Raw genomic sequence first — 115,343 nt, 5'->3', positions numbered from 1 at the left:
ACTAAAACAGTGGCACCAAACATAGCAAACAAATGTTGAAAACTCAGGGGGATTGTTTGGAGCAGCGGTGGACGCTCGCTGACGCCAATGGTGCGACGGCTCATTCTTCTATCCTCTTCAGTGGTGTGGTTTATGCTAAAAGTTATTCAAAAAAAAGCCGACTATCGAGTCGGCTATCTAAAGGTTATTTCGTTCCAAAAATCTTATCACCGGCATCACCCAACCCTGGGATGATGTAACCGTGTTCGTTCAAGCCCTGATCGACGGAAGCAGTGTATACCTCAACATCTGGATGGGCGGCTTCTAATGCTTTTAGACCTTCTGGCGCCGCAACCAACACCAAGACTTTAATACTCTGGCAGCCTGCTTTTTTCAGCAGGTCAATGGTCGCAATCATCGAACCACCGGTTGCCAACATCGGGTCAACCACTAAAGCCATGCGCTCATTGATATTGGAAACTAATTTTTGGAAGTAAGGGACTGGCTTCAGTGTTTCTTCATCACGATAAACACCAACTACGCTGATACGGGCGCTCGGAACATTTTCCAACACCCCTTCCATCATGCCCAGACCGGCACGCAGGATAGGCACAACAGTGATTTTCTTACCTTTAATCTGTTCAACTTCAACCGGCCCGTTCCAACCTTCGATGGTCACTTTTTCAGTTTCCAAATCAGCGGTTGCCACGTAAGTCAGCAAACTCCCCACTTCAGACGCTAACTCGCGAAAACGCTTGGTACTCACATCATTCTCACGCATCAAACCAAGTTTATGTTTTACAAGTGGGTGTTTCACCTCAACGATCTTCATTATTTTTCTCCTGGTTAGGCGACTGGCGGCCAAAAAAATCGCGAGATTATACCGCCTTTTTTTTTGAACGCCACAATGAATAGCCTGATTCAGATCAATAGAAAATCAATATTATGTCAAGCGCGCTAAAAATCAGCCTGATGTCATAAGCTACTCGCAAACGTTTGCCTGCGCTGTTAGAATTGTCGCGTTTTCTTCCTATACCCAAAGTAATTGGAATGGCAAATAGGCTGCTAACGCGCCTGTGGCCTCAAATACCAAGGGAAAAAGCTCAAACAGCTAACCGCCGTGGGGACCTCGCTGTGACCAACAAAACCTCTCTCAGCTATAAAGACGCAGGTGTAGATATCGATGCCGGCAATGACCTTGTTGATCGCATAAAAGGTGTGGTTAAACAGACCCGCCGCCCAGAAGTGATGGGTGGATTGGGCGGGTTCGGTGCCCTGTGCGCTTTGCCACAAAAATACCGTGAACCGATTTTAGTTTCAGGCACCGATGGCGTCGGCACTAAGCTACGTCTGGCGATGGACTTGAAACGCCACGATACCATTGGTATCGACTTAGTGGCCATGTGTGTCAACGATCTGGTTGTTCAAGGCGCTGAGCCACTGTTCTTCCTTGATTACTTCGCGACCGGCAAACTGGATGTGGAGACTGCCGCCAGTGTCATTACCGGTATCGCCGAAGGGTGTAAACAATCAGGTTGTGCGCTGGTCGGGGGCGAAACTGCTGAAATGCCGGGCATGTACCACGGCGAAGATTATGACGTCGCAGGTTTCTGTGTTGGCGTAGTCGAAAAATCTGAAATCATCGATGGCACGAAAGTGACGCCGGGTGATGTGCTGGTGGCCTTAGGGGCGAGCGGCCCACACTCCAATGGCTATTCGTTGGTGCGCAAAATTCTGGAAGTCAGCAATACCAACCCAGAACAAACGCAATTGGAAGGTAAATCACTGGCTGATCATTTGCTGGAACCGACCAAAATCTACGTAAAATCCATTCTCAGCTTAATTGAGCAGCTTGATGACATTCATGCGATTGCTCATCTGACCGGTGGTGGCTTCTGGGAGAATATCCCACGCGTCTTACCGCAAGGCACCCAAGCGGTTATCGATGAAAGCAGCTGGCAGTGGCCTGCGGTATTCAGTTGGTTACAGCAAGCGGGGAATGTGAGCCGTCACGAAATGTACCGTACCTTTAACTGTGGTGTTGGTATGGTGGTTGCTCTTCCTGCGGAACTGGCTGATAAAGCCGTTGAGTTGCTGACCGCATCAGGTGAAAAAGCGTGGAAAATTGGTGTCATCGCTGCTGCTGCACAAGGCACAGAGCAGGTCATCATTCATTCATAAGCTGACTGACCAGACATCGCGCTATTTTTTGATCTCAACATTGACGCCATAGGTATATGAAAAAAATCGTCGTCCTGATCTCCGGTCAGGGAAGCAATCTGCAAGCACTGATAGATGCCCAGCAACAAGGGCGCATGTCAGGCCAGATTTGTGCTGTGTTCAGTAATAACGCTGAGGCTTATGGGTTAGAACGTGCTGAACTGGCGGGGATTGCGCATCATGCTTTGGACGCTAAAGCCTATGCAGATCGTGCCAGTTTCGATGCTGCATTGGCCCAAGCTATCGACCAATACCAGCCTGACTTACTGGTACTGGCCGGTTATATGCGTATTCTCAGCCCCGCGTTTGTGCAGCACTATGCAGGGCGGATGTTGAATATCCACCCTTCCCTGCTGCCAAAATACCCTGGCCTACACACTCACCGCCAAGCGCTAGAAAACGGCGATCAGGAGCATGGTACCTCAGTGCATTTTGTGACTGAAGAGCTAGATGGTGGCCCCGTTATCCTGCAGGCTAAAGTCCCGATTTTCAGTAATGATACTGAAGATGATGTCGTCGAGAGAGTGCAAACGCAGGAGCACAGCATCTATCCATTGGTTGTCGGCTGGTTTGCGGATGGTCGACTGACTATGCGTGATAACACGGCTTGGTTGGATGGTGAATGTTTACCGCTTCAGGGCTATGCAGCTGAATAATCAGGCCAATACGTAAAATAGTTCATACATTGATGAAAAGCGCTACCGTCCTCCGGTCAGCGCTTTTTTTATTCATCCGGTTGATACCAAGTCACTGCTTCCCCCCTGCAACTTTGCGAGTGAAGAGTATATAATCTTGGGTGGCAGCAACCGCTGTCGCCACAAAAGGAAAACACATGTCTACCACCAGCAGCGTCCGTTTACGCCCACTTGAACGGGATGACCTGCCGTTTGTTCATCAGCTAGATAACAATGCCAGTGTGATGCGCTATTGGTTTGAAGAACCTTATGAAGCATTTGTCGAACTCTCTGACCTGTACGATAAACATATTCATGACCAAAGCGAGCGCCGCTTTATTATCGAAAGTCAGGGCGCAAAAGTGGGTTTGGTCGAGTTAGTTGAAATTAACCATATTCATCGCCGTGCTGAGTTCCAGATTATTATCGACCCTGCTCATCAGGGGAAAGGCCATGCGGGAACAGCCGCAAAACTGGCGATGGAATACGGTTTTTCGGTGCTGAATTTGTACAAACTTTATCTCATCGTCGATAAAGAAAATAAAAAAGCCATCCATATCTACAGCAAGTTGGGTTTTGAAGTAGAAGGTGAGTTGAAGCAAGAGTTCTTTATCAATGGTGAATACCGTACCGTCATTCGTATGTGCATTTTTCAGCCACAATATTTGGCTAAATATAAAACGCCATCGATAAAGAATGCTTAATCTACCGCTATGGGGCTTTGCAGCCCCAATGTAGTGTAATCAAATCAATATCGTGCAAATAGCGGTTAACCGTAGCGCCCGGTAATGTAATCTTCCGTGCGGCGTTGATGAGGCGAGGTAAACAAAGCATCAGTATCGTTATATTCCACCAAACGCCCCTGATGGATAAAGGCGGTATAATCGGATACGCGTGCCGCCTGCTGCATATTATGTGTCACTAACACCACGGTATACTGCTGTTTTAGCGTGGTGATCAGCTCTTCAATGGTCAGCGTTGAGATAGGGTCAAGGGCCGATGTCGGCTCATCAAGCAGTAACACTTCCGGCTCAATCGCAATGGCTCTGGCGATAACCAAACGCTGTTGCTGACCGCTAGAAAGGCGAAATGCATTTTCCCGCAACCTGTCTTTCACTTCATGCCACAAAGCCGCTGCTCGCAGTGAACGCTCGACGGCATCATCCAGCACCCGACGGTCGCGAATACCCTGTAAGCGCAAGCCATAGACCACATTTTCATAAATTGATTTTGGGAATGGATTAGGTCGCTGGAAGACCATGCCAACTCGCCGACGCAACGCCGCAACATCAATGCTTTTACCCGTGATAGCCTCATCACCCAAATGGATATCACCTTCAAGACGGCAGTTATCCAGTAAATCATTCATGCGGTTAAAACAGCGCAGTAAGGTGGACTTGCCACAGCCTGACGGGCCGATCAGCGCGGTCACACGGTGCTTAGGCACATTAAATGAAATATCGTGCAGCACTTGCTTGTCGCCATAGAATAAATTGAGCTTGTCGACCGCCAAGGCGGTTTGCTCACGGGTCAATTGCTGCACATCCAATAGTGGCAGCGCATCCGGCATCAACAATCCCATCGTTCATCCTGCGGGTTAAAAAGGACAATCACAGCATTAAACCTCGATATTTTTCGCGCAAATGATGGCGAATACCGATTGCCGCTAAATTAAGGCCAACCACGATAATCACCAACAACAATGCGATGGCGAAGACTAATGGGCGAGCCGCTTCAACATTAGGGCTCTGGAACGCCATATCGTATATCTGGAAGCTCAAGTGCATAAATTTACGTTCTAAATGCAGGAATGGGAAGATGCCATCCACCGGCAAGAGTGGCGCTGACTTTACCACGCCCACCAACATCAGCGGCGCGGTTTCTCCGGCAGCACGAGCCACGGCTAAGATAAGCCCCGTTATCATCGCCGGAGCCGCCATGGGCAACACAATATGCCACAAGGTTTCAGCCTTGCTGGCCCCCAGCGCTTGCGAGCCTTGCCGTAAACTGGCAGGGATGCGAGATAACCCCTCTTCAGTGGCGACGATCACCACTGGCAGCGTCAAAAGTGCTAACGTCAATGCCGCCCACAACACCCCTGGCGTACCAAAGGTCGGGTTAGGGAGTGCCTCCGGATAAAACAGTTTATCCAGCGAACCGCCGATAAAATAAACGAAGAAACCGAGGCCAAATACCCCATAGACAATCGATGGTACACCGGCCAGATTCACCACAGAAACGCGGATCATGCGAGTCAGCCAGTTTTTCCCCGCATATTCATGTAAATAAACCGCTGCAATTACCCCTAACGGCATGACGACGATGGACATCAGTATCACCATCAATACGGTGCCAAAGATCGCAGGGAACACGCCGCCTTCATTACTGGCGTTACGGGGATTATCGCTCAGGAAATGCTTAACTTGCGCCAACCAGTGACTCAGTTTTTGCCCGAAAGTCATGTCATTGGGATACCAAGCACGGTTGATTTGGCTGAGTGATAAGGGGTGAATTTGCCCGTTCATGTCCCGCAACAACAAGGTATAGCGGTCTTGCTCACTTTGCAGGCTGCGCAATTTCTCCATCATCGCTTGATGGCGTCGTTGTAGTTCGCCCCACTCAGCCTCGATACTGTCTTGCGCATCACCATCGAGCGAACCGGTCATTTCTAAGCGTTTTTTCTGTAACCGTAGCGCTTCAAACTGCTGGTTAAGCATGTTCATTTGGCGGAACTGGATATCTTTTGACTGCCGCACCAACCCTTGAATGATGGGAATGCGTTTTTGCAGCTCTTGCGCCAAATTATCCCCCACCAATGGCTGGGTGTTATCCAGCATTCCGGCGAGAAAACCATATGCCATGCCATTATTTTGCCGATCCAGCACCAACAAATCTTTCGGTTGCGTACGCTGTTGAATATCGCTGCCGAGCAACCGATGAAAATCTTGCCCCTGAATTTCCCGATTACCGGTTTTAATCAGATAACGGGTCACTGTCTCACCGGCCTGCGGCGGTAAAATCATCCCAGCTTGTTCAAGTTGCTGGCGCGGTAGCGATTGCTGCTGATAAATTTCACCAATCACGCTGACGGGGCCAGCCCCAGTTTGTTTCAGCTCAAAGAGATAGACCGGCGCGGGCCAAAAATAGCGCATCCCCTGCCCAGCCAATAATAAAACGACGCCCAGTAAAGCCAACAAGCTAATACTGACAGCACCGGCGGTCAGCCAGATCCACGGCGAACCGGAGGCAAACCATTTTTTGGTCGCACCTGTCGTCATCACGCCGTTCGCTCCATCTGATAACGTTCACGCAGCCGTAACCGAATGGCTTCTGCGAGGGTATTCACTAAAAAAGTGAAGCAAAATAGCACCAATGCCGTCAAAAACAGCACGCGATAATGCCCACTCCCCATCACGGCCTCTGGCATTTCGATGGCAATATTCGCCGCCATCGCGCGCAGCCCCTGAAAAATACTGCCATCAATAATCGGTGTGTTGCCGGTCGCCATCAAGACAATCATCGTCTCACCGACGGCGCGACCAAAACCAATCATTAGCGCAGAGAAAATACCGGCGAAAGCAGAAGGGAATACCACCCGAACTAAAGTCTGCCAAGGGGTCGCCCCTAACGCCAATGACCCTTGGCTTAATGATGGCGGTACACTGAATAAAGCATCTTCCGCCAGCGAAAAAATGATCGGCACTAAGGCAAAACCCATGGCAACACCCACCACCAGCGCATTGCGTTGGTCATAGTTGTCCCCCAACCATTCATGCAACGGCAGCCCCAGTGTCCACACCGCCAATTGCGGCCCCAGCCACAAGGCTAGCCAGCCAGTGAGTAAGATAACCGGCAATAACACCATCACATCCCAACCGGTAGGCAGTCGCCATTGCATTTTTTCCGCTATGCGTGCACTCCCCCAGCCACATAGCAAGATAGTCAGCGCTAACAGCACAGGCAGCAATAAGATCCCCGCCAGATAATGTTCAATCACCGGCGCCAGCCAAATACCGGCAATCAAACCAATCACGACAGTGGGGAATGCCCCCATCATCTCAATGGCCGGTTTCACCACGCGCCGTAAACCTGCCGACATGAAATAGGCGGTATAAATGGCACCGGCTAACGCCAGTGGAACGGCAAATAGCATCGCGTAACTGGCTGCTTTTAAGGTGCCGAAGATAATGGGGACTAAGCTGAATTTGGCTTGATAGCTCTCTTCAGCCGAACTCGATTGCCACACATACGCAGGCTCAGGGTAATTTTCATACCACACTCGCTGCCATAAGCTGTGCCAACTGATATCTGGATAGCGATTATCTACCCGATAAGTAGACCAACCGGCGCTATCTTCCACCAGCAGGTTATCGCCCCAAGAAGAAAAGGCCGCATGGGTGATGCCATTGGGCATTTTTTGTTGCAACAAAGGGGCTGATTGGATGCTGGAGAAAAGAGATAGCTCACCTTTGGGCGATACCGATGCAAAAACCCGACGCATATTTTCAGTCGCCACTAAACCCTTACCCGCTGAAGTAAAGTTGCGAATAGGCGTTAAATGGAATGCGTTATCCTGTTCTTTGCGGACATCAAACCACAACGTCAGTTGACCCTCTGGCGATTGCACCAGCAGTGATTTCCCCCCCGCCAGCAAAGAAAGGGTTAGCGGCCCATCAGCAGTGTCTTTATCGCTGCGTAGCGATACCACCTCACGCAATGTTAAGGCCGTACCGAACTGATAGACGTACAATTGGTTGCCGGATAAGAGATAGAGCAAACGCCCATCGGGGGTCAGTAGTAGTTGTTCTGCTTGAGGTACATCAACGAGTTCAGTGATTTGCTGCCCTTGAGCCGTAAAATTGCCCGCCAGCAAGCGACCATCATCAGTGATAGCCGCAATCGAAAATTGTTGTGGTTGCGGTTCAGCCAGCGCCAAATGATGTAAGCGCTGGCCTTGCAAATCCATAAAGCGCGGTTGCTCACCCAACGGGAATTGCCAACGCGGTGGCATCGCCGAAAAATCAGGTTGCAGTATGAGAAACTGACCGTTACTCAGACCCACACCATAAAGGGGTTGCCCCCCTGCCACACGGCTGATGGATACCGGTGGTGGTGATAATGTCCGTTCGCTGAAAACAGCCCCTGCCGGAGAATCGCCTCGGGGATTAAGCCGAATAAAATAGCCCTTACCCTGACTATCAATGCGATAACCGATATTCCCTTGAGTATCAACGCCAAGTGCAAGGGTGGGAGCACTGCGCTCAACCGCAAACTGCTGGTCGGCACTGATCGCCGCAGGCTTAAACAGGGGGAAAACAACATACAGTAAATAGACGAAAATCAGCATCAGTGTCAGCAATACCAGCATGCCACTGCCTGTCACTACCATGCGCACCAAACGATCAATGACAGCGCGGCGCTTATCTCTCCCTGATTGTGTTATTACGCCTGCCTGCTGCCGCATTTTGATAGCCCCATGCCTTTTCGCAATACTTGCCTATTTTATCAATTCAGTTGTCCGCTGTGTGACTAACATAGCGCCAGATGACCGGGCATTTTATGTCACTTTTATGGCATTTGCATGACAATGTTTCTCTGCCCATCATCTTTCAAACAACAAAGATGTTAGCTACGCTCATGTCAACGCCCTTTCTTTGAGGCACTATTTTGCCAAGCTGCTATCAGTGACTTTCCTGCATTTTGAAATCAATGAGATATGTGACGAAAGAATAAAGTTACAAATGATATCTGTTGGACATTCTTGTCAATCTTTCGCAATAATGTTGATGGACACTAAATACTCCCACAAAAATCTTACTGGAGTTGCAATGGGTCAGGAAAAGCTCTACATCGAGAAAGAACTCAGCTGGTTAGCGTTTAATGAGCGGGTATTGCAGGAAGCAGCTGATAAGAGCAATCCACTCATCGAGCGGATGCGGTTCCTTGGCATTTACTCCAATAATTTGGATGAATTCTATAAAGTCCGTTTCGCGGATCTGAAGCGGCGTATTTTGATCAGCGAAGAGCAAGGCTCCGCCGTGACTTCGCGCCATTTGCTGAAAAAAATTCAAAGCAAAGTGGTAAAGGCCGATCAAGAATTTGACGGGCTGTATAATGATCTATTGCTAGAGATGGCGCGTAATCAGATTTTCCTGATTAATGAGCGGCAAATTTCTGAAAATCAGCAAATCTGGTTGAAGCAATATTTTAAGCAGCATCTGCGCCAGCACATCACGCCGATACTGATCAATCATGACACCAATTTGGTGCAGTTTTTAAAAGACGATTACACCTATTTGGCCGTGGAAATTATTCGAGGCCAAGACATCGCCTATGCCCTGTTGGAAATTCCGTCGGATAAAGTGCCCCGCTTTGTCAATCTACCTCCGGAAGCCCCTCGCCGCCGTAAACCAATGATATTGCTAGATAACATCTTGCGATATTGCCTCGATGAGATTTTCAAAGGTTTCTTCGATTACGACGCGCTCAATGCCTATTCCATGAAAATGACCCGTGATGCCGAATATGATTTGGTCACGGAAATGGAATCGAGCTTGCTGGAACTGATGTCCTCCAGCTTAAAACAGCGCCTCACCGCCGAGCCGGTACGCTTTGTCTATCAGCGTGACATGCCTGATGAAATGGTGGAGCTGCTGCGCGGTAAGCTGGGCATCTCTAACGATGATTCTGTGATTGCGGGTGGTCGTTACCACAATTTCAAAGACTTTATTAGCTTCCCCAATGTGGGCAAAAGCAATCTGGTAAACAAGCCAATGCCGCGTCTGCGTCATATTTGGTTTGATAAATTCCGTAACGGCTTTGATGCCATTCGTGAACAAGATGTGCTGCTCTATTACCCGTATCACACCTTTGAGCATGTGTTGGAGTTGCTGCGCCAAGCCTCCTTCGACCCCAGCGTTCTGGCGATTAAAATCAATATTTATCGGGTCGCCAAAGATTCTCGTATTATCGAATCGATGATCCACGCCGCCCATAACGGCAAGAAGGTCACGGTGGTGGTGGAGTTACAAGCACGTTTCGATGAAGAAGCGAATATACATTGGGCCAAAAGCCTGACCGCTGCTGGAGTACACGTTATTTTCTCCGCGCCGGGCCTGAAAATTCACGCCAAGTTATTCCTTATCTCCCGCCTTGAAGGCGATGAAATCGTGCGTTATGCCCATATCGGTACCGGTAACTTTAATGAAAAAACCGCGCGGATTTATACCGACTATTCATTACTGACAGCAGACGCACGTATCACCAATGAAGTGCGGCGGGTGTTTAACTTTATCGAGAACCCTTACCGTCCGGTAAAATTCGATAATCTGATGGTGTCGCCGCAGAACTCGCGCATCATGCTTTATCAATTGATCGATCAGGAAATCATCCATGCACAGGCAGGAGAAAGTGCTGGGATTACCCTGAAGATAAATAATTTAGTGGATAAAGGCTTAGTAGATAGGTTATATAGCGCGTCCAGTGCGGGGGTGAAGGTCCGTCTATTAGTGCGAGGCATGTGCTCGCTCATCCCGAATATGCCAGGTATTAGCGATAATATTCAGGTCACTAGCATCGTCGATCGCTTCTTAGAGCATGATCGGGTGTACGTTTTTGAGAACAAAGGCGACAAACTGGTGTATCTCTCCTCTGCGGACTGGATGACACGTAATATTGATTACCGCATCGAAGTGGCGGTTTCATTGCTCGATCCGAGATTAAAACAACGGGTGCTTGATATTTTAGAGCTGTTATTCAATGACACGGTGAAAGCCCGTTATATTGATAAAGAACTGAGTAATCGTTATGTACCGCGTGGCAACAGGCGCAAGGTACGTGCACAGATTGCCATCTATGATTATTTAAAAGCGCTGGAACAACCAGAGCAGTAAGGCGAAAACTATGCCGCTAACCAATAACTCGACTAACACCAAACCGCAGGAAATTGCGGCTATCGACTTGGGATCTAACAGTTTCCATATGGTGATCGCCCGCGTCGTCAACGGCGCGTTGCAGGTTTTAGGCCGCCTCAAGCAGCGGGTGCATCTCGCTGATGGCCTGGATAGCAATAATAAGCTGAGCGAAGAAGCCATCGAGCGTGGTCTGGCTTGTCTGGCCTTGTTTGCTGAGCGTTTACAGGGCTTTTCACCGGATAACGTTTGTATCGTCGGTACCCATTCATTGCGCCAAGCGGTGAATGCGGAAACCTTCCTCAAACGGGCAGCTGAAGTCATTCCTTATCCGATCGAAATTATTTCTGGTCAGGAAGAAGCACGTCTGATTTTTATGGGCGTCGAACACACTCAGCCGGAAAAAGGTCGTAAGTTGGTCATTGATATTGGTGGAGGTTCTACTGAGTTAGTGATTGGTGAAGACTTTGAACCCCTGTTGGTTGAAAGCCGCCGCATGGGTTGCGTCAGTTTTGCCCAACAGTTCTTCCCCCATGGCGAAATCAGCAAAACGAATTTCAAACGTGCGCGTTTAGCCGCTGCGCAAAAGCTGGAAAACTTGGCATGGCAATACCGTATCCAAGGCTGGCAATACGCGCTGGGCGCATCTGGCACCATTAAAGCAACCTACGAAGTGTTGGTCGAGATGGGCGAGAAAGATGGCTTGATCACCCCAGAGCGGCTGGAAATGCTGGTTGAGCAAGTGCTGCAATTCAAACATTTCACCGCACTGAGTTTGCCGGGACTATCGGAAGATCGTCAAGCCGTCTTTGTCCCTGGCTTGGCGATTCTGTGCGGTGTATTTGATGCGTTAGCCATCAAAGAGTTACGGCTATCCGATGGCGCATTACGTGAAGGCGTGCTCTATGAGATGGAGGGCCGTTTCCGCCATCAAGATATTCGCCAGCGCACCGCAAAAAGCTTGGCTGAGCACTATAATATTGACCGTGAGCAAGCTCGCCGCGTGTTGGAAACCACCGAGCAGCTTTATACTCAGTGGTTGGCGCAGAATACCAAGTTAGTGCAACCGCAACTTGAAGCGTTGCTAAAATGGGCGGCAATGCTGCACGAAGTGGGCTTGAGCATTAATCACAGCGGAATGCACCGTCATTCCGCCTATATTTTGCAAAACACCAACTTACCCGGCTTCAATCAAGAGCAGCAATTGTTGCTAGCGACGTTGGTTCGCATGCATCGTAAAGGCATTAAGTTGGATGAATTGCCACGCTTGAATTTATTCAAGAAAAAATATTATTTGCCGTTAATTCAATTATTGCGTTTGAGTACCTTGCTCAATAACCAGCGCCAGTCGACAACGACGCCAGAAAGTCTGCGTTTGATAACAGATGATAGCCACTGGACATTGCGCTTCCCTGTGGGTTATTTGACGCAAAATAGTTTGGTGCAACTGGATTTTGAGCGTGAGCAAGCCTATTGGGATGATGTGGTGGGTTGGAAGCTGATTATCGAAGAAGAAGACGCATCAGAAGACGACAACGCGGTACCGGCTGCGTAAACAGGGCCAATCCCGAATCGCTGACTAATGTTCAGTGATTCGGGTGACCGAATGCAGCTAACACCGCTGCAGCGACAAGTACGCAGAGTCTTGCCCAAAGTAATTGGTGTTGCAGCAAGGCAGCAAATGAGTGAATCCCGATGAGCTGACATCAGTCAGTGATTCGGGTGACCGAATGCAGCTAACACCGCTGCAGCGACAAGTACGCAGGGATAACATGAAACGAAGACCCTCCACACAGCTAACAAAAATAATCCTACTGGTGAGCTTTCTCATCCTGTTTGGACGCTTATTGTATGCGGCAGTCGCCTCGCTTTCTCACCATCAGGAACGCCGGCAACTGCAACAAGTTGAACTGTCTGTGGATGGTGAGCCTGCTGGCCCTCACGAGACTGATCTTAGCCCCTAAGGGTTAACACCCAAGTCCCCAATCTGCCGAGCACAAATCTGAACGCGGCTTGCAGTGGTCCCAGTAATGGGGCGAGTAAATGAGTGCAGCGAACACAGCTGCCACCAAGTACAAAAGGTTATTTTCGAATCAAGGACATACCATGCCAGTACCCATAATACCTGCACCACTTTCTGCGGTAATAAAGAATAAAACGAAAAATAATGCAAAAAAACTGGCAGAAATACGCAACCGGATACTGACCCTGTTACTGAATGATAAAGCCTTGGTTGACGGTATTCTTGGGCGTCAGGAAGAACGAGATAAAATCAGTGATGAGCAACTTTTAGCTCAAACGGCGGAAATCAAAAAGCTGCTTGATGACCTTCACGCGGCTGACTTAGCAGACTTACTTGAAGCGTTACCCAATGACGAACGTTTGGCGTTGTGGCGCTTAGTCAAAAACGAGAAGCGCGGACAAACGTTAGTTGAAGTCTCTGAGACGGTGTGGGACACCCTGATCACCGAGATGAGCGATAAAGACTTGCTCAAAGCGATGCGCACATTGCACGTTGATGAGCAAGCGTATCTCGCCGAGTATCTGCCCCGTAACCTGATGGGCCGCCTGCTCACCTCACTGGACCCTGATCAACGCGCTCGTGTACGGGAAATCATCCAGTATGGCCGCGATACTGTTGGGCAGATGATGGACTTCGAGTTAGTGACGGTACGGGCCGATGTCACGTTGGCGACGGTACAACGTTATTTGCGCTATCGGAAAAATATTCCCGATGCCACAGATAAGCTCTTCGTCATTGACCGCAAAAATACCTTACTCGGCGAATTGTCGCTCACCACCATCTTACTTAATGCACCCAGTACCAAAGTATTTGAAGTGATGGACAGCAACCCGACCACGTTCCAACCCGAACAGAAAGCGGAAGATGCGGCGGGTGCGTTTGAACGTTATGACTTAATCAGTGCAGCCGTCATTGACGCCAAAGGCAAGTTGATGGGCCGTCTGACCATCGAAGAGATCGTTGACGTCGTTAACGAAGAGAGCGACACCACGTTAAGACGGATGGGGGGCTTAAGCCCTGAAGAGGATGTGTTCTCCCCTGTTGGCCGCGCGGTTCGGACTCGCTGGTCATGGCTAGCCATTAACCTTTGTACGGCATTTGTTGCCTCGCGAGTCATCGGCTTATTCGAAGATACTATTTCGCAATTGGTGGCACTGGCCGCCTTAATGCCGATAGTGGCTGGCATTGGCGGTAACACTGGTAATCAAACCATCACTATGATTGTTCGTGCCTTAGCACTGCATCATATTCAGCAAGGCAACGTGACCTTCCTGATGCTAAGAGAGCTCGGCGTCGCCCTCATTAATGGCCTGGTTTGGGGCGGTATTATGGGAGGGGTCACTTATTTGCTCTATGACGATGCGGCCATGGGTGGCGTAATGACATTAGCCATGATACTGAACCTGCTGATGGCTGCATTAATGGGCGTCATTATACCGATGACCATGGCCCGACTAGGCCGAGATCCCGCCATCGGATCCAGTGTGATGATCACGGCGATTACAGATACTGGCGGCTTTTTCATCTTTTTGGGGCTTGCCACCATATTCTTAGTCTAATGATTATGATAGAAAACAATGAATTAATCGTTGCCCAATAGAACAAGTCACACTCTGCGGTAGGTTATCTATACTAAACTTTTGACCGCTCTCGTTTGCGTGATTGCCGTATTGATCGATTGAGGCATTACTAGATTGCCTTGTTAAGTGATGACCGCATTAAAAAGGCAGCTATTTTATGTGATGGGGTTTTCTCATCATAACCAGCATATTTGCGAGCAAAATAAGGCGTTATATGGATCTCAGCGCGTCTGAAAAACCGGCACCTGACAATAAAACTATTGTGCACATCGCTGCCGTCAGCATAGTGGTATTTTTGCTTGCGCTTTTTTGCATCCAGCTTTCTGAGCAGTCAGATAATCTGGCGCCTTTATGGTTCCCCACGGCCGTCTTAATGGTGGCCTTATTCCATCACCCGTTGCGTTACTGGTCATGGCAACTGTTAGCTGCGGGGATCTGCATTGTTGCTGCAAACTTTATACTCTATGGCATCAGTTGGTTCCCACTCCCGCTCACCTTAATTAATCTTACTGAGTCCGCTGCTGGTGCTTGGTTATTGCGCCACTTCCTCCAGCCAAAGGACCCACTCAATAGTCTCTTCAGTTGGCTCAAATTCTCGATTTGTACCGTGATTATTGTCCCCCTTATTAGTGGATTGGCAGCGGCATGGTATCTCTCACCACAGAACGGCCCCTTTGTGCAGGTGCTTACGGTGTGGTTTATGTCTGAAGCCATCGGCATGTTGGCGCTGGGGCCAATTGGGCTGCTTTATCGGCGTGGCTATTTTAATATTGCGACCAAATCCAAAGCGCTGTTTGACATGATGTGGATGATGATTCTGTCACTGACGGCATGTTATATCGGCCTGATTTATCTGCCCTTCCCGTTTACTTTTGTCATCATGGCACTGATTTGGACCTCCATCCGCTTGCCGCGTTTTGAGACCTTTACCATCTGTTTTTTGGCCACGCTGATGATAGCGTTGATGATCAATTTCAACCTGTTTACCCTTCATACCGATAGCACGTTGTCAGTTCAGGCCCTCTCCTTTATCCCGCTATTGATGGTATTAATTCCGCCGCATGCCATGGCGATGGTGATGCATGCCTTCCGGATGGAAAAAGAGCATATCGTCGAGAGTGAGAACCGCTTTCGTAATGCGATGGAGTACTCGGCCATCGGCATGGCGCTGGTGTCGCCCGAAGGCAAATGGATGCAGGTCAACCAAGCGTTATGTCGGTTACTCGGATATCGTCAGGAAACCTTACTGACCCTGACTTTCCAGCAAATTACCTATCCGGAAGACCTGTCAGCCGACCTTAAATTACTCGACGATTTGTATCATGGCCGCATCCCGAGCTATTCGATGGAAAAGCGCTATGTCCGCAGCGATGGTGAAGTGGTGTGGGTGTTGCTGGTGGTTAGTGTGGTGCGAGATCACGAACAACAACCGCTCTATTACATCTCGCAAGTCGAAGATATTAATGACCTTAAAAAGACTGAGATTATTAATCGCCGTCTGGTGGAGCGTATTACTCTGGCAAACGAAGCTGGCGGTATCGGCATTTGGGAATTGGATCTGAGAACGAAGTCCATCAATTGGGATAAACGGATGTACGAGCTGTACCATATCCCGCTCCATACCCCCGTTGATGAAAAAGTTTGGCGTACACACGTTCATCCGGATGATATCACTCGCGTCGATCGTGAATTTGCCGCCGCCTTGAATCAGCGCCAACCGTATCGCTTGGAGTTTAGGCTGTTATTGCCCAGCGGTGAGATTGTCCATCTGCGCAATCAGGCCAATATGGTGTGCGATAAAAACGGCAATATTTTGCGTTTGATTGGTACCACGTTGGATATGACGGAAGTGAGGAACCTGACTGAAGCCCTGCACGAGGAGAAAGAGCGGCTGCACATTACGCTGGACTCCATCGGTGAAGCCGTGGTCTGTACCGACCAAGAGATGAAGATTACCTTTATGAACCCCGTCGCGGAAAAAATGACCGGCTGGGCCAATACCATCGCACTGGGTCAACCTGTCAGTCACATTATCAAGCTGACCAACGGCGTCGATGGGCCTGAAATTGCTAATCCAATCGAACATTGCCTCAATCATCGCCCCTATTCTTCGCTGAATGAATCGATGGTGTTACATCATCGAGATGGGCAATATTACGATATTCAAGAATCAGTCGCGCCACTGAAAACCTTGGAAGGTGGCGTTGTCGGGGCGGTGATGGTATTCCAAGATGTTGGTGAGTCTCGCGCCATGATGCGCAAACTGAGCCACAGTGCTTCACACGATAATCTCACTGGCTTGCCAAACCGCGCCAACTTTGAAAATAAGCTCAAAGCAGCTATTCAGGTGAGCATCGAACTTGAACAACAGCATGCGCTGGCGTTCCTCGATTTAGACTATTTTAAGGCGGTCAACGATACTGCTGGGCACCCTGCGGGCGATGCCCTGCTCAAAGAACTTAGCCAATTAATGCGCCAGCATTTACGCAATAGCGATTGTGTTGCCCGCCTCGGCGGTGATGAATTCGGTTTGCTGATGCTCAATTGCACCCTGCCCCATGCCAAAGCCATTACCCAAAGTCTGGTGTCCATGATCAATGGCTATCATTTCTACTGGGAAGATAAGCTCTATCGTATCGGGGCCAGTGCTGGTGTGACCCAAATCAGCAGCAGCAACAATCAACGCAGTGAAATTATGGCACAAGCCGATATCGCCTGTTATACCGCCAAAAATAGTGGCCGCGGGCAAGTGGTCCTTTATCAGCCACGGCAGAAGCAGTTGCTGGCGCGCCAGCACGAATTGCTGAGCCAAGAAGATGTCGAAAACATCCTCCGTGATAACCAACTGACATTACAACTGGCCCCGACAGCACCGCCGAAAACACCGCTGTCAGTCTGCTTTTATCAGGTCAGTTTCACGGTCAATTGCCCGCAGCACATTAATGTCAGCCAAGATGCCTTTCAGGAAGCCGCGCTATTGTACGGCTTGCTGCCGCAAGTTGACGGTTGGGTATGCGAACAACTTCTCGGCTTGCAAGCCGAGGCGATTAACCGCAAAGGACTGGCACTGGCGATCCCATTATCAGAAATTGCGCTGCTCAAAGAAGACTTCCGCCAGTCATTACTGGCCCTGATGCAACACACGCCATTGCCACCGCAAAGTCTGTATTGGATGGTGGACGAGTCGAGCTTGCTGCAATACCCCTTCGCGATCGGTAATTTCCTCGCCAAGTTGCAAGAAATGGGCTGTCAGCTCATCGTGAAAGAGTTTGGTCATAATCTGAATGATTTTGAGCTATTGGCAGAGCACACCATCAATTACCTCAAGTTCAATAGGGACTTAATTGCTCATATCCATATTAATCAAATGGATGAAGTGCTGGTATCCATTATCAACGGCACGGCGCAGCGGGCTAATATTGCCACGTTAGCCGGACCCGCTGATTTACCCCCTATCCTCAACAAGCTCACGGCTATTGGTGTCGATTTAGCCGACGGCGAAACCATCGGCCGCACGCAGCCGTTGTCTGAGGTGCTTAACAGCGGATATTTCGCCATTAAGTAATTTGTTCTCTTTGAGTCCCGCCAGCGCCACAACCGATATTTTTATCCCTTAAGCTCGACCCCAGCCTAGGGGATAAAAAATCCCGCATTTGATGATTGCCCCGTCGCCCACTCTGGGGTAAAGTCGGCCCCTTTTATTTGGCCTGGGGGGCAATGATGTTCATTGGATTTGACTACGGTACAGCAAACTGTTCGGTTGCCGTGATGCGGGGCGATGATCCCGAATTGCTGACGCTGGAAAATAATGACGTCTATCTGCCATCCATGTTGTGCGCACCGACCCGTGAAGCGGTCAGCGAGTGCCTGCATCGTCATTGGCAAGTGCCGACTGGCAGCGACGAAAACCAGCAACTATTACGCCGGGCCATGGCGTTCAATCGCGAAGAAGATATTCCCGTTAGCGCCGATAGCCTGATGTTTGGTTTGTCTGCACTGGCGCAATATATTGACGATCCTGAAGAAGTTTACTTTGTGAAATCCCCTAAATCCTTCTTGGGGGCCAATGGGCTGAAACCACAGCAATTGGCGCTGTTTGAGGATTTAGTCTGCGCCATGATGTTCCACATCAAACGGCAAGCAGAATCCGTGTTGGCAGCAGACATCCACCAAACGGTGATTGGCCGTCCGGTTAACTTCCAAGGCTCCGGTGGTGAAGAGGCTAACCGACAGGCGGAAGGTATTTTACTGCGTGCCGCGCAGCGTGCCGGTTTTCGCGATATCGCCTTCCAATTTGAGCCGGTCGCCGCTGGCTTGGATTTTGAAGCCACATTAACGGAAGAGAAAACCGTGCTGGTGGTGGATATCGGCGGCGGAACAACGGACTGTTCGGTGCTGTTGATGGGGCCGAAATGGCAAGGCATGGCTGACCGCCAAGAAAGCCTGCTAGGCCACAGTGGTTGCCGTGTCGGGGGCAACGATTTAGATATCATGCTGGCGTTTAAGCAGTTAATGCCGTTGTTTGGCATGGGCGGCGAAACCGAAAAAGGCATTGCCATGCCATCGCTCCCTTATTGGAATGCGGTGGCCACCAACGATGTGCCTGCCCAAAGTGACTTCTACAGCACGGTGAATGGCCGTTTTCTGCGTGATTTGATTCGCGATGCCGCGCATCCACAGCAAGTTGAGCGCTTGCTGAAAGTGTATCAACAGCGCCTGAGCTACCGTATTGTGCGCGCCGCAGAAGAAAGCAAGATTGCGCTGTCGGCACAGGAGCAGGTCGCGGCAGCACTGGATTTTGTTCAGCCGCAATTGGGCCAGATCATCAGCCAGCAGCAATTGGCCGAGTCGATTGCCCAACCCCTACAACGGATCCAAGAACAAGTCAGTTTGGCGCTGTCCACCAGTCATATCACCCCCGATGTGATTTATCTCACTGGCGGCAGTGCTCGCTCTCCATTGTTGCGCGCCGCGTTGCAACAGCAATTGCCGGGTATCCCGCTAGTGGGTGGCAATGATTTTGGCTCGGTCACGGCTGGATTAGCCCGCTGGGCAAAAACGCTGTACCAATAGCGCTGTACCCATCACTGTTTTTTACCTCCCTGTATCACGAAAATTCGTGGTGGGGAGGTCTCTTCCTCTTCTTTTCGCCAACATTCAAATTCCGGCAATACTGAATTTCGCCTTTCGCTATCCTATTTTTCACAAAAACTTCATGACGTACATTTAAAATCCTATCCCCCTCTCGCCATTGGCAACCGACTATTCAAAGCACACACTCAACTCTGTATTAAGGTTGATAAGGCTAAAAACCGCCATTTTAATGCCGATACTAAGCCCTTTAATATATCTAAGCCCCACCTTAGCTCCTTAATACTTAATTTTAAGTAATTATTCTTTTTAATTAATGAATATCCTCTCCTAATTAAATACACCAATTAACTTATTCGGCATTAATTCCGAAAACGTAATATTCACATTAACGTTTCAGGTCACTATATTAGCTCCCAAGTTGAAACGGCAACAAACACCTTTCACTTCAATACTGGCTAACGTAAGCCAATAAAAATTAACCTTTAAATAATTGAATCATTAATAACAGGAACTTTATTATGAAAAAGAAACTTATCGTCACCTCATTACTGGCAGCAACCGTATTTGCCTCTGCAGCGAATGCAGCAAATGGTACCTTTAATATTACGGGTACCATTGCTGCAACACCTTGCGTAGCATCAACAACTGTTTCCAATATTACCATGCCAAACATTGAACTTAAAAAATTGGGTGCGGCCAGTGGTCAAACATCTTCAGATTCTACTACAGATATTACTATCAAGTTATCGGGTTGCCCTGCGGTACAACAAAATGCCACTGTCACTTTTACAGGAACAGCGGATACGACTAATCCAAAAGCGTTAAAACTCGATGGTGTTGAAGGGGTGGCATTAGCGTTATTTGAAGAAAATGGTACGAAAGAAATTGAAATTAATCAAGCTGCCGATGTTCAAGTACTGGATGGTTCAGCGACTAAGGATCTAAAGTACAAAGCAAAATATATTTCAACTGCGAGTCTTTTCAAACCTGGTAATGCGACTGCCACATTAGATTTTGGTGTTACTTTTAACTAATCACTACTTTTATCTATCGGGTTAGCCGCCTGTCTGGCGGCACCTTTAATTTTATATTCATTTCATCTCTTATTGATAATCAATAACTGGGAATGATTACCGCTATTTATTTCACCCATAAATCAGCATTGACATAATATCTTAAAGAGAAAAAACCATGCCGTGGTTAAAATCGTTGTTCTTTATCGCCTGTTTAACCGGCGTGATAAATTCCGTTCAAGCGGGCGTCCTTATTGGCGGCACCCGTATTATTTATGATGGAGCCAAGAAAGAAGCCGCTATTTCCGTCACTAACGAAGATAAAAATTCGCCTTACTTAATTCAAAGCTGGGTCGATAATTTCGATACGAATAACACGAACAAAGTGCCCTTTATGATCACCCCTCCCTTATTCCGTTTAGATGGCGGGAAAGAAAGTAGCTTACGTATTCTGTTCACTGGCAATAAGTTACCCCAAGACCGTGAATCCGTATATTGGTTGAATATAAAATCTATTCCATCAAGCCCAAAAAACGATAGCAACCAGCTGTTTATCTCGATTAAAAACCGTATCAAATTATTCTACCGCCCAGCCGGTTTAGTGGGTCATGCCGCTGATGCTTATAAAGCACTGAGTTTCTCTCGTCAGGGTAAACAGTTGCTGGTGAACAACCCAACCGCTTATCACGTCTCTTTCCATACCCTGAAAGTCGGTACCCATGAAATTAAAGGTGCCTTGATGGTGGCCCCTAAAAGCACCCTGACTATTGAACTGCCCGCCGGTACCTCCAACACCGTGAGCTGGCAGGTCATTAACGATTTTGGTGGCACTTCTGATATTGCCACTGCCAACCTATAAGCCTGAGTGACCATCATGACGCACCTTCATTTGGCTTTACCGCCCACGCAACGGGCTTTAAGGCTGGCAGTTCAATTGGCGCTGGGGTTAACCGCCTTATCAACGCCAGCGTGGGCCGAGGATTACTTCAATCCCAGCTCACTTGAAATCAAAGATGCCAGCTATGCCGCCGTTGATTTAAGTATTTTCGCCCAATCGGGTGCGCAGTTACCCGGTACCTACCGTGTCGATATTTACCTCAATGGCCAGCAGATTGAGACGCGAGATGTCAATTTTGTTGGCGATAATGGCGAGTTACTGCCGGAAATCACCCCGCAACAACTGACTGATTTAGGGATAAAAGTGGCTGCTTTCCCTGCCTTACAGCTGCGACCCGCAGACTTGCCGGTCACGCAATTAGGGGAATTTATCCCCGCGGCCAGCACCCGTTTCGATTTCCACCTTCAGCGGCTTGATATCAGTGTTCCGCAGGCAGCCCTTAACAGTCAGGCCCGTGGTTATATTGACCCTAAACAGTGGGATCAAGGCATTGCTGCCCTGAAGCTCAATTACAGCCTGAGTGGCGCTCAGAGCAAACAGAATAACCAGCCAGCCAGCAGCAATCACTTTTTGAATTTGCGCAGTGGCTTTAACTGGGGCGCGTGGCGTTTACGCAACTATTCCACCTACCGCCAAAGCAGCCAAGGCGATCGCCAGTGGAATATTCTGACGAATACGCTACAGCGTGATATTCACGCCATCAAAGGTCAGTTCACCCTAGGGGATAGCTATACCCCCGGCGATATCATGAATGGAGTGCCTTTTCGCGGCGCGCAGTTGGCCTCCGATGACAGTATGTTGCCCGATAGCCAGCGCGGCTTTGCGTCGGTCGTGCGCGGCATTGCACAAAGCAACGCTCAAGTCACCGTGCGCCAGAATAATAATGTGATTTACCAAACTTATGTGCCACCGAGGGCTTTTGCCATTGACGATCTGTTCCCCACCTCTTCCAGCGGGGATTTGGAGGTCACGATAAAAGAGGCCGATGGCAGCGAGCGCCAATTTAAGCAGGCATTTTCCGCCGCCCCCCTGATGCAACGCGAGGGCAGCCTGAAATATGCGCTGAGCGCTGGTCAATATCGGCAAGCCCGTCAGGGTAGTCCTACACCCTATTTTGCGCAAACTTCATTGGCTTATGGGATGCCTTACGGGTTTACGCTGTATAACGGCTTCTTATTGGCTGCCGATTATCAAGCCGGTGCACTGGGCGTTGGCATAGGTTTAGGCAGTATGGGGTCAGTATCTGCGGATGTGACGCAAGCCAAAACGCGCTTTGAAGACGATACCACTCGCCAAGGGCAATCTTATCGCCTGCAATATGCCAAAAGTATTACCGCCACTGGGACTCACTTTTCCATCGGTAGCCACCGCTACTCTACTGAAGGTTTCTATGATTTCAGTGAAGCGAATCAGTTAACTGGGGTAGGCAGCATTAACGCTCTCGGGCGTAATAATAACAAACGCAGCCGGACTCAGTTCCATGTCAGCCAATCTCTGAATGATTTTGGCAGCTTATACCTTTCCGCCTATCAGCAAGATTATTGGCAGCGTAAAGGCATCGAACGCAATGCCACATTGGGCTACAACATTTCGCTGTCTGGCATCAGCTATAGCCTGAACTACAGCTATAGCCAGGCCCCCAACCAGCAACATAACGACCAGCGGCTCAGTTTGAGTATGAATATCCCGCTGAGCCGATGGTTACCCAATAGTTGGGCCAATTACAGCGTCAATAATAGTCAAGGGGGCGACACCAGCCAGCAATTAGGCTTAGGTGGCAGCCTGCTAGCAGACAATCAGTTGAGCTATAGCCTGCAACAAAGCCGCTCTAGCCGTGGCGGTGGCAATAGTGGCAGCCTGAGCAGCAGCTATAACGGGGCTTATGGTCAGTTGAGTGCCGGTTACAGTTATGGCGCGGATCGCCGCCAGATGAACTATGGCCTCAACGGTGGCGTGTTGGCGCACCGCGACGGCGTGACGCTTTCGCAATCCCAAAGCGACACTCTGGTGTTGGTGCGTGCACCCGGTGCCAGTGGTGTCGGGGTTGGCAGTGGCCGTGGAGTGAAAACCGACTGGCGCGGCTATGCGGTGGTGCCTTATGCCACGAGTTACCGCCAGAACACGGTGTCACTCGATACCCAGAGCATGGGCGATAGCATTGATATGGATATCACCAGCCAAAACGTGGTGCCAACACGGGGTGCGGTGGTGCTGGCTAACTTCAAACCACGTCTGGGCAGCCGCGTGTTGATCAACCTGACTTATCAGGGCAAGCCAATACCTTTCGGTGCCATGGCGAGCTTACAAGGTGATGAATCAGACAGTAGCAATAGCAGTATCGTGGGTGATGACGGTCAGGTGTATCTCAGCGGCGTGCCGGAAAGCGGCCAGTTGCAGGTGCAATGGGGCAATCAAGTTAAGCAGCAATGTCAGGTGACATTCACCTTGCCCGCCGCTGAGGCAAATGCCATTTCGACGGTACGCGCACTAGATGCGGCGTGCCGGTAAATAAACCTAGCGTGCGGGTGAATATTTTATTCATCCGCTAGCCGATAAAATAACTTATTTCATAGGTCAGTATGTTTTATTCAAAATTAATAAAAATCAAAAATAACATTCATCTCAGTCAATTAAGTCTCATCGGGGGCGGCCTGGCATTATTAATGCTTAGCCCTTCAGTTGCGGCTATTGATTGCGAAATAACAAACTCAAATGAGATACCAGTAACAAATTTTAATTTACACCGCAACATGCCAATAAATCATAGTGAGTTAATACTAAAAGTTAGTAATGATTTTAAATGTGAGGGGGCAAATATTAACAATACCTATATAGATTTTGAAGTCATTCCGAATATCTCCAATATTCCGGGGTTACCGAACATTTATCAAACAAACCTAAGAGGAATTGGAATAAAATATGAAATAGATAATTCTCAGTATTATAATAATGTGGGTTGCAACAACCAACTTGCAAGCCATTATATTTCAAATATAACTACCACAGGGCATAGTTTTAGTTGTCATAATACTCAGGGTACTGTTTTTGCTACTGATGTTTTTAGTTTAGTCTCTATCGTTAAGCTCGACGCTAACCATGAAGTAGGCCGTATTACTAACCTTCCTAAATTCAGCTCCAATTATTTTGTCTATGACAAAGGCCCTGCCTCAGGTAAGACTTTAAATAATATTTTTGAAACACCTGACTTTTTAGTTATTAGGCGAAATGGCTGTACACTTGATTCAAACAGATTAGATTTTAATTTAGGTAAAAATCAACAAAATGATTTTAAGCGCATTGGTACGACGGGCACACCAATAACCAAACAAATTCCCTTAACCTGCGACCCTGATACCAAATATTTTCTTCAAGTTGATGGCAATGGGGAACCCGGTCATCAGGGAGTGATGAAATTAACGCCCGAACCCGGTGTTGCTACCGGCGTGGGCGTGCAATTATTAGCGAATGGCCAACCGGTAGAATTTGGCAGAGCAAAACAAATGGGCACCTCTGCCGCTAGTGGGAATAATATTAAAGAAACCATTGATATCACTGCCCAATATTACCAAACCCAAAATAGGGTCACCCCCGGCCCCGCTAATGCCAGCGCGACCTTTACCATGACTTATCAATAACCCAGCGAACAATCGATTTAGCAGGAGTGGGAATAGCTCACTCCTCGCTATCTTACGATTCCGCAGAAAATATCCCCTTCACGCTCATTCCCCTATCAAACACCTGCGTCAACGTATCTATACAGTACTTTCATATTTCCTCCATTTTTATCCGGTAAATCCCCGCTAAACTAGTAAGATATCCAAAAACTTAGGCATACACTTTGTTGCCGCTACTCAGAAAATCAAAAGGAATTCTCCGCCATCATGAAAGCTCACTCTAAACGCAATTCCCGAGTCTTTATTTTATTGGGTATCGCGGTGGCGATTATTATTGCTGTATTTCTCTGGCGTCACTTCAGTGCAGCCCCCGCGAGCAATGCGACCGGTGCGCAGCCCCAAGCCAGTGCCGCTGGCCCTGCACGCGCGGGGGGCCGCCGCAATATGCCGATGTCACCGGTGCAAGCCGCCACCGCTACCGAGCAAGCGGTGCCGCGTTATCTCACCGGTTTAGGTACTGTGATGGCCGCCAATACCGTCACCGTGACCAGCCGCGTCGATGGCCAATTAATGGCAATCCACTTTACCGAAGGCCAACAGGTTGCCGCCGGTGATTTACTGGCAGAAATTGATCCCCGCCCTTACCAAGTGCAACTGACTCAAGCGCAGGGCCAGCTCGCCAAGGATCAAGCTACGCTTGATAACGCCCGCCGTGATCTGGCGCGCTATCAAAAATTGGTTAAAACCGGTGTCATCGCCCAGCAAGAGCTGGATACGCAAGCCTCGTTAGTTCGCCAAAGTGAAGGCAGTGTGAAGGCCGATCAAGGGGCTATCGATAGCGCCAAGCTGCAATTGACTTATAGCCGCATTACCGCGCCCATCTCGGGCAAAGTGGGGCTGAAACAAGTGGATGTGGGTAATTTCATCACCAGTGGCACGGCGACGCCGATTGTGGTGATCACCCAAACGCACCCTGTTGATGTGGTCTTTACCCTGCCAGAAAGTGATATTCCGGCCATTATGCAAGCGCAGAAAAATGCGCAAAAAAATAACACCACCGTGCCCGTGGAAGCCTGGGATCGCACCAATAAACAGCTGTTAGCGCAGGGCTATCTGCTCAGTATCGATAACCAGATTGATACCACCACTGGCACCATTAAGCTAAAAGCGCGCTTCGCCAATGAAGATGACGTGCTGTTCCCCAATCAGTTTGTGAATGCTCGCATCAAGGTCGATTTACTGCAAAACGCCGTGGTGGTGCCAACCGCTGCCGTGCAAATGGGCAATGAAGGCAGCTTTGTCTGGACGTTAAACGACGAGAACAAAGTCAGCAAACATCTGGTGACCACCGGTATTCAAGACAGCAAACAAGTGGTCATTACGGCGGGGCTAGACGCCGGTCAGCGCGTGGTTACTGACGGTATTGATCGCCTGACAGAAGGTGCGCAAGTGGAAGTGGTGACACCACGATCCGCTGAAGCAGAGAAAACCGAGGCCGCAGAAAAGCCTGCCGCAGAGCAAAAAGGGACGCGCAGCGGAGGTAGAAGGCATGCCGCAGAGGCACCCGCTAGCGGCACTCCTGCGGCGGAGAAATCCTGATGCAAGTGATGCCTCCAACGCCCGGTGGTGGCCCATCACGGCTGTTTATATTACGCCCCGTCGCCACCACACTGTTTATGATTGCCATCTTGCTGGCGGGGATCATGGGCTACCGTGCTTTGCCGGTTTCCGCCCTGCCGGAGGTCGATTACCCGACGATTCAGGTGGTGACACTGTATCCTGGTGCTAGCCCTGATGTGGTGACCTCTTCCATTACCGCGCCACTGGAGCGGCAGTTTGGTCAAATGTCGGGCCTGAAACAAATGGCGTCGCAAAGCTCAGGCGGCGCATCAGTCATCACGCTGCAATTCCAGCTTAACTTGCCGCTTGATGTGGCCGAGCAAGAGGTGCAAGCAGCGATCAACTCCGCCACCAATCTGCTGCCAAATGATCTGCCCTATCCGCCGATTTACAGCAAAGTGAATCCAGCGGATCCGCCGATTCTGACATTGGCAGTGACTTCCACGGCGATCCCGATGACGCAAGTGGAAGATATGGTGGAAACCCGCATTGCGCAGAAAATCTCGCAAGTGACTGGCGTCGGTTTGGTGACTATTTCTGGCGGCCAGCGCCCTGCCGTGCGCGTCAAACTCAATGCCCCTGCGGTGGCTGCTCTGGGGCTGGACAGTGAAACCATTCGTACCGCCATCAGCAATGCTAACGTCAACTCGGCCAAAGGGAGCCTCGATGGGCCAACCCGTTCAGTGACGCTATCAGCCAATGACCAAATGAAATCCGCCGAGGATTACCGCGACCTAATCGTCGCCTACCAAAACGGCGCGCCGATCCGCTTGCAAGATGTCGCCACCATTGAGCAAGGGGCCGAAAATAACAAGTTAGCGGCTTGGGCCAATAACCAACAAGCTATTGTGCTGAATATCCAGCGCCAGCCGGGCGTTAATGTGATTGCCACCGCCGACAGTATTCGCGAGATGCTGCCGGATCTGATTAAAAGTTTACCCAAATCGGTGGATGTCAAAATCCTCACTGACCGCACCACCACCATTCGAGCCTCCGTCAGCGATGTGCAATTTGAATTGCTACTGGCGATTGCCTTGGTGGTGATGGTGATTTATCTGTTCTTGCGCAATGCCGCTGCCACGATCATTCCCAGTGTGGCAGTGCCACTGTCGCTGATTGGCACCTTTGCTGCGATGTATTTCCTAGGTTTTTCAATCAATAACCTCACATTGATGGCGCTAACCATCGCCACCGGCTTTGTGGTCGATGATGCCATCGTGGTGATTGAGAATATCTCCCGCTATATCGAAAAAGGCGAGAAGCCACTGGATGCGGCGCTAAAGGGAGCCGGTGAGATTGGTTTTACCATCATTTCCCTGACGTTCTCGCTGATTGCGGTGTTGATCCCGCTGCTGTTTATGGGGGATATCGTTGGCCGTTTGTTCCGTGAGTTTGCGGTCACCTTGGCGATTGCCATCTTAATTTCTGCGGTGGTGTCCCTGACGCTCACTCCGATGATGTGCGCGCGCATGCTCAGTTATGAGTCATTGCGTAAACAAAATCGCCTGTCCCGCGCCAGTGAGAAATTCTTCGATTGGGTGATTGCCCATTATGCGGTTGCGCTGAAAAAAGTGCTGAAGCATCAATGGATCACCTTAGGCGTCGCGTTAAGCACACTGGTGTTGACGGTACTGCTCTACCTGCTGATGCCCAAAGGCTTTTTCCCCTTGCAGGATAACGGGCTGATTCAAGGCACGTTGGAGGCGCCACAATCGGTGTCGTTCAGCAATATGGCTGAACGCCAGCAGCAAGTGGCCGCCATCATCCTCAAAGATCCGGCAGTGGAAAGTTTAACCTCGTTTGTCGGCGTCGATGGCACCAATGCCACCCTCAACAATGGCCGGTTGCAGATTAACCTAAAACCACTGAATGAACGGGCAGACCGCATTCCAGAGGTGATTACCCGCTTGCAAGAAAGTGTCGCTGGCCTACCGGGCATCAAACTCTATTTGCAACCGGTACAAGATTTAACGATCGATACCCAACTGAGCCGCACGCAATATCAGTTCACTCTACAAGCGACGTCGCTGGAAGAACTGAGTACTTGGGTGCCTAAACTGATCAGTGAGTTGCAGCAACAAGCGCCCTTCCAAGATGTCACCAGCGACTGGCAGGATCAGGGTTTAGTGGCGTTTGTGAATGTGGACAGAGACAGCGCCAGCCGTTTGGGGATCACCATGGCGGCCATCGATAGTGCGCTATACAACGCCTTTGGTCAGCGGTTGATTTCCACTATCTACACGCAGGCCAACCAATATCGCGTGGTGTTGGAACATGACGTACAAGCCACACCGGGGTTAGCGGCATTCAATGATATCCGCCTCACCGGCAGTGACGGTAAAGGGGTGCCGTTAAGCAGCATTGCCACCATCGAAGAGCGCTTCGGGCCTCTGTCCATCAACCATTTGAATCAGTTCCCATCCGCTACGATCTCCTTCAATGTGGCGCAGGGTTATTCCCTTGGCGAAGCAGTGGAAGCCGTCACGCAGGCCGAGCAAGCTATCCAGTTACCTGCGGACATTACCACCCGTTTCCAAGGTTCTACATTGGCGTTTCAAGCGGCACTCGGCAGCACACTGTGGCTGATCATCGCGGCCATTGTGGCGATGTATATTGTGCTCGGCGTGTTGTACGAAAGCTTTATTCATCCGGTGACCATTCTCTCGACTCTGCCGACCGCCGGCGTCGGGGCGTTGCTGGCGCTGATGTTAACCGGCCATGAACTGGATGTGATAGCCATCATCGGGATAATCTTGCTGATCGGCATCGTGAAGAAAAACGCGATCATGATGATCGACTTCGCGCTGGCGGCTGAGCGCGATAAAGGCATGACCCCTTACGATGCTATTTATCAGGCGTGCTTGCTGCGTTTCCGCCCGATTCTAATGACCACATTGGCCGCGCTATTTGGTGCCTTGCCCTTGATGCTCAGTACCGGTGCTGGCGCAGAATTACGCCAGCCACTGGGGGTGTGTATGGTCGGTGGCTTGATCGTGAGCCAAATCCTGACCCTGTTTACCACGCCAGTTATCTATCTGTTGTTCGATAAGTTGGCGCGCAATACCCATCCTCGCGATGATCATGATTTACCTGCGCCGCAAGATGGACCAGCATTGCCGAATGGACGGGAATTGCCGTGAAATTCTTCAATCTGTTCATTCAACGCCCTGTGGCGACGACCCTGTTGACACTGGCTATTACCCTCAGCGGCGTTATTGGTTTTAGTTTATTACCGGTATCGCCGCTGCCACAGGTTGATTATCCGGTGATTGCGGTGCGCGCCTCGATGCCCGGTGCAGATCCAGAAACCATGGCCTCATCCATCGCCACGCCACTGGAGCGCGCTTTAGGCAGAATTGCGGGGGTCAATGAAATGACCTCAACTAGCTCATTGGGCAGTACGCGGATCATTTTGCAGTTTGATCTCAACCGCGATATCAACGGCGCTGCCCGTGATGTGCAGGCAGCGCTGAATGCGGCGCAAAGTTTGTTGCCGACAGGGATGCCGAACCGCCCGACCTACAGCAAAATGAACCCATCCGATGCGCCAATCATGATCATGACGCTAACGTCGGATACCTTCACTCAAGGCCAACTGTATGACTTTGCCTCAACCAAACTGGCGCAGAAAATCGCCCAGACGGAAGGCGTCAGTGATGTGAGTGTCGGCGGCAGTTCATTGCCTGCGGTGCGCGTGGAACTTAACCCCAGCGCACTGTTTAATCAGGGCGTCTCACTCGATGCTGTGCGCCAAGCGATCAGTGCCGCGAACGTTCGCCGCCCGCAAGGATCGGTTGATAGCAGCGAGCAACACTGGCAAGTTCAAGCCAATGATGAGATCAAAACCGCCGAGGGTTACCGCCCGCTGATCATTCACTATAACAACGGCTCGCCAGTGCGGTTGCAGGACGTCGCCAACGTCGTGGACTCCGTACAGGATGTACGCAATGCCGGGATGTCAGATGGCAAATCGGCCGTGCTGCTGGTGATCAGCCGTGAACCGGGGGCCAATATTATTGCCACGGTAGACAGAATTCGTGCGGAACTGCCTGCCCTGCGTGCCTCGATCCCCGCCTCAATCGACTTAAAAATTGCGCAGGATCGCTCCCCGACGATCCGCGCCTCACTGGAAGAAGTGGAGCGTTCACTGATCATCGCAGTGGCACTGGTGATTCTGGTGGTGTTCCTGTTCCTGCGCTCAGGCCGTGCCACATTAATCCCAGCGGTGGCCGTTCCCGTGTCACTGATTGGCACCTTTGCCGCCATGTATCTGTGTGGCTTTAGCCTCAATAATCTGTCACTCATGGCGTTGACCATCGCCACCGGTTTTGTGGTCGATGATGCCATTGTGGTACTGGAGAATATCTCTCGCCATTTGGAGGCGGGAGTGAAACCCATGGTTGCCGCCCTGCGCGGGGTACGTGAAGTCGGTTTTACTGTCCTGTCGATGAGTATCTCGTTAGTGGCGGTCTTTATTCCCCTGTTGTTGATGGAGGGGTTACCGGGGCGTTTATTCCGTGAGTTTGCCATTACGTTATCGGTGGCAATCGGCATCTCTTTGGTCATTTCCCTGACGCTGACACCGATGATGTGCGCCCACTTGTTGCGTGCGCGTCCTGCCGGCGAGCAGCAACGGATCCGTGGTTTCGGTAAAGTGCTATTAGCTATTCAGCAGGGGTATGGCCGCTCACTCAATTGGGTGTTGAACCATACACGCTGGGTGATGGTGGTGCTGCTTTCAACTATCGCCCTGAATGTTTGGCTCTATATCAGTATCCCGAAAACCTTTTTCCCCGAGCAAGATACCGGCCGCATGATGGGCTTTATTCAAGCCGATCAGAGCATCTCTTTCCAAGCGATGCAGCAAAAGCTGAAGAATTTCATGAAGATCATCAATGATGATCCGGCGGTCGACAATGTGACCGGTTTTACCGGTGGTTCGCGCACGAACAGTGGTTCGATGTTTATCTCGCTCAAACCACTGGGTGAACGCAGCGAAACCGCGCAGCAAATTATCACCCGTTTACGGGGGAAATTAGCCAAAGAACCCGGTGCTAGCCTATTTTTGGCACCGGTGCAGGATATCCGCGTCGGTGGGCGTCAGGCTAATGCTAGCTACCAATTTACTTTGCTCGCAGACGATTTGACCGCGCTTCGTGAGTGGGAACCGAAAGTCCGTGCGGCGCTGGCGAAGCTACCTGAATTGGCGGATGTTAACTCCGACCAGCAAGATAAAGGGGCGGAGATCGCGCTGACTTACGATCGTGAAACCATGGCACGGCTGGGTATTGATGTCTCCGATGCCAATGCCCTGCTGAACAATGCCTTTGGTCAGCGCCAGATTTCCACCATTTATCAGCCGTTGAACCAATATAAAGTGGTGATGGAAGTCGCGCCGCAATATACGCAGGATGTCAGTTCGCTGGACAAAATGTTTGTCATTAATAGCAGCGGTCAATCCATTCCACTGTCTTACTTCGCCAAATGGCAGCCCGCTAACGCACCATTGGCGGTCAACCATCAGGGCTTATCTGCTGCCTCGACCATTTCATTTAACTTGCCCGAAGGCGGCAGTTTATCGGAAGCCACCGCCGCCGTTGAGCGCGCCATGACCGAACTGGGTGTGCCGTCCACGGTGCGCGGCACCTTTACCGGCACCGCGCAGGTGTTCCAAGAAACGCTAAGATCTCAACTGTGGCTGATCATGGCGGCAATTGCCACGGTCTATATCGTGCTCGGGATTTTGTACGAGAGTTATGTCCATCCCCTGACCATCCTTTCCACGCTGCCCTCCGCTGGAGTCGGGGCGCTGTTAGCACTGGAGCTGTTCGATGCGCCCTTTAGCCTTATCGCGCTGATCGGCATTATGTTGTTGATCGGTATCGTGAAAAAGAACGCCATTATGATGGTGGATTTCGCACTGGAGGCGCAGCGTAACGGGAATATCAGCGCGCGCGAGGCCATTTTCCAAGCCAGTTTATTGCGGTTCAGACCGATTCTGATGACCACATTAGCGGCTTTATTCGGCGCTTTACCGCTGGCATTAGGCAGTGGCGATGGGGCAGAATTGCGCCAGCCATTAGGGATCACCATTGTCGGCGGCTTGGTCATGAGTCAGTTGCTGACCCTATATACCACGCCGGTAGTTTATCTCTACTTTGATCGGCTGCGCAGTCGCTTTAGCAAACAGCCACTCGCCAGGTTGGAGTAGCAGTTATGGCAAGCAATATCCGCTGGCAGCTCTGGATAGTCGCCTTCGGCTTCTTCATGCAAACACTCGACACCACCATCGTCAACACCGCCTTACCTTCAATGGCGGCCAGTTTGGGCGAAAACCCGTTGCGGATGCAGTCGGTGATCGTCTCTTACGTGTTGACGGTGGCAGTGATGTTGCCTGCCAGTGGCTGGTTAGCGGATCGCGTCGGGGTTAAATGGGTGTTTTTCTCGGCGATTATTCTGTTCACGCTCGGATCCTTGATGTGCGCGCAAGCCGACACGCTGAACCAACTGATCGCCTCTCGCGTCGTTCAAGGGGTGGGCGGCGCGATGATGGTGCCTGTTGGTCGCCTGACCGTGATGAAAATCGTGCCGCGCGAGCAATATATGTCGGCGATGGCTTTTGTAACACTGCCCGGCCAAATTGGGCCACTGGTCGGCCCCGCATTAGGGGGCTTTTTGGTGGAATACGCCAGTTGGCACTGGATTTTCCTGATTAATCTGCCGGTCGGCGTGGTGGGTGCCATCGCGACTTTGGTGCTGATGCCAAATTACACGATGCGCACTCGGCGTTTTGATATCAGCGGATTTATCATGCTGGCTATCGGCATGGCCACACTGACACTCGCCCTCGACGGACATAAAGGACTCGGTTTACCGCCACTGGCCATTGCGGGCTTAGTGCTGTGCGGAATACTGGCGCTGCTGGGTTATTGGCGGCACGCGCAGGGCAATTCTTCCGCGCTATTTTCGCTGCGATTGCTCAAAAATAAATCTTACTCCCTTGGGCTGATGGCCAGTATGAGCGCCCGTATCGGTAGCGGTATGTTGCCGTTTATGACGCCAGTCTTCTTGCAAATCGGGTTAGGTTTTAGCCCGTTCCACGCGGGGCTAATGATGATCCCGATGATTATTGGCAGCATGGGCATGAAGCGAATTATCGTACAGGTGGTTAACCGCTTTGGTTATCGGAAAGTGTTGGTCAGCGCCACGCTATTACTGGCGGTGGTCACCTTTAGTTTCCCCGTGGTGGCATTGATGGGGTGGACATTGCTGCTGCCGGTGGTGCTCTTTTTCCAAGGTATGCTGAATGCATTGCGTTTCTCCACCATGAATACGTTAACCCTAAAAGATTTACCCAACCGCTTAGCCAGCAGCGGCAATAGCTTGTTATCGATGGTGATGCAACTCTCCATGAGCTTAGGGGTCAGCACGGCGGGGATCTTATTGGGGGTCTTTGCCCATAATCAGGTCGTCACGAACACACCGGCGACACACAGTGCGTTCTTATACAGTTATCTATGCATGGCAATCATTATTGCCCTGCCAGCGTTGATATTTAATCGCGTACCACCGGATACGGAAACCAATCGTCATATGGCCCGTTCCGCGAAAAATCAGTAAACCGATAGAGACAGGTGAAAAAAATGAGGATCGGCATTACCGGAAAACTGTTTATGGCGATATTTGCCACCTGCATGTTGGTGCTGATTACCATGCATTGGGGAGTGCGAGCCAGCTTTGAGCGTGGTTTTATCGATTACATTAAGCAGAGTAACGAGCAACGTATCAATATGCTGGGCGATGCGCTTGAGGTGCAGTATCAGCGCTACGGTAATTGGGAGTTCCTGCGCAATAATGATCAGGTGATCTATCAGATCATGCGCTCTTTCGAACAAAGTGGTGATAGCAGTCGCAGCATGCCTCCACGGGGTTGGCGCGCGCAATTCTGGGTGGTCGATAATCAAAATAATTTGCTGGTTGGGCATACCGGTCAGGTGCCGAAAGAGGCCAGCCGCCGAGCTATCACGGTACATAAAGAAGTCGTCGGCTGGGTGATGTCTACCCCGCCGGAAAAACTGACCCGCAATGCCGATATTAACTTTGATCTGCAACAGCGCCGCACCAGTTGGATCATTGTTGCTCTCTCGACGCTACTCGCCGCCGCCGTCACTTGGGTGTTATCTCGCGGTATGCTGGCCCCCGTGAAACGCTTGGTGGAAGGTACTCATCGGCTGGCCGCTGGGGACTTCAGCACTCGCGTGGCGGTCAGTAGCCGTGATGAATTAGGGCGTCTGGCGCAGGACTTTAACCAGCTTGCCAGTTCGCTTGAGAAAAATGAGCAAATGCGGCGTGATTTTATGGCCGATGTTTCCCACGAATTACGCACCCCGCTGGCGGTATTGCGCGGTGAGTTAGAGGCGTTACAAGATGGCGTGCGCCAACCGACGCCGGAATCGTTGATTTCGCTGCAAGCGGAAGTGGGTATCCTGACCAAACTGGTCAATGACTTACATCAGTTGTCACTGTCTGATCATGGCGCATTGGCCTATCGTAAAACGCAGTTGGACGCCATACGGTTACTACAAATCGCCATTGCCAGCTTCCACGGGCGCTTTCAAAGTAAAAATATCACTGTGGTGGCTACCTTGCCGGAGCAAGCGATTATTTTTGGCGATCCTGACCGTTTGAATCAGCTATTTCACAATTTGCTGGAAAACAGTCTGCGGTATACCAACGAGGGCGGGCGATTAGAAATCCAAGCGCAGCTAGATGATGATGCCTTGACGCTGCACTGGCAGGACACGAAACCCGGCCTGAGTGATGAACAGCTACAGCGTATTTTTGAGCGTTTTTATCGCACCGAAAGCTCACGCAACCGCGCCAGTGGCGGCTCGGGGTTAGGGCTGGCGATCTGCCATAATATTGTCGAGGCCCACGGCGGTAAAATCAGTGCATCACATTCAACTTTGGGTGGGCTGCGGATTACGGTAGTATTTCCCCTCTTCCATTCCATAGGGTAATTCATTGTGACGCACGAGCCACTTCAGTCTGCCAGCCAGTCTGGCTCTGTAATGATTGTTGAAGATGAGCCCAAACTCGGCCAATTATTGGTCGACTATCTGCAAGCCGCGGGCTATAGCACCCAGTGGATCACTAACGGCGCGGAGGTGGTATCCGCTGTGCGCCAAGCCCCGCCGGCCATTATTTTGCTGGACTTAATGCTACCGGGTAGTGATGGCATCACCATTTGCCGAGAGATTCGCCGTTTCTCCGATGTGCCCATCATGATGGTGACTGCGAAAACCGAAGAAATAGACCGCCTGTTGGGGCTAGAGATCGGTGCCGATGACTATATTTGTAAACCCTACAGCCCACGGGAAGTGGTCGCGCGGGTCAAAACCATTCTGCGCCGCTGCCATCCGCAACACGAACAACCCAGTGAGACCGCACCACTACTGATCGACGAATCTCGCTTTCAGGCCAGTTATCAGGGTCACTTATTGGAGCTGACCCCTGCGGAGTTCCGCCTACTAAAAATACTGGCGACGCAACCGGGCCATGTGTTTAGCCGTGAACAACTGCTGAATAACCTGTATGACGATTACCGTGTGGTGACTGACCGGACCATCGACAGCCATATCAAAAATCTGCGGCGCAAGCTGGAATCTCTCGATGGCGAGAAGCCTTTCATCCGTGCGGTGTATGGTATGGGGTATCGCTGGGAAGCAGAGATCTGTCGTTTACTGTAATTTCGTCTTTAGCCAATCTGCTTTATGTTGGGCGTGCTGGACGTATTGACCTGACTTTCGGTCAACGTTGACTACACTCATTAGAGTCATCACAACCAACAGGAGTAGCGACTATGGCCATTGGTCATTATGAGATTAAAAAAGCAAAGAATGGGCAATACCATTTCAATCTGAAAGCCAGTAATGGCGAAATTATTCTCACCAGTGAGATGTATGCCAGTAAAGCCTCTGCGGAAAACGGCATCGCATCAGTGCAGAGTAACTCCCCATTAGAAAGCCAATACGAGTTTAAGCATAACGCCAAAAACGAGCCATATTTCGTTTTGAAAGCAAAGAACCATCAGGTTATTGGTGTTAGCGAATCCTACAGTTCCGATACGGCCGCCAAAAATGGCATGGCCTCTGTGATGAAAAACGGCCCGACCACCACCATTAAAGATCTGACACTGTAATTTTTATTTTCGATAGTTTTTTCCGATACTTGTCCCTAAATCTGTTGCTTAAATCTTTTACGCAACACAATGCGCGGGGCGAATGACCGCGCATTTCTTCCACATATTGATCTAAATCATTTAAACCTGACAAAAGTTGTGCGATGACTGATTTTCAGGGGCGGCAAGGTTACAATCCTCGGCTTTTAGCCACCCCTATGGGCGTGGTTCTGACTTGAACTCAGACTGAGAGCCAACTATGTCGTCATCTGCACCATTATCAAATAAACCTTTTACACCTGAATTATTGTCCCCTGCCGGTACACTCAAAAATATGCGCTATGCCTTTGCTTACGGGGCGGATGCTGTTTATGCAGGCCAGCCGCGTTATAGCCTGCGGGTACGCAATAATGAATTCAATCACGAAAATCTGGCATTAGGGATCAAGGAAGCACATGCGCTAGGTAAACGCTTCTACGTGGTGGTGAATATTGCCCCTCATAATTCCAAACTGAAAACTTTTTTACGTGATTTGAAACCTGTGATTGATATGGGGCCAGATGCGCTGATTATGTCTGATCCCGGCTTGATTATGCTGGTGCGCGAAGCCTTCCCTGAGATGGACATTCATTTGTCCGTGCAGGCTAACGCCGTCAACTGGGCGACCGTCAAGTTCTGGCAGCAGATGGGCCTGACTCGCGTGATACTCTCCCGTGAGTTATCGCTGGAAGAGATCGCTGAAATCCGCGCGCAAGTCCCCGAAATGGAACTGGAAATCTTTGTCCATGGTGCGTTATGCATGGCCTATTCTGGTCGTTGCCTGCTATCGGGTTATATCAATAAGCGCGATCCGAATCAGGGAACATGCACCAATGCTTGCCGTTGGGAATATAACGTTCAGGAAGGCAGAGAAGATGAAATCGGTAACATCGTGCACATCCACCAGCCCATTGCGGTGAAGAATGTCGAGCCTACATTGGGTATCGGTGCACCGACTGACAAAGTCTTTATGATAGAAGAGGCCCAGCGCCCCGGTGAGTATATGACGGCCTCAGAAGATGAGCACGGCACGTACATCATGAACTCAAAAGACTTGCGGGCGATTCAACATGTGGAACGCTTAACGCAATTAGGCGTGCATTCGCTGAAAATCGAGGGCCGGACCAAATCATTCTATTATTGCGCCCGTACCGCGCAAGTATACCGCCGAGCGATTGATGATGCCGTTGCGGGCAAACCTTTCGATCCAACGCTGTTGACCACGCTGGAAGGTCTGGCTCATCGAGGCTACACCGAAGGTTTCTTACGCCGCCACGTGCATGAAGAGCAGCAAACTTATGACTACGGCTATTCTGTTTCAGAACGCCAACAGTTTGTCGGTGAGTTTACTGGCGTACGCCGTGATGGCTTGGCTGAAGTCGCCGTCAAAAACAAATTTTCGGTCGGTGACAGCGTTGAACTGATGACACCAAGCGGTAATATCCAGTTTATCCTCGACAGCATGCAGGATAAAAAAGGCCTGTCTGCGGATATCGCGCCAGGTAATGGGCATATCATGTATTTGCCGATCCCTGCCGATATTAATGTGGAATATGGCTTGTTGATCCGGAATCTGAACGGAACAAATAGCCGTAATCCCCATGATAAAGCGTAACGTAGCCTAATAAAAAATAATGCCATCGCTAAGATGGCATTTTTAGCAAATATTAGAATTAGATCACATCAATTATAATATCGTCGAGGTAGTATAGCTCGAGTACAATCAAGAACTAAAAAAGATTTAAAACAAGACTAGGAACCACCTCCTTGGCTAGCCCAATCTCCCTTGGGCTGGCCTTTTCTTTTTGGTTTTCATCCTACTGATTCTAAAGAATTTATCTCTAACCTCATTATTAATCAACCGAGTTAAGCGATTAACTAATAATAAGAAAAGTGCGCCCACAAGAATAGTCTGACCTTAAATAATAATTATTCCAGTTAGCTTAATATTCCAGTAAAAATAAAACCCATTCATTTTAAACCTAACAATCATTAATATTTTCAATTATTCTTGAAATAATCGGATATAGCCATAGCAGTCAAAGGCCGACAGTCTGTACACGAATCCCAGGTAAGTGAGCACGACTAACAAGCCCGAGACTTCATAGATGAAGGGTATATACTTTAACGCGATAACAGAATTTAACGCGATAACAGAAATGATATGGAGCAAGTTATGACTTCAACACCCTGCGCCCTTCTCATCTTAAACGGTAAAGAATCAGGTAATCTTGATGTCCGACAGGCAGTTAAAAACCTGCGGGAGGAAGGTGTAACGCTTCATGTTCGGGTCACTTGGGAGCAAGGTGATGCAAAACGTTATGTCAAAGAGGCCATAACACTGGGGGTTGATACCCTGATTGCCGGTGGTGGCGATGGGACGATTAATGAAGTCGCCACTGCATTGATGGCAATCCCCATCACCGATCGGCCTAATTTAGGGATTGTACCGCTGGGCACTGCCAACGATTTTGCCACCAGCTGCAATATTCCACTGCAAATCGACAATGCTATGCAATTGGCCGTCAAAGGCCGCGCCGTTGCTATTGATATCGCGCAAGTCAATGACGAACACTATTTTATCAATATGGCGACGGGAGGCTTTGGCACTCGTATCACCACGGAAACACCCGAGAAACTCAAAGCCGTGCTAGGTGGGGCTTCGTATTTTATCCATGGTCTGATGCGTATGGACGCCATAAAAGCCGATAGCTGCGAGATTCATGGGCCTGACTTCGATTGGGCGGGTGATGCATTGGTGATAGGGATAGGCAATGGTAGACAAGCGGGGGGTGGGCAGCCTCTTTGCCCCACAGCACTGATTAATGATGGCCAACTGCAATTACGCCTGTTGACAGCCGAAGAGTTACTGCCTGCTCTACTGACGAGTGTCTTTAGTGGTGAGAAAAACAAAAACATTGTTGAAGCTACCCTGCCGTGGTTAGAAATCACTGCACCTCACGACATTATCTTTAATTTGGATGGTGAACCCTTGTCAGGTAAGCATTTCCGCATCGAAATCCTCCCCAATGCTATCCAGTGCCGCCTTCCACCAAATTGCGAACTGCTCGGCTAGTGATCTCTTAGTGGGTTAACGACGGTTAGCCCATGATTTATTTCGATTTTACCTCCCCGCACTGCCAACAAAACCTCACAATGACCTGATTTCATTTGGGTACATTTCGCTCAATTCCATCCAATACCTTTCATTTCAAATCAATTTTCTTTTATTTTTAATCTTCACTTTGAAAGATTTATCTTTCAAAGTGTGATCTATATGCAATAAATAGATCTAAAAAATGATTAAGGTAGTTGCATGGCGATAGACAAGATTCTGAGGTTCGTTTTAATACTTCAGTATTTTGAAAACCATTTTAGCATGTGGTCTCTAAAATTTCTTTTCATAACAAAACCTTATAACAAAGGTTTATAAAAAACAGCCATAACCGCGATTACAGGAGAAATAGAATGATTGAACTTATAACCCATGGAGCCGAGTGGTTTATCGGACTCTTTCAAAAAGGGGGAGAAGTTTTTGTTGGTATGGTCACCGGGATTTTACCTTTACTGATCAGTTTGTTAGTCATCATGAATGCCCTGATCAAATTTGTCGGTCAGGATAGGATCGAACGTTTGGCACAGCGCTGCGCGGGGAATCCTATTTCTCGTTACCTGCTGTTGCCATTAATCGGGACTTTCGTTTTTTGTAACCCGATGACCTTAAGTCTCGGGCGCTTTATGCCAGAGAAATACAAACCAAGTTATTACGCAGCCGCTTCGTACAGTTGCCACTCCATGAATGGTCTGTTCCCACACATCAACCCAGGTGAGTTATTCGTCTTCTTAGGTATTGCCAGTGGCTTAACCACATTGGGCTTACCGCTGGGTCCGCTAGCCGTGAGTTACTTCTTGGTCGGGTTGTTCACCAACTTCTTCCGTGGCTGGGTAACTGACCTGACGACCACCATTTTCGAACGCAAAATGGGCATCAGTCTGGACCGTAACGTACAACTTTAATATGTAAATTAAATACATACTGTGTGGAGCAGATCATGAGTGAATTTATCCGGATTGAAAAAGGCGAAGGCGGTTGGGGTGGCCCATTAGAGTTGCCCATCGTCCCCGGTAAAAAAATTGTTTATATCACCGCAGGGACTCGCCCAGCGATTATCGACCGTATTAGTGAACTGACCGGCTGGGAAGCGGTGGATGGATTCAAAGAAGGTGAGCCGCCAGCGGATGAAATTGCAGTCGCGATTATTGACTGTGGCGGCACGCTACGCTGCGGTTTGTATCCAAAACGCCGTATTCCAACGGTCAACATCCATTCAACCGGTCAATCCGGACCGATGGCGCAATACATACTGGAAGATATTTATGTTTCCGGTGTCCGTGAAAAGAATATCCAGAAAATCAGTGGAACAGGCCAAGCATCGCCAACTGTTGCGCCAGCAGAAACCATGACGGCAGCAGCACCAAAAGCAGTGGAAAACACGGCAGCCAAAGCAGGACGTGATTACGACACCAGCAAAAAAATCACCGAACAAAGTGATGGCTTGTTGGCAAAAGTTGGGATGGGGATGGGGTCCGTTGTGGCGGTGTTCTTCCAGTCAGGCCGCGACACCATTGACACCGTATTGAAAACTATCCTGCCGTTTATGGCCTTCGTATCGGCATTAATCGGCATCATTATGGCATCTGGTTTGGGTGATTTTATTGCCCACGGCCTCACGCCATTGGCCAGTAGTCCAATAGGGCTCGTGCTCTTGGCACTGATTTGTTCCTTCCCACTGTTGTCACCGTTCTTAGGCCCAGGAGCCGTTATTGCACAAGTTATCGGCGTATTGGTTGGGGTACAAATTGGTTTGGGGAATATCCCACCACAATTAGCCCTACCCGCGTTGTTTGCGATAAATGCTCAAGCGGCATGTGACTTCATCCCTGTGGGTCTGTCATTGGCTGAAGCGAAGCAAGATACGGTGCGGGTTGGTGTGCCATCCGTATTAGTTGGCCGCTTCCTGACCGGTGCACCAACAGTGTTAATTGCTTGGGCTGTGTCCGCCTTTATCTATCAGTAACAGGTGCTAGGTCAGCCAGATTTATTGAATCGGTAAAACCGTAACGTAAAGATTTCTGTAAAAAATTCAACGGTTAAGGATGTACGTATGAATACTATTTATCAGACAACCATTACCAATATCGGCGACAGCGCCCGTGAGGCGCTGCTTGATGACATGCTCATCACCTTCCGCGAAGGGGCACCTAAAGATATTGAAGAGTTCTGTTTTATCCACCAGCACAGCACCACTGATGGGGAATTACAGGCAGGCAACATTATGGAATTGGCACAACAGCGCTATGTCATCACGGCGGTTGGCGAGGTTGCGACCCAAAATTTACGCGAATTGGGTCATGTCACCATCCGTTTCAACGGAGATGAACAACCTGAGTTCCCCGGTTCCATTCATGTGAACGGCCCGACACCCAGTGATATTCCTATCGGCAGCTCACTGAAATTTATTCGTTAATTGATTTATTAATTTATACCCAACGCCATTGACGCTGCGGCTAACACTGCTGCAGCGTCAAGAACCGCGGGTAAATGTGGAGGTGTATATGTCACAACAAGTAGCAGTAGTGATTGGTGGTGGACAAACTCTGGGCGCATTTTTGTGCCACGGTCTTGCCGAAGCGGGTTATAAAGTCGCGGTAGCAGATTTAAATTCTGATAACGCTCAGTTGGTCGCCGAACAGATTAATGCAGAGTATGGTGCTGATAGCGCCCGTGGTTTTCAGGTTGATGCAACCAATGAAAGCAGCGTAGAGATGCTGGCAAAAGCGGTGGATCAAAGTTTCCATCGGAGCGATTTGTTAGTCTACAGTGCAGGTATCGCGAAAGCCGCGCCGATCACTGATTTCCCGCTGGGTGATTTCGACCGTTCGTTGCAGGTGAATTTGGTCGGTTATTTCTTATGCGCTCGTGAATTCTCTCGGTTAATGATTCGTGATGGTCATGGCGGACGTATTATCCAAATCAATTCCAAATCAGGTAAAGTGGGCAGCAAACACAACTCCGGTTACAGTGCAGCGAAGTTTGGCGGTGTGGGTCTGACGCAATCCTTAGCATTAGATTTGGCTGATTACGGTATTACCGTGCATTCACTGATGTTAGGTAATTTGCTGAAATCGCCGATGTTCCAGTCACTGTTGCCTCAGTACGCTGCCAAGTTGGGTATTAAGCCAGAAGAAGTTGAGAAGTACTATACCGATAAAGTGCCACTAAAACGCGGGTGCGATTATCAAGATGTGTTGAATACCCTGCTGTTTTACGCCAGTGATAAGGCCAGCTATTGCACCGGTCAATCCATCAATATTACCGGTGGTCAAGTGATGTTTTAAGGTAGTAAAAGAGAAACCCGAATCACTGACTCGCACCGGTGATTCGGGAATTTCAATATGTGATTTAGGTCAATAAGTGCAGCTAACACCGCTGCGGCGTCAAGGGCAACGTAAAGGATTACTCAAAGCCATTGGCGTTGCAGCAAGGCAGCAAATGAATGAATCCCGATGAGCTGACATCAGTCAGTGATTCGGGTGAATGAGAGCAGCTAACACCGCTGCGGCGTCAAGGGCAACGTAAAGGGTTACTCAAAGCCATTGGCGTTGCAGCAAGGCAGCAAATGAATGAATCCCGATGAGCTGACATCAGTCAGTGATTCGGGTGAATGAGAGCAGCTAACACCGCTGCGGCGTCAAGGGCAACGTAAAGGGTTACTCAAAGCCATTGGCGTTGCAGCAAGGCAGCAAATGAATGAATCCCGATGAGCTGACATCAGTCAGTGATTCGGGTGAATGAGAGCAGCTAACACCGCTGCGGCGTCAAGGGCGAAGAGTAACGAAAATATGACTCCCACTTCAGCACTAATCAGCGTTGTCATCATCGCTTGGGTTCTACAAATTTTACTCGGTTGGTGGCAAATTACTCAGTTCAACCGCGCATTTGATCGCTTGTGCCAGAACAACCGCTCCGTCGGGGTGGGCCGCTCAGGTGGACGCTTTAAACCCAGAGTGGTGATGGCTTTAGCTTTTGATGAGAATATGCGGGTGCGTGACAGCATGATCATGCGGGGTATCAGTGTTTTTGCTCGACCACGCCCACTAACGCACCTCCACGGATTGCATCAACAGGATTTAATCCCAAATGTGATCTTCCCTACGGATACCGCATGCCAAACTGCACTATCGTTAGCGATTAAACCGAAATCATGATATTTTCATAATGAAAGTTATTCTTTTTCATGTGAAAGTTGTGCCTGAAAAAGAGGCAATGGAAATACTTGAGCAGGAATCGCTATGAAACCAAAGCAGCGGCAAGTTGCAATACTGGAATATCTCCAGCAACACGGCAAGACGGCAGTCGATGAACTCGCCTCCCACTTTTCAACCACCGGCACGACTATCCGTAAGGATTTAACCAGCCTTGAAAAAGAAGGGGCGGTTATCCGTACCTATGGCGGGGTAGTGCTAAACCGCGATGATGTCGAACAGCCGATTGATCGTAAAACCCATATTAATACCGACAAGAAAAAGCAAATCGCTCAAGCGGCCAGTAAGCTCATCAAAGATGGTGACAGTTTAGTTTTTGATGCGGGGAGCACCGTGTTACAAATGGTCCCGCACCTGACCAAATTCAACAATATTACGGTGATGACGAACAGCCTGCATATCGTCAATGAGCTGGTCGAGTTGAATAACGATCAAACTATTCTGATGCCCGGTGGCACGTATCGTAAAGGATCGGCGTCTTTTCATGGCAGTTTGGCCGAGTCTGCATTTGATAATTTTAGTTTCGATAAGCTCTTTATCGGTGCCGATGGCGTTGATTTAAAAGGCGGTGTGACCACCTTTAACGAGGTTTATCATGTCAGCACCGCGATGTGCCGCGCCGCCAGCCACATCATTCTACTGGTCGATTCCTCCAAATTTGGCCGTAAAAGCCCTAATGTCGTCTGCCCGCTCAGTGCCGTTGATACCCTGATTACCGATAAAGGGATCAGTGCTGAATATCTGCAGGCGCTGCAAGATATGGGCATCAATATCATTTTGGTAGATAAAAATGACTAACCCATTACTGACCTATGCCCGTGAAACACTGGAAATTGAGCTCACTGAAGCACAACGTCTGTTATCTCGCTTAGATGATAATTTTGTCCGTGCCTGTGAGCTATTGCTGGCGTGTACCGGTAAAGCTATCGTCTCCGGTATCGGCAAATCCGGTCATATTGGCAAAAAAATTGCCGCTTCATTGGCCAGTACCGGCACTCCCTCATTTTTCGTTCACCCCGCCGAAGCATTACACGGCGATTTAGGCATGATTGGTCCGCAAGATGTGCTGATTTTTATCTCCTATTCTGGCCGAGCTAAAGAGTTAGATTTGATTCTGCCGCTGCTGGCTGACAGCCACATTCCGGTGATCGCTATTACCGGCGGTAAAGCCTCGCCATTAGCGTTAAATGCTGCCTGCGTATTGGATATTAGCGTTGAGCACGAAGCCTGCCCGATGGGATTAGCCCCAACCTCCAGTGCGGTCAATACCCTGATGATGGGGGATGCACTGGCGATGGCATTAATGCGTTATCGTGGCTTTAACGCGGAAGATTTTGCGCGCTCGCACCCAGGCGGCAGCTTGGGTGCACGCTTACTCAACCGCGTCCATCATTTGATGCGAACTGGCGATCGCCTGCCAAGTGTTAATGAAACCGACAGCGTAATGGAAGCTATGTTGGAGTTGAGCCGTACTGGGTTGGGACTTGTGGCAGTGTGCGATGATAACCAGCGAGTGGTCGGGGTGTTCACCGATGGTGACTTACGCCGCTGGCTAGTAAAGGGTGGTACCTTGCAACAACCGTTAGCTGGTGCCATTACTCGGCCCGGTTTCCGATTACCTGAGCAATGGCGTGCCGGTGAGGCTCTGGAAGCCCTGCATCAGCATCATATCAGTGCTGCGCCAGTGGTTAATCTGGAAGGAAAACTGGTCGGTGCGATTAATCTGCATGATTTACATCAGGCAGGCATCAGCTGATACCTACCCTTTTCAAGATGCAGAGGGACAGCATTTGTTTGCTATTTATCTGCAGTTAGCTATTCACCTGCATCTTGGAGCCTATTCTCGCCAAATCAGCGCCAATTAGGGTCTTGCTGTAACTGATTCTTCAGCATGGCCTGAATCACCTCATCAGGGTGGCCCAGCCATTGGTAGGTCGCAAACTGGCTGGGGTTGTCCATCGCTTGCGGTTTGTTGTCCACCGTGATTCGCATTCCCCAAGCTTGCCAGACTTGCTTTTTATTCTGGCTAAATGCTACCCACATAAAATTGTTGCTGCAGTCATGAGGTTTGCAAATTCTACCGACCTTATACGGCTTCCCTTCCCAATGGATGATCTCATATGGCCCTGATGTCCCGATGCCTTTGCGCGCCCATGCTGGGAGGTTTTTCTGGCTCTTGGTCATTTTCTGCCAGCTATTCTTATAAACAGGCTGCTGCAACAGATCTGCCGTCGTCGGCAGCGGTTTAACCGGGGCTGGCGTAGGTGAAGTCACGGCGGATGGCGCGGAGACATCAGGTGGAGTGGAAACAGCAGGTGTTGCACTGACTGGCTGCGCGAAGGCCCAGGAATGGACACTGAGTATCGCCGCAGCAACAAGACAATGGCGGGTTTTACGACCTTTCATTATCGAAATCCTTATGATCTGATTATCTACTCGTCAGGGTATTGAATGCTCGCCCTGTGTTACTGATTTGCAGGTGTAGAGTGTGTTTGCCTGTCTATGACCACCAATGGAGGGAAAAGTTGATCCATAGCACGAATTTTCATCCTAATTCCAGTTATACCATAATCTGTATGACAGCTTGAGTTAAGCTATGAACCAGATGATTATTAGAAGGCCGCACCATGCTAACCTATGAGTTACCCGAAGCACCCAAGAAGCTCTATTACTCTGCTGCGGATGCCCATCCACTGAGCAAACTTGAGAGCGATAAAATCATCCAGATGGTCCTCGATCTGGATATCGCCAACTCAGACAATGAGCACTACATTTCTGGTTGGATGGGGCTAAACAACGTGGTGGTGGTGCGAAATTATCAGAATAAGCGCGGTACCTCCAACGGTTTTCTGGTGAATAAAAGTGACCGATACCGGTTGAGTATTCAATCGATTGAGTTTCGCATTCCTAAAGTGGTGCTGTGGATGAGTTTTCGCCGCAAGCCACGCACCATGGAGCTGATTACCTACGAAACATTGGGCGATGAACCCAGCGGTATGCAGCAATACCGTAATATCCTCGATGAAGCACTGCGCGAACAATTAGATGCTGATTGGCGTGATCTGAATGATTATCTCGGGGCTGCTTGTTGGCAGCTAGAAAACGGTGCACCGCTTTGGCGGCAAGCGCAGCAAGAAATAACCTCAGATGCCATTAGCCAGCTAGCTTCAGCCAAAATTTTCCGCACTAAATCTTTGCAGGCTGATGGGGATTATGCTGGTTTTTGGGCTGGTGAGTATTTCTTGGCTGTTAGGCAACCCACCGCCACAAATCCGTTCCCTGCAATACAGATTTCTTGGCGTGAAGATGAAAAAGACATCGGCAGTTATCAGTTTGATCAGATAAACGATGAAGCAGGGAATGCAAAATTCTTACTGTGTATCCGCCCGCGTAAAGGTGCAGACAGTTACCTGCTAAATCGTTTTGATGCACATCATCTACAACGCGCCATCGCGATGTTTGCGATGATGCAGCGCTATTTATTAGCGTGATCCATTGGCTGCCACCGGATAGGCAGCCAGCGAATAAGTCCCGATGAGCTGACTCAAGTCAGTGATTCGGGCGCGTGAGTGCAGCTAACAACCCTACGGCTTCAAAACAAAATTATCCCCAAAGTCATTGGAGCCGCAGGTAGGCAGCCAGCGAATAAGTCCCGATGAGCTGACTCAAGTCAGTGATTCGGGCGCGTGAGTGCAGCTAACAACCCTGCGGCTTCAAAACAAAATTATCCCCAAAGTCATTGGAGCCGCAGGTAGGCAGCCAGCGAATAAGTCCCGATGAGCTGACTCAAGTCAGTGATTCGGGCGCGTGAGTGCAGCTAACAACCCTGCGGCTTCAAGGACGAAGGGGATCACCACCACTCATGAAAATGGTGAACCGGCCCCACCCCACTCCCCACCTCTAGAGAATCAGCCTGCTCCAATGCCCCTTGCAGATAACTTTTGGCTGCTTCGACAGTTTCAGCCCAATTCCCATACCGTGGCCGTAATGCGGCGAGCGCGGCTGATAAGGTGCAACCTGTGCCGTGAGTGTGCCGAGTGTTGATTCTACGGCTGACAAAACGCTGTTCACCTTGTGCGGTAAATAGCCAATCTGGGCTATCTTCGCCACATAGATGCCCCCCTTTCATTAATACGCTTTGGCAGCCCAACGCTAATAATGCCCGCCCTTGTTCACGCATCTGTTGTTCATCGCTTGCTGGCTGGCAGTTCAGTAACGCCGCGGCTTCTGGCAAGTTAGGCGTAATCAAGTCAACCTGTGGCAGCAATTGCTCGCGCAGTGCGGCCACCGCGTCGGAGGCCAGTAACGGATCACCACTCTTCGCCACCATGACGGTATCTAATACGACAAACGCAATTGGATATCGGCGTAACTGCGCAGCAACGATGTCGACGATTTCAGCATTGGCTAACATGCCGATTTTGGCGCTATCAATGCGGACATCGTTCAGTACAGAATCCAACTGAGCCGCGACAAATGCCGGTTCGATAGGATAGACCGATTGCACACCAGTGGTATTTTGCGCCACCAACGCGGTGATAACACTGGTGCCATACGCTTGCAATGCCGAGAAGGTTTTTAGGTCAGCTTGAATACCCGCGCCGCCACTGGGGTCTGTTCCAGCAATGGTCAGTGCATTAATGCGCGTCATGAATATGTCTCCATACTCAAGCTGATCGACGACGGGTTAATAGCGATAAGTGAAACAAAAGCGGCAGGTTGGACGTTCATATTCCTCCTAACCGGCGGTCAAGAAGGCGGAACCTTTTGGTACCGTGACTTCCCTACGCTGGCATTATCCAGATCAGGTTATACGGGTATTTCTCAGCCAAGCCACTTTTGCGGCAGGCACCCCGAGTCAAATAAAATCAAATAGTTGCGATTAACGTTCCGTTAATCCCTGCTCAGGATAATGCCAGCGGGAAGTCCAACAAACAAGCTCTAAAGTCTGTACGAGTCCCACAATGTGCCCCAGTTTGTATCCCAAGTGATTAATTAAGCGGGGCAGAACAGATGCCAAAAAGCCGCGGCTTTTTTAGCATGCCTCTCTCGACAGTCACCCGCTTCAATTTAGGACTCTTCGGAATAACGATTACCGCTCATGGGCACCTCTCTTTTAAGTCATCTTAAATAACGCTGAGGTATAAGTTAAACCCTTGGCGATTTAGCTCAGGGCTTTTGAAGAAACTATTGAGTAATGGCAAATAGCATTCCCATTGCACCAATAAAAATAAGTACAATGCCTAAAATCAGTTTACCTCTGGTGGCCGAATTAATAACTTTACATAAAAAACATCGTCTCACCTTCCTATCCATAATAATTTCGCTCATTGTTAGCGCCTCAACTTTCCGATATCTAAAACCTGATATGAATTTAATATCAATTGTTTTCAAAAGAAAGAAACATAGTCTTAACCAAACTTAATTAAGAGTTAATCTTTTGTTTTAATTGATTAAATCAACATTCATCAGTGTGTAAAATCCAACTGGAATTCTGTTCCTAACACGCCATCACTCCAGTGACTTGTTTGTTTATCTATAAATTAGAATATTTTTAATACTGTAGATTAAATATAATAATATATGTTCACTAGAGTTATTCGACGATCAGTTAAAGATAATATCGGCAGTTGCAGAGGCGGTAACGTTACCAACAGGTAATGTGTCGCCACCGGAACATAGTCGCCAAATGAGTTCATTTGAGAAAGTTTCGCTAGATTCACCCGCATTGATTGAACCTAATTTTAATGGTTCGCCATTAAACTTCAGACCTTGCGTGAGATTACATGTTCCAGCGCCTGTCACTCCCGTTATTTCACCTGTGATATACCCTCCTCCCTCATTGAGAGATAAACGGGTTGCTTCACTGCCATAAAGCCCTGAATTAGCCTGAAATTTTATATTAATATTAGCAGCAGGATTCGCGCTATTTTGGGTGCATCCCACCTCCAGATTATCCTTCACTAGTTCTAGTTCAGCCCCAAAAGTCGAATTATGTTCTACTTCGCCAAAGTTGATCGACTTATTAATACTGATCGAGCATTGCCGTGTGGAAACTTTAACCTGATGGCCAGTAAGAATACTATCCTTCGTAGCACTCGATAATGCACTGCTACTAAAATACATCTCAGGAATGGGGTATATTCCATCTTGCTGGGTCCCATCGGTGATAATGACCCAATGGCCCGTTATTGTTCCATTGCGGACGCTATATTCCTCGAAAAAAGGTGATGCCGGGACTCCCCGAGGTGATAAACACCAGGCAGAATTTGGCGGCGTTGCCGCTGCATTTCCAGATCCTGAGATTATCCCCTGAACGCCCGAATTGCCAAAAGTTCCACTCATGGTTTCTGATGAGCCACTATTTAACTTATAAGTCATAGTGAAAGATGCCTGCGGTACCAAAAAAATTCCTTGAGCAATCTTATACCCTTGTACTCCACCAACATCACTTAGGGCGGTGTTATTAACGCAACCCGTGGTTTCAGGAATTCCCGCGCCCGTGATGGCAACAAGACCGTAATTTGGATTGAGCATAATATAGTAGCCATCAAAACTGGCGGAAATACTCTGATTAAAGGCTGGACCTGCCCATTGTTGGCTACCACTACCAATTTCAATGATAGTTGCCTGTAATGGCATAATAACGCCCAATGACAGCAGACAAAGCCCTATTCGTAACCGCGTAAAACCCGTGGTACTTATTTTATCTGTCACTGTGTTTACCCCTCTATTGGGTGAATTCTCGGTGCTCAACATGTTAAACCTCACAACGTAATGGCAAATGACGTATCGGATTAGCCGCTGATGGGGCAGGGGTGTTCGCCAAACTGAACGATACATTGCATTGCTGGCTAGTATCCCCTCCCCACTTCACTTTTAGACGACCACTTTCTGGTAGCCCGCTGAGATAGACCTGCCCAGCATCTCCAACAATGCTGGTATTCGGCTCTTCACCCGCGCTCCCTTCAACGGAAACCACGGCACCAAAAGGTATTAATCCGCCGCTTTTACTCAAAGTAACCAATACTTGATAACCGACACGTGTTGCAAAGTTAGCCTTAACCACTGCACCTTTAGTTGGGTAGAGATTTTGGCTTGACTGCGTTATGTCAACCCCCTCAGGTAGGGTTGCCGGATCCAGGCTAATATTATTACGCTGATAGTTTGAGAGATAAGGCACAACCGCATAACCACGACTGTCCACCTGATTATTGCCGCTCATCACCTTACTTCCTCTGGCGCCTGGCGCACTGACTAATGCAACGGTATCGCCCAAAGGTTGGCTCAATGTGACCCCGTCGGCATGTGCCACCACCCCGCCGCTAGCATTCATATTCACCGCGCGATAGCCACTACCATAGCTATATCCCATATTCGCCATGCCCTTGCTGCCACGGTAACCGGTATTCACAGACCCCATGTCACTGCTGCCGTCGTTAGACCAGCCTTGTGTCACATTGTAAGAAAGACGGTCATCCATCGATGTTCCGTTAATACCCGCCTGATTCTGAACACTACCTTGGTTGTTATTTGTCATCTGATAACTGGCGAAGCTACGGTTAGCCAGTGATGAGCCACTCAACAAACTTAATGGAACTTGAACGTTCATGGATAACTGCCTGTTTTCCGGCCAGCTATTGTCCCCTTTAATGCGGTCAATACTGTAATTCATGCCGTAAGTCACCCCGTGATAGCTGTTGCTATAGCCCGCAGTAAGGTTGTTATTGACCTTACCGTTGTCCCAATAGTTATCCCGCATCCCAGAGACATATAGCGACCCGAAGTCCCCCATATTCTGAGACAAACGTAACTGGTAACTATTGCGCTTACGGTCTTGTGACCAAGGCAACTGATCGTCGCGTAATTGGTAGCCATTGTTGTTAACATCGGAAAAACTGTAATAATTACGGGTCGAGTAGCGCATAGTCGCGACATCAATTGATGTGCCGGTACTGGCAATATTTTTGGCATAGCGCAACCGATATGACTCCCCTTTTTGCCGCTCATCCACGTCCTTCAGCTTAGCGTTCGACTGAGTGACATCCGCAGACAATGCACCAAAGTTCCCTAAAGACAACCCGCTCCCCACCACGCTTGAGAAGTAATCATCTGCAACCAGTCCACCACCGTACAGCGTGAGATTATAGGGCAGGCCATAAACCAGCGTGCCGAGTCCAAAGGTTGACTCCTGAGAACCCACAGTGGTACTGCCATTGTATTTCCCACTGGTCAGCTCATACTTAAATGCTCCAGGACGTAACATTACCGGCAGTGTTGAATAGGCGACAGTCTGGGTGCGAACGGAGCCATCAGCTTCCGTTATCGTTACTGTCAAATCACCTGAAGAACCACTCTGCCCCAAGTCATTTAGCGTAAACGGGCCTGGTGCAACATAGGTTTGATACACAATGTTGCCATTCTGCCTCACGGTTACCCTCGCATTACTTTGTGCAACACCAGAGATAACCGGAGCAAAACCACGCAGATTGTTAGGCAGCATCTCTTCGGTTGAGTTAAGTTTGACGCCACGGAACGGAATGCTGTCAAAAACATCCCCACCACTGCTACTTTCACCTGCCAATATTTCAGAATGCCAGGGCTGGATATCCCGCTGCAGATAGCTATTGATAAACTGGGTGTCCTGCGTACTTTCACCTGCACGATTATCGCCATTCGTCGTATTCCGGCTATGGGTAATCAGGCTGCGTAAACGCCAAGCATCAAAGTTCAATCCCGCCCGTAAGTTGGCAAAGAGGCTTGTTTGCTCTGATGTTCCCAACTCTGATTGGGAAGAACGCCGGCTGCGGCTGCCGTTCAAGTTATAATTCAGCAAAAATGCCGGAATCCCTTGATTCCACAACGAGGGGTCAACCTGATTGCTACTATTTGGCTGCATTGCGACTTGAGGGATACTGATATCCAGCCGCAACTTGGCCAGCGATAATTGCACCTGCGCATGAGGAATCAGGGCGGGCAAATCCTCCACTGGCTTATCCAGTGGTAAATTTGAGAATGTCGGCAGTGCACTGGTATTCACGCCTAACTCATTCAGTAACGCAGGCGTGAGAAGTGGCTCAACCTTATTCCGAGAACCTTTTTGGAAAGTAATTGTTTGCTCACCGTGCTCAATCTGATTAACAAATATCGTCACCAGATAAGCCCCTTCAGGCACCTGATCGGCAGCCTCAAACTGAGTCAAATCCACTTTTTCAGACTGCTCTTGATCAAGCATTAGCAGCCCGGCATCAAAATAATCCCGGCCCCAAGCAGGCAGAACAGACGTAAGTAATATCGCACCCGTCAATATGGGTGAGATTTTTATCCCATTAACGTGCCGTTTCATAATATTTAGCTCAATCTGGTTTATCTGTTTTGCCAATACACAAAATTGGAATTAAAAACATATGATTAACCAGCAGTTAAAATAAGTTTGTCGGTAAACTGGATATCAATATCGAGATGAGCCAGTAAGTGATTTTTGTTGTTGTAACGGCGTATTCCATGCTGACTCATCAAGCAATTGCCACTCAACTGGCCCCTTTGTACCCGCAGGCAAGTTATAGCGTTGCTGTCCTTTTGGTGGAACCATCAGACGCATAGCCGCATTATCAAACAAATAGTTACCCACTTTTAACCGAGAAAATGTCAACCAAAACGGCGTTGGGTTTTCAGCAACCAGCGTATTACCTTCCAGATGGAAGCGTAGTTGTGAGGCAGCACCTGCCACCCCACTGTCCGGCAGACTGGAGGGGCGGTAAAAGAGTTTAAGATTACTGACAACAGCTAACGTTAATTGACCGCCGTTTTGCGCCATATTCGCAGGTGTCGATGGGATAGCCTTGGTAGCAATATAAAATACTGACTCCCTATCCTGTGCTAACTCCCCTCCGGTACGCCGAATACGCAAGGTCAAATCACTATTAGGCTCTAGTCGTTGCAGCGGCGGAGTGACAATAAAGGGCATCGGAGTAACGGCTTTGCCCTGCGGTGCAACGCCGCCAGTTTGAGGATCCATATTCCGAATCCAAGATTGCATTAAAAAAGGCTGATCACTTTTGTTATAGACGGTTAATGCAACACCCTGACTGGCATTTTCCGGGTAAATAACCCGCATCACATAAAAGGAAATACCCTTAAGTTCAGCCTGATTTGCGCTCACCGATAAACTATTGAGCATCAGTAAGCTCCCTATCATTATTAATGACAGGCGAGTCCAGAAAATTTTCATTTACTCTCCAGGAATTATGGCGGTAAATATTCGCATTTCGACGAGAGGATCCCGTAATCGGTAATCACTCGCCAGTCAGCCATTACCAATGGTGAAATAGCTGGATAAACTTGATTACTATGAGGAGCAATCATTGCTGGGTGCTTCTCGAAACTAACGGCGCGATGATTAATATTCAATTGCCCCAGCGTTAAATAATAAGGTGTAGGATTTTCTACACGGATACCCTCAGCGACTTGGGTAAATTGTAATTTGCAATAAGCGTCTTCCGGGGTCATATTCAACCCATCGGGGCGATAGAACAGCTTAATCAAAAAACGAACTCCCATTGATAGCTGAGCCTGCTCTGTTAACTCAGAGGCTTGAGCAGGAATCGCCAGAACAGATAAATAAAATACCGATTCATTTTGCTGCGATAATGTTCCTTCATTCTGGCGTATAATACGCAGCAAATTACGGCTATTAGGCTCCAGCCGAAATAATGGTGGTGTCACGATAAAAGGTGCTGCTTGCTTATTATCTGGATCCAGTTGAACCAGAGACTGAATTAAATAAGTTTTATCGCCATCATTTTTAACCAGAACAGTGCGCGCCTGATCAGTTTCATTAAATACGACCCGCGTTTGTCCAAGGCTTATTCCGCCATCAGCAGCAAAAACGAAATTTCCCCAGAAGCCAAGGAGTAAGCAACTAATCAGTTGCAGGCCTCGGAAACGAAAGGCTCGAATCATAATGCGCTCTTAATCGTAAAGAAAATTGAAGGTAACTCGAGCAATGAGCTTACCGGCGGTTGGGTTACAGCCCCCCGAATCAATACAGGATACCCCAGCGGAAAATGCCATAGCGGCTCCTGTGGCTGGCGGAACTATTCCTTGAAATTGGAGCTTGTCACCATGGCTAACGGTATTCATGTTTTGAGTTAGCAGCACACCAACCCCTTGAGCGTCTGAATCAGCGTCACGAAACAGCCATTTACCATCATTACCATCACCCTTCCCAGTGACCTGGATAACAGGTTTTTGGCTACTAGGTGCTGTCCCGCTGCAATTTTGTACTTCCAGAGAGAAAGTATTGGATTCAGCCACGGTTCCCGATAACAACGAGCTTGTCTGGACACTCCCCAAATGCAAAACCTCTTGATCTAGCTTAATTTCGCAAGTTCCAGGGACAATGGTGGCACGGAAATCCACTGTTTCAGCAGCTTGTACCGGCAGAGCGACTATACCGATGAAAAGGCTCGCAGAACCCGCATTACGGCACCACTTTAGTAAAGGCATCGATACCTCCAAGATCGTTGATCACCCGCCAGCGGATCTCCCCTTGTTTAACTTTGGTCGGGAAGATATGGCTACTGAAAGGGGCAATCATACTGGCTTCGGGGCGTGCCAAAGATAGCGCCTCTCCGGCAAAACTGATGCCAGCAAAATTAATAAAATAGGGTGAGGCGTTATAAACCTGTAATCCCTCTTTCACTCGGGTAATTTGTAGGTTCTTATGGGCATTGGCGACTGTCGGGGCTAATCCAGCAGGGCGATAAAATAGCTTGATGACGTTCGCAACGCCCAGTTTTACTTCACCACCAACGCTTTGTTGCTGATCTTCTCCTGTTCCTGCAACACTACTGGGTATAGCCCGAGCATTAATATAGAAAACCGATTCACGATCACTGGGCAAAGCCCCGCCTTTAGCAGAAATCCGAATTTGGTTGCTACTATTTGGTTCGAGTCGAAATAAAGGAGGAGTAACCAAAAAAGGGGCAACTCCTTTCCCATCAATAGAAGTGCTGACAGTGGTCTGTACCAAATAAGGAGCATCTGGTTGCGTATTGCGCAAGGTCAGTGAAACACTCGATGCACCCTGTGGGTAAATTAGCCGAGTGGCACTAATACCAAATCCGCCAGCCTGAACGGTTTGACTGGCAGTCAAACCAACAAATATTAAAGACAGTGTGCGAAATAAAAATTTCATTACTCAAACTCCTCTTGCCTGATGGCAGGGAGTTATCATCGCCTGCCATCAGAAATGGTTAGTTATAAACGAAGCTAAATGTAATTGGCGCACTAATCTTTGTATTTTCGATGGCCGATATATTAGTGGTAGCCAACGCGGCACTTAAGGAAATCGATTTTTCAAAATCTCCAGGTGCCGGCGTACTACCCGCAGTCCCAACAAGAATAGAGTCTCCACTTTGTAGGATGGTGCCTTCATGTTTGACCATGACACCAACACTAGAGCTATTATCGCTGTTAAAGATATTGTTACTGCCACCGCTCAGTGTTGAACCCGAAATACGCAAGCTCGCAGTATCATCCTCCGCCGACGGTTTCCCACAATTCATCAGTCTCACATCAAAATTTTGTGCCGTCGTATCAATAAAAGTATCAGCGGCAGTGAAAACGGCTGCTGTGTGGTTATTCAAATTCAATCGGTCAGTGACCGAGACATCACAGGTTGCAGTTACGATGCTAGCCTCTATTGTTATCATGGCATTACGACCAGATTCTGCGGCAAAAGCCGTTCCAGTCGAAGCCAACAATAACAATGCGGCAGGTGATAAAGTTAAAAGTGTTGTACGCATGTATTTATTCCTCTAGTGACACGTTGATTAGGGATTTGAGTATGTTCTAGAGAAAGCTAACCATTTAGTGATTTAGTCTAATTAAGGTGGAGTTAAGACTCTTCAGGTTTATCTTCAATAAAAATAAACTTGTAATTTGTTGATTTTAAATATATTTAACTTCACTCTTAAATGTATTGTTTAATACAGACAATACAGAATATCAGTCCGAATATGTTTGAAACATGACAGTTAAATCCATCAATTGGGGTTATATGCTGAAGTCAGTTACCTGAGATAGCCCAGCTTTGTGACTGCTATCTTTTCAGGTTCCCTAACCCAAATAGACAGCATAAAGGCAATTAACAGATAATGGAGCTTGCACATGACGATCTCCTCCAAGGGACATAATCTGTATGAAGGAATGAATGATTCGCGTTGACGGGTTACTTACAGGAGGCTGAGCAGCAATAATATCCTCAGTATGTTAATAGACCACTATTTCTAAAAGGATAACTCTAGCGATCTCCTAAAACCTTAGAGCAGTACACATAGGGCATGGTTTTAGTCGAAATATAATAACTTCCGTTACGATTTTTAGTGAAGAAAGCAGCCATCGGATGATCATCAACTAAATAAAACTTCGATAGCATCAGCTCTGAAAATAAAGATTCATTCACATTATTAGTTTCTGTCACCCAATTTCTTTTCGATATTAGTAACAAATCATCATTAATTGCTGTTACATCAAAAAAGGTTCTACGACTTATCGTGCCTATCTTCTCATTATTTTTATAAACAACGCCATCAATATAGACAATTCCATTATTATTATTCATAGAAAATTCGACCATAAGTTTTGTCATTAGACCCAGTTCTTTTCTATGAATGGTCAGATTCGCATTACAATTAATTACATCACTTTTACAATATCTAACCTTTAGCAGTAAAAATGAAACAAAATAGACAAACACGATAGACATAATTATTTTAAATATGAAATAAGTTTTATTCACAAGAGCAATGTCGTTCATCAAAAAAACCTTATCATTTTAATTTATTTGTTTTTATGGACACTTAAAAATAGTTATTCTTATTTTTTTCAATCCAAAGATATAGCCCTTGATTATTAATAACATTTATCTTTTTCATAACATTTCGCTTATGAGTGCTAATGGTTTTCTCACTTAGATTCAGTAAAATAGAAGCAGTCTTAGTGGTAATACCATTATAAAAAAATTCGCAAATTTTTATTTGAGTTGACGTTAATTTAATAACTCCACGATTATTACAGATAACATCATGCCCGTGGCCATGCTTTAGCATATTAGCGATTGTAGATTCAACTTTATGGCTTAATTGATTAACACTGTCATCTCTAAAAATAACCACTTCCGAAGTAAGTTCTCTTGCCATATGTTTTTTATCTCTAATTTCAAGAGTAACGCTGACATTCTCACAAAAGGATATAGCGATAAAGCTATCATCAGTTTCATTGCCAAGACTCGTAGTCTTAACCAATAAACAATTTTTAAGATGGCTCTTAAATAAATGATACAGCCCATACGAGAAAAAATTATTGTGATCAGATATAGTTATTATGCAGCGCATAAAAATGTACTCTTTATTTGAATTAAAAAATCAGAGCAGCAATTAAAACATAAGCTATAAAATAATATAAATCATAAGGTCTTAATTAAAATTTATTAATGAAATCATGCAGAGAACCCCATACCAAAGCGTCACAGACTAAAAATAACACATTGAAATATATGAAAATTATTTGATTTTATTACATGGAAGTTTCACTACAACTGTAGGTGAAAGGTGGGCTTTAGTTGAGCAGAATCTAGCCCAGTTAAGACTTAATTAAGACTTGGTTAATATTCAGAATAATGAATATCACCTTTAAAATAAGCAATAACGATATAGGGTATAATAAAAATGCTTAAACATCTCTAATTAAAATAGTCAAGAACATGCTGACATTTAAGCAATACACCCAATAAATTAATCCTTATTACATAGAAAACTCGCCACATTATTAGACTCAATAATATAATTATTATTGTTAATCCTATAAATAGAAATCAAGAGATTACTCCCTACTTGGGACATAAAACTAGGTAGCATCTGCTCAAGGTCAGTTCGGCTCACTTCGTCTGAAAGACTGATCTCAATGCCAGTAAAAGTCAGAACCGTTTTATTATCAATATCAGAGATATTAAATAGTGTCTTCCTAGTTAATTGATAGGGTATATTATTATTAGTAACAACTCCATTTATTATCATATAGCCATTTTTGCTATATAGATTTATTTCAACATTAGACTTGATGTTAAAATTTTTACTATACGTATAATGTACACCATGGCAATTTAGTTTTTTATTGTTATTGTCCACTAAAAAATAAGCATAGGCAATAGCGGAAACAATCATGATGACTGATATAAAAATCAGTAATATGTATTTAGTATTTAATTTCATTAAAACCACCATGATTGACGAATATTTCAGTTCTACAATTATTCTTCTTACTATAATTAACTTCAAACTGACAAGAAATGACTGATATTGTAGGATGTCTTATTGTATAGTTTAAGTAAATATAAGGGTAAGTATTACACTCTAATGATTGACCACTTAGGAACGTGTTAATTTTCTCCTGACTTTCCAAGTTATGCAAATCAGTGCTGGTGAATATACTGCACCCATCAATTTTTGATAAAAATGTGAAGTTTTTAGGGTAGTCGATTATACGCTTAGGAATACTTTTATGGATAAAATAAAGTACAGCACTAAATAAAATCAAAACAGATGCGGATAGCAATACTATATTATATCTGTTTTTGGTTACTATTTTCTTATCTTGTTGCTGAGGGGCAATATTCTCGACAATAATTTCATCATCTTCAGGGGTTGGGTCAATCTCAACTTCGCATTCTGCAACTTTAGTGACTGTAAAGATAAACCCTTTTCCTCTTACAGTCGTGATAGTTTCACCAGACAACCCGATATCCTGCAATGCTTTACGTAATAATGAAATGTTTTGATACAGAGTATTCGGTGTGACATTCACACCATTATCACCCCAAGCAATTAAATACAAATCACTTTGCGATATTATCACACCAACTCTATTAACAAACGCCTCTAGTAATTGTGCTGTTGGCACGTTGAGTTTAATGCGAGCACCACCCAAAGAGGATAAGAGGGTACCACTTTCTGGGTAAAATGAAATATTATCATTTATAGTATAACATTTACTCATGCCAATTATTTCCAATGATACGTATCAAAAATTTATTATAGATAGCCAGCAATAATAATCAATAAAAGAGAACATTGCGACGGCAAATCTACCAAGGGTTAATTTTGTAGATATTCCATAATAGCCTTCCTCTTTTTTCGAGAACGTAATTTGCTTTTTCCGGCCGTGAAGATCAATGATGCATTCATACAACCGCAAAGCAGGACCGCTAACAGGCTGTGTCTTAGAGGTATAATCGAACCATGAGCATTAAGATTCGTCAGTATCAGGAAAGTGACCGCCCTTTTCTGCGTACCTTATATCTGGCATCGCGGCAAGAAGCTTTTAGTTGGCTGGATGGTGAGCAGTTTCGTTTGGAAGATTTTGACCGTTCTACGCTAGGTGAAACAATTTTGGTCGCCATTGACGGTGATCGGCACGTGGGTTTCGCTTCAATTTTTATGCAGGAGAGTTTTCTGCATAACCTCTTTGTGGATCCGCAAACTCAGCATCTCGGGGCAGGCAAAGCCCTATTACAAGCAGCACAAGCGTTATTTACCAGCCACGGTTCACTCAAATGTCTGGCAAAAAACCAGCGAGCGTTGGCGTTTTATCAAAAACAGGGGTGGGTGGCAATTGCTACTGGCAGGAGCAACGACGGCGACTACGTTTTAATGCATTGGCATAATGAAAAGCTCTAATAAGCTCAAGGGGGCTCCTCTAACAAATTTCCTGCGGATACCAATTATTTGGCTAAGAAACAAAAAAGCCCGCAGTTACGCGGGCTTAGCGATATTTAGTACTTTTACGTGCAGGCTGTTGCCAGACGCGAAATCATTCCCACTCGATAGTCGCAGGGGGTTTTCCACTGATATCGTAAACGACACGTGAAATGCCATTCACTTCATTGATGATACGATTTGAAACACGCCCTAAGAAGTCATAAGGCAGGTGCGCCCAATGAGCTGTCATAAAATCAATGGTTTCAACCGCACGCAGCGAAACAACCCAATCATATTTACGGCCATCACCCATCACGCCGACAGAACGAACAGGCAGGAACACGGTAAAGGCTTGGCTGACCTTATTGTAGAGGTCCGCTTTGTGCAGCTCTTCGATAAAGATAGCATCGGCGCGGCGCAGTAAATCGCAATACTCTTTTTTCACTTCGCCAAGGACGCGGACACCTAAGCCAGGACCTGGGAATGGATGACGGTACAGCATGTCATACGGCAAGCCCAATTCCAGACCGATTTTACGCACTTCATCTTTAAATAATTCTTTCAGTGGCTCTACCAGCCCAAGTTTCATTTCTTTCGGCAAGCCGCCCACATTGTGGTGCGACTTAATCACATGCGCCTTACCGGTAGCAGATGCAGCTGATTCAATCACGTCTGGATAAATCGTACCCTGTGCCAACCACTTAACTTGCTCTTGCTTGCAAGCTTCTTCGTCGAAAAGCTCAACAAACACGCGACCAATGATTTTGCGTTTTGCTTCAGGCTCGTCCACGCCCGCCAGTGCGGCAAGGAAACGATCTTCTGCTGCAACATGAACAATATTCAGGCCAAATTTATCGCCGAACATTTCCAGCACTTGATCCGCTTCGTTTAAGCGCAGCAGGCCGTTATCGACAAACACACAAGTCAGGCGCTTACCGATCGCACGGTGCAGCAGCATTGCGGTCACAGATGAATCAACACCGCCGGACAAGCCGAGGATCACATGGTCTTCACCGATTTGTTCACGCAAGCGGACAATCGCATCTTCGATAATCGTTGCCGGCGTCCACAGTGCTTCGCAGGCACAGATATCGAGAACAAAGCGCTCAAGCAGACGTTGGCCTTGCTTGGTATGCGTGACTTCTGGGTGGAACTGCACGCCATAAAAATGCTTTTCTTCGTTGGCCATAATGGCAAACGGGCAAGTATCGGTACTGGCAACCGTCACGAAATCGGATGGAATAGCAGTGACTTTATCACCATGGCTCATCCACACATCGAGAACAGCTTCACCAGCCGGATTGATGGCATCTTTAATATCACGGATAAGTGCACTATCCGTTTTAATTTCAACCTGCGCATAACCAAATTCACGCTGATTTGACCCTTCAACTTTGCCGCCCAACTGCATGGCCATGGTTTGCATGCCGTAACACACACCCAATACTGGCACACCCGCAGTGAACACATAATCAGGCGCTCGTGGGCTGTCGTGTTCTGTGGTGCTTTCAGGGCCGCCGGAGAGGATAATACCGCTTGGATTAAAGTCACGGATTTGGGCTTCGGTTACGTCCCACGCCCATAATTCACAATAGACACCAATTTCACGAACGCGGCGTGCCACCAGTTGGGTGTATTGCGAGCCGAAATCAAGAATAAGAATGCGATGTTTATGGATATTTTTTGTCATGTGCGGCGTATTCCAAGGGTTTTTAATAAAAATAAATAACTGATAGCATTCCAGTCGGCGGGACCAAGAATTGAATTAACGCCCGCTGTATAGCATGCACAGCGGACGAAAATCAAACTCACCGGTTCAACCTTAGGCATTAGCCCATACGGTAGTTCGGTGACTCTTTAGTAATGGTCACATCATGCACATGGCTTTCTTGAATACCTGCGCCACTGATACGAACAAACTCAGCTTTGGTACGCAATTCATTGATAGTGCCACAGCCAGTCAGCCCCATACATGAACGCAGGCCACCCATTTGTTGATGCACAATCTCTTTAAGCAGACCTTTGTAAGCCACACGCCCTTCAATGCCTTCCGGCACTAATTTATCGGCAGCATTATCGGTCTGGAAGTAACGGTCTGAAGAGCCTTTGGACATCGCGCCCAGTGACCCCATACCACGGTAAGATTTAAACGAACGGCCTTGATACAGTTCGATTTCGCCTGGAGACTCTTCGGTTCCGGCCAACATAGATCCGACCATGACACATGCCGCGCCAGCCGCGATGGCTTTCGCGATATCACCAGAGAAACGAATACCGCCATCAGCAATCACCGGAATACCGGTGCCTTCCAAGGCTTCGACTGCATCGGCAATCGCCGTGATCTGTGGCACACCAACACCGGTCACAATACGGGTAGTACAGATAGAACCAGGGCCGATACCCACTTTAACCGCGCTCACGCCAGCATCAGCCAGCGCCTTCGCACCAGCACCTGTCGCAACGTTACCGCCGACGATTTGTAGGTTTGGATATTTAGCTCGCGTTTCACGTATACGCTGTAACACGCCTTCGGAGTGACCATGAGATGAGTCAATCAGCAAGACATCAACACCCGCAGCCACTAAAGCATCTACACGCTCTTCGTTACCTGCACCGGCCCCGACTGCAGCGCCAACACGTAAGCGACCATGTTCGTCTTTACAGGCGTTTGGCTTGCGTTCTGCTTTTTGGAAGTCTTTCACGGTGATCATGCCGCGTAAGTGGAAGCTATCATCAACCACCAATGCTTTTTCTACGCGTTTTTCATGCATTTTTTGCAGCACAACTTCGCGCGCTTCGCCTTCCCTGACAGTAACCAACCGCTCTTTTGGTGTCATCACCGCCGTCACGGGTTGATCCAAATCGGTGACGAAACGAACGTCACGGCCAGTGATGATCCCAACCAACTCATAATCTTCGGTCACGACCGGATAACCGGCGAAACCATTACGGGCGGTCAGTTCCTTAACTTGGCGTAGCGTCGTCGTTGGTGTCACCGTTTGTGGTTCGGTCACAACACCACTTTCGTGCTTTTTGACCCGGCTAACTTCTTCAGCCTGGCGCTCAATGGACATATTTTTGTGGATGAAACCTAAACCGCCTTCTTGTGCCAATGCAATGGCCAAGCGAGCTTCGGTAACGGTATCCATGGCTGCAGAGAGCATAGGAATATTTAGGCGGATAGTTGCAGTCAGTTGAGTGCCAAGTTCCGCCGTATTAGGCAGTACTGTGGAGTGGGCTGGAACCAAGAGGACGTCGTCAAACGTTAGAGCTTCTTTCGCGATACGTAGCATGGGCAATATCTCACCAAGGTGAATGTGAAAAGATAAAATATTGCCGTGGCATTCTACAGAGCGTAACCGTTTGCCTCCAGTACTTTTTCAGAATATTTCTTGCCAACCGGTTTCAGGTAGGTAATATCGATCAATTAAGTGCTTGTTTTAAAATTTGATCTAGGTCACATGTCACAATCCTCTGCCTCAACAATTTTTACCGTCAGCCGCCTAAATCAGACGGTGCGACAGCTGCTGGAAATGGAAATGGGCCAGATTTGGCTCACTGCTGAGATTTCTAATTTCTCTCAGCCCTCTTCCGGCCACTGGTATTTCACCCTGAAAGATGATCGGGCACAGGTGCGTTGTGCGATGTTTCGCAATACCAACCGCCGTACCACTTTTCACCCACAAAATGGCCAACAAGTTTTGGTCAGGGCATCGATTACGCTTTATGAGCCCCGTGGTGACTATCAGTTAATTGCCGAAAGTATGCAGCCTGCCGGTGACGGATTGTTGCAACAGCAATTTGAGCAGTTGAAGCAAAAACTGGCCGCAGAAGGGCTATTTGACCCTAGCATTAAGCACCCCCTCCCCAGCCCTGCCAAACAAGTCGGGGTCATTACCTCATCCAGTGGCGCGGCGTTACACGACGTGTTACAGGTGTTGCAACGCCGTGACCCTTCACTGCCGGTGATTATTTACCCAACAGCGGTACAAGGTGCTGATGCGCCAATGCAGATAGTCCGCGCCATTCAACTCGCTAACCTGCGGGGCGAATGCGATGTCTTGATTGTCGGGCGTGGTGGTGGCTCTCTGGAGGATTTGTGGAGTTTTAACGATGAGCGAGTTGCTCGCGCCATCTTTAGCAGTCGCATTCCTATTGTCAGCGCAGTCGGCCATGAAACCGATGTCACTATCGCTGATTTTGTTGCCGACTTACGCGCCCCAACCCCTTCTGCCGCTGCTGAGTTAGTCAGCCGTAACCAGCTTGAACTGGTCAGGCAAATACAAGGGCAGCAACAAAGAATGGAAATGGCGATGGATTACTATCTGGCACAACGTAGCCAGCAATTCACTCGCCTCGAACATCGTTTGCAGCAACAACATCCCCATTTGCGTTTAGCACGTCAGCAAACGCTGCTGCTGAAGCTGCAACGTCGCCTAGCAGAGAGTGCGCAGACACAAATTCGTTTATTGGGCAAACGTACCGAACGGCTCCAACAGCGTTTGGTTCAAGCTCAACCGCAAGGACAAATTCACCGTTATAGTCAGCGGGTACAACAACAGGAATACCGTTTGCGTCAAGCATTGGAGCGCCAACTCAATGACTATCGTCAGCGCTTTGGTATCGCCTGTTCGCAACTGGAGACAGTTAGCCCATTAGCGACTTTGGCTCGCGGCTACAGCGTGACACAAACCCCTGCAGGTGCACTGCTCAAGACCACCAAGCAAGTTCATACCGGTGACAAGCTGACTACTCGGCTACAGGATGGTTGGGTGGAAAGTGAAATCACCCAAATCAATGTGGCGAAAAAGCCCCGTCAGCGTAAGACAACAGAAAATTAGTGCTGAATCATTAACCTATCGCCATGCCATTAGGGTATTGGCAGATAACTAAAACGAACACGGCTTTTCGAAATCAGCCCGTGGCCCTGCTGGCAAAAATAATCTACCGCACCGCAGGCTTTCAGCACTTGCAGAGGCTTGCCGCATTCAGGGCACTCTGCCTGCTGCTGATAGTTGCCCTGGCAGTGACTGCAATGAAAGTGACCACTGACTTCACCCATCACTTTTTGGCAAACCGGACATAACGCTTCCATCATTTCACTCCTGCACTTGCATTAAAAAATCACATCACACCCATCGACCGTAAGAAATAAATCCCCAGTGCCGTGGTGAAGAAAGATCCGACAGTCGTCAGCGCAATGATATTCGCGGCTAAGGTGGCATTGCCTCCCATTGCACGGGTCATAACATAACTACCCGCGGCGGTTGGCGTGGCAGAAAAGAGGAAAATAATCCCAAGCGTCGCCCCGCGAAAGCCCATCAGTATCCCGCCAAACGTCATCAAAAAAGGGACCACGAATAATTTGGCTACCGATGATAATGCCGCCACGTTAGACGAACGGAACATTGCCTGCCAATCGAGGCTCGCCCCTGTACATAGCAGAGCCAATGGGAGGGCTAATGCGGAAATATAGCCGCCAGTCTGCACAATCACTGTCGGGATCGGTAATCGAGTCTGGGCATAGGCCAAACCGCATAATAGCCCAATGATCAAAGGATTAGTGACGATGCTACGCAGCAACGATAATTTGCTAATTTTACCACCCTGCCCAGACTGTAGGCTGCGGGTGAGCGTTATCACCGATAACATATTAAACAATATCACCGTGACCGTTAGGTACATTGAACCCAGAGCAACACCTTCGGCGCCATAGGCTGTCATCGCGAAAGCTAAGCCGACAATGGCAGTATTCGCCCGAAAACCACCCTGCACGAAAACCCCGCGCTCTTTTGGGTCTTTGACTAACCATTTGGCTGAGAATTCAAGCAGTAGGAAGGTCGCTAGCGTTCCAATTGCACCATAGATAACCAATGGCAAGTTATCCATCAGACTGACATTGTTGGTGGCAATACTGAAAAACAGCAGACAAGGGAGAGCGAGATTGAAAACCAGGCGAGTTGCGCCATCACAAAAACGGTCATCCAACAGACTACCGCGCCGTAACAGCACACCGAGTAACATCATTAGTAGGTTCGGTACCGTGACACCAAATGCGAAGCTCCAAGTTTCCCAAGACATAGCTGGCTCTCAACTCCTTTTGTTTACCGTGACACAATCTAATTTTGGGGCTCGCCCATGCGGGTGATTAAAGACACAACGCTAAATAGACAAAAAGCGCGGAATATCCGCGCTTTGCTGTCGTTACTTACCTTTTTTCAGGTGCGACATTAAGCGTTTACGCTTACGCATCTGATTCGGCGTTAAGGTATTGCGCTTACCTGCAAACGGGTTCTCACCCTCTTTAAACTGAATGCGAATTGGCGTACCCATCACTTTCAGTGAACGACGGAAGTAATTCATCAGGTAGCGTTTGTAAGAATCAGCTAGATCCGTAACCTGATTGCCGTGGATAACCACAATCGGTGGGTTATAACCACCCGCATGAGCATACTTCAGCTTAACGCGGCGACCACGAACTAAAGGTGGCTGATGGTCTTCTTCCGCCATTTGCATAATACGGGTCAGTAATGAAGTCCCGACTCGCTTAGTCGAACAATCATAAGCTTCTTGGATGGATTCAAACAGGTTGCCAACGCCACTGCCGTGTAATGCAGAAATAAAGTGAATACGGGCAAAGTCAACAAAGCCAAGACGCAGGTCCAGCATATCTTTCACTTGCGTACGTGCTTCTTCTGTCATGCCATCCCATTTATTGACCGCAATAACAAGTGAGCGCCCACTATTGAGAATGAAGCCTAGCAACGACAGATCCTGATCTGATATGCCATCACGGGCATCAATAACCAGCAGCACTACGTTGGAGTCCTCGATGGCCTGCAAGGTTTTGATAACCGAGAATTTCTCAACAGTTTCAGTGACTTTACCGCGTTTACGCACGCCAGCCGTGTCGATCAAGACATATTCACGCTCATCACGTGTCATCGGGATGTAAATACTGTCACGGGTGGTGCCCGGTAAGTCATACACCACCACACGGTCTTCACCGAGGATACGGTTAGTTAGTGTGGACTTACCTACATTAGGACGCCCAACAATAGCCAGTTTGATTGGCAGACTGCGCGGATCAAAATCATCCTCTTCGTCGTCTTCAGGAATTTCGTCTTCATCCGCTTCCTGCGCAGCCCAATAGGCAGCGTTTGCCTCTTCATCGGTCAACTCAACTTCAGGCTCTTCGGCATCCATATAAGGTGCCATGACATCTTCAATCAGTTGAGTCACACCACGGCCATGGGAAGCTGCGATCGCATGAACTTCACCCAAGCCTAATGAATAGAAATCAGCGGTAGCGGTATCTGGGTCAATACCATCAGTTTTGTTAGCAACCAGAAAAGTGGCTTTCTCACGGCTACGTAAATGCTGGGCGATGCCCTGATCCGCAGGCATCAGGCCTGCACGCGCATCAACCATAAACAGCACAATATCAGCCTCTTCAATCGCCAATAACGATTGACCGGCCATTTTGGTTTCTACACCGTCTTCTGTGCCATCAATACCACCGGTATCGATAACAATAAATTCATGCCCTTCGACTTCGGCACGACCATATTTGCGGTCACGCGTAAGTCCGGGAAAGTCCGCAACTAACGCATCACGGGTGTGCGTTAAGCGGTTAAATAAAGTGGATTTACCCACATTCGGGCGCCCGACCAGCGCGATGATAGGTATCATTGTTGAAGCCTCATTACTTAATTTTCAAAGCGTTACCGCGCTGAACAAAACCTTCAACAGCACAGTTTATAGAATACAAACGGCCCCTGATCATCAGGAGCCGCTTTGAATCCTTCGTCCTCGACGTTACAACGATTTAGCGGCATTCATTCATTTGCTGCTTTGCTGTAACGCCAATGAATTCGGGTATTGGCCTGTTAAACAGGCTCTGAATCATAATTAACGGGTAAACGCGTAAACCGTGCCGCCTCTAGCCTGAACCAACAGCTTATCGCTGGCAACCACTGGCGCACTTAAGAAACCAGAGCTGTCCACACTTTGCTGAGCGACGAAACGACCATCATCCGTATTCACCCAGTGCAGATAACCTTCAGCATCACCGACCACCAGATAGCCATTATACATCACTGGAGCAGTCAAGTTACGATGTAATAAATCGCTTTGGCTCCAAAGGGTTATGCCACCATCAGTCTTCAGTGCAACAATTCGGTCATTCTGATCGACCAGATAAATACGGCCGCCATCAACAATAATGTCGTTGACTGACCCCATTTCACGTTTCCATATAATCTGGCCAGAACGCAGATCCAGTGCGGTCAAGTTGCCGTTGTAGGCTAGTGCATAGACCACACCATCAACCACAACCGGTGTCGTATCGACATCATTTAGACGGTCAATTTCAGTGGTGCCTGTCACTTGAGAAATACGCTGCTGCCAGATCAATTGGCCTTGTTCCATCATCACTGCACTGACGCGGCCATTATCACCACCAACAATCGCTGCACCAAATGCCACAGCCGGTGCAGATTCGCCCCGCAGAGACAATGCCGGCGTATCAAGATTGAGTGTCCACTTAATCGCACCGTCAGACTCATTTAGCGCTTGCAGCATACCATTTGAAGTGTGAATCAGTACCACACCATCGCTGACAACTGGACGGGATAAAGCTTCACCCGCCACCACGGTTTGCCAAGCAACCTGACCATCGTCAGAATTAAGGGCATAAACCACCGCTTTCTCGCTACCGACATACACATGTGCGCCAGAGGCTGTTACGCCACCCGAGAGCATTGCTGATCGATTACTGGTGAGGAAGTTGGTTTTCTCCGACAGATCGGTTTGCCAGATTTGCTTACCGGTGTCTGCATCCATGGCTTTCACCAAGCCTTTACGGTCAGCGGCGAAGACGGTTGTCCCCTGCCAAGCTGGGCGCAAATGAGAGTAATAATCACCAACACCACCACCAACTGACGTACTCCATACTTTAGTTGGCGTGAATTGGTTCTCAACTTTTGGCAATGGCGACATGGTCACCACATCTTCTTCACTGTTAAACAGCGAACAACCGCTCAATAGGGCAACAGAGACAAGTCCTACTAAGAGTGTTTTACGCAATTGCATGGGAATACCCCTTAGCTGGACAAATTATTCAATTTCATGCGCAGCAAAGCTTGCAGCGCCTGAGAAGCATTGGATTCGATGCCTTTAGTGTAAGCAGCCCGAGCACCAGGGATGTCACCTTTACTTAATAACGCATCGCCACGAACATCTTGAGCCATTGCAGACCAGCCATCACCTTGGACTGCATCCAAAGTTTTCAGCGCTTCGTCTGGTTTTTTCAATTGCAGTTGCAAACGAGCAAGACGCAAATTAATCAGTGACAGCAGGTTTTCATCTTTGGTCTGACCCAGTGCCTGAGTCAGTTGCTGTGCTGCCTTATCAAATTGATTTTGCTCAACGAAATGATGCGCCAGTTCGAGTCCGGCAAGTACGCCATAGTTATTGGTATTGCTCTGTACAAACTTTTCAGCAAGTGCAACACCATCAGCGCTATTGGCTGACAACGCATCACTGGCTTGCTGATAAGCAGAGGCAGCGTCAGCCATCGCAGTGGTCTCATGACCCTGCCAGTAACGCCAACCTACTAATGCACCAATCCCGAGCACTACACCCACAGCCAGCGCTTTACCGTTCTCAATAAAGAAACGGCGCACTGCATCAACCTGCTCATTTTCAGTGGTATAGACTTCCACGGTGTCTCTCTCCTTAACCCAGCATCAAAGCCAGACGCGCAGCTACATCTGCTTGCGCCAGCGTTTCTTGTTCACCATTCCGCAAATCTTTTACCACTACTTTCTGTGCGGCTACTTCGCTTTCGCCAAGCATTAATGCAACACGGGCTCCCCACTTATCAGCACGGGTAAATTGCTTTTTGACATTACCACCGCCGTAATTGGTCATTAACTTCAGCGCTGGCATAGCATCACGCAAATCTTCAGCAAGCAGCATCGCGGCACTTTGCGTATTTTGCCCTGACGAGATGACATACACATCAACCGTTGCAGGTACTTGGAAATCAGCGTTGACTGCCTGTACCAGTAGGACTAAACGCTCTAGCCCCATAGCAAACCCTACAGCAGGCGTAGCACGACCACCTAATTGTTCAACCAAACCATCGTAACGCCCACCGGCACAGACGGTGCCTTGTGCGCCTAAGCTGCTCGTCACCCACTCAAATACTGTGCGGTTGTAATAATCCAAGCCACGCACTAAACGTTCATTAACGGTATATGGGATGCTGGCCTTGTCTAAAAGTTCACACAAACCGGCAAAATGTTGTTTTGACTCTTCATCTAAATAGTCAGATAGCTTAGGCGCGTCATTGAGCAGTTGTTGCACGTCAGGATTTTTGGAGTCCAATACGCGCAATGGGTTGCTGTACATACGGCGCTTACAATCCTCGTCCAACACCTCAATGTGTTGCTCCAAAAACGTCACTAATGCTTCGCGGTAATCTGCCCGAGCATCTAAGGATCCAATGGAGTTGAGTTCAAGCTGTACATGTTCTGATATACCCAACGCACGCCACCAACGGGCTGTCAGCAAAATCAATTCTGCATCAATATCTGGCCCTTGCAGACCAAAAACTTCAGCGCCTAATTGATGGAACTGGCGATAGCGTCCTTTTTGCGGGCGCTCGTAGCGGAACATGGGGCCGATGTACCACAAACGTTGTTCCTGATTGTACAGCAGACCATGTTCAATCCCAGCACGCACACACCCTGCGGTGCCTTCCGGACGCAGAGTCAGACTTTCGCCATTGCGATCGTCAAAGGTATACATCTCTTTTTCAACCACGTCGGTGACTTCACCAATAGCGCGTTTGAATAACGGGGTCTGCTCTACAATCGGCATGCGAATTTCGCTGTAACCGTAGCCTGCAAGCACTTGTTTCAAGATGCTTTCAATGCGCTGCCATATCGCCGTATCGGCTGGCAGGTAGTCGTTCATACCACGAATGGCTTGAATGTTCTTTGCCACGTCTGTTCTCTGTAGTTTTGTCCCTATCTAACATGAAGTGGCTGCATCATCAGCAGCAACCCCAGTAAGACTGGGCATAGTGCAAAAAATAAAGTCGATTATAGAGGCTTGCCACCTATTTATTCAATGGCGACAATTTGTTGCCTCTACCGGCGCAATAATAAAGTGAGGCTAGCCCACTTTTACTGACTGGCTAATATTGCATAGCTTATAACGCTTATTTATCATCCAGTTGATTGATAGCAATACGATTATTAGCATCAAGTATTGAAGCTTTGGCGCGAATCTTTGCTTCCAACTGGTCAATCATCTCTTTGTTATCAAAGCGTTCTCTTTGCCGAACACCGTCTTCGTAGAAACCACTTTGATTACGAGCACCGGTCACACCAATAGTCGATACTAATGCCTCACCCGGCCCGTTGACGACACAGCCAATGATAGAAACGTCCATAGGGGTAATTAGATCTTCCAGCCGTTGTTCCAGCGCATTCACCGTGCCGATAACATCGAACTCCTGACGAGAGCAGGTTGGACAAGCAATAAAATTAATCCCGCGGGCACGAATGCGCAGTGATTTCAGAATATCGAAACCAACTTTGACTTCCTCGACAGGGTCCGCCGCCAATGAGATACGCAATGTATCTCCAATCCCTTCTGACAACAGTAAACCTAACCCAATCGCCGATTTCACAGAACCACTACGCGCACCACCGGCTTCAGTGATCCCTAAATGCAGCGGGTTGTTAATTTGCTTCGCTAACAGGCGATAAGAGTTTACGGCCAAGAAAACATCGGAGGCTTTCACACTGACCTTAAACTGATCAAAATTAAGGCGGTCGAGAATATCGACATGGCGCATCGCGGATTCAAGCAGTGCTTCCGCTGTAGGCTCTCCGTATTTCTCCTGAATATCTTTCTCCAGCGAGCCACCGTTGATACCAATACGAATAGGGATATTGTGATCACGAGCGCTGGCAACCACCTCCCGAATACGGGATTCGTTACCAATATTACCGGGGTTAATTCGCAAGCAATCAACACCGTATTCAGCGACTTTAAGGGCAATACGGTAGTCAAAATGAATATCAGCAACCAGCGGCACATTAGACTGCTGTTTGATCAACTTAAATGCTTCAGCCGCATCCATTGTCGGGACTGAGACACGTACGATATCCACACCAACACGTTCCAAGGCTCTGATTTGGGCAACGGTTGCATCAACATCTGTGGTTTTAGTATTGGTCATCGATTGCACAGCAATCGGCGCACCATCACCAATCGGCACTTTACCGACGTAAATCCGAGTCGATTTACGTCGAATAATTGGGGATTCGTTATGCATTACACACTCTCCTTTACAGTCGTGTAGTTTATACAACAGAGCAGTCTTGCAAAACTACAGGGGTTGTCTGTTTGAACCACCCTGTAGCTTGTCAAGACCACAATATTACTCTACACCGACAGTCAGGCGGGCTACGCGATTAGCCTTAATAAATTTACTTAAATCTACTGGATTCCCCTGATAAGTAATCGTCAGCGCACTTGGTGCACCAATGGTCAGCTTATAAGGCGATTTACCCGATAGATTGAGGGTAGCCCCTCCTTTCTGGATACCGCTAAACAGCGTTTTTCCACTGGCATCAACAACCTGTAACCAGCAGTCAGCGGTAAAGTTCATGACTAATGAACCCGCCGACAATGCGGCACCATTTACGCCAGCATCTGCTGTCGGTAATGGTGATTGCGCAGTAGAAACATCAGGCAGCGGAGCCTGACTTGGGGAAACAACAACGGAATCTGCTGGTGCGGTTCCCTGAGGAGGAGTCTCGACACTGTTATTAGCCATATCGGTTGGTGCTGTACTGTTTACCGTAGGCGCAGAATTCGTTGCTGTAGAAGTTGGCTCGCTGCTAATAGGTGCCTGAGCATCCGAGGACGCTGTAGGATCACTATTCTCATCAGCCAACGGCACACTTTGCCCACCATTTTGCGACAGTTGGGCAGACGACTGATCTGCCATAGTCGCAATTTCAGCTTGTTGTGCTTGATGATTTTGCCACCACCATGCACCAGTCAGCCCTAACACAACCAACACAATTAGCCAGGTGAACGTCATCAACCAGCCATCACGTTTTTTATGCTTTTTACCCAATGAAAAACTCTGCATTGGGGCGACTTTCGTCGCTCGGACAGGCGCTTGTTTTTCTAGCATTGGCAACAGCTCATCTTCAGGAAGATGAACCAGTTTGGCGTAAGAACGAATGTAACCACGGTGGAATGTCGAGGCGAGATTAGCTTGTGCTTTATCCTCCTCAATATCACGGATTGTGGATACTTTCAGACACAGACGTTCTGCAACTGTCTGCTGAGTGAACCCGAGTGCTTCACGGGCTTGACGCAGGCGCACACCTGTCGTCTCTGGAACAGTTTGATCTTGGGAGGCTTCAGTATTCATTAGCTAGAAAATGCTGGTACTGTTTGGATTGTGGAAAACTTCGCGCAAGCTGCTTGCCATAGCGTTGAACACTATCTTGACGGCCTGCTAGCGCGGCGAAACGAATTTGTAACCATAAACTTTCAGCACTGGCTGGTAGCGTATGTTGGTAAACATCCAGTAATAGTTGCGCCTGAGCGCGATTCCCTTCTCCAAAATGCCTTTCAGCTTCTGCAAGCAGCGACTCACCTTTATCTGGGTCATACTTCAATGCTCGGCTCAACAATACTTTTGCCTGATCATTTTGGTTGGCCCGTAAAAAGCAATATCCGGCGTTTTCCAGACTATCGGCAACCTGCCCGTAATCTGGTAACAGCGCTGCTGCGCTAAACTGTTGTTGGGCCGGTACATACTGCCCTAAACTACACAGAAACGCACCGTAATTATTCAGTACAGTGCCATTTCCAGGTGCCAGTTTCATCGCCTGCTGATAACGCTGCTCTGCCGCATTATTTTCGCCGATACGCTGCTCATAAAATGCCATGCCCAATTGAGCGCGATAATCCTGCGGATCCGCCTCTACAGCCTTCTCAAGATTCAGCCGCGCAGCATTAAGATCACCTTGCGCCAAATACTCTAAACCCAGTTGTAAACGCGTCTGCCCTGCCGCTGGCTGGCTGATTTTTTCCGGCGATGAACCGGAACACCCAGCCAATACCATCGCTAGCAGGCAAACTCTCCACAGTCTTATCAGCTTCATGCTTTCTCAATTGTCCTTATTTGTGAAGATGAGTGCTAAATTCAGACACTCATTTTAGTCCCATTACTGGCATTTGAATAACTTTTTCATTGTCGAGGAACTTACAAATTATAAGTTAAATAACAATCAGTTATCCTAGCCAATCCAAACTTATGAATCAGACTGTCTTAATGGCAATAGGTTCACCTGCCATTTTCTTTTTCAACGTGCGCTTAGTGCGGTCAATCACTTCACCAGCCAACTGACCACATGCGGCATCGATATCATCACCACGAGTCTTACGAACAATGGTGGTAAAACCATAATCCATCAGTACCTTAGAAAAACGATCTACGCGGCTGTTAGAGCTACGACCATATGGTGCACCAGGGAACGGGTTCCATGGAATCAAGTTAATCTTGCATGGCGTATCTTTTAAGCACTCAGCTAATTGATGCGCTTGATCGGTACTGTCATTGATGTGATCCAGCATAACGTATTCAACCGTAACCCGCCCACCATTAGCGTTGGATTTTGCCAAATAGCGACGAACCGCAGCGAGGAAGGTTTCAATATTGTATTTACGATTAATAGGGACGATTTCATCGCGAATATCGTCAGTCGGTGCATGCAAGGAAATGGCCAGTGCCACATCAATCATATCGCCCAACTTATCCAGCGCCGGAACAACACCAGAAGTGGACAGCGTCACTCGGCGCTTGGACAGACCAAAACCAAAGTCATCCATCATGATATCCATGGCGGGTACGACGTTATTCAGGTTCAGTAAGGGTTCACCCATGCCCATCATCACCACGTTTGTGATAGGACGAGTCCCCGTTGATTTCAGTGAGCCGATAACCTGCGCCGCGCGCCATACTTGACCAATGATTTCAGATACGCGTAAGTTGCGGTTAAAGCCTTGCTGCGCTGTTGAGCAGAACTTGCACTCTAACGCACAGCCTACCTGCGATGAAACACACAAAGTGGCGCGGTCGCCTTCCGGGATATACACGGTTTCGACTTGCTGATCACCCACTTTGATGGCCCATTTAATGGTGCCATCTGTAGAACGTTGCTCTTCCGCCACTTCAGGTGCGCGGATTTCTGCCACACGTTGTAACTTCGCGCGTAGCACTTTATTGATGTCGGTCATTTGCTCGAAATCGTCGTAGCAATAGTGATACATCCACTTCATGACCTGATCTGCTCGGAAAGGTTTTTCACCCATATTGGCGAAAAACTCACGCATCTGTTGGCGATTTAAATCGAGTAGATTGATTTTGCCAGTGACAGGGGTTGAAGTTTCAACCGCATTGTCAGGCTGAAGGGCAGCATCAATTGACGCTGATGCAGTTAATAATTGTTCGGACATGAGTTGTCGTGGCCTCGTTGTTACACTTTACGGCGCTGCGCTATAAACCAGGTATGGCTTCAGAAACGGCGATATATGAATAAATATAAATAATAAAACGCCCCAGAAGAGATAGCTCTACCGAGGCGCGGCATTGTACGAATTTTAAGGCATGGATTCCATGATTGGAAAGGTGCCGGACCAACTTTATTGTTTCTGTTGGTTAAATACCGGCTATTTCCAAACTGAATCAATTAATTAGCTGCGAGGAAAAATCTCATCCGCGGCGAAAAAATAAGCGATTTCACGCTGAGCAGATTCAACAGCATCCGAACCGTGTACCGCGTTAGCAGTGAAGCTATCAGCAAAATCAGCACGCAAAGTCCCAGCCAAAGCGTTATCTGGGTTAGTTGCGCCCATGATATCACGGTGACGCTGAACGGCATTTTCACCTTCCAACACTTGAACCATGATTGGGCCTGATGTCATAAATTCGACCAAACCATCAAAGAATGGACGGCCTTTATGTTCAGCGTAAAAACCTTCGGCTTGTTCTTTAGACAGGTGCAGCATTTTTGCCGCAATAATTTTGAAGCCAGCACTTTCAAAACGTGCATAGATGGCACCAATATCGTTATTAGCAACAGCATTGGGTTTGATGATGGAGAAAGTACGTTCTAAAGCCATGATAACCTCTATTGGATTTTTAATATCAGTCAGACTCAGAACCGCCATCCACTTAATCAGCCGATAAACACGGTGGGGACGGTTCCTTTAACGACAAAATGATGCCGACCTGTACAGTGGTCGCAGATTATAGGGGTGTGATAAGCGCTTGCATATGGGAATCACAACATTTTATTAAAAAATATTTATCTTAATTGCTCAAATTTATGCACAAATCACATTTATCTGGCTCCACTTACAATTCATCAATAAATTTAAAGCCGACCTTCTTTTTAACAATCGCTGAAGGTTGGCTAATCACATCTGAAACTAAAGCCCTTTTCCCTTTTTTAGCGGCAAAATGAGCAAGTGCTTTGATAGCTGCGGTGCCGGCCCCCCTGATCGCCCCTTCATTTAGCGGGTGCAGCACATATGCGGGATCGGACAGTGACCCCCCAATCCCTAAATCTGTATCATTAATATCAACAGCCAATGTGATACTCACTATCTTCCCTGATAGCCGAACAATGACATAAATATAATCTTCGCGGCTGGTTCTTAACCAACTCTGAATAACATCACTGACAATACGTGAAGCTGGAATAATCGAATCTCTGGCATGAACTACATTGGGTTCAATATCAGAAGAATCATCACTGCTGTCCTCAATAAGTAGAAGAGGCTGACGGTATAGCCGGTGCCATTCTTCTACTGTTGGACTCACATTTTGTCGGGCAGGCAATGTCACATTGGGAGCCCCCGTAATTATTTCAATCTCAAAATTCAGTTCAGGATGTTCAACCCACTGCCCAGCCTGTCTTATTCTGGGAATAGTTTCTGTATAGCTGAAGTTTTCTAATACCAATTCATAACGGCCAAGCAGCAATTCCTGTGACCGCTGTGGTGGGAGTACTGGGGATTCAGTATTATTATGACTCAGATAATTGGCATAACTGAGTTGAGAGAAGTCGAATGCAGTTTTTAAGCGAATCAAATCTTCATCGACATTTTCGGCAATAAAAGCCCCCACACTGCGCACCAGGCGCTTTTCGGCTTCAACATCTATTACAGCATACCCTGTATCCTGATGATGAAGAATACGCTCAATGACTCGTCCAAAATTTTCTGCATTCCAGCCTGATAGGCTATCACCAAATAATAAAGTAAAGGTAGTCAGAATATCCAATGTCCAATTAATACATGCCGGAGAATCATCACGTCGGGTTCGGATATTTGGGAGTAATTGTTCCTTCATCGAAACTTTACAGGCTAAGGCAGTTGCAAGCATCGTTAATGATTGCTTATCCAGACCAGCCTTAATGTAGGTGAGTGTTCCATGAGGTTCTGTTAAAGGAAGTTTAGAAGTAGGCTCACTATTGGAACTAACTTTTGGTAAGGGTTTCGATGAGCCAGAAATTTGTAATATTTTATCACTACTACCATTAAAGAAATCAGATATATTCCTCACAAACCGATCGACCTGATTACATTCTCCTTGCACAATATAGTTGTACATATTGAGAATTGGTATTAGCCAACAAGATGTTTTCCCTGGGATACTACGCTCGGTTCTTTGAACGGCTTTTTCAGCGGCCATCACAATTTTATCTATGATAACTGACTTGTTTCCATTTAAGTTGAAGTTCAAAATAGAAAAGTGAATGTCATCTTTATTGGGATTGAATAAGTATCCAATTATGGGTGATAAATAGAGCATTTCATGATCAAAAGATTCTATAAATTGCGATTCAAAATACCCACCATTGAAACGTGACAATATTGACAACCGATTACTATTACTACTCATTTCATAATAAGCAGCATTACTAATGTAATCATGAATATAATATATAACTCTATCTTTAACTCTGATAAGCCCATTATCAGACAACCAAATTAAATAATCATCATTACCTGTCAATTTAAGACTGATTAATACTTGCTTTGAACCTATCCGTTCATCATTCCAATATTGACCAAAAATACTCTTTATCGGGATGACCATCTTGTTATTGACAACACAAGAACGATCACAAACAAAATTATCTATTTGCGATGCCGTAATACTTGAAATATTAAAAGCCATACCCAGTTCTTTTAAAGTGTCTAACAAAAAATTCTCCGTTAACACAAATCTATCGCCATTGTAACGGTCATCTTTGTAGAGAGTCACTTGCATAGCTGAAGGGACACTAATCGAGCTAATTCTATCATTCAATGAGTCCGAAATATTATGTTTCTTTTCATTATATAGGTCAATTTGTTCATTATCAGAGAGACAAATCGCCTCACCCTCGAAACGATCATACTCATAAAAACAAGCAGAATACCTTATTTTGAAAGAACTTATAATATCGTTGAAATAATTAAAATCAGGATGAGATAAAAAATCAATGTTATTCTTTAGTGTTGTTGAACGACCTGAGAAGTTATCATTCTCATAGATTGAAACGACCATTCCCTCCGGAACATTAATGGATGATATTCTGTCATTCCAACTCTTCATTATACGCTTAACTTCATCACCCTCTGCAGCGCAGATGGACTCCCCTGTATAATTTGAATCCGCATAAAAGCAGACCTTATCTTTTTCGGCTAAAACGTCATAGCTTAAAACCATTAGCAATGAGATAAATAATAGTTGGTACTTATTTTTCATCATTAAAGCCCACCCTATCGTTAGTTAAGGGATATATCTTTATGGAAATAAAGATTACCAGAAACTTAATTAGTCTAGCGAATAAGGGAGTGTTTTTTATATTCCATTTTTTATTACAATAAGTCTGACTTTCAAAAGATCACCAGTACAAGCGCTGTAGTTTTTAACTTAATAAAAAACAGGAGGGTTATTCCACGCGAAAACCCAAATTACTGACTAATCCACTTTCATCTAATACACTAAGTTGATAGTGCCCTGGGCTAGATAATGTTTGTACCCATGACTGATTATTTTCCGTTACTGCAACTTGCTCCCCATTAAGAAACCACCAGTGTTGTCCACTGCCACCTTGGGTAGCCAGACGAAGATCAAGGCTGCTATGACCAGGTAAACGCTTAACAATAGCGCCATCACGCAGACCTAAAATCAGTAATGGGGGAGTGTCGACACCACCTTGTGGTGGGCATTGTGCACTCATTGCTGGTAAGCGTTGTTTGCGACGTTCCGCCACGGGTAACCAAGGTTCAAGGGGTAGCGGCCATAAAGCTATTTGGTGTGGTGTGGCCTGAGGGCAATCTGCCGCCACTCGCAAGCCCTGAGCATCAAGCCATACACTGAGTTGGCTACCTTGCATATTCTCTTGGCCTGCTGCCGCCAATGTGGGCGGCAATGTGCCATCAAGCACCCAGCTCTGGCGACGTTGTCGGCAGTTACTGTCCCCCGCCGCCAGCGGCTGTCCATTTGGCCAACAGATCTCTGCTCGACTCACTGATGCAGGCCGCGGATCCCTCGGTAACTGGCGGCCATTTTGTTGCATTCCCACCAGCAGCAAATTATTGACTTGATTAAGGATTGGAATAGCCGTGGCATAACCAAACTGCCCAGCGACAGGGGTCCCGTCTGGCCGCCCGACCCACACGCCGATGGCATAACGGGCATTGACTCCAATTGCCCACGCATCACGATAACCGTAACTGGTGCCGGTTTTCCAAGCCAATGGTACTGTTGCCGGCAAGCTATCATCCGGCAATGGTCTGCTTTCTCCGGCTAATATTCGCCGGATAATCCATGCCGCACCCGCTGAAAACAGCCGACGTTCCTGCACCTGCTGCTGGGGTTCAAAGCGCAATGTCGCCGCCATACCACCACGAGCAAACGCACTATAGGCGGCAACTAACTGGTCCAATCGTGAGCCCGTCCCGCCAAGAATGACTGCCAGACTCGGTTCACTGTGAGGCGGAAAACGCAAGTTCAGGCCGCCATTGCGTAAATTCGCAGTAAAGCGTTTAGGGCCGTAGGCTTCCAACAATTGCACTGCCGGTAAGTTCAGTGAACGGACCAAGGCTTCGCTGGCACTGACTGGGCCATGAAATCCGGTATCGAAATTACCGGGGCGATAATCACCGAAGCGGCGCGGGACATCTTGCAACAAGGATTCAGCATGGATTAGCCCATCATCCAATGCCATCGCATAGAGAAATGGCTTCAGTGTTGAACCCGGTGAACGCCACGCGCTGACCATATCCACATGGCCGAAGCGGCTGTTATCCTGAAAATCAACCGACCCCAGATAAGCCCGTACATTCATGGTGGTATGATCAACCACCAGCAGCCCCAGCGATGTTTTCTCTGGTAATTGCCGACGCCAACCGGCAGCCATATCTTCCAGTTGGCGCTGCAATGGTGCATCTAACGTGGTCTGAATCACTTCCCGTTGATTGCCTGTACTCAACCGCCGCGCCAGCAGTGGGGCTAATTGTGGCACCTGACGCGGTGCTAACCAGATTTCCTCTTGCTTAATTTCAGCCACATGCTCCGCTGACCACACATGATAATCAGCTAAACGTGTGAGGACTTTATCGCGCGCCGCTTTGGCGAGCAGTGGGTAACGATCAGGGCGTAAGCGGCTAGGGGCTTGTGGCAATACCGCCAACAGTGCCGCTTCTGCGGGTGTTAATTGGGAAGGGGGTTTCCCTAGATAGGTCCAACTGGCTGCCCCAATCCCTTGTAGTGTGCCACCAAAAGGGGCGCGATTCAGGTAGAGTTCGAGAATTTGATCTTTGGAGAAATGCCACTCAAGTTGAAAAGTTCGCCAAACTTGCCGCAACTTACCGGTAAACGTGCGAGGATGCGGATCGATAAGGCGTGCAACTTGCATCGATAACGTACTGCCACCAGACAATATTTTACCTGCGCGCAGATCTTGCCAAACAGCACGGGCCAACGCCAATGGATTGACGCCTGGATGAGTGTAAAACCAGCGATCTTCAAATGTGAGCAGCGCTTGCAGGTAGTATGGCGAAACGTCTTGCAGTTTGACCGGATAGCGCCATACACCTTCGGCATCCGCAAAGCGCCATAAGGGCGTGCCGTCTTCAGCCACCACCACGCGGGCGACCTGAACTTGCGTCAATGGCAATGGCCATAACCTATCTGCCAGCCACAACGTGGCCGGAAGCAATACAGCTATGATGACCATCGCTAGCCACAGGCGGCGATAGCGAGAAAACAACGCAGTTCGCATAACGTGATTCCCCCTTTAGTGCAGCGAGTCGCCAGCCATCAAGGGGGAAAACTTATTTCACAATTTCGAGTTGCATCGGCGTAACACCTAATGCCCGCCAATCCGGCACATACATTGATTCTACTTGCGGCGCGGGCACTTGGTAGATACCCGGTGTGACCGCACGCGCCAGATACAGCAAGGTGGTATGGCGGTAGCCATCAACGCTAACGGCTGCAACATAGCGATCATCACGGAATTCCTGATGCTTAATATCTGACTGCTGCATATCCTGCAATAACTCAGTCACACTGTTGGCGCTCTCGCCCAGACTAGCGCTGCTGTCCCCCAGATTTTGGTTTTCCAGCTCCAAGCCCGCAGGCAGTAAATCTACCACCAGTGCATCCGGTACGCGCTGATCAGCCCACACATCGAGATGCACCAGCACCAGTTCACCACTTTTCAGTTGCGATAGCTGTAACGGCTTGCCATCAAGCCCGATATAACTGCGGTTGATATGGAGGTTGCGACTAAACGGGACTGGTGTTTGCTGCGGATAACCCACCACATCGACGCGGCTGTACAATGGAATATCACCACGGTTTTGCAGTTGCATCCCTTCAGCCAGTTGTTGCGCCGACCAGTTTTGGTTCAATGCACTACTTTGCGTCAGCGTGGTACTGTTCTCGAGTGATGCCGTCTGCGGTGCTATCGCCAGTTGCCATGGTGTCTCGGCCCCACTCATGAGTGTGCGGCCCGCTAAGAACAACGCATTGCTTTCTTGGGTGGAGAGATAATTACGGCCTACCAGCGCATCGGATAGCGCCAACAAACGCGTATCTCGCGCTTCTGGCAGTAAATTGTTGTCGGTTAATAGTGCCAAAATCAGCGCATCATCACGCACTGAACTGCCGTAATCTTCCAGCCAATAATCCTTATCGCTACGCTGGGTATTCAGCCCTTGTGTGATGGCTTCTTTGGCTCGTGGCATATCGCCCATCAACTTCAGTGCGACCCCCAACTGTACCAGTGGCAGACCTGAACGAGCGTCATTGCTGCGGGTATACAATTGGCGCAATGCTCCCAGTGATGCCTGCTGCTGCTGCGCGAGCACTAAACCGGCATAGGCTTGCACGGCAAAACGGGTGTGTTTGGTTTGCTCACTGTAGCGAATTTCAATCTGGTTAGGATCTTGCAAATAGCGCTGCAAGCGTGCATTGGCGGCGATTAATGCGGCCGCGGGCACACTGTAACCCTGTTGGCTTGCGCGATACAGGAAGTCAGTGGCATAAGCCGTCAGCCAAAACTCTTCAGGGCTGTCATTGCTCCACAAACCAAAACCGCCGTTATATCGCTGCATACTGAGCAAATGCTCAATCCCTACATCGATCGTTTGGCGTCGTTTTTCATCACTATCCGCCTTAATCCCTAGCGCGGTGAGTTGCGCGTGGTTGCTGTACAGCGAAGGATATAATCCGCTCACCGTTTGTTCCAGACAGCCATACGGATAAGCGTATAACTCACTGATATAACGCGCCAAATTGAGCGGTGGACGGCTAGTCACCAACAGTTGTCCTTGCAGCGTTTCTGGCGCTAATCCCGCTAGGGCTTCCGCTGGCAGACTCCAACTTTCGCCACTGCGCAGTACATTGGCGAAATGACGAGTTTGAGCAGGATAGGCTGGGCGCACACCAATTTTCCAATGATGTTGATAGTCAGCCAGTTTCTCGCCCGGCAATACCATACCCTTGATGGTCAAGCCAATATCACCCTGCCCAAAACCGTTCAACGCTCGAACCGGAATCAATACCGTTTTACGTTCACCATTAGCCAGCGTGACCGTTTGAGTGGGTTCGCCTTTTAACGCCAATAAATCGCTGGCGGCGAGATTGAGTAAAAGAGTTTGAGGCTGGCCGGATAAGTTACTGAGATCTAACGCCAGCTCAGTGCTATCGCCGCCAGCCAAGAAGCGCGGCATAGCCAACTGAGCAATCAATGGCGCGGCAACCACCACTTTAGACTCCGCCTTACCGAAGTCTTCCTGACTCCAAGCTTGCGCCATCAAGCGCAGTTCACCGTTGAAATCAGGGATCGCCAATTCGACCGTGCCTTCACCTTGCGCATTAAGTGTGACAGGTTGAGCTTGCTGCGCCACGATGGTCACTTCAGTGATCGGCTTTTTACCGCCACGAGATAGTGCATCTTCGTCATCACCATCACCACCAAACCGCAAGCTGGCTAAACGGCCCTGCCCTTCAATCAATTGCCCGTAGACATCGTATTGATCAGCACTGTAACGTTTACGACCAAAGAAAGCATCGTAAGGGTCCGGCGTGGTGTAATCGGTAATATTTAAAATTCCGCTATCAACAGCAGACACCAGCACTTGCACTTTTTCAGGCAACGGCGCCCCCGTTCGTTCAGCTTTCACTTTCACCGTTAAGGTTTGGTTTGGCCGAATGCGCGCAGGCGCGTCTAATTGCAGCGCTAACTTACGGGTTTCATCGACTAACGGCAGATGCAGCAAACCAATGGCCCGTTTGGGGGTCGATTGCTGAGCTTTGTCACCGGGTCGGATCACCGTGGCACTGAGATATAAATCATGGCGATTCCAACCGTGGTTAATCGGCACTTCAACCTCGGTGCCCCCTTCAGGAATAGTCACTTCTTGCCACCAGAGTGGGCCATCGCTGGACTCCACCAATAGGTAGCCATTCCCCGCGGCAGGCGCTTGAATGTGCAATTTCACTTTTTCGCCGGGGCGATAAGCCGGTTTATCCAGCGTCAGTTTCACTTGGTCCGGCCGTACTGCGCCACTGCCTGAGGTATTATCTTGCCAACTGTAACCGGCCCAGAAGCGCGAACTGCTCACCAGCTCATTATCTGGATTGCTCACCTCAACACGGTATGCGCCCCATTCCACAGGGAAGCTCACTTTCGCACTACCATTGGCGGCAATATTGACCGTTTGTTCAGCCAGTTGGAGATCTTTTTTATCAAACAGTGACTGCCAGCCATCGCTTTCTGACCACTGCCAGTAATAATCGCGGCGCTCACGCACCAACTTAACTTTCAAGCCATCAACCGCGAGCTTTTCACCGTCGGCATTGGCATAAACGATTTCAAAACCTGCTTGCGTGTCTTGGTCGACCATCGCTTGTGACTTATAGCTGTCACTGCGGTAATCATACACCTGCTGTTTATTGAACAGTGGGCGAATACCGGCCAGCGCTTCGGCAGGCCACACGGCTTGTTCTGCGCGGCGAGTCACCGGTCGGCCGCCTGATTCCAACAAACTGGCCTGTAAAATCACTTTTAGTGGCGACTGAGCATTTTGCCAGTTGTTCTCTACTTCGACATCCGTTTGGCCGTCGCTGTCGAGCGTGGTATCGAACTCATCTAAAGTCCGTGACAGGTTTTCTTCGATAATCGAACCAAATTCAAAACCGGGTAATGACGCAACAGCTTCACGCTGCGGGCGCAAGAACAGTTGGCCTTGTAGGCGGTTGCCAGAAGCCGGAGCACCGTATAAATAGCGGCCTGTGATGGCAAAACTCGCTTCACTGTCGGTGGCAATGGGCTCTTTACTGGCGCTAATGTCCAACGCCATACGCTCAGGCAGGAAATCTTCCACTTTGAATTTGTACAAACGCGGCTGGTTATCACCCAAGTCAAAACGCAGCGACCACTCACCCGTCGGGCCAGCCTCTGGAATGGCGTATTGATACTGATATAGCCCCTCTTGCGGCTGCCAGACAAAACTACGCACCACTTGGCTATCAGGCTTGAGGATATCGACTTTAACCGGTTGCGTGGTTAACGGTTTCCCGTCTGCATCGCGCAGTAAGCCATTGACGATTAAGGTTTCACCGGGACGATACAAATCACGGGGACCGAAGGCAAAGAACTGCTTCTGGAAACCTTCCGGCCCCGCGATATCAAATTCAGCCAGATCCAGCGCGGGTGCATTGAGGTCAATCAGGCTGGTTTGCCCGTTCTGCGACGCCAATAACAGCTTCGCTTTGGTATTTTTCTCCAGTTGCGCATGGCCTTGCCCGTCCGTTTCGGCCTGTACCAGCACTTGGCCTTTGTCATCTAATAGTTGCAATGACACGCCTTTCATGGCGGATCCACCTGCCAGCGCTTGCGTGAAGACATCCATCCGGTTGTGGTAGCTGTGTAGCGAAACGCCTATATCACTGAGTGTAAATAAGGTGGCCGCATTGGTGTAACTGTAATGCCCGGCTTGTTGCATCACTGCCAGATAAACGCCAGATTCTTGCAGCGGCTTAATATCCGCCAGTGGTAGCAGCAGTTTTTCACGGGTATTGACGGCAGGATTGAGGTCAAAACGGCCGGTATAGACCAAATCAGCCATTTTCAACAGATCGTCTGACTCCCAGTTAGAGAGTGCACTGCGATACTGCCAAGTGGCGAGGAAGTTAGCCAAGCTATCTTGCTTAATGCGGAAGAAGTTCACATCAACATTATCGACATTCAGTGCCATCACCGGCAGGCCTTGTGCCAGTTTAGCGGGCAGCAAAGAACCGCGGCTGGCAAAGCCGACACTCGGTTTGATATCACGGGTGGTGATTTGCTGCTGTTGTTGCGCACCAAGCTGAGCACCCCCTACTCCTTTTAGCGTGCTATCAACAGTTAACAGCAATTTGCGCTCAGGTTTGAGGTGACGTAAACGCAGCTCCATCAAGTTGTCTGATAGCTCCCAGCCACCGTCAATTTTGCCGCTGACGGTATCCACCAGATGCACTTGTGAAGCGAAGTCCTGATTTGGGTCCAGCGGTTGTGAGAAGGTCAGCACCATGGCACTGGCCCCATCGAGTTGCAGTTCAGAAGCATCCAGCAAGGTGAGCGGCTGATCGGCATGGCGTTTGGCTAATTCTGCCAATGTCGCCGCATCTTTTGCTTTGCTCACCGGAGTATCGGGAGTAGAAGCTGTAGCCTGCGTTGTAACTGGCGCAGGTGCAGTGACTGTTTCATCTTTACTTTTACTGTCATCGCAACCCGTTAAAAGTAATGTGGTACTTAATAACACACCACTGACGAATGTCGCTGTCCGGTGCCCTTTCATGAATGAGATTAACCGCTGCAAACCGATGTTATTCATATCTTGCTCCCTGGCTGATAGCAGGATTATAGCATTCGTCTGAAAGGTAATATAGCTACATAGCCATGAGAGTTTTCTCAGCACAAATGAGATTAAATTTCACTAATTTCTATTATTACTTTTTATGAAAAACTCGGAAATTGCATTTAATATTTTTTTGATAAAATTTTAAATTAATTAAAATCCAAAATTGATAGACAGAAAAATTAAGAATTAAATTAATATGAATCAATAAGTTAAACGCAGACACCCTTACTAACAAATAGAAAATAAAATCAAATAAATATAAACAAAAGAAATTAATGTTTTAATAACTAGGCTATCGACCTTTAATTCCTTATATTCCTCCCAACATTTTTACTTTGTTATTTTCATTAAGTCTTTCAAATTCACTTGTATGTAGGAAATTATAAAATCATGAATCATCGCAATACATTAAATACGCGCTTATTACCTTTATCTATTTTGATCTCTTCGCTGATAGCATCTGGAACAACTTCGGCTACATCATCGATACCAACAAAAAATAATATTTCTCCAAATGGCCCTCAGGTAAGTGCAAGCAATGTCACTCAGGTGCCGACAGGCAGCTTTCAACGTATAGCTAATGGTGGAAGTTTCTTTATTGGCCATAGCCCAGCGGCGAGCACGAAATCTTCTGCTGATGTATCAATGAAAGATATCTTCCCTGCCGGAGTGCCGATTACGCCCGAGATGATCGAAGAAGCTAAGCTTCAGATTAAGGAAGTAAAAGCGAGTAACGAGCAGACTATAAAAGATTATGAAGACCAAATCTCCAAGTCAGCACCCGACGAGAAAGCACAAGTAACTAAAAAATTAGCCAAAATTAAAGATAGTAATAATAAAGAAATGGCGAAGTTAGAAGCTACTCTGGCCTATGCAGTAGATCCAAGCACTGAGAATAAAAATAAGCTCACTGCAGCTAAAAAAGATGTTTTTATTAGCAAAATCAATCCTAACGGTGAGTTCACAACTATAGAAGCAGAGTTGCTAGTTACCGCACACTTAACCAATGATTTAACAGGACTTCCGTCAGAACTTAAACTGAAAGTAGAAGCCCTCCAAAAGCTGGATAACTATCTTAAGCAAGGTGTCATTACCCAAGAACAGAGAGAGAAGCTAGGCGCCAACTTAAATGATAAACAGTCAGCCATTGCAGATACTGTTGCCTTTGGTAAACAAGTTACCAGTAGTACCCACGATGTCGCGGATAAAAGTAAGATTATTGCCGGCGTTATTACAGACAATGGCAAAATAGACCTTGCAGCAGGTGCACATGCCTTTGAAACCGTGATCACCGAAGGCACTATGATTAGTCGCGGTGGTAAGGACTTCAACACGCTGGTTGGTGCTAAAGGCCTGTTAGAATTGGCAGGAACCGACAAAGATAACATCGCTACATCCCATAACGCGCAAGTACGTGAAGGCGGTAAAGTCACGGTTGGTGAATTTGCTAAAATCAATAACCTGAACAGCACTAAAGGTGAGATAGAACTTAAAACCGGTGCCAGTGCCTCTAATACCACTATTGATGGCGGTACGCTGGCGATTAAAGCTGGTGCTAAAGCAGAAAGAACAACGCTAATTGGTGCGGTTCTGGATTTGATTGAAGGCGCAACGGCTAACCACACGATCGTTGGCGCTGGCAGTATTTTTACGCTTAAAAACAATGCGACCACCTCTGGAGCAATGTTGGAAGCTGACTCGAGTCAGTTTGTATTAGAGAGCGGTGCATCAGCTATCTCATCCACGCTAAATAACGGTGTAATGACTGTTAAATCTGGCGCTAGTGTTAAAGATACGACTCTACAAGGTAGCGAAGGAAGTGAACTGATACTCGAATCAGGAGCCAAAGCTGAAAAGACGACAATGCATGGTCGAGTGAACGCATTCACCATTCAATCGGGTGCAGAAGCACTTGACACTCGTTTGTACTTTGCCGAATTAAGTCTAGCAAATGGTGCGAAAGCTGATGGTACCTTGCTGCTTGAGGGCTCAAGCTTCACTCTTTTAGACGGCGCAGAAACTAAAGATACCCATGTTCATAACGGCACATTTTTTATTAAAAAGAATGCAATAGCGAATAACACGATATTGAATAGAGGCGAATTCATCGTTAATGAAGGCGCAACTGCCAACAACACCACGGTTAAAGGCGGTAAATTCTACGTTGCTAAAGGAGCCGCTACTAATAACACCACAGTTAATGGCGGTCAGTTCGACCTTGCGGGTACGGCTAACGACACGATACTGAACAGTGGCGAATTCACGATTACTGATGGAGCCACTGCCAATAACACCACGGTTAAAGGCGGCAAATTCAACGTAATGGCGCGAGCTAGAGCGATGAAGCTTGAGCTGGAAAATGGTATTGCCATGATTGCCGGTCAGCTTGAAGACGCAACCTTAAATGGTGGTTCTGCTATCTTCGATAAGACAGCGGAAATTAGCGGCACCATTAATAGCAATACCAACAATGTTCTCAGCGTGTATGAAGGCGCTAAAACGGCAGATGTAGACCTAAACTTAGGTGGCAACTTGCAATTGATTGGCGCAAATGCACCACAGTCTGCGTTCCACCGTGCTGCAATGACAAATCCTGCACAGTTTGCCTTTAAAAATGTGACGCTGAACGGCGGCACAATTGATATGAGCAGCACTAATACTCAGTTGACCATGGCATCACTGGCAGGCAATGGTAACTTTACCCTCGCGTCATCTCTGTACAACCAAGCAAATGCGCCACTGAATGTCTTGGGTGATGCTAATGGTACATTTGATATTCAGATTAAGGACAATGGGGTCGCACCAACTAACCTGAAACTTATTGATGTACAGGGTGCAAACAATGCGCGCTTTACACTCAACAACGGTGCAGTGAACTTGGGTAACTACCTGCACACACTCGTTAGCGATGGCCAAGGTGGTTTTAAACTGGTGGCTGACCTCACCAAGTTGACGCCAAGTACCGCGGGTGTTTTGGCTGTTGCTAATACCTTGCCAGTTATCTTTAACGCTGAATTAAGTTCCATTCAAAATCGTTTGGATAAGCAAAGCACCTCCGCCAATAAAAGTGGCGTATGGGTTAATTACCTGAATGATAATTTTAAGGTCAGTGGCACGGCGGCGAATTTCGACCAAAAACTTAGTGGCATGACCTTCGGTGGTGATAAAGCCATTGAGATTGGTGATTCGGTGCTCAGTATCGGTGGTTTCGGCAGTTACAGTAACTCAGATATCAAATCTGATTACCAAAGCAGCGGTAGTGTGAAAAGTAACTCACTGGGTGCTTATGCGCAGTATTTAACCAACAACGGCTATTACCTGAACGGTGTGTTGAAGGCCAACCAATTTAAGCAGAAGTTGAATATTGCCTCGCAAAGTCATAGCGCAAATGGTAATGCCAACGTCTCCGGTCTGGGGATCGCGGTTAAAGCGGGTAAACATATCAATCTTGATGCGGCGTATATTTCTCCTTATGTTGCACTGAGCACCTTTACTTCAGGTAAGAATTCGTCCGAGTTGTCTAACGGCATGAAAGTAGAGAACAAAGGTTCGAGCAATACAACGGGGACTTTGGGTATGAACGCAGGCTACCGCTTCGTATTGAACAACGGCGCTGAAATCAAGCCATATGCACTGTTGTCTGTTGATCAAGACCTGAAGGCAAGCAACGATGTGATGATCAACAGTGAAATGTTTGATAACAGCCGTAAAGGAACTCGAGTCAATGCCGGTCTGGGTGCTAACGTGAATGTGACGAAAAACCTGTCTGTCGGTTCTGAAGTCAAGGTGTCTAAAGGCAAAAACGTTGATACGCCGGTCACCATCAACCTTGGTGTCGCTTATACCTTCTAAGTTGAACGCTAAGTTCTTCGTGTAGCCATAGAACTGAGTGTTGATATACGATTTATTGCCATAACACAATTTATTGTGATTAAAAAAGGGAGCCATTATGGCTCCCTTTTTATTAGTCGTTTTTGGCTTACCTATGAGTAATGGAAATTAGCGCTGCGATGCAATCCACTCACACAGTACCACCGTCCATAAGCACTGCACGGCACTCCATTAATCCTAATGGCTAGTAGACGGAATGACATTCCTCAGCCAACTGCCCCATCTGCGCTGGTAAAATGCTTGGGTATGGGTCATCAGATAATGGCTAACACCCCGTTCTTTCTCGCTAACCAGACAAAAATCGACAGGGCTATCGTCCGGTGCGTAGTCACTGGCGACATTACCGGCCTCTTGAATCAGCTGGTCAATCTCATCTTCAGTACCATCCACTTCTAGCCCAACCAGTAAGTTCGGTTTCTCGTCCACATGCTTATCATGCATCAGCGCCAAAAATGCTCGCCGCACGGGTTTACGCTGGCTGAATAACTGTATCAGCGCGTCAACCATCGCTGTAGGGTACTCTTCAGGTTGCCCCAGCAAGATTTGGCTCTCTTTATCGACTGTCATTTCCGCAGGTTGAGCGACACCACCATTTTCCAACAGCATCGCCACTTCTTGCGGCCAAAACTCTTTGCCATGCTCTGATTTTGGATTCAAAAACAGGTGTGCGCCCTGTGTCATTTCAAATAACACTCGCACCGGCATCGCGATAAAAGGCTGTTTTTCGCTGTTGATAGGTTGGTCTTCGGCGAGATCCAGCGCCTGTTGCAACACCTCTATCGAGGTGAAGAAGGGAATAACAGATTCACCGTCCTGTTTTTCCCAATGCAAAATATTCACCCCATTAGCCGCCGTGAATGTCATTTCATCGTCTTCGTCACTTTGCGCTGAGTTATCCACCAGCACTAAGACGGTGGCATCCAGCAAAGCGCGGAAAAAAGCGATGCGATGAATCGATGTCGTCGCGGCCAGTTTTAGCAGCGATTCTAAACTTTGGTCATCATCATGATGGTGATGATCGTGGTTATCATCAATGGGGGGTTGCGGCAAACTCATGCTCTACTCCAGTAATACGATCGAACAGTGGGGCGCAAATAGCGCCCCACTAGCATCTAACAATACTGATTGAAGGGGAAGTGTGCCGTTCGGGTCGTAGCGACGTAAGCCGCCGGAATGCCCGTAGGTGCGCTAGCCCCTTCATTCACTCAATGACTATTTTGCTCTCGCTAACAACAAATTGGCAATGGTACGCACCCCTAACCCTGTCGCACCGGCAGACCACTGATCAACTGCCCCTTTACGGTAAGTAGCTGAGCAATCAATGTGTAGCCAACCTTGCTGGTAATTTTTCACAAAATGCGACAAGAAGGCTGCGGCAGTACTGGCACCCGCACTGTAAGCGGCACCCGCCACATTATTCAGTTCAGCAAAATTAGAAGGTAGCTGGCTACGATGGAATTCGGCCAACGGTAAACGCCAGAAGGGTTCATGCTCACTCTTCGCGCTGCTTAATAGCTCTTGCGCCAGCTCATCATCAAAGCTGAACAATGCATGATAATCATTACCCAAAGCGGTTTTTGCTGCACCGGTTAGGGTTGCTGCATCAATAATCAAGGGGGCTTTTTGCTCAGAAGCATCAATCAGGCCATCGGCCAAGACCAAACGCCCTTCAGCATCGGTATTCATGATCTCGACTGTTTTGCCATTACGGTAGCGAATGATATCGCCCAACTTAAAGGCATTGCCGCTCACCATATTGTCCGCGCAACAGAGGTAGAGCTTCACGCGCTCTTTTAGCCCGCGAGCCACCGCCAATGCCAATGCACCGGTCACGGTTGCTGCGCCACCCATATCGGATTTCATGGAATCCATAAATGCGCTCTGTTTCAGGCTGTAACCACCTGAATCGAAAGTAATTCCTTTCCCCACTAAGCAGGCCATAACGGGTGCATCTGGATTGCCGGTCGGGTTATAGTCCAACGCCAAGAGCACCGGTGCGCGATCAGAACCACGCCCAACGGTATAAATCCCAGCGTAGCCTTGCTCACGTAAATCTTCACCTTTAGTGATACGGTAGGTGACCGCATCGCAGGAAACGGCACACATCAAATCAATGGCATTTTTAGCCAGTTGCTCGGGCCCTAAGTCTTCTGCTGGCGCATTAATGGTGTCGCGTACCCAGTCGATAATTTTAAGGCGTTGTTCAAGTTCAGTTTTTTCATTCTCTGGCAGTTCTGCCCACTCAACGCTGCGCTGACCTTTTGGCCCACGGAACCCTTGCCAGAATGCCCAGCTTTGCTCCAGCCCCCAGCCTTCACCGGCCAGCTTAACCTGCTTAATCCCTTGCCCATCAACCTTGCGGGCAGCACGTTGGATAGTACTTAACTTGTCGTTAGCACTCAGATGGATAGTCATACCTTCTGTATTGGTACTGAGTAGCGCTTTCTCGCCCCAGCGAGCATCTGCTGGGCTATCGGATAAGGAGATTTGCATCATTTCTGTTGTCATAGACGACCTCGTCATTATTATTTTTTGCTGTTAGTCAGCTGATTATACGTGGCACTGTGTAAGCCACGGCGAAACAAAATTTTCTATCGAACGATCAAGCTGTTCTATCGAACGATCTAACTTTTCTAGCAAACACTTTACGCTAAAAAGTGCCATCGGTTAGATATAAAGTAGCGGATAAAAAGTAACAGAAAGAAAAAAGTAGCAGAAAGAAAAAAGGCCGCTTACGCGACCCTTATCTGCTTACTCAAATTCATCTAACCAGACCAATAAGATAGCTTCTAGCACTTTTTCATTCGATCCCTGCGGATCGTCATCAAAATCTTCCAGATCACAAATCCACTGATGCATATCAGTAAAACGCACCGTTTTAGGATCGGTCTCTGGAAATTGGTCGTATAGGGCTTCACCAATCTCGCGTGTATCTTGCCACGTTAAGCTCATTTTAGTGCTCCCGCGCATGGTTAATCGTATAGCGAGGGATCTCAACCACCAGATCTTCGTCAGTCACTCGTGCCTGACAGCTCAAGCGGCTTTCCGGTTCCAGCCCCCAAGCTTTGTCTAACATGTCATCTTCCAATTCGCTGCTTTCTGGCAGGGAATCAAAACCCTCTCGTACCACACAGTGGCAAGTGGTGCAGGCACAAGATTTCTCACACGCGTGCTCAATATCGATACCATTGCGCAAGGCGACGTCCAGTATCGTCTCACCTTGGGTTGCTTCCAGTACTGCTCCATCCGGGCAAAGGTCTTTATGGGGCAGAAATACTATTTTGGGCATGATTAAACCTCATCCACTGAATGGCCAGCCAAAGCACGGCGAATGGAGTCATCCATCCGGCGCGCGGCAAAATCTTGCGTTTGTGCATCTAACGCCTTGATCGCAGCTTCGATTGCGTTCGGGTCATTGCCCTGCATCTGCTGCTGTAATAACGTCATCGCTTGAGCGATAGCCGTACTTTCTTGCTCACTGAGTAATGCGGCGTCTTGCGCCAATGCGCCTTGCAAACTTTCCAGCACACGGGCAGCTTCGACGCGTTGTTCCGCTAACTTACGCGCACTGATATCTTCATGCGCATTCGCCATCGAATCTTTAATCATATTGGCAATTTCATCATCCGTTAGCCCATAGGAGGGTTTCACCTGAATCGATGCCTCAACGCCAGTGGATTTCTCCATTGCCGTGACACTTAATAAGCCATCTGCATCCACTTGGAAAGTGACGCGAATATGCGCGCCACCCGCAGGCAGCGGCGGCAAGCCACGTAAGGTGAAACGGGCTAATGAACGGCAGTCTTGTACCAGTTCACGCTCACCTTGTAGCACGTGAATCATCATCGCGCTTTGACCATCTTTAAAGGTGGTGAATTCTTGCGCGCGGGCAGCAGGGATAGTGGTATTACGTGGGATCACTTTCTCCACCAATCCCCCCATCGTCTCCAGCCCCAATGAGAGTGGGATAACATCCAGCAACAGCATGTCGCTATCGGGTTTATTTCCCACCAGAATGTCGGCCTGAATCGCGGCACCAATAGCGACCACTTTATCAGGATCAATGGAAGTCAGTGGTGTGCGGCCAAAGAACTGCCCTACTTGTTCACGCACCAGCGGAACACGGGTTGATCCCCCCACCATAACCACTTGCAGCACTTCGTCAGCAGTGACACCTGCATCTTTCAATGTGCGACGACAAGCCATTAATGTACGTTTGACCAGTGGGGCGACCAAAGCCTCAAACTGTGCCCGCGTGACCTGCCCTTGCCAACCCGCCACAGAGACGTCGGCAACATCGGCATCACTCAAGGTAATTTTGGCCGCAATGGCCGCATCAAGAAGTTGCCGCTGAATACCATGATCAGCGCGGGAATCGATGCCTGCTTGCTCACGCAGCCAGTCTGCCAATAGATGATCGAAATCATCACCACCTAATGCAGAATCACCACCCGTGGCCAGCACTTCAAACACACCACGGCTAAGGCGCAAAATAGAAATATCGAAGGTACCGCCCCCGAGATCGTAAACGGCAATCACCCCTTCTTGGCCTGAATCCAGACCGTATGCGATTGCCGCTGCCGTAGGCTCATTCAGCAAACGCAGCACATGCAGCCCAGCCAAACGCGCGGCATCTTTGGTGCCTTGACGCTGCGCATCATCAAAATAGGCAGGGACAGTGATCACGACACCATCAAGTAAGCCTTCCAGCGCAGCTTGTGCACGTTGCGCCAACGCTTTCAGGATATCCGCAGACACTTGGATAGGGTTGACCCATCCAGCCGCGGTCTGGATCATCGGTAAGCCGTTTTCGCTCGGTTGGAATTGATAAGGCAGATTGGGATAACGCTGCACAATATCGGCCAAAGAGCGGCCCATCATGCGTTTGACGGAACTGATCGTATTGACTGGGTCCTGCGCGGCGAACTCACGCGCATGCCAACCGACATCAATACCATTTTGTTGATAGTGCACCACAGAGGGCAAGAGGTCCCGCTGCTGTTCATCGACCAGCGTTTGCGCTTTACCGCTACGCACGGTTGCAACCAAAGAGTTGGTAGTGCCTAAATCTATCCCAGCAGCCAACCGACGTTGATGCGGGGCCGCCGTTAAACCAGGCTCACTAATTTGTAATAAGGCCATGTTGAGCTTCCATCAATCATGAGTCTATAGCTATACCGGTGATAAATTACAGGCCATATATAGCTATAAAAAAAACTGTCGCGACATGCTCTAATAAGAATTCATTCAGCATTCTGGTAACCAACAAATTGAATTTTATTTATTTTTATCAATTTGTTGCATGCTATTTACGCACTGGGCTGCTTACGCAAAATCATCAAACAACCGCTCTTCTAACTGTTCAACTTGCTGCTGCAGTTTATCCAGAAAACGTAATTTTCGGACTGTATCCGCCGCGAGCTCCCACTGCTGTTGAGCCAACTGCTCGACCATTTGCTGAGTACGTGTTCGTGTCATCAAAGCCAGTCGGTCGTTGAATGCCGCGAGCTGGGCTTCGGCATCAGGTTGGCGTTCGATAGCATCAAGCTCTTCACGCAACTCCAACTGCTCCATCAAAAACGCAGTATCGCGCATAGTGTGCTGTTCGTTGCTTAAATCAAACCCCTGCAAAGATAGCATATACTCAGCACGTTTTAACGGGTGCTTGAGGGTTTGGTAAGCGTCATTGATGGTTGCGGCTTGTTGCAATGAAGCTAAACGCTCGCGTTCAGGCTGGCTTGCAAAACGGTCGGGATGGAATTGGCGTTGCAATTCTTGATAGCGGGTTGTGAGTTGGGTACCGTCAACCTGATAGCTAGCGGGTAACCCGAATAATGTAAAATAATCCATAGCTTGCTCTGGAGGTTGTCACTCTTCGTCATCAAAGCCGCAAGTGCTAGCTTGCGGCTTCACAGTCACATCAATGACGGCGAGTCGTTGTAAAGCATCAAATGCCCGAGGCAGGAACGAAACCGAAATGAGGTGCTAACGCTTTCATTAGACGTTAAAGCTTTAATCAGACGTTAAAACTTTCGCCGCATCCACACTCATTTGAGACGTTCGGATTGTTGAACTTAAAGCCTTCGTTCAGCCCCTCTTTGACGAAATCCAGCTCAGTACCGTCAAGATAGACCATGCTTTTGCCGTCGATGATCACTTTCACGCCTTTGTCTTCAAAAACGATATCGTCATCGTTCATTTCATCAACAAATTCCAGCACATACGCCATTCCAGAACAGCCCGATGTTCTAACACCTAAGCGTAGACCTAGGCCTTTACCACGGTGACTTAAAAAGGCGCTGACCCGTTGCGCAGCACTGTCGCTGATTGATATCGACATACAACAACCTCAACTCTGAAAACCCACTCATAACCTGCTCATCGTTCAAGTAGCAGGTGTGTTGGCGACTCTGGCAGCCCCGAATCACTGACTGATGTAAGCTCATCGGGTTATCTAACGTGTCGCCTTCCTGCCCTCAAATCTTATGGGCATAGACTCAGTGAATGAATACTGAGTTAAGAATGAGCTAGTGATTAATGACCTATTTTACAACTACGTTTTCGCAATTACTTTGCAGTATGTTTGCTTTTGTAGTCGGCGATAGCCGCTTTAATGGCATCTTCAGCCAGAATCGAGCAGTGAATCTTAACTGGCGGTAACTCCAGTTCTTCAGCAATCTGGGTATTCTTGATCGCTTCAGCCTGATCGAGAGACTTGCCCTTCATCCATTCAGTGACCAAAGAGCTGGATGCAATGGCGGAACCGCAGCCATAAGTTTTGAAACGCGCATCTTCAATGATGCCGGCGTCGTTCACTTTGATTTGTAATTTCATAACGTCGCCGCAAGCTGGTGCGCCAACCATGCCGCTACCAATCGTCGGATCGGCGTTGTCGAATGAACCGACGTTGCGTGGATTTTCGTAATGATCGATTACTTTTTCGCTGTAAGCCATGTGATTTCTCCTGAATCTTAAAGTCTGGAATTAATGGTGAGACCATTCAATGCTGCTGATATCCACGCCCTGCTTGAACATTTCCCACAACGGAGACAAGTCACGCAGACGGCCAATGGATTTACGTACCAGCGCAATGGCGTAGTCGATCTCTTCTTCAGTGGTGAAACGCCCCAGAGAGAAACGAATTGAACTGTGAGCCAGTTCGTCGTTCATCCCCAACGCGCGCAACACGTAAGAAGGTTCCAGACTCGCGGAAGTACAGGCTGAACCTGATGAAACAGCCAAATCTTTCAGTGCCATGATCAGCGACTCACCCTCAACATAGTTGAAGCTGACGTTCAGAATGCCAGGTGCGCCATTCTCTAAATCGCCGTTCAGATACACTTCTTCAATATCTTTAAGACCGTTCCACAGACGCAGACGCAGTGAACGCAAACGCGCAGCTTCGCTTTCCATCTCTTCTTTTGCGATACGGTAAGCTTCGCCCATACCCGCGATTTGATGCACTGGCAATGTGCCAGAACGCATACCGCGCTCATGACCACCACCGTGTTGTTGTGCTTCAATGCGAATACGCGGTTTACGACGAACAAACAGCGCACCAATACCCATCGGGCCATAAACTTTATGGGCAGAGAAGGACATCAGATCGACTTTCAGTTTGCTCAGATCAATAGGCAATTTACCGACGCTTTGTGTGGCATCGACATGGAAAATGATCCCACGACTGCGGCACATTTCGCCAATTTCAGCGATATCCTGCACCACACCGATCTCATTATTCACATGCATGATAGAAACCAAAATGGTGTCTTCACGCATTGCCGCTTCAAGCTGTTTCAGATCGATAATACCGTTAGGCTGCGGTGCCAAATACGTCACTTCGAAGCCTTCACGCTCCAATTGGCGACAGGTATCCAGCACAGCTTTATGTTCGGTTTTACAGGTGATGATGTGCTTGCCTTTCTTCTGATAGAAGTTAGCAGCACCTTTGATGGCCAGATTATCGGACTCTGTTGCACCGGAGGTGAAGACAATCTCGCGAGGGTCAGCACCAACCAATGCAGCAATATCATTACGTGCAATATCAACAGCTTCTTCTGCCTGCCAGCCAAACTTATGTGAACGAGAGGCGGGATTACCGAAAATGCCATCCAGAGTCAGATACTGCATCATTTTTTCAGCGACACGAGGATCAACTGGGGTCGTTGCTGCGTAATCCAAATAGATCGGTGTCTTTATTTTTGATTCGGTCATTGCTCTTATGCTCCGTACATCACTTCCAAAACGTAAAATTCCGCAGATTCTGCTTATGCGCGCAGATTGACGTTGATCGTCTCTTGCGGTCGGCCATTAGCCGTACGGCGCGTATCGTTATTCTGACGATCCGCAACCTCTAGGATATCTTGGTTATTCACCAGTTCTGCCAGTGTGATGTTATTGAGGAAGCTGCTGATGCGCTCGCTCAAATCACGCCATAATGTATGAGTCAGGCAACGATCGCCGCCCTGACAACCTTCTTTACCCTGACAACGGGTGGCATCGACAGATTCGTCAACCGCGGTAATCACTGCACCGACTGCGATTGCTGATGCATCTTTACCCAGCAGGTAACCGCCACCTGGACCACGAACACTGGCGACTAAGCCATTTTTGCGTAACCGTGAGAAAAGTTGTTCCAAGTAGGATAACGAAATCCCCTGACGTTCAGAAATATCGGCCAGAGGAACTGGCCCGTCATGGGAATGTAATGCCACATCAAGCATGGCGGTCACGGCATAACGGCCTTTGGATGTCAGTCTCATAGCTAAAATTACCTGTTGGCGAAAACAAGCCAGAAGTCTGACATTCTTGAGTGTTTTAGTCAACTATTTAACCTAGTAATTCACTCAAGTATTATTGACCTATTCCATTCTCAATAATATGCCGTGAAAATTATAATAACCATTTGATATAAGGCATTAATTTTTATTATTTTCAGCTGAATTATTGGCATCACGCTGTGGGTATTTATCCTGCTTTTCAATTGACGTCAGCATGCCACGTAAGATATTCAGCTCTTGGGCCTCTGGGCGCGCGCGGGTAAACAAGCGGCGTAATTTGCTCATAATCTGGCCCGGATGTGCCTGGCGGATAAAACCAGTATGAGACAGCACCTGCTCCAGATGCAGATAAAAGCGCTCCAAATCATCCACCAATGGATATGGGGCTTCTTCTTCTATTATTGGTGCAGCCGCTTGTTGGCGATCAAGGAAAGCCACCCTCACTTCATAAGCTAAGATTTGAACGGCCATCGCCAAATTTAGCGAGCTGTATTCTGGGTTTGCGGGGATCGCCACATGATAGTGGCATTTCTGTAACTCATCGTTCGTCAGACCGACTCGCTCACGACCGAATACCAGCGCGACAGGGGCATGTTCTGCTTCACGCGCACTGCGAACACCGCATTCACGCGGCTCCAGCATTGGCCAAGGTAATGTACGGGAACGAGCACTAGTGCCGACAACCAAACTACAGCCAGCGAGCGCCTCATCCAAAGTATCGACAATAGTGGCATTACCTATCACATCACTGGCACCGGCAGAAAGCGCGATAGCCTGAGAGTCTGGTTTTACCAAAGGATTGACCAAATATAAATTGGTTAATCCCATTGTTTTCATGGCCCTAGCTGTCGAGCCCATATTGCCAGTGTGCGAAGTCTCAACCAAAACGATACGAATATTGTGTAACATACAAACTCTGAGGATAACGGGGAATCGCCATATCTTAACACAGACATATACCCAAGCTACTTTGAGATTCAGGTAGGCGGCAACTGAATGAATCCCTAGGAACTTAGATAACTATGTGACTAGGGTGAGTAAGGGCAGCCAACCCCCCTGCATCTTGAAGGGCAACGGGTATAGGCATTTATCAGATCCCCTGCTATACTATGCGCCGTTTCTCGTTCTTTAACATCCTAGTGGAAGATACCCATGCATCCGATGCTGACTATCGCCATACGCGCTGCGCGTAAGGCCGGTAACCTGATTGCCAAAAATTATGAAACTCCGGACGCTGTCGAAGCGAGCCAGAAAGGCAGTAATGATTTTGTTACTAATGTAGACCGCGATGCTGAGCATCTAATCATCGACGTTATCCGTAAATCTTACCCAAAACACACTATTATCAGTGAAGAATGCGGTGAGTTGCTCGGCGAAGATTATGATGTGCAATGGGTTATTGATCCGCTGGATGGCACCACCAACTTCATCAAACGTCTCCCCCATTTCGCTGTTTCTATCGCTGTGCGCATTAAAGGCCGCACCGAAGTCGCTGTTGTCTATGACCCAATGCGTAACGAGCTATTTACAGCAACCCGCGGCCAAGGCGCTCAGTTAAACGGCTATCGTTTGCGCGGTACCAATGCCAAAGAATTAGACGGCACCATTTTGGCGACAGGCTTCCCATTCAAAGTGAAACAACACGCACCTGCTTATCTGCGTGTCGTGGGTAAACTGTTTGAGCATTGTGCAGACTTCCGTCGTACCGGTTCAGCCGCGCTGGATCTAGCCTATGTCGCTGCGGGCCGCGTTGACGGTTTCTTTGAAATTGGCTTGAAACCATGGGATTTCGCGGGTGGCGAACTGTTGGTTCGTGAGTCTGGCGGTATCGTGACTGACTTTGCTGGCGGCCATAATCATTTTAGCTCTGGTAATGTCGTCGCGGGTAACCCACGTATTGTGAAATCTATCGTTCAAGCGATGAACGATGAAATTAGTGATGCATTGAAGCGCTAATTCTCTTTATTCGCGGTTTCAGCTAAAAAGCCAGTCAGAATTGAATGACTGGCTTTTTTTATCGCCAAACTTAGCGGCCGAAAGGTCGGATTCCCCCGATAAATTCAGGCTGACTGGAAAGATAAAGCAGCCCTCCTGCAAACAGTAAAATAATCCCGCCAGTTAGCGCCAACGTAGACCAAGCAATTGCTCCCCATGCGGCTGGGGCGCGTTTTCGACTTAATTTCACGGCCAATCGCCGCGCATAATGGACAAACAATGCCAACAAAGAAATGGTAAGAGATGTCCCGACTGCCATAGCCAGTGCGGATAGTATCCCCCACCAATACACGCCGATGACTTTAGCAAACAGCAACACCATGATGGCACCTGAACAAGGTCGCATCCCCATCGCCAATACAATGGCCAATCGAGTACGCCAATCATCACCCGCTTGTAGCTCTTGCGCACTGGGTAAGTGGTGATGCCCACAGCCACAATCATCGCTATGGACATGATCGGAGACTAAGGGTTGTATGCGCTGGATAGCTATTTTTTGCGGTTTTAACGCTTTTACCTGAATATAAAGCCGTTTTATCGCGCGATAGCACAGTAAAACACCTAACGCAGCCACGAGTAGGAAGCTCCCCTTTTCTAGCCAGAAGCTGCTTTGATGCAAATAACGGGAAGAGAGTTGCATTATCCCCAGCAGCAACGTCACCAACATGATGGCAACACCACCTTGCAGTATCGAAGCCGCAAAGGTCAGCTTCAAACTACTTTTAAGTTGGGCCGGGTGAGTGGCCAGATACGTGACAATCACCACTTTACCGTGCCCTGGGCCGACCGCATGCATCACACCATAAATCAAACTGAACAGCATAAGCGTTAAGCCGGTCTGATGTGGATTGGCTTTTACCTGTTGGAGTAATTGAGCCATCTGCTGGTGCATGTTTTTTTGCCAAACCACTGTTTTGAAAAGCAGTTCTGGCCAATATAACCATGCGAAATGGGCCGCGCCAGCCAGTAGCAACAGAAAAAGCAATAGTGGCCAAAGATTTATCAACCAATGCCGCTGACGGGAAGCTACCTTGATACCTACTGACATTGCACTGTTATCCGCTGTGCAAATTGTTTTCCAAGTTCCATATCTTCTCCGGGAGAATCACTTTTATCCAACGACAGCGCATAAGCCTGTAATGAAGCATTAGGATTCGGGGTGAATAAGGTCAATTTGCAGATTTTTTCCATTTCTGGCGACAGCCTGACCGATTTGTTATCGGCATAGGTCATATCGACAAAATACGTCGGGTCGTAAGTTGAAATAATGAACGGTTTACCGGCTAAAGGCTGTGGTTCAGCCAATGGCATCACAAACGTTAAAACAGCCTGATGGCCCTTGCGTGCTAGGTGGTATTCCGTTGGTAAATTTTTATATTTCACTGGGCTACCATCACGATATATATCGGTGAAGTAGTGTTGCCCCAGTACGTTAGCCATGACTTCTGCTGCCAGTTTCTTCCAGATTTCAGAATCACTTTTGGCATTTTCAGCGTCATATAACAGATCTGCTGATGTAATTTCATCCATCGTCCAGACCATTTTCATGCCAGTCAACATCTGTTTATCACTGACGAAGGTGGCATCCATATCAATAAAGCTGTGCGGGTGGGCTTCAGCAAAATGGCTATAAATGAACGTTCCTCCTGCAATAAGCAGAATCATCAGGCGGTTAACGGCGCTTGTTTTATCACTCACGGTCAATTTATCAATCACGGCAAAATTGTGATGATATAACATTTCTTGCATTAATCAATCCTTGGAAATCATCTGATACTCAATGTTATTGGCACAGCTAACAACCCTGTAGCGCCGAGTACGCAGGGTATAACGTGATGCATGTTGAAAGTCGACACAAAACCACGCCGCCTCGCTAAACCGAAAAGAATCTCTTTTGCTATGCTTAAACCTGATGAATAACGGCACATCCATCATGGAATGTTATATGCGCGTAGACACTTCCTCTGAATCTCAGTTCTCAAGTCAACCGCTATCTGGTCAGCAACGACGCTGCCATATGGTGCTGATGATGTTTATGCCTGCGCGCAGAGTAGAACTAAAGAGCATCAGCCAACTGAATGGCGTCGAGCCATCCATTACCCGGCAAGATATAGCTGAGGTTGCAAGTGAAATCCAGCGTTTCTACCATTTGCAGGTTAATGCCGATAACAATGAGTGTTTCCTGATTCAGGGCAGCCATCTCGATAAAAGGCTCTGCCTAATTCATTGGTTACGACGTGGATTGCGGTATTGCCCGCATTTCGTTGAGAATCAGTTTAGCCCTAGCTTGTTTGAAGCATTATCTTGGGATAACTCAGTCCTATCGCAACATTTACCGCAAATCATTAGTCAGTGTGAACCCCACCTTAATCGTCAACTCAATGATAAAGATCGTCAGTTTTTACAGTTGTATCTGGCCTATTGCGCTTGGGAAAACCTTCAGCAGCCCCCACCAGAACTCACACTCGTTCAGCAACGGTGGCTAAAATGTAAACCTGCGTTATCGGCAGCTGACAGTTTGTATGATTCCTTTAATCCATTACTAGGCCATCCTTTAGCTGGCCAACCGTTGGATATCATTGAGCGAGACATTCTGATCCTAATGTTGACAATGATAAAAGCGCACAGCTACCACAGCACGAGATCAACAGAAGATATCCGTTTGATCAGCGCTATTCATCGGTTGGTTGAGGATTTTCAGCAGCATTCAGCAATGACATTGAGTAATAGTGAGACATTGGTTAGCCAGCTTTTTGCCCACCTAGCGCCGGCCATTGAGCGCTGTTATTTCAATATCGGTATTGATAATTCATTGCTGGACGAGGTCATTCGCAAGTACCCCTTGTTGCTGCGGACCACCCAACAAGCGCTTGTTCCTTTTGAACAAGAATATCAAATTCAATTTTCTACCGATGAAGTGGGCCTGATCGCGATTAGCTTTGGCGCCTGTCTAATGCAGGATAATGCATTACAGGAAAAACAGATTTTGCTATTAACGCAGAACAATCCTGAGCTAGAAGAACAACTGGAGCAGCAGATACGTGAGCTAACGCTGCTGCCGTTGCACATCAAATATTTGCCCCATGACGTCTATCTACAATCTGGTGCACCTGCCGGCACAGCCGTGGTATTGACGCCTTACGCTATACAGCAATCGGCATCAACACCGTCACTTATTCAGGTGCAATTGCCGCTAAGTACAAAACAAAACAAGCAATTGCGCCATATATTAGAATTGCCTTAACCGGTAGCGTCACTTTGACTCGCCACGACCCGAGGCCGGATAAACAGTGCAGGAACCGCCACCAAAGCCATCACCCAAAAAACCCCGCCCTGATAATGTTCGAATAAGAAACCAGAAATGACGGTCATCACCGCAATCCCGCCTCCCATTGCCAGCGCAGAATAAACTGACTGCAAGCGGATCACATCCGACCCATGTCGCGCCGCAATAAACCGCATCGCCGCTAAATGGCAGACGGTAAAGGAACCACAATGCAAGATTTGAATGAAAATAAGCCAAGGTAGTTCAGTGGTTGAAGCCATCAAGCTCCAACGAATAATCCCAGAGATGGCAGAAAGTAGCAGTAGACCGCGTGCAGTCCAGCGGCGAAACAGCACATTGCTGAACGCAAACACCAGAATCTCAGCCACGACCCCCAACGACCATAAATAGCCAATAGTAGCGGCAGAATACCCCGCCTCATTCCAATATATCGAGCTGAAACTGTAATAACCGGCATGTGCGCCTTGCAACAAAGTCACACAAAGTAAAAAGCGCCATACTTGTGAATCAGACAGTAGCTTCTTCCAGCTTGTGGCCGCAACATTTCGGTGCTTCACCTCCCCCTGTGGCATGACATTGGGTTTCAGTAAAGCGCCTAGCAACATGGCTGAAACACCGAAAATCAAACTATAGAGAATGGCCGGGTGGCCCCAAACAGAGACTAATTTGCCGGTTAATGCCGAACCAATCACAAAAGCCAACGATCCCCACAACCGAACTTTGCCGTAATCCATGGTGATCTGTTTTTGCCAAGTAGCCGCTAATGCATCCGTTAACGGCACCAGTGGGCCAAAAAACAGGTTAAAGCCGGCAATGACCAGCATTAACCATGCCCAACCATGACCAAAGCAAAAACCGACGACAAAGACTAACGCCAGCAGTGCCAAAATTCGTATCGCGGTGACCAGATGAGAGGGATCTTTCACGCTAGGGGCAATCAGCAGACTACCAAGGAAACGTGCAATTAAGCCTGCACCCAATAAAATCCCGATGGTTTCAGGTGGTATCCCTTCACCTTGCAACCAAATGCCCCAAAAAGGCAGGAAAATGCCATAAGAAAAGAAATAGGTGAAATAGCTGAGCGAAAGCCAGCGTGTTGATTGTAATACCATGAATCCCTCCGAGGTCAGCCGTCACTGTGACAGAGGCCCCGTCGGCTAGCAACTATGCCGTGCTACAAACATAGAGTTTGAGATTGAGTTCACACTTAGGCTGCAAAAGTGACAAAATACGGACAAGCCCTGCGGTCATCCTCGCATGGTGCAATGGCTTCGGTTAACTGAAAAAAAATAAAAAAAAACCCGCATTTTGCGGGTTTTTATTCAGCTAAAGCTAATCTGACGAAATTATGCGTAAACCGGTAAACGGGCGCAGATTGCCAATACTTTTTGCTTCACACGCTCAATAGTGGCTTCATCGTTGATGTTGTCTAACACATCACACATCCAGCCAGCCAATTCGCGAGATTCTGCTTCTTTGAAGCCACGGCGAGTAATCGCAGGGCTACCAATACGCACACCTGAAGTCACGAAAGGACTTTTCGGATCATTTGGTACGCTGTTTTTGTTCACGGTAATGTTGGCGCGCCCTAAAGCGGCATCGGCATCTTTACCGGTGATGTCTTTATCCACCAAATCAAGCAAGAACAGGTGGTTTTCAGTACCGCCAGAAACGACTTTGTAACCACGTTCCAAGAACACAGACACCATGGCTTTGGCGTTTTTAGCCACTTGCTGCTGGTAAACCTTGAACTCAGGCTCCATGGCTTCTTTCAGCGCGACTGCTTTACCCGCGATAACATGCATCAATGGGCCACCCTGATTACCAGGGAATACAGATGAATTCAGTTTTTTGTACAGATCTTCATCGCCACCTTTCGCCAAAATCAAGCCACCGCGTGGGCCAGCCAGTGTTTTGTGCGTGGTTGTGGTCACGATATGTGCATGTGGAACGGGGTTCGGGTAAACACCCGCAGCAACCAAACCGGCTACGTGAGCCATATCAACGAACAGCCATGCATCGATGCTGTCTGCAATCTCACGCATTTTTGCCCAATCAACGATCCCAGAGTAAGCAGAGAAGCCACCGATGATCATTTTTGGTTGATGTTTTTCTGCCTGACGCGCCAAATCGTCATAATCAATCTGACCAGACTCATCGATGCCGTAAGGCACGATATTGTAAAGCTTGCCGGAGAAGTTAACCGGTGAACCGTGAGTCAAATGGCCGCCATGTGCCAGATTCATCCCCAGCACAGTATCACCTGGTTGTAGCAAGGCAGAGTAAACCGCGACGTTAGCTTGTGAACCGGAGTGCGGTTGAACGTTAGCGTAATCTGCGCCGAACAGCTCTTTAGCACGGTCAATGGCCAGTTGCTCAACAACATCAACATACTCACAACCACCGTAGTAACGCTTGCCCGGATAGCCTTCAGCATACTTGTTCGTTAACTGAGAACCCTGCGCCTGCATAACACGCGGGCTGGTATAGTTCTCAGACGCAATGAGTTCGATGTGCTCTTCCTGGCGCACCACTTCTTGCTCCATTGCACGCCATAAATCTGCATCATAATCGGCAATGTTCATTTCACGCTTTAACATCCGGCTCTCCTGACTTAGCTAGCAAATTATACCTTGAAGGTCACCCGTTCGGGTTCTGGCACACAGTGTAAACTGTTTCCCCCTTGTGATGATAGGTCTTGACAGAGGTTTTTACGCAAACGATTGGCTACTGATGGCGTAAGGCTTTGAGCTGTTATGGGTTCATTCACGGCAAGGGAATTATCCTCATATTCATTATGTGATTTTTTCATATTCTGTGAACTGACTCGCCACAACAATCCCCCACATAAAGAAAGTGCATTTACAAATCAGCATGTAAATTATAAGATGCATATAAAATACATGTATTGAAATGCATATAATAATACCCAACGCTATTTGGCAGGTTTATGACGAATAGCAAGGGATCAAACGACCAAGGAGTCACCATGCTGGACCACCAAACCATCGCTACCGTTCAATCCACCATTCCGCTACTTGCTGCTACTGGCCCCAAACTGACTGCGCATTTCTATGATCGCATGTTCGAACATAATCCTGAGCTAAAACACATCTTCAACATGAGCAATCAAGTGAATGGTGACCAGCGTGAAGCACTGTTTAACGCCCTTTGCGCTTATGCGGCAAATATCGATAATTTGGCGGCTTTGCTACCCGCTGTTGAACGTATTGCACAGAAACATACCAGCCTGAACATTCAACCTGAGCACTATGCGATAGTCGGCCATCACCTGATCAGTACGCTAGATGAAATGTTCTCTCCAGGTGAAGAAGTATTAGATGCTTGGGGTAAAGCTTACGGTGTATTGGCTGAGGTGTTTATTCAGCGAGAAAGTCAGATTTACCAGCAGAGTGAAACCAGCACTGGCGGTTGGCGGACCTTGCGCCGCTTTAGCATCATTAAAAAAGAGATGCAGAGTGACGTAATTTGCAGCTTTGTATTAGCGCCTGAAGATGGTGGCCGAGTAGTCGATTTCAAACCGGGCCAATATTTAGGTCTTTATATCGAAGACGAGCAGCTCGAATATCAAGAAATTCGTCAATACTCACTGACCGCAGCCCCTAACGGGAAGACATATCGCATTGCCGTTAAACGTGAGGAACAAGGCACGGTTTCTAATTATCTGCACCAACAGTTGAATGAAGGCGATATCGTACGTATCGCGCCTCCTCGCGGTGATTTCTTCTTGGATATCACACCGGATACCCCCGTGGCGTTGATTTCTGCGGGTGTGGGTCAGACCCCAATGCTAAGCATGCTCAATACGTTACATGATCAGCAACATTCTGCCCCAATACATTGGTTACATGCTGCAGAAAACGGCCGTGTGCATGCATTTGCCGATGAAGTTACCGCCATTGCAGAGAATATGCCTAATCTCAGTCACCACGTGTGGTACCGCGAACCCATAGCGAGCGATAATAAAGGGGTGGATTACCATAGCGAAGGGCTAATGGACCTCGGTGCATTTGAGGGCTTGGCAGCAGAACCTAACCGGCATTATTACTTCTGTGGACCGCTGGGATTTATGCAATTTGCAGGGCGTCAATTATTGGCGCAAGGGGTCTCATCCAACAGAATTCATTATGAATGTTTCGGTCCGCATAAAGTCATTTAATTATTGAATATTATATATCGTGAGAGGCCATCCGGCCTTTCACCTATTTAGCCCCCCAGATCCCTTCTAATTATTCTCCTTAAATGTGGTAGAACGTGATTTAGATCTCATATATCCTTACTCGAAATTGCCACGATGAGAGATTCGAATGATTGTCTCAATATTGATATAACTAAATATTATTAATGTGGCTAAAATTTCCCTTTCTATTTATTCCCAGCAACGCTGGGTAAATTAAGGCTGAATTAACCTACCATGAGTAAGAAATTCATAAAAAAAGAAGGGTTGGCATTAGTCTCTATGGCGCGCTATTTAATTGGTGAGCGTCCCGGCAATCGGCTTAAAACCATCGATGAATTATCCGAAGATTTTAGTATTTCTGTCGGTGTGGTACAGCACGCATTAAAAGTGTTGGAAGCCGATGGGGCTATCATCGTTGAGCGTCGTGGCCGTAATGGCACCTTGCTGGTTGATCTGAATATGCCACTGTTATTACAGCAGGCTGATTTGGGTAATATGGTCTGTGCTATGCCGCTGCCCTATACCAAACTTTATGAAGGTCTAGCCAGTGGCTTAAGGGAACAATTTACCTTACTTCCTCTTTATTTCGCACATATGCGTGGAGCTGAAGTCCGTATCGAATGCCTGATAGACGGTGTTTATGATATGGCTGTGGTATCGCATTTGGCAGCGAAAAGTTATCTGGCTCAAGGGAAAGTGGCACTCGCATTAAATCTGGGAAATGGTTCCTATGTGGATGGCCACCAGCTTATTTGCCGTCGTGGTGAACAGCACAATATTCGTCGGGTCGGATTAGACCCACGCTCACCCGATCAATGCTTGCTGACTGAAATTAAATTTGCTGGGCAACCTATCGAATTGGTCGAATTACCTTATAGCGACTGTATCACGCACATTAATCGTGGCGACATTGATGCCGCCATTTGGAACTTGGCTGACGATGTTCCCCATGAACATTTACAAGCACTCAAACTACAAGGCGATGAGCGTTATATTCAAGCTTCACAAGCCGTCATTCTTATCCGGCCGGATAACCATCCCATAAAGTTACTGTTGGAAAAAGGGATTAATGAGACGTTATTGCTTAATCATCAGCGGGCAGTACAAAAAGGTGAAATAGAACCTCGCTATTAGTCTTGCGCCGTTAATGGCAAGCTAACCCGTTGTTTTCAGGAGGTTCACTCATTGGAAATTTGTCTTGATCCGCGCCTTAACATTCTCTGTCAGTCAGGGATTATCGATGCCGACATTGGCCAAGGTCTGGATCAGGTTATCAAGCGATTAGAGTACTTTTGGCGGCTACCCGTTCACACCGATCAAGGAGCGATGGCAATAACTCACATGGCAAATGCATTAATGCGTACCCGCCGTGGCGAAGCGATAAATGCATTAGACCCGATGCTCCTTGCAGATATTATTCAAAGCGAACACATTCACTATATTCGTGAAATTAATCAGGATTTATTGGCTTTTTTTTCGCTAAAACCTGCAGAAAATGAAATTGGGTATTTACTTACGAACATTTACAGTCTATATCTTTCTAGTGATTTGCCACCACTGCGTTAATGATTTCTGTGGGTTGTCATTAAGACACAATATTTTGATTTTTTTCCTCCTTAAATATTCAAAATAATGATGATTTAATAAAAATAATTATATTTCAATACCTTAGGAAATAGAATGTTTTTAAAAACACTTTTAAAGCAAAATACTCTACTGGTTGACGCGGCTATTTCATTCTGGCACCAGGGAAAAATCAGCCCAGATAGCTATGTTATTGATGTTGAACAAACTGAAGCGAATGCTCGTTTACTGCTAGAAGCTGCTCATCATAGCCAGATAAAACTGTATTTGATGAGTAAGCAATTTGGGCGTAACCCAGAGCTCTGCCGCCGCCTACTCGCCTGCCGTTATGAGGGGACAAGCTATCAAGGTATGGTTGCCGTTGATTTCAAAGAAGCGCGGCAACTTTATCATCACGATATCCCTGTCGCCCATGTTGGCCATTTGGTCCAGCCCCCTTCTGGTATGGTTGCGGAAATAGTACGCAGACAACCGGAGGTTATTACCGTTTTCTCACTGGAAAAAGCGCTGGAGATCTCGCAAGCAGCACACCAATTACATATTACCCAGCCACTCATGTTGAAGGTTTGTCAGACGGGCGATTTACTGTATTCCGGACAAGAAGCAGGGTTTGAGTTATCACATTTACCCGCAGTCATTGCCGCTATTCGCAAATTACCGGCAGTAAGATTAGTCGGGATTACCCACTTCCCTTGTATGCTATATGACGCATCTTCACAGCAAACCTTACCAACGGCGAATATGCACACATTGCTCGCTGCGCGGGATATTTTGCTAGCAGAGGGTGTCGAAGTTGAACAGGTGAATGCACCTTCCGCGACCAGTTGCATCACTTTGCCACAATTGGCTCAACTCGGCGTAACGCACAGCGAACCCGGCCATGCCTTAACGGGAACCATCCCTGCCAATCAACATGGTGATCAACCAGAACAGATTTCGATGCTTTATCTATCCGAGATTTCCCATCATGTTTCTGGCCGCAGCTACTTCTTTGGTGGTGGATATTACCGCCGTAGCCATTTAAAAAATGCGTTGATTTACCACGACAATCAATTCAGCCAAAGTACGGTATTCCCCCTCGATGATAGCAGCATTGATTACTGCCTGAGTTTGGCCAATGAGTTCCCTATTGGTAGCCCAGTTATCATGAGTTTTCGGACTCAGATATTTGTTACCCGCAGTGATGTCGTGCTGATTGATGGCATTCAAAGCGGCAAACCCCGCTTGCTTGGTCGTTATGACAGCAGAGGTCATCTACTGTCATAGCAAAATAAGATAATTATTAGCAATCCAATGCGTTAGCCGATGTAATATGTTCTTATATAGACGTTATCGAACATTATGATGGATACGTTATTTTTTACTGTACTGATTGATTAATCTGCCGATATATTAGTTGCCGCCATTATAAGCAGCACTAATGAAATCAATCGTCCAGTGATAAGCGACTGTCAATATCGGGTAACATTTGTCCCTATATTTACCTCCTTCGGAGCCTGCCCGATGATCAATCCTAATGGATACACCTACGCCCACGAGCATCTGCACATCGACTTATCTGGATTTAAAAATAATCTGGACTGTCGCTTGGATCAATATCAGCCCATTTGTGACGAAATGCGTGAATTAGTGAGTAAAGGGGTCGCGAATATTGTTGAAGTCACCAACCGGTACATGGGCCGAAACCCTCAATTTTTATTGAATCTGATGCGAGACAGTGGCATAAATGTCATCGCTTCAACCGGTTACTATACCGATAGTTTCTACCCGCCAATGGTGCGAGAGAGCAGCGCGCAACAACTTGCGCGGACCATGATTGATGAAATTGAAATAGGGATTGATGGTACGGATCTGAAAGCCGGTGTGATTGCCGAAATAGGCACCAGTGAGGGCGTGATTACCCCTGATGAAGAAAAAGTCTTTCACGCCGCAGCACTCACCCACCATGCAACTGGCCTCGCCATCTCTACCCATACCAGTTTCAGCACCATGGGCTTGCAACAAATCGACCTGCTTAAACAACATGGTGTACCGTTAGATCGCGTGGTTATTGGCCACTGCGATCTGAAAGAGCAGCCAGACCTTATTCTAGAAATGATCGATATGGGTGTGTACGTCCAATTCGACACTATTGGTAAAAATAGCTATTTCCCTGATGAACGCAGGGTTGCCATGCTTGTCACCTTAGCTGAGCGCGGGTTGTTGGATAGAGTTATGCTCTCAATGGATATCACCCGTCGGTCCCATTTGAAAGCGAATGGGGGCAGCGGATTTAGTTATTTAGTTGATTCATTTATTCCCATGTTACTGGCCGCAGGGATTTCCCACGCTCAGGTGGAAATGATGTTGCGCCACAATCCTAATAAATTTTTCGCCACGCAAGGAAAGTGATTATGAAGAAGATTGGTATTGCCGGGCTGCAACGAGAATTAATTCGCGAAATGATTGAGCAGACGGCACCGAACACCTTTGAGACATTTATTCTCTCGGACATGGATGCCGCCGTCAAAGTGAAAGAAGGGCAGTTGGATTATTATATTGGTGCCTGTAATACCGGTGCTGGGGCAGCATTATCAATGGCCATCGCAATTATTGGTTATAACAAAAGCGCGACGATTGCCAAACCCGGCATCAAAGCAAAACCTGAGCAAATAGAAAAAGTGGTGGCGGAAGGTAAAGTCGCTTTTGGCTTATCCGTCGAACATATTGAACATGCAATCCCATTGCTGATTACACAGCTGCGCTAAGGGGCCTCCGTGGATTATATTCATATTGTTGTGGTCGCTCTACTGACGGGGATGACCGCCCTACTTTCCCACCGTTCTGTCGCCGTGTTCCATGACGGCATACGCCCTATCTTGCCGCAATTGGTTGAAGGCAACATGACTCGCCGCGAAGCAGGCAGTATCGCATTCGGCCTGAGTGTAGGGTTTATCGCCTCAGTCGGTATTTCATTCACACTCTCAACCGGTTTACTTAACTCTTGGTTACTTTTCCTGCCAACCGACATTATCGGTGTCTTGGCGATCAACAGCTATTTAGCCTTCGCGCTAGGTGCTGCTTGGGGCATTTTAGCCCTCACTAGTTTGCCAGCGGTAAATACCGCGCTGACCTCATTGCCCGTAAACTTTATCGGCTCGTTAGGGGAGTTAAGCAGTCCGGTTATTTCTGCTTTCGCCCTGTTCCCGTTGGTGGCGATTTTCTATCAATTTGGTTGGAAAACCGCTATTGTCTCAGCCTTTATTGTGCTGCTGACCCGCCTGCTCATTACCCGTTTTACTGGGCTGTTCCCTGAGTCCATCGAAATTTTCGTCGGTATGGTACTGCTTATTGGCATCGCCATCGCACAAGATTTACGTGCAAAAACCCACCTCGGGGGTGGTGGCGGGCACTCTGTTTTCGAAGAACGAACTCAGCGCATTATTAAAAATCTCCCCATGCTGGCCGTTGTCGGCGGACTCATCTCTGCGGTAGCGAGTATGAAGATCTTCGGCGGCAGTGAAGTGTCGATTTATACCCTCGCAAAAGCCTATGCACCGGGTATTACACCGGAAGAATCATTGGCGCTGATCCATCAAGCCTCATTGGCTGAATTTATGCGCGGTCTTGGCTTTGTGCCACTGATTGCCACCACAGCGTTGGCAACGGGCGTCTATGCGGTCGCGGGTTTCACCTTTGTCTTTGTGGTGGGTTATTTGGTGCCTAACCCATTACTCGCGGGCATCATTGGGGCGATCGTTATCTCATTGGAAGTCCTGATGCTACGTTCCATCGGCAAGTGGCTAGGCCGCTTCCCATCAGTGCGTAATGCTTCGGACAACATCCGTAACGCCATGAACTTGTTGATGGAGTACGCGCTGCTCATTGGTGCTATTTTCGCGTCAATCAAGATGGCTGGCTATACCGGTTTTACCATTACTACCGCGCTCTATTTCCTCAACGAAGCCATTGGCCGCCCAGTCATGAAAATTGCAGCGCCTGTGGTGGCGGTGATTATTGCCGGTATTGTGCTGAATCTGTTCTATTGGATAGGGCTGTTCGTTCCGGCTTGATTTGCTGTTCATCATGCCGTTAGTCCTTTTTAAGCATCAAAAAGCCCGTTCGTGTTCACGAAACGGGCTTTTTTATTACGAGTAGTCTGCTGCCATCTGCTTCG

Annotated in this window: 91 protein-coding genes and 1 riboswitch (1 of these 92 running past the window's edge); of the genes, 42 read left to right on the top strand and 49 right to left on the bottom strand. The window is 47.9% G+C overall.

The features are described 5' to 3' along the window. Both uraA and upp read right to left on the bottom strand, forming a co-directional pair. Nucleotides 1–104, bottom strand: partial view of a uracil permease gene (uraA, locus tag DA391_RS06060; RefSeq protein WP_050081884.1) — the 5' portion only. The gene continues 1,183 nt to the left of window position 1, outside the view; the window shows 104 of its 1,287 coding nt (coding positions 1–104); it begins with the start codon at nt 102–104; its stop codon lies beyond the left edge, outside the window. 80 nt (nt 105–184) lie between these two features. Beyond that, nucleotides 185–811 (bottom strand): uracil phosphoribosyltransferase, encoded by a 627-nt coding sequence (upp, locus tag DA391_RS06055; RefSeq protein WP_019212106.1) that lies wholly within the window; start codon nt 809–811, stop codon nt 185–187. Between the two features lie 302 nt (nt 812–1,113). Here upp and purM point away from each other — a divergent pair, with 302 nt between their 5' ends. From purM to speG, 3 genes are all read left to right on the top strand, one after another. Beyond that, nucleotides 1,114–2,160: a phosphoribosylformylglycinamidine cyclo-ligase gene (purM, locus tag DA391_RS06045; RefSeq protein ID WP_108088249.1), complete on the top strand. Its 1,047-nt coding sequence runs from the start codon at nt 1,114–1,116 to the stop codon at nt 2,158–2,160. A 56-nt stretch (nt 2,161–2,216) separates the two neighbouring features. Next, entirely contained in the window at nt 2,217–2,855 is a 639-nt protein-coding gene (gene purN, locus DA391_RS06040) for a phosphoribosylglycinamide formyltransferase (protein WP_050081887.1), read from the top strand. Nucleotides 2,856–3,031: 176 nt separating this feature from the next. Then, nucleotides 3,032–3,577, top strand: a complete 546-nt coding sequence (gene speG, locus DA391_RS06035) for a spermidine N1-acetyltransferase (protein WP_019212109.1) — start codon at nt 3,032–3,034, stop codon at nt 3,575–3,577. A gap of 65 nt (nt 3,578–3,642) precedes the next feature. Here the strand turns inward: speG and pstB are convergent, their stop codons facing one another. Genes pstB through DA391_RS06020 form a run of 3 tightly spaced genes read right to left on the bottom strand, consistent with a single transcriptional unit; the run spans nt 3,643 to nt 8,337 of the window. Then, the gene (pstB, locus tag DA391_RS06030; protein ID WP_019212110.1) at nt 3,643–4,455 is read right to left on the bottom strand and encodes a phosphate ABC transporter ATP-binding protein PstB; all 813 of its coding nucleotides are present in this window, start codon (nt 4,453–4,455) and stop codon (nt 3,643–3,645) included. Nucleotides 4,456–4,483: 28 nt separating this feature from the next. Next, nucleotides 4,484–6,151: a phosphate ABC transporter permease PstA gene (gene pstA, locus DA391_RS06025; protein ID WP_050873885.1), complete on the bottom strand. Its 1,668-nt coding sequence runs from the start codon at nt 6,149–6,151 to the stop codon at nt 4,484–4,486. Then, nucleotides 6,151–8,337: an ABC transporter permease subunit gene (locus tag DA391_RS06020; RefSeq protein WP_108087454.1), complete on the bottom strand. Its 2,187-nt coding sequence runs from the start codon at nt 8,335–8,337 to the stop codon at nt 6,151–6,153. Before DA391_RS06020 ends, pstA begins: the two co-directional genes overlap by 1 nt. A gap of 364 nt (nt 8,338–8,701) precedes the next feature. Between DA391_RS06020 and ppk1 the strand changes: the two genes are divergently transcribed. From ppk1 to gutQ, 26 genes are all read left to right on the top strand, one after another. Next, nucleotides 8,702–10,765, top strand: a complete 2,064-nt coding sequence (gene ppk1, locus DA391_RS06015; protein ID WP_019212113.1) for a polyphosphate kinase 1 — start codon at nt 8,702–8,704, stop codon at nt 10,763–10,765. 10 nt (nt 10,766–10,775) lie between these two features. After that, nucleotides 10,776–12,338 carry an exopolyphosphatase gene (gene ppx, locus DA391_RS06010; RefSeq protein ID WP_050873889.1) on the top strand — a complete coding sequence of 521 codons (1,563 nt, stop codon included), beginning with the start codon at nt 10,776–10,778 and terminating at the stop codon, nt 12,336–12,338. Nucleotides 12,339–12,555: 217 nt separating this feature from the next. Then, entirely contained in the window at nt 12,556–12,747 is a 192-nt protein-coding gene (locus DA391_RS06005; protein ID WP_050081895.1) for a YfgG family protein, read from the top strand. A 142-nt stretch (nt 12,748–12,889) separates the two neighbouring features. Further along, nucleotides 12,890–14,365 carry a magnesium transporter gene (gene mgtE / locus DA391_RS06000; protein ID WP_050081896.1) on the top strand — a complete coding sequence of 492 codons (1,476 nt, stop codon included), beginning with the start codon at nt 12,890–12,892 and terminating at the stop codon, nt 14,363–14,365. A gap of 235 nt (nt 14,366–14,600) precedes the next feature. Next, on the top strand, nt 14,601–17,951 hold the full coding sequence (locus DA391_RS05995; protein WP_108087453.1) for a diguanylate cyclase: 3,351 nt from the start codon (nt 14,601–14,603) through the stop codon (nt 17,949–17,951). Between the two features lie 155 nt (nt 17,952–18,106). Then, nucleotides 18,107–19,459, top strand: coding sequence for a molecular chaperone (yegD, locus tag DA391_RS05990; RefSeq protein WP_050081899.1), 1,353 nt, complete (start codon nt 18,107–18,109; stop codon nt 19,457–19,459). 539 nt (nt 19,460–19,998) lie between these two features. Next, nucleotides 19,999–20,514, top strand: coding sequence for a fimbrial protein (locus DA391_RS05985; RefSeq protein WP_057644995.1), 516 nt, complete (start codon nt 19,999–20,001; stop codon nt 20,512–20,514). Between the two features lie 157 nt (nt 20,515–20,671). Then, nucleotides 20,672–21,352: a fimbrial biogenesis chaperone gene (locus DA391_RS05980; RefSeq protein WP_057644992.1), complete on the top strand. Its 681-nt coding sequence runs from the start codon at nt 20,672–20,674 to the stop codon at nt 21,350–21,352. 15 nt (nt 21,353–21,367) lie between these two features. Further along, nucleotides 21,368–23,899: a fimbria/pilus outer membrane usher protein gene (locus DA391_RS05975; protein ID WP_108087452.1), complete on the top strand. Its 2,532-nt coding sequence runs from the start codon at nt 21,368–21,370 to the stop codon at nt 23,897–23,899. Nucleotides 23,900–23,970: 71 nt separating this feature from the next. Continuing rightward, the gene (locus DA391_RS05970) at nt 23,971–25,026 is read left to right on the top strand and encodes a fimbrial protein (RefSeq protein ID WP_240624791.1); all 1,056 of its coding nucleotides are present in this window, start codon (nt 23,971–23,973) and stop codon (nt 25,024–25,026) included. Between the two features lie 246 nt (nt 25,027–25,272). Next, nucleotides 25,273–26,604, top strand: a complete 1,332-nt coding sequence (locus DA391_RS05965) for an MdtA/MuxA family multidrug efflux RND transporter periplasmic adaptor subunit (protein ID WP_057644986.1) — start codon at nt 25,273–25,275, stop codon at nt 26,602–26,604. Further along, nucleotides 26,604–29,765 carry an MdtB/MuxB family multidrug efflux RND transporter permease subunit gene (locus DA391_RS05960; protein WP_050081908.1) on the top strand — a complete coding sequence of 1,054 codons (3,162 nt, stop codon included), beginning with the start codon at nt 26,604–26,606 and terminating at the stop codon, nt 29,763–29,765. Before DA391_RS05965 ends, DA391_RS05960 begins: the two co-directional genes overlap by 1 nt. Then, nucleotides 29,762–32,836, top strand: coding sequence for a multidrug efflux RND transporter permease subunit MdtC (gene mdtC / locus DA391_RS05955; RefSeq protein ID WP_108087451.1), 3,075 nt, complete (start codon nt 29,762–29,764; stop codon nt 32,834–32,836). Before DA391_RS05960 ends, mdtC begins: the two co-directional genes overlap by 4 nt. Before the next feature lie 5 nt (nt 32,837–32,841). Next, complete coding sequence (locus tag DA391_RS05950; protein ID WP_108087450.1) at nt 32,842–34,245, top strand: MFS transporter; 1,404 nt, start codon at nt 32,842–32,844, stop codon at nt 34,243–34,245. A 23-nt stretch (nt 34,246–34,268) separates the two neighbouring features. Then, nucleotides 34,269–35,645, top strand: a complete 1,377-nt coding sequence (baeS, locus tag DA391_RS05945) for a two-component system sensor histidine kinase BaeS (RefSeq protein ID WP_098904858.1) — start codon at nt 34,269–34,271, stop codon at nt 35,643–35,645. 51 nt (nt 35,646–35,696) lie between these two features. Then, nucleotides 35,697–36,374, top strand: a complete 678-nt coding sequence (baeR, locus tag DA391_RS05940) for a two-component system response regulator BaeR (RefSeq protein WP_049607561.1) — start codon at nt 35,697–35,699, stop codon at nt 36,372–36,374. A gap of 113 nt (nt 36,375–36,487) precedes the next feature. After that, nucleotides 36,488–36,826: a YegP family protein gene (locus DA391_RS05935; protein WP_019212128.1), complete on the top strand. Its 339-nt coding sequence runs from the start codon at nt 36,488–36,490 to the stop codon at nt 36,824–36,826. Between the two features lie 313 nt (nt 36,827–37,139). Continuing rightward, nucleotides 37,140–38,459, top strand: a complete 1,320-nt coding sequence (yegQ, locus tag DA391_RS05930; protein WP_430980867.1) for a tRNA 5-hydroxyuridine modification protein YegQ — start codon at nt 37,140–37,142, stop codon at nt 38,457–38,459. A 561-nt stretch (nt 38,460–39,020) separates the two neighbouring features. Further along, nucleotides 39,021–39,920, top strand: a complete 900-nt coding sequence (gene yegS, locus DA391_RS05925; RefSeq protein ID WP_057644979.1) for a lipid kinase YegS — start codon at nt 39,021–39,023, stop codon at nt 39,918–39,920. A 392-nt stretch (nt 39,921–40,312) separates the two neighbouring features. Then, nucleotides 40,313–40,861, top strand: a complete 549-nt coding sequence (srlA, locus tag DA391_RS05920; RefSeq protein WP_019212133.1) for a PTS glucitol/sorbitol transporter subunit IIC — start codon at nt 40,313–40,315, stop codon at nt 40,859–40,861. 35 nt (nt 40,862–40,896) lie between these two features. After that, nucleotides 40,897–41,922 carry a PTS glucitol/sorbitol transporter subunit IIB gene (gene srlE / locus DA391_RS05915; RefSeq protein WP_050081917.1) on the top strand — a complete coding sequence of 342 codons (1,026 nt, stop codon included), beginning with the start codon at nt 40,897–40,899 and terminating at the stop codon, nt 41,920–41,922. 87 nt (nt 41,923–42,009) lie between these two features. After that, the gene (gene srlB / locus DA391_RS05910; RefSeq protein ID WP_019212135.1) at nt 42,010–42,372 is read left to right on the top strand and encodes a PTS glucitol/sorbitol transporter subunit IIA; all 363 of its coding nucleotides are present in this window, start codon (nt 42,010–42,012) and stop codon (nt 42,370–42,372) included. 88 nt (nt 42,373–42,460) lie between these two features. Beyond that, nucleotides 42,461–43,243 carry a sorbitol-6-phosphate dehydrogenase gene (gene srlD / locus DA391_RS05905; protein ID WP_019212136.1) on the top strand — a complete coding sequence of 261 codons (783 nt, stop codon included), beginning with the start codon at nt 42,461–42,463 and terminating at the stop codon, nt 43,241–43,243. A 504-nt stretch (nt 43,244–43,747) separates the two neighbouring features. Continuing rightward, a complete protein-coding gene (gene gutM, locus DA391_RS05900; RefSeq protein ID WP_050081919.1) occupies nt 43,748–44,113 on the top strand; it encodes a transcriptional regulator GutM in 366 nt (121 codons plus the stop codon). An 84-nt stretch (nt 44,114–44,197) separates the two neighbouring features. Beyond that, the gene (gene srlR, locus DA391_RS05895) at nt 44,198–44,968 is read left to right on the top strand and encodes a glucitol operon DNA-binding transcriptional repressor SrlR (protein ID WP_019212138.1); all 771 of its coding nucleotides are present in this window, start codon (nt 44,198–44,200) and stop codon (nt 44,966–44,968) included. Beyond that, on the top strand, nt 44,961–45,926 hold the full coding sequence (gene gutQ, locus DA391_RS05890) for an arabinose-5-phosphate isomerase GutQ (RefSeq protein WP_050081921.1): 966 nt from the start codon (nt 44,961–44,963) through the stop codon (nt 45,924–45,926). Before srlR ends, gutQ begins: the two co-directional genes overlap by 8 nt. A 95-nt stretch (nt 45,927–46,021) precedes the next feature. Here the strand turns inward: gutQ and DA391_RS05885 are convergent, their stop codons facing one another. Continuing rightward, the gene (locus tag DA391_RS05885; protein ID WP_108087448.1) at nt 46,022–46,576 is read right to left on the bottom strand and encodes an inhibitor of vertebrate lysozyme family protein; all 555 of its coding nucleotides are present in this window, start codon (nt 46,574–46,576) and stop codon (nt 46,022–46,024) included. A 221-nt stretch (nt 46,577–46,797) separates the two neighbouring features. Here DA391_RS05885 and DA391_RS05880 point away from each other — a divergent pair, with 221 nt between their 5' ends. Next, on the top strand, nt 46,798–47,661 hold the full coding sequence (locus DA391_RS05880; protein WP_167398164.1) for a hypothetical protein: 864 nt from the start codon (nt 46,798–46,800) through the stop codon (nt 47,659–47,661). A 359-nt stretch (nt 47,662–48,020) separates the two neighbouring features. On the opposite strand, the gene thiD is transcribed toward DA391_RS05880, so the two are convergent. The 12 genes from thiD to DA391_RS05820 all read right to left on the bottom strand — a co-directional run bounded on the left by thiD (nt 48,021) and on the right by DA391_RS05820 (nt 60,229). Beyond that, nucleotides 48,021–48,821: a bifunctional hydroxymethylpyrimidine kinase/phosphomethylpyrimidine kinase gene (gene thiD / locus DA391_RS05875; RefSeq protein WP_108087447.1), complete on the bottom strand. Its 801-nt coding sequence runs from the start codon at nt 48,819–48,821 to the stop codon at nt 48,021–48,023. A 113-nt stretch (nt 48,822–48,934) separates the two neighbouring features. Then, nucleotides 48,935–49,036, bottom strand: a riboswitch (TPP riboswitch). Between the two features lie 741 nt (nt 49,037–49,777). Then, nucleotides 49,778–50,887 carry an adhesin gene (locus tag DA391_RS05870; protein ID WP_138070062.1) on the bottom strand — a complete coding sequence of 370 codons (1,110 nt, stop codon included), beginning with the start codon at nt 50,885–50,887 and terminating at the stop codon, nt 49,778–49,780. 43 nt (nt 50,888–50,930) lie between these two features. Continuing rightward, nucleotides 50,931–53,516, bottom strand: a complete 2,586-nt coding sequence (locus DA391_RS05865) for a fimbria/pilus outer membrane usher protein (RefSeq protein WP_108087446.1) — start codon at nt 53,514–53,516, stop codon at nt 50,931–50,933. Nucleotides 53,517–53,621: 105 nt separating this feature from the next. Continuing rightward, nucleotides 53,622–54,401: a fimbrial biogenesis chaperone gene (locus DA391_RS05860; RefSeq protein ID WP_050081931.1), complete on the bottom strand. Its 780-nt coding sequence runs from the start codon at nt 54,399–54,401 to the stop codon at nt 53,622–53,624. A 14-nt stretch (nt 54,402–54,415) separates the two neighbouring features. Next, on the bottom strand, nt 54,416–55,132 hold the full coding sequence (locus DA391_RS05855; protein ID WP_050286257.1) for a fimbrial biogenesis chaperone: 717 nt from the start codon (nt 55,130–55,132) through the stop codon (nt 54,416–54,418). A gap of 9 nt (nt 55,133–55,141) precedes the next feature. Next, nucleotides 55,142–55,678, bottom strand: coding sequence for a fimbrial protein (locus DA391_RS05850; protein ID WP_108087445.1), 537 nt, complete (start codon nt 55,676–55,678; stop codon nt 55,142–55,144). Continuing rightward, nucleotides 55,653–56,369: a fimbrial biogenesis chaperone gene (locus tag DA391_RS05845; RefSeq protein ID WP_050081936.1), complete on the bottom strand. Its 717-nt coding sequence runs from the start codon at nt 56,367–56,369 to the stop codon at nt 55,653–55,655. Before DA391_RS05845 ends, DA391_RS05850 begins: the two co-directional genes overlap by 26 nt. A gap of 58 nt (nt 56,370–56,427) precedes the next feature. Further along, nucleotides 56,428–56,979 (bottom strand): fimbrial protein, encoded by a 552-nt coding sequence (locus tag DA391_RS05840; RefSeq protein WP_050081938.1) that lies wholly within the window; start codon nt 56,977–56,979, stop codon nt 56,428–56,430. A gap of 497 nt (nt 56,980–57,476) precedes the next feature. Beyond that, nucleotides 57,477–57,992 carry a hypothetical protein gene (locus DA391_RS05835; RefSeq protein WP_050286256.1) on the bottom strand — a complete coding sequence of 172 codons (516 nt, stop codon included), beginning with the start codon at nt 57,990–57,992 and terminating at the stop codon, nt 57,477–57,479. A gap of 43 nt (nt 57,993–58,035) precedes the next feature. Next, nucleotides 58,036–58,479 (bottom strand): helix-turn-helix transcriptional regulator, encoded by a 444-nt coding sequence (locus tag DA391_RS05830; protein ID WP_159074557.1) that lies wholly within the window; start codon nt 58,477–58,479, stop codon nt 58,036–58,038. 489 nt (nt 58,480–58,968) lie between these two features. Next, entirely contained in the window at nt 58,969–59,445 is a 477-nt protein-coding gene (locus DA391_RS05825; protein WP_226722787.1) for a hypothetical protein, read from the bottom strand. Further along, nucleotides 59,429–60,229 (bottom strand): winged helix-turn-helix domain-containing protein, encoded by an 801-nt coding sequence (locus DA391_RS05820; protein WP_050081944.1) that lies wholly within the window; start codon nt 60,227–60,229, stop codon nt 59,429–59,431. The genes DA391_RS05825 and DA391_RS05820 overlap by 17 nt, the downstream gene beginning before the upstream one ends. Before the next feature lie 242 nt (nt 60,230–60,471). Here DA391_RS05820 and DA391_RS05815 point away from each other — a divergent pair, with 242 nt between their 5' ends. Further along, nucleotides 60,472–60,909 (top strand): GNAT family N-acetyltransferase, encoded by a 438-nt coding sequence (locus DA391_RS05815; RefSeq protein WP_108087444.1) that lies wholly within the window; start codon nt 60,472–60,474, stop codon nt 60,907–60,909. 133 nt (nt 60,910–61,042) lie between these two features. Here the strand turns inward: DA391_RS05815 and guaA are convergent, their stop codons facing one another. Both guaA and guaB read right to left on the bottom strand, forming a co-directional pair. Continuing rightward, nucleotides 61,043–62,620 carry a glutamine-hydrolyzing GMP synthase gene (guaA, locus tag DA391_RS05810; RefSeq protein WP_050879079.1) on the bottom strand — a complete coding sequence of 526 codons (1,578 nt, stop codon included), beginning with the start codon at nt 62,618–62,620 and terminating at the stop codon, nt 61,043–61,045. A gap of 139 nt (nt 62,621–62,759) precedes the next feature. Continuing rightward, entirely contained in the window at nt 62,760–64,223 is a 1,464-nt protein-coding gene (gene guaB / locus DA391_RS05805) for an IMP dehydrogenase (protein WP_050081946.1), read from the bottom strand. Between the two features lie 168 nt (nt 64,224–64,391). Between guaB and xseA the strand changes: the two genes are divergently transcribed. Then, nucleotides 64,392–65,771, top strand: a complete 1,380-nt coding sequence (xseA, locus tag DA391_RS05800; protein ID WP_108087443.1) for an exodeoxyribonuclease VII large subunit — start codon at nt 64,392–64,394, stop codon at nt 65,769–65,771. Between the two features lie 29 nt (nt 65,772–65,800). Here the strand turns inward: xseA and DA391_RS05795 are convergent, their stop codons facing one another. The 14 genes from DA391_RS05795 to DA391_RS05730 form a co-directional block, all read right to left on the bottom strand. After that, entirely contained in the window at nt 65,801–66,025 is a 225-nt protein-coding gene (locus DA391_RS05795) for a zinc ribbon domain-containing protein (RefSeq protein ID WP_050081950.1), read from the bottom strand. 29 nt (nt 66,026–66,054) lie between these two features. Then, nucleotides 66,055–67,011 (bottom strand): AEC family transporter, encoded by a 957-nt coding sequence (locus DA391_RS05790; protein WP_108087442.1) that lies wholly within the window; start codon nt 67,009–67,011, stop codon nt 66,055–66,057. A gap of 123 nt (nt 67,012–67,134) precedes the next feature. Next, nucleotides 67,135–68,622, bottom strand: a complete 1,488-nt coding sequence (gene der, locus DA391_RS05785) for a ribosome biogenesis GTPase Der (RefSeq protein ID WP_050081953.1) — start codon at nt 68,620–68,622, stop codon at nt 67,135–67,137. Between the two features lie 219 nt (nt 68,623–68,841). Next, nucleotides 68,842–70,023 (bottom strand): outer membrane protein assembly factor BamB, encoded by a 1,182-nt coding sequence (gene bamB / locus DA391_RS05780; RefSeq protein WP_019212166.1) that lies wholly within the window; start codon nt 70,021–70,023, stop codon nt 68,842–68,844. Nucleotides 70,024–70,034: 11 nt separating this feature from the next. Continuing rightward, complete coding sequence (locus DA391_RS05775; RefSeq protein ID WP_050081955.1) at nt 70,035–70,655, bottom strand: YfgM family protein; 621 nt, start codon at nt 70,653–70,655, stop codon at nt 70,035–70,037. 13 nt (nt 70,656–70,668) lie between these two features. Further along, nucleotides 70,669–71,943 (bottom strand): histidine--tRNA ligase, encoded by a 1,275-nt coding sequence (gene hisS / locus DA391_RS05770; RefSeq protein WP_050286252.1) that lies wholly within the window; start codon nt 71,941–71,943, stop codon nt 70,669–70,671. A 217-nt stretch (nt 71,944–72,160) separates the two neighbouring features. Continuing rightward, nucleotides 72,161–73,285: a flavodoxin-dependent (E)-4-hydroxy-3-methylbut-2-enyl-diphosphate synthase gene (gene ispG, locus DA391_RS05765; RefSeq protein ID WP_050081957.1), complete on the bottom strand. Its 1,125-nt coding sequence runs from the start codon at nt 73,283–73,285 to the stop codon at nt 72,161–72,163. Between the two features lie 105 nt (nt 73,286–73,390). Then, nucleotides 73,391–74,398: a cytoskeleton protein RodZ gene (gene rodZ, locus DA391_RS05760; RefSeq protein WP_050286250.1), complete on the bottom strand. Its 1,008-nt coding sequence runs from the start codon at nt 74,396–74,398 to the stop codon at nt 73,391–73,393. After that, nucleotides 74,388–75,137 (bottom strand): type IV pilus biogenesis/stability protein PilW, encoded by a 750-nt coding sequence (gene pilW, locus DA391_RS05755; protein ID WP_050081961.1) that lies wholly within the window; start codon nt 75,135–75,137, stop codon nt 74,388–74,390. The genes rodZ and pilW overlap by 11 nt, the downstream gene beginning before the upstream one ends. 157 nt (nt 75,138–75,294) lie before the next feature. After that, the gene (locus DA391_RS05750; RefSeq protein WP_049607616.1) at nt 75,295–76,491 is read right to left on the bottom strand and encodes a bifunctional tRNA (adenosine(37)-C2)-methyltransferase TrmG/ribosomal RNA large subunit methyltransferase RlmN; all 1,197 of its coding nucleotides are present in this window, start codon (nt 76,489–76,491) and stop codon (nt 75,295–75,297) included. A 237-nt stretch (nt 76,492–76,728) separates the two neighbouring features. Next, the gene (ndk, locus tag DA391_RS05745; RefSeq protein WP_049607618.1) at nt 76,729–77,157 is read right to left on the bottom strand and encodes a nucleoside-diphosphate kinase; all 429 of its coding nucleotides are present in this window, start codon (nt 77,155–77,157) and stop codon (nt 76,729–76,731) included. A 235-nt stretch (nt 77,158–77,392) separates the two neighbouring features. Next, complete coding sequence (locus DA391_RS05740) at nt 77,393–79,798, bottom strand: peptidase inhibitor family I36 protein (protein ID WP_050874059.1); 2,406 nt, start codon at nt 79,796–79,798, stop codon at nt 77,393–77,395. 184 nt (nt 79,799–79,982) lie between these two features. Beyond that, entirely contained in the window at nt 79,983–82,319 is a 2,337-nt protein-coding gene (gene pbpC / locus DA391_RS05735) for a peptidoglycan glycosyltransferase PbpC (protein WP_050081964.1), read from the bottom strand. Nucleotides 82,320–82,371: 52 nt separating this feature from the next. Further along, nucleotides 82,372–87,423, bottom strand: a complete 5,052-nt coding sequence (locus DA391_RS05730; RefSeq protein ID WP_108087441.1) for an alpha-2-macroglobulin family protein — start codon at nt 87,421–87,423, stop codon at nt 82,372–82,374. A 417-nt stretch (nt 87,424–87,840) separates the two neighbouring features. On the opposite strand from DA391_RS05730, the gene DA391_RS05725 reads away from it, so the two are divergent. Then, nucleotides 87,841–91,302 (top strand): autotransporter outer membrane beta-barrel domain-containing protein, encoded by a 3,462-nt coding sequence (locus DA391_RS05725; protein ID WP_108087440.1) that lies wholly within the window; start codon nt 87,841–87,843, stop codon nt 91,300–91,302. A 216-nt stretch (nt 91,303–91,518) separates the two neighbouring features. Here the strand turns inward: DA391_RS05725 and sseB are convergent, their stop codons facing one another. From sseB to trmJ, 11 genes are all read right to left on the bottom strand, one after another. Continuing rightward, the gene (gene sseB, locus DA391_RS05720; protein ID WP_050286246.1) at nt 91,519–92,397 is read right to left on the bottom strand and encodes an enhanced serine sensitivity protein SseB; all 879 of its coding nucleotides are present in this window, start codon (nt 92,395–92,397) and stop codon (nt 91,519–91,521) included. Between the two features lie 156 nt (nt 92,398–92,553). Further along, nucleotides 92,554–93,849 carry an aminopeptidase PepB gene (gene pepB, locus DA391_RS05715; protein ID WP_050081971.1) on the bottom strand — a complete coding sequence of 432 codons (1,296 nt, stop codon included), beginning with the start codon at nt 93,847–93,849 and terminating at the stop codon, nt 92,554–92,556. 243 nt (nt 93,850–94,092) lie between these two features. Next, nucleotides 94,093–94,293 carry a Fe-S cluster assembly protein IscX gene (iscX, locus tag DA391_RS05710; protein WP_050081972.1) on the bottom strand — a complete coding sequence of 67 codons (201 nt, stop codon included), beginning with the start codon at nt 94,291–94,293 and terminating at the stop codon, nt 94,093–94,095. A gap of 1 nt (nt 94,294) precedes the next feature. After that, a complete protein-coding gene (gene fdx / locus DA391_RS05705; protein ID WP_004713939.1) occupies nt 94,295–94,630 on the bottom strand; it encodes an ISC system 2Fe-2S type ferredoxin in 336 nt (111 codons plus the stop codon). Nucleotides 94,631–94,632: 2 nt separating this feature from the next. Beyond that, nucleotides 94,633–96,483, bottom strand: coding sequence for a Fe-S protein assembly chaperone HscA (gene hscA / locus DA391_RS05700; RefSeq protein WP_057650097.1), 1,851 nt, complete (start codon nt 96,481–96,483; stop codon nt 94,633–94,635). 183 nt (nt 96,484–96,666) lie between these two features. Further along, a complete protein-coding gene (gene hscB, locus DA391_RS05695; protein WP_050081977.1) occupies nt 96,667–97,191 on the bottom strand; it encodes a co-chaperone HscB in 525 nt (174 codons plus the stop codon). A 166-nt stretch (nt 97,192–97,357) separates the two neighbouring features. After that, complete coding sequence (gene iscA / locus DA391_RS05690; RefSeq protein WP_004874655.1) at nt 97,358–97,681, bottom strand: iron-sulfur cluster assembly protein IscA; 324 nt, start codon at nt 97,679–97,681, stop codon at nt 97,358–97,360. 227 nt (nt 97,682–97,908) lie between these two features. Continuing rightward, nucleotides 97,909–98,295: a Fe-S cluster assembly scaffold IscU gene (gene iscU / locus DA391_RS05685; protein ID WP_019212182.1), complete on the bottom strand. Its 387-nt coding sequence runs from the start codon at nt 98,293–98,295 to the stop codon at nt 97,909–97,911. A 30-nt stretch (nt 98,296–98,325) separates the two neighbouring features. After that, entirely contained in the window at nt 98,326–99,540 is a 1,215-nt protein-coding gene (locus DA391_RS05680; protein WP_042806900.1) for an IscS subfamily cysteine desulfurase, read from the bottom strand. Between the two features lie 68 nt (nt 99,541–99,608). After that, on the bottom strand, nt 99,609–100,103 hold the full coding sequence (iscR, locus tag DA391_RS05675; protein WP_004393583.1) for a Fe-S cluster assembly transcriptional regulator IscR: 495 nt from the start codon (nt 100,101–100,103) through the stop codon (nt 99,609–99,611). 156 nt (nt 100,104–100,259) lie between these two features. After that, nucleotides 100,260–101,030 carry a tRNA (cytosine(32)/uridine(32)-2'-O)-methyltransferase TrmJ gene (gene trmJ, locus DA391_RS05670; protein WP_050081979.1) on the bottom strand — a complete coding sequence of 257 codons (771 nt, stop codon included), beginning with the start codon at nt 101,028–101,030 and terminating at the stop codon, nt 100,260–100,262. Between the two features lie 243 nt (nt 101,031–101,273). Between trmJ and suhB the strand changes: the two genes are divergently transcribed. Continuing rightward, the gene (gene suhB, locus DA391_RS05665; protein ID WP_019212185.1) at nt 101,274–102,077 is read left to right on the top strand and encodes an inositol-1-monophosphatase; all 804 of its coding nucleotides are present in this window, start codon (nt 101,274–101,276) and stop codon (nt 102,075–102,077) included. Nucleotides 102,078–102,147: 70 nt separating this feature from the next. Here suhB and DA391_RS05660 read toward each other — a convergent pair whose 3' ends face one another. Next, nucleotides 102,148–103,164, bottom strand: a complete 1,017-nt coding sequence (locus DA391_RS05660) for a nickel/cobalt transporter (protein WP_108087439.1) — start codon at nt 103,162–103,164, stop codon at nt 102,148–102,150. Continuing rightward, the gene (locus DA391_RS05655; RefSeq protein ID WP_260833760.1) at nt 103,155–103,781 is read right to left on the bottom strand and encodes a DUF1007 family protein; all 627 of its coding nucleotides are present in this window, start codon (nt 103,779–103,781) and stop codon (nt 103,155–103,157) included. The genes DA391_RS05660 and DA391_RS05655 overlap by 10 nt, the downstream gene beginning before the upstream one ends. Before the next feature lie 280 nt (nt 103,782–104,061). Between DA391_RS05655 and csiE the strand changes: the two genes are divergently transcribed. Beyond that, the gene (gene csiE, locus DA391_RS05650) at nt 104,062–105,360 is read left to right on the top strand and encodes a stationary phase inducible protein CsiE (protein WP_050081986.1); all 1,299 of its coding nucleotides are present in this window, start codon (nt 104,062–104,064) and stop codon (nt 105,358–105,360) included. On the opposite strand, the gene DA391_RS05645 is transcribed toward csiE, so the two are convergent. Both DA391_RS05645 and glyA read right to left on the bottom strand, forming a co-directional pair. Next, nucleotides 105,357–106,514 carry a 3-phenylpropionate MFS transporter gene (locus tag DA391_RS05645; RefSeq protein ID WP_050081987.1) on the bottom strand — a complete coding sequence of 386 codons (1,158 nt, stop codon included), beginning with the start codon at nt 106,512–106,514 and terminating at the stop codon, nt 105,357–105,359. The two genes, csiE and DA391_RS05645, sit on opposite strands and share 4 nt — an antisense overlap. A 234-nt stretch (nt 106,515–106,748) precedes the next feature. Next, nucleotides 106,749–108,002 carry a serine hydroxymethyltransferase gene (glyA, locus tag DA391_RS05640; RefSeq protein ID WP_050081989.1) on the bottom strand — a complete coding sequence of 418 codons (1,254 nt, stop codon included), beginning with the start codon at nt 108,000–108,002 and terminating at the stop codon, nt 106,749–106,751. A 389-nt stretch (nt 108,003–108,391) separates the two neighbouring features. Between glyA and hmpA the strand changes: the two genes are divergently transcribed. The 7 genes from hmpA (at nt 108,392) to DA391_RS05600 (ending at nt 115,239) form a co-directional block, all read left to right on the top strand. Then, entirely contained in the window at nt 108,392–109,582 is a 1,191-nt protein-coding gene (hmpA, locus tag DA391_RS05630; protein ID WP_050081992.1) for an NO-inducible flavohemoprotein, read from the top strand. A gap of 255 nt (nt 109,583–109,837) precedes the next feature. After that, on the top strand, nt 109,838–110,737 hold the full coding sequence (yhfZ, locus tag DA391_RS05625; protein WP_050081994.1) for a GntR family transcriptional regulator YhfZ: 900 nt from the start codon (nt 109,838–109,840) through the stop codon (nt 110,735–110,737). 51 nt (nt 110,738–110,788) lie between these two features. Beyond that, nucleotides 110,789–111,169, top strand: a complete 381-nt coding sequence (locus DA391_RS05620) for a PRD domain-containing protein (protein ID WP_050874041.1) — start codon at nt 110,789–110,791, stop codon at nt 111,167–111,169. Nucleotides 111,170–111,283: 114 nt separating this feature from the next. Then, on the top strand, nt 111,284–112,453 hold the full coding sequence (locus DA391_RS05615; protein WP_057644912.1) for a YhfX family PLP-dependent enzyme: 1,170 nt from the start codon (nt 111,284–111,286) through the stop codon (nt 112,451–112,453). A 237-nt stretch (nt 112,454–112,690) separates the two neighbouring features. Further along, the gene (locus DA391_RS05610) at nt 112,691–113,578 is read left to right on the top strand and encodes a phosphotriesterase-related protein (RefSeq protein ID WP_050081997.1); all 888 of its coding nucleotides are present in this window, start codon (nt 112,691–112,693) and stop codon (nt 113,576–113,578) included. A gap of 2 nt (nt 113,579–113,580) precedes the next feature. After that, nucleotides 113,581–113,934, top strand: a complete 354-nt coding sequence (locus DA391_RS05605) for a DUF2620 domain-containing protein (RefSeq protein ID WP_004874640.1) — start codon at nt 113,581–113,583, stop codon at nt 113,932–113,934. A gap of 9 nt (nt 113,935–113,943) precedes the next feature. Beyond that, nucleotides 113,944–115,239: a YhfT family protein gene (locus DA391_RS05600; RefSeq protein WP_072187328.1), complete on the top strand. Its 1,296-nt coding sequence runs from the start codon at nt 113,944–113,946 to the stop codon at nt 115,237–115,239. The last annotated feature ends 104 nt before the right edge of the window (nt 115,240–115,343 follow it).

It is taken from the genome of Yersinia massiliensis (assembly GCF_003048255.1).
Classification (GTDB): Bacteria; Pseudomonadota; Gammaproteobacteria; order Enterobacterales; family Enterobacteriaceae; genus Yersinia; species Yersinia massiliensis_A.
Note: the sequence above shows the minus strand (reverse complement) of the source record. Positions and strands in the feature narration are given on the sequence as shown.

Coding starts and splice junctions, on each gene's coding strand:
- upp (WP_019212106.1), bottom strand. CDS start 811: ATGAAGATCGTTGAGGTGAAACACCCACTTGTAAAACATAAACTTGGT.
- purN (WP_050081887.1), top strand. CDS start 2,217: ATGAAAAAAATCGTCGTCCTGATCTCCGGTCAGGGAAGCAATCTGCAA.
- speG (WP_019212109.1), top strand. CDS start 3,032: ATGTCTACCACCAGCAGCGTCCGTTTACGCCCACTTGAACGGGATGAC.
- pstB (WP_019212110.1), bottom strand. CDS start 4,455: ATGGGATTGTTGATGCCGGATGCGCTGCCACTATTGGATGTGCAGCAA.
- pstA (WP_050873885.1), bottom strand. CDS start 6,151: ATGACGACAGGTGCGACCAAAAAATGGTTTGCCTCCGGTTCGCCGTGG.
- DA391_RS06020 (WP_108087454.1), bottom strand. CDS start 8,337: ATGCGGCAGCAGGCAGGCGTAATAACACAATCAGGGAGAGATAAGCGC.
- ppk1 (WP_019212113.1), top strand. CDS start 8,702: ATGGGTCAGGAAAAGCTCTACATCGAGAAAGAACTCAGCTGGTTAGCG.
- ppx (WP_050873889.1), top strand. CDS start 10,776: ATGCCGCTAACCAATAACTCGACTAACACCAAACCGCAGGAAATTGCG.
- DA391_RS06005 (WP_050081895.1), top strand. CDS start 12,556: ATGAAACGAAGACCCTCCACACAGCTAACAAAAATAATCCTACTGGTG.
- mgtE (WP_050081896.1), top strand. CDS start 12,890: ATGCCAGTACCCATAATACCTGCACCACTTTCTGCGGTAATAAAGAAT.
- DA391_RS05995 (WP_108087453.1), top strand. CDS start 14,601: ATGGATCTCAGCGCGTCTGAAAAACCGGCACCTGACAATAAAACTATT.
- yegD (WP_050081899.1), top strand. CDS start 18,107: ATGTTCATTGGATTTGACTACGGTACAGCAAACTGTTCGGTTGCCGTG.
- DA391_RS05985 (WP_057644995.1), top strand. CDS start 19,999: ATGAAAAAGAAACTTATCGTCACCTCATTACTGGCAGCAACCGTATTT.
- DA391_RS05980 (WP_057644992.1), top strand. CDS start 20,672: ATGCCGTGGTTAAAATCGTTGTTCTTTATCGCCTGTTTAACCGGCGTG.
- DA391_RS05975 (WP_108087452.1), top strand. CDS start 21,368: ATGACGCACCTTCATTTGGCTTTACCGCCCACGCAACGGGCTTTAAGG.
- DA391_RS05970 (WP_240624791.1), top strand. CDS start 23,971: ATGTTTTATTCAAAATTAATAAAAATCAAAAATAACATTCATCTCAGT.
- DA391_RS05965 (WP_057644986.1), top strand. CDS start 25,273: ATGAAAGCTCACTCTAAACGCAATTCCCGAGTCTTTATTTTATTGGGT.
- DA391_RS05960 (WP_050081908.1), top strand. CDS start 26,604: ATGCAAGTGATGCCTCCAACGCCCGGTGGTGGCCCATCACGGCTGTTT.
- DA391_RS05950 (WP_108087450.1), top strand. CDS start 32,842: ATGGCAAGCAATATCCGCTGGCAGCTCTGGATAGTCGCCTTCGGCTTC.
- baeS (WP_098904858.1), top strand. CDS start 34,269: ATGAGGATCGGCATTACCGGAAAACTGTTTATGGCGATATTTGCCACC.
- baeR (WP_049607561.1), top strand. CDS start 35,697: ATGATTGTTGAAGATGAGCCCAAACTCGGCCAATTATTGGTCGACTAT.
- DA391_RS05935 (WP_019212128.1), top strand. CDS start 36,488: ATGGCCATTGGTCATTATGAGATTAAAAAAGCAAAGAATGGGCAATAC.
- yegQ (WP_430980867.1), top strand. CDS start 37,140: ATGCGCTATGCCTTTGCTTACGGGGCGGATGCTGTTTATGCAGGCCAG.
- yegS (WP_057644979.1), top strand. CDS start 39,021: ATGACTTCAACACCCTGCGCCCTTCTCATCTTAAACGGTAAAGAATCA.
- srlA (WP_019212133.1), top strand. CDS start 40,313: ATGATTGAACTTATAACCCATGGAGCCGAGTGGTTTATCGGACTCTTT.
- srlE (WP_050081917.1), top strand. CDS start 40,897: ATGAGTGAATTTATCCGGATTGAAAAAGGCGAAGGCGGTTGGGGTGGC.
- srlB (WP_019212135.1), top strand. CDS start 42,010: ATGAATACTATTTATCAGACAACCATTACCAATATCGGCGACAGCGCC.
- srlD (WP_019212136.1), top strand. CDS start 42,461: ATGTCACAACAAGTAGCAGTAGTGATTGGTGGTGGACAAACTCTGGGC.
- gutM (WP_050081919.1), top strand. CDS start 43,748: ATGACTCCCACTTCAGCACTAATCAGCGTTGTCATCATCGCTTGGGTT.
- srlR (WP_019212138.1), top strand. CDS start 44,198: ATGAAACCAAAGCAGCGGCAAGTTGCAATACTGGAATATCTCCAGCAA.
- gutQ (WP_050081921.1), top strand. CDS start 44,961: ATGACTAACCCATTACTGACCTATGCCCGTGAAACACTGGAAATTGAG.
- DA391_RS05885 (WP_108087448.1), bottom strand. CDS start 46,576: ATGAAAGGTCGTAAAACCCGCCATTGTCTTGTTGCTGCGGCGATACTC.
- DA391_RS05880 (WP_167398164.1), top strand. CDS start 46,798: ATGCTAACCTATGAGTTACCCGAAGCACCCAAGAAGCTCTATTACTCT.
- thiD (WP_108087447.1), bottom strand. CDS start 48,821: ATGACGCGCATTAATGCACTGACCATTGCTGGAACAGACCCCAGTGGC.
- DA391_RS05865 (WP_108087446.1), bottom strand. CDS start 53,516: ATGAAACGGCACGTTAATGGGATAAAAATCTCACCCATATTGACGGGT.
- DA391_RS05860 (WP_050081931.1), bottom strand. CDS start 54,401: ATGAAAATTTTCTGGACTCGCCTGTCATTAATAATGATAGGGAGCTTA.
- DA391_RS05855 (WP_050286257.1), bottom strand. CDS start 55,132: ATGATTCGAGCCTTTCGTTTCCGAGGCCTGCAACTGATTAGTTGCTTA.
- DA391_RS05850 (WP_108087445.1), bottom strand. CDS start 55,678: ATGCCTTTACTAAAGTGGTGCCGTAATGCGGGTTCTGCGAGCCTTTTC.
- DA391_RS05845 (WP_050081936.1), bottom strand. CDS start 56,369: ATGAAATTTTTATTTCGCACACTGTCTTTAATATTTGTTGGTTTGACT.
- DA391_RS05840 (WP_050081938.1), bottom strand. CDS start 56,979: ATGCGTACAACACTTTTAACTTTATCACCTGCCGCATTGTTATTGTTG.
- DA391_RS05835 (WP_050286256.1), bottom strand. CDS start 57,992: ATGAACGACATTGCTCTTGTGAATAAAACTTATTTCATATTTAAAATA.
- DA391_RS05825 (WP_226722787.1), bottom strand. CDS start 59,445: ATGAAATTAAATACTAAATACATATTACTGATTTTTATATCAGTCATC.
- DA391_RS05820 (WP_050081944.1), bottom strand. CDS start 60,229: ATGAGTAAATGTTATACTATAAATGATAATATTTCATTTTACCCAGAA.
- DA391_RS05815 (WP_108087444.1), top strand. CDS start 60,472: ATGAGCATTAAGATTCGTCAGTATCAGGAAAGTGACCGCCCTTTTCTG.
- guaA (WP_050879079.1), bottom strand. CDS start 62,620: ATGACAAAAAATATCCATAAACATCGCATTCTTATTCTTGATTTCGGC.
- guaB (WP_050081946.1), bottom strand. CDS start 64,223: ATGCTACGTATCGCGAAAGAAGCTCTAACGTTTGACGACGTCCTCTTG.
- xseA (WP_108087443.1), top strand. CDS start 64,392: ATGTCACAATCCTCTGCCTCAACAATTTTTACCGTCAGCCGCCTAAAT.
- DA391_RS05795 (WP_050081950.1), bottom strand. CDS start 66,025: ATGGAAGCGTTATGTCCGGTTTGCCAAAAAGTGATGGGTGAAGTCAGT.
- DA391_RS05790 (WP_108087442.1), bottom strand. CDS start 67,011: ATGTCTTGGGAAACTTGGAGCTTCGCATTTGGTGTCACGGTACCGAAC.
- der (WP_050081953.1), bottom strand. CDS start 68,622: ATGATACCTATCATCGCGCTGGTCGGGCGCCCGAATGTGGGTAAATCC.
- bamB (WP_019212166.1), bottom strand. CDS start 70,023: ATGCAATTGCGTAAAACACTCTTAGTAGGACTTGTCTCTGTTGCCCTA.
- ispG (WP_050081957.1), bottom strand. CDS start 73,285: ATGCATAACGAATCCCCAATTATTCGACGTAAATCGACTCGGATTTAC.
- rodZ (WP_050286250.1), bottom strand. CDS start 74,398: ATGAATACTGAAGCCTCCCAAGATCAAACTGTTCCAGAGACGACAGGT.
- pilW (WP_050081961.1), bottom strand. CDS start 75,137: ATGAAGCTGATAAGACTGTGGAGAGTTTGCCTGCTAGCGATGGTATTG.
- DA391_RS05750 (WP_049607616.1), bottom strand. CDS start 76,491: ATGTCCGAACAATTATTAACTGCATCAGCGTCAATTGATGCTGCCCTT.
- ndk (WP_049607618.1), bottom strand. CDS start 77,157: ATGGCTTTAGAACGTACTTTCTCCATCATCAAACCCAATGCTGTTGCT.
- DA391_RS05740 (WP_050874059.1), bottom strand. CDS start 79,798: ATGATGAAAAATAAGTACCAACTATTATTTATCTCATTGCTAATGGTT.
- pbpC (WP_050081964.1), bottom strand. CDS start 82,319: ATGCGAACTGCGTTGTTTTCTCGCTATCGCCGCCTGTGGCTAGCGATG.
- DA391_RS05730 (WP_108087441.1), bottom strand. CDS start 87,423: ATGAATAACATCGGTTTGCAGCGGTTAATCTCATTCATGAAAGGGCAC.
- DA391_RS05725 (WP_108087440.1), top strand. CDS start 87,841: ATGAATCATCGCAATACATTAAATACGCGCTTATTACCTTTATCTATT.
- sseB (WP_050286246.1), bottom strand. CDS start 92,397: ATGAGTTTGCCGCAACCCCCCATTGATGATAACCACGATCATCACCAT.
- pepB (WP_050081971.1), bottom strand. CDS start 93,849: ATGACAACAGAAATGATGCAAATCTCCTTATCCGATAGCCCAGCAGAT.
- iscX (WP_050081972.1), bottom strand. CDS start 94,293: ATGAGCTTAACGTGGCAAGATACACGCGAGATTGGTGAAGCCCTATAC.
- fdx (WP_004713939.1), bottom strand. CDS start 94,630: ATGCCCAAAATAGTATTTCTGCCCCATAAAGACCTTTGCCCGGATGGA.
- hscA (WP_057650097.1), bottom strand. CDS start 96,483: ATGGCCTTATTACAAATTAGTGAGCCTGGTTTAACGGCGGCCCCGCAT.
- hscB (WP_050081977.1), bottom strand. CDS start 97,191: ATGGATTATTTTACATTATTCGGGTTACCCGCTAGCTATCAGGTTGAC.
- iscA (WP_004874655.1), bottom strand. CDS start 97,681: ATGTCGATATCAATCAGCGACAGTGCTGCGCAACGGGTCAGCGCCTTT.
- iscU (WP_019212182.1), bottom strand. CDS start 98,295: ATGGCTTACAGCGAAAAAGTAATCGATCATTACGAAAATCCACGCAAC.
- iscR (WP_004393583.1), bottom strand. CDS start 100,103: ATGAGACTGACATCCAAAGGCCGTTATGCCGTGACCGCCATGCTTGAT.
- trmJ (WP_050081979.1), bottom strand. CDS start 101,030: ATGTTACACAATATTCGTATCGTTTTGGTTGAGACTTCGCACACTGGC.
- suhB (WP_019212185.1), top strand. CDS start 101,274: ATGCATCCGATGCTGACTATCGCCATACGCGCTGCGCGTAAGGCCGGT.
- DA391_RS05660 (WP_108087439.1), bottom strand. CDS start 103,164: ATGTCAGTAGGTATCAAGGTAGCTTCCCGTCAGCGGCATTGGTTGATA.
- DA391_RS05655 (WP_260833760.1), bottom strand. CDS start 103,781: ATGATTCTGCTTATTGCAGGAGGAACGTTCATTTATAGCCATTTTGCT.
- csiE (WP_050081986.1), top strand. CDS start 104,062: ATGCGCGTAGACACTTCCTCTGAATCTCAGTTCTCAAGTCAACCGCTA.
- DA391_RS05645 (WP_050081987.1), bottom strand. CDS start 106,514: ATGGTATTACAATCAACACGCTGGCTTTCGCTCAGCTATTTCACCTAT.
- glyA (WP_050081989.1), bottom strand. CDS start 108,002: ATGTTAAAGCGTGAAATGAACATTGCCGATTATGATGCAGATTTATGG.
- hmpA (WP_050081992.1), top strand. CDS start 108,392: ATGCTGGACCACCAAACCATCGCTACCGTTCAATCCACCATTCCGCTA.
- yhfZ (WP_050081994.1), top strand. CDS start 109,838: ATGAGTAAGAAATTCATAAAAAAAGAAGGGTTGGCATTAGTCTCTATG.
- DA391_RS05615 (WP_057644912.1), top strand. CDS start 111,284: ATGTTTTTAAAAACACTTTTAAAGCAAAATACTCTACTGGTTGACGCG.
- DA391_RS05610 (WP_050081997.1), top strand. CDS start 112,691: ATGATCAATCCTAATGGATACACCTACGCCCACGAGCATCTGCACATC.
- DA391_RS05605 (WP_004874640.1), top strand. CDS start 113,581: ATGAAGAAGATTGGTATTGCCGGGCTGCAACGAGAATTAATTCGCGAA.